The organism is Phytomonospora sp. NPDC050363 (assembly GCF_040655735.1).
Lineage (GTDB): Bacteria > Actinomycetota > Actinomycetes > Mycobacteriales > Micromonosporaceae > Phytomonospora.
In genome coordinates this window covers 1-96312 of the sequence record NZ_JBFAKK010000020.1, presented here as the reverse complement: position 1 = coordinate 96312, position 96312 = coordinate 1, and the positions used below count along the sequence as shown (strand labels likewise).

Sequence of the window (96312 nt, the reverse complement as noted above, 5' to 3'; positions counted from 1 at the left end):
TGGGGGCGAAGCCTCCCAGCAGGGTCTGGGACGGAGTCCCAGCGGGGTCCGGGGCGGAGCTCCGGTGGGGGTGCGGGGGGCGAAGCCCCCGGCCAGGGCTTGACCTTAAGGGCTGGGGCGAAGCCCCCGGCCGGGGGCTTGACCTTGAGGGCTGAGGGCTGAGGGCTGAGGCTTGAGGCTTGAGGTTGACCTTGGGCTGAGGCCTGAGGCCCGAGGTCGCCCCAGCGCTCGGTGACGCCCGAACTGCCGGCCCCACCCCGGCGCGATTCCCCCGCCCACCCGAACGGCGCCACCCCCGGAATCGGGGATGGCGCCGTACGCGACCTACCTCGTACCCGTCACGTCAGCCCTTCACGCTGCCCGCGAGAAGCCCACGCACGAAGTACCTCTGCAAACTGAGGAACACGATCAGCGGCACGATGATCGAGATGAACGCACCCGCCGTCAACCGTTGCCACTCCTCACCACGGCTGCCCGCCAGCTCCGCCAACCGGACCGTCATCGGCGAGGTGTCCAGCCCACTGCCGAACACCAACGCGACCAGCAGATCGTTCCAGACCCAGAGGAACTGGAAGATCGTCAGCGAAGCCAGCGCCGGCGTCACCAGCGGCAGCACGACCTTGCGGAAGATCGTGCCGTGGTTGGCTCCGTCGACCCGCGCCGCCTCGATGACGTCACCGGGCAGCTCGGACATGAAGTTGTGCAGCAGGAACACCGCGAACGGCAGCGCGAAACAGGTGTGCGCGAACCAGATCTGGATGAACTTCCCCTCGTCCTCCAGGCTGAAGGTCGAGGAGAAGAAGCTCAGCAGGGGCACCAGGGCCATCTGGAGCGGCACGACCTGGAGCGCGAAGATGCCGATGAACAGCGTGTCGCGCCCCTTGAAGCGGATCCAGGACAGCGCGTACGCGGCGAAGGCCGCGAACGCCACCGGGAACAGCACCGAGGGGATCGTGATGACGAGAGAGTTGATGAAGTAGCTGCCCAGGCGCCCCGCGGAGGAGTCGCTGAGCAGTACTTCGGCGTAGTTGTCGAACGTGAACGAGGGGGCGGTGAAGAAGTTCCACCAGCCGTTGTCCTTGATCTCGTCCTCGGGCCGAAACGACGACAGCAGCAACCCGAAGGTCGGTGTCGTCCACAGCAGCGCGATGAGCAGCGCGATGAGGCTGGCGGTGCGGCTGGTCAGCCGCTTCTTGGCCTTCGCGCGCCTGCCCTCCGGCTTGCCTTTGCCGGCCGGCTTTCCCGCCATGGGAGTCAGCGTGGTCATCGTTCCTCCCTGCGAGCCCGCATGGCCCGGACCTGGTAGATGATGATCGGGGTCACCAGCAGGAACAGGACGACGGCCATGGCCGACCCGCGTCCTTGCTGACCGAGCCGGAACGCCTGCGTGTACATCTCGTTGGCGATGACGCTCGTGCCGAAGTTTCCGGCGGTCATCGTGCGAACGAGGTCGAACAGCTTCAGCGCGGCGATGGACATGGTGACCACGACGACGATCAGGGCCGGGCGGATCGACGGGACGGTCACGCGCCAGAACATCTGCCAGGCGTTGACGCCGTCGAGGCGGGCGGCCTCCACGATCTCACCCGGGATCGACTTGATCGAGGCCGACAGCACCACGGTGGCGAAGCCGGTCTGGATCCAGACCATCACGACGATCAGGAAGAACGTGTTCCACGGCTCGTTGATGAGCCACTGCTGGGGTGAGCCGCCGAACCAGATCACGATCTGGTTGAGCAGGCCGATCTGTTCCTGACCCACGGGCTTGAAGGCGTAGACGAACTTCCAGATGATGCCCGCGCCGACGAAGGAGATGCCCATCGGCAAGAAGACCAGCGCCTTGGCCAGGGCCTCGGTGCGGGTCTTGTCGATGAGGATCGCGTAGATCAGGCCGGTCGCGGTCGCCACGACGGGCACCGCGATGACCCAGATCAACGTGTTGATCAGGACTTGCTGCATGTCGTCTTCGGTGAACATCCAGCCGTAGTTGTCGAGCCCGACGAAGTCCTCGCCCTTGCCGTCGAAGAACGACAGGAGGAAGGTTCGCACCGCCGGCACGATCATGCCGATGAGCAGCAGGATCCCGGCGGGCAGCAGGAACACCAGCGCCGCGAAGCGTCCCTTGTCGTAACCGGGCAGCTTGTCCACGAGGAACAGCAGGAGCCCGACGACGACCACGAACACGGCGATGCCGATGCCGAGCTGAGCGAACTTCGGGAGTTCGTCGATGATGCTGATCTGATCCATGCAAGACCTCCAGCTTCGTTGCCGAAAAAGGTGAAGCGGGGCCCGGATCGCTCCGGGCCCCGCGTCTCACCTAGTCCTGCGGCCAGGCCGCTTCGATGGCGGCGAGGGCTTCCTTGGTGCTCTTGCCCTCGGCGATCCAAGCGGTCATCTCGGTCCAGAACTTCGCCGACCCAACCGCGGCGGGCATGAGGTCGGAGGCGTCGAAGCGGAAGGTGACCGACTCGTCACGGAGCAGCTCCATGGAGAGCTTGATGACGGGGTCGGCCGCGTTGGCCAGGTCCGCCTTGTTGTTGGCCGTGGTGAACGGGCCCTTCTTCATGCGCTCGTTGAAGAACAGGCCGCCGGCCAGGAACTGGCGAACGGTCTCGACCTCGGGACGGTCGGCGAAGGCCGTCACGAACTGGCCGGCGCCCAGAAGCGGCTTGTTGGCGGCGTCGTCACCGGGGAGGTAGAAGGCGAACACGTCGCCGTCCTCGGCGACCTTGGTGCCCTCGGGCCACTGCGCGGCGTAGAAGGACGCCTGACGGTGCAGACCGCACTGGTTGTCCAGGATCGGCAGGCCGGCGGCCTGGAAGGACGTCGCGGCGATGTTGGGGACGTCACCGACGTAGTCGGCGTTGCGCAGGATCGAACCGGCCCGCTCGAGCGCGGCCTCGATCTTGGGGTCGTTGAAGGGGATCTCGTGCTTGACCCACTGGTCGTAGACCTCGGGACCGGCGGTGCGCAGGACCATGTCCTCGACCCAGTCCGTGGCCGGCCAGCCGGTCGCCTCGCCCGACTCGATCCCGGCGCACCACGGCGTGTCGATGCCGTCGGCCTTGATCTTGTCGGTGAGGGTGATCAGCTCGGCCCACGTGGTGGGGACCGTGTAGCCCTTGTCGGCGAACAGCTTCGGCGAGTACCAGACGAAGGACTTGACGTTGGCGTCGAAGGAGGTCCCGTAGAGGGTGCCGTTGACGCTGCCGTAGTTGATCCAGTCTTCCGAGTAGTTGCCCGTCGCGAGGGTCTTGAGCTTCTCGCTGGCCGGCTTGAGCTGGTCGGCGAAGGTCGCCATCAGGCCCGGCTGCGGGAAGATCGCGATGTCCGGTGCGTTGCCGCCGTTGACCCGGATGCCGATCTGCGTCTCGAAGTCTCCGGTGCCCTCGTAATCGATCTTGATACCGGTGCAGCTCTCGAAGTCCTTCCAGGACGCCGTCAGCTGGTCGGCCTCGACGTCACGGACGGTCGAGTAGATGCTGACCTCGGTGTCCTCGTGCTTCTCGTACTCGGCGTACGGCGTGCAGTCCACGTCCGCGGCGCCGTCGTCGGCCTTCCCGCAACCCGTGACGACCAGCGGGACGCTGACCGCTCCGGCGACGGCGATCAGCCATCGGCGTCGGTGGAGGGCCTTGCTCTTAATCGACATCCGTCGTGCCTCCTCTGCGGCCACTGTGGATGGCCGCGCGTGTTCCCTTCCCCGCGCTTCCTTTGGAAGCGCTCTCAGCGAGAGTGGTGTCGGCACTGGTCGATGTCAAGTCCTTGTTACGCAATGGTTATCAACCAATTGCCGAGGCTGGTATTGACATCCCGTCGCTCCTCGATAAGGCTCCTGAGAGCGCTCTCACGGATATTGCAAGCGCATGATCAAGGTCGCCGAACCGTTACCCGCCCACCCACTTTCGCCTGCGAGGAGTCACATGTCCGGCTTGCGGTTTCCCGATGGTTTCGTCTGGGGGGCGGCCACCGCTTCTTACCAGATCGAGGGTTCGACCGAACAGGACGGGCGCGGTCCGTCCATTTGGGACACGTTCTCGGCGGTGCCCGACGCGGTGACCGACGGCCACACCGGCGAGGTCGCCTGCGAGCACTACCTGCGCTACGCCGACGACGTCGCGCTGATGTCCTCGCTGGGCCTCGACGCCTACCGCTTCTCGATCGCGTGGCCGCGGATCCAGCCCTCGGGCAGCGGTCCGGTGAACTCGCGCGGCCTCGACTTCTACGACCGGCTGATCGACGAGCTGTGCGCGGCCGGGATCTCGCCGATGGCGACCCTCTACCACTGGGACCTTCCCCAGGCGCTGCAGAACCGGGGCGGCTGGGCCGCGCGGGAGACCGCCGAGCGCTTCGCCGAGTACGCCGCGGTCGTCGCGGCGAAGTTCGGCGACCGGGTGCGCTCCTGGTTCACCATCAACGAGCCGTGGTGCGCGGCCTTCCTCGGCTACGCCTCGGGTGACCACGCCCCCGGGATCACCGCGCCGGCGCAGGCCTTCGCCGCCGTCCACCATCTCCTCCTCGGCCACGGCCTCGCCGCGCAGGCGATCCGCGCCGCCGGGGCCGGCGAGGTGTCGATCGCGCTGAACTGCACCTCGGTGCGGCCGGCCACCGACAACGACGAGGACCTCGCGGCCGTCGAGCAGATCGACGGGCTGTCCAACCGGATCTTCCTGGAGCCGCTGCTGCGCGGGGAGTACCCCGACGACATGCTCACGCTGGCCGAGCGTTTCACCCCGCTGTGGTACGTCAAGTCGGGCGACGGCGCGATCATCAAGCAGCCGCTGGACGTCCTCGGCATCAACTACTACACGCCGACCTGGGTGCGCGCCCGCCGCAACGCCCCCGGCAGCCCGGCGCACCCCGGCAGCGAGGGCATGGACTTCACCGCCCCCAACGGCCCGGTCACCGAGATGGGCTGGCGCGTCGACCCCACGGGCCTGACCGACCTGCTGCTGCGCCTGCACAAGGACTACGAGGGCCTCCCGGTGATGATCACCGAGAACGGCGCCGCGTACGCCGACTCGGCGGTCGTCGACGGCCAGGTGCAGGACGTCGACCGGATCGCCTACCTCGACGGCCACCTGCGCGCCGCCCACGCCGCCATCTCCGCCGGTGCGGACCTGCGCGGATACCTGGCGTGGTCGCTGATGGACAACTTCGAGTGGGCCTTTGGATACACCCGCCGCTTCGGCATCGTCCACGTCGACTACGCGACCCAGCGTCGGACCCCGAAGGCCAGCGCGGACTGGTATCGGAAGGTGATCAGCCAAAACGGGCTGGCGTAGATGACACCGCACCGTCCGACCCTGGAGCAGGTCGCCAAGCTGGCCGGAGTCTCGCGGGCGACGGCCTCCAGAGTCGTCAACGGCGCCGGCGGGGTCTCCGCCGGCGTCCGCGAGGCCGTCCGGACCGCCGTCGACTCGCTGGGCTACGTGCCCAATCCGGCCGCGCGCAGCCTGGTGACCCGCCGGACCGACTCGATCGCGCTGGTCGTCTCGGAGCCGACCGCGCAGGTCTTCGGCGACGACCCCTTCTTCATCGACGTCGTGCGCGGCGTCTCGGCCGAGCTGGAGATAGGCGACAAGCAACTCGTCCTGATGACCACCGACACCCCCGCCGGGCGCGACCGGGTGCAGCGCTTCACCAGCGTGCACGTCGACGGCGTGCTGCTGCTGTCCTGCCACGGCAACGACCCGCTCTACTCGGCGCTGGGCAAGCAGGGCCCGCCGGTCGTGTGCGGCGGGCGGCCGCTGTTCGGGCCCGCGCTGGCCTACGTGGACGTCGACAACGTCGGCGGCGCCCGCAGCGCCGTCGAGTACCTGGTCGGCGCCGGCCGCCGCCGCATCGCCACGATCGCCGGCCCGCAGGACATGAACGCCGGCGTGGACCGCCTCATCGGCTACCGCGAGGGCACCGCGGCCGCCGACCGGCGCGCCATCGTCGCCTACGGGGACTTCAGCCGCGACAGCGGCGAGCGCGCGATGCAGTCGCTGCTGGCCGACGAGCCGGAGTTGGACGCGGTCTTCGCCGCCTCCGATCTGATGGCGATCGGGGCGTTGGCGGCCTTGCGCAACAGTGGTCGCCGGGTGCCCGACGATGTCGCGGTGGTGGGGTTCGACGACATCGAGCAGGCGCGTTACGCCGAGCCGCCGTTGACGACGGTGCAGCAGCCCTCGCCCCTGCTGGGCCGGGAGATGGTGCGGATGATGCAGCGGATCCTGGCCGGCGAGCAGCCGGACTCGCCGAAGACGCTGCCGACGCAGCTCGTGTTGCGCTCGACGGCGTGACCGGGGCTGGTTGCCCAAGCGGCTGCCAAAAAGTACTGATGCTTGACGGATTCCGCGTTCTCTCGATCTCCGTAACGTTCAGACCAGCAAGAACACAAGCGATCTGAACCTAAAGGGAGAACGAGATGAACCGTTACGAGACCGTCGCCGCCCAGTACATCCAGACCTGGAACGAGACCGACGCCGGGGCCCGCCGCGCGCTGGTCGAGAAGTACTGGACCGCGGAGGCGACCTACACCGACCCGCTGGCCGAACTGGCCGGGGCGGACGCGATCAGCGCGGCCATCGGTGCGGTGCAGGGGCAGTTCGCCGGGCTGGTGTTCAGCCTGGGCGGTGTCGTCGACGGGCACCACGATCTGGTGCGCTTCACGTGGCACCTGGGTCCCGCCGGTGAGGAGCCGATCGTGGTCGGCTTCGACGTCGTCGAGCTCGACGGTGAGCGCATCAAAGCTGTGCACGGGTTCCTGGACAAGGTTCCCGCGGGCGCCTGAGCCGGTTCGGGCGCGGGAGTGGGCGGCGCGCGGCGCCGTCCCGTCCGCTCGTCAAGATCGGCCGAGTACCTTTCCCACATGCTTCACGGCCGTGCCACCGAACTCGCCGCCGTCTCCGGTCTGCTGGCCGAGGCGCGGGAAGGGCGCAGCGGTGTCCTCGTCCTGCGCGGTGAGCCGGGTATCGGGAAGACGGCTCTGGTCGAGCACGCGGTCGCCTCCGCACGGGCCGAGGGGCTGCCGGTCCTCCAGGGGCTGGGCGTGGAGTTCGAGGCGGAGCTGCCCTACGCGGGCTTGCACATGCTTCTCCACGACCGGCTCGGCGGTGTCGCGGAGTTGCCCGATCCGCAGCGGAGGGCTCTGGAGACGGCCTTCGGGCTGGCATCGGGCCCGGCGCCGGAGCCGATGCTGGTCGGGCTGGCGGTGCTGACACTGCTGAGCGAGCCGGCGACCGAGACGCCGCTGCTCCTGGCCGTCGATGACGCTCAATGGTGGGACCGGGATTCCGCGCACGCGTTGTTCTTCGCGGTGCGGCGGTTGCACGCCGAGGGGGTCGCGCTCGTCCTGGCCACTCGTGAGGAGGGGCCGGTGAGCGGTTTCGGGGAACTGCGGCTGGGCGGGCTCGACGCGCGTGCGGCGAGTGCGCTGGTCGACGAGCATTTCGCCGGGCTGGACGTGACGGTGCGGTACCGGGTCCTCGCCGAATCGCGCGGTAATCCGCTGGCGCTGCGGGAGCTGCCGTTGAGCATCGCCGCCGAGCCGGCCGGTGCCGGTTCGGGGTCGGTGCCGTTGACCGACCGTCTGCGGCAGGCGTTCCACGGCACGGCCTCGGGTCTGCCGCCGGCGACGCGGACGCTGCTGCTTCTGGCGGCGCTCGAACCGAGCGGTTCGCTGGCGGTGATCGCGAGCGCGGCGGCCGCACTGGGCGCCGGGACCGGCGACCTGCCGCCCGCCGAGCACGCGGGACTGGTGCGGGTCGAGGAGGGGCGGGTGGTGTTCCGTCACCCGCTGGTCGCCAGTGCCGTGCACGAGGGCGCCGCCCACGGGGAACGATTGGCCGCTCACCGGGCGCTGGCGGGGGTCCTCGACGCTCCCGGGCACGCCGACCGGCGGGCCTGGCATCTCGCGCAGGGCGCCACCGGGGCCGACGAGTCGGTCGCGCGTGCACTGGAGGAGACCGCCGATCGGGCACGGGCGCGCGGAGGGCAGTCGGCGGCGTGCGCGGCCTACACCGAGGCGGCACGCCTGTCGGCCGACGAGGGCGAACGCGGCCGGCGTCTGGTCCTCGCCGCGGAGTCGGCCGCCGAGGCCGGGTTTCGCGACCGGGCCGCCGAGCTCGCCGCCCGGGTCGGCGCGCCGATCGCGCCGGAGCTGCGGGGGCGCCTCGCCTACCTGCGGACGCTGCACGCGTTCTGGGCCGGCGACTACACGCTCGCGCACCGCCTCACCATCGACGAGGCCGAACACCACGAACCCGAGCACGCCGCCGAGCTGCTGGGGCAGGCCCTGCACTTCGCCTGGTACCTCGGTGAGGACGAGCTGGCCGACACCGCGAGCCGGCTGGCCGCCCTGCGGCTTCCCGCCGGGCGTCCGCGCGCCGAAGCGGTCGCGTTCATCGCCGGCGGGATCCTCGACGAGACTCCCCCGGTTCTGGCCGACGTGCCCGGCGCGACGCTGGGGGACCGGCTGATGATGTGCGGGATCGGCGTGGCCGTCGGGCAGGACGCCGCCGCCTACGAGCTGGCGACCCGGCTGGCCACCGAGATCCGCGCGCTCGGCGGGTGGGGCAGGCTGCCGACCGCGCTGTTCTTCGCCGCCGAGATCGAGGTCTTCCAGGGCCGCTACTCCGCCGCCCGCGAGACCGCGACCGAGGCGATGCGCCTGGCCGGTGACAGCGGGCAGCCCCAGTGGACCAGCCAGTTCAGTGCCGTGCTCGCCTACCTCGACGCCGTCGCCGGAGACGAGGAGGAGTGCCGCCGCCATGCCGCCGAGGCCATGGCCGACATCGCAGGCGGCGCCATGTCGCCCGGCGCGCCGTGGGCACGGGCCGCGCTCGCCCGCCTCGACCTGGGCGCCGGGCGGGTCACCGACGCGCTCGCCGGGCTGGAGCGGCTGACGAGGACCCCGACCCGGCATCACATCTGCACGCTGCGGGCGGTCCCCGACATGGTCGAGGCCGCCGTGCGGATCGGCAGCCCCGAGCGGGCCGTGGAGTCCTTCGGCTACTTCGCCGCCTGGGCGCGGCGCGTCGGACGGCCCTGGGCGCTGGCACTCACCGAGCGCTGCCGGGCGCTGCTGGCCGACGACGACACCGCCGAGAAGCACTTCACCGCCGCCGCCGGGCTCCACGAGCGGGAACGGCAGGAGACCGAGGCGGGGCGCACGGCGCTGCTCCACGGCGAGTGGCTGCGCCGGGCCCGCCGCAAGGCCGAGGCCCGCGACCGACTCCGACATGCCCTCGACGTGTTCGAGCGCGCCGGGATGCGGCCGTGGGCCGAGCGCGCCCGGGTCGAGCTGGAGGCGACCGGGCAGAGCGCGGGCGCCCGCGAGGAGCCCGGGCCGCTGTCGGCGCTGACCCCGCAGGAGGCGCGGATCGTGCGGCTGGCGGCCGCGGGGATGTCGAACAAGGACATCGCCGCGCGGCTGTTCCTCAGCCCTCGCACGGTCGGCTACCACCTGTACAAGGCCTACCCGAAGCTCGGCGTGCTCTCACGGGGAGAGCTCGCCGGCGTGGTGGGTTAGGCCTCCAGGTCGAGGCGCCAGTCGTTGACCTGGATCGGGTTGCCCTTGGGGTACTCGAAATCGGCCTCGCCGAGCAGGGTGAAACCGGCCTTGCGGCAGATCGCGTTCGACGCGGGGTGGTCGACCGACGGGTAGGCGTGCAGCCAGCGGTGTGAGCGCAGCTCGCGGGCCTTGTCGGCGAGCGCGACGGCGGCGAGGGTCGCCAGGCCGCGGCCCTGGTGGTCGGTCAGGATGGCCCAGCCGGTCTCGAAGACCGTCTCGCCGTTCCATTCCTTCTCCCAATAGCCGATCGTGCCCACTTCGGCGCCTTCGTACTCGATCACGAACATCATGCCGGTGGCCGGTTCGAGATCGAGGTAGCGCCGGTGGCGGTCGGCGAGCTTTTCCGGGGTTTCCGGTCCGCCGAGGTGGTCGGTCTGCTCGGGGGCGTTGTTGCGCTCCAGGATCCAGAAGTCGCCCTCGGCGTAGGGGCGCAGCTCCACCCGGCGCGATCCGCCGTCATGATCGTTCGTCGTCACGGTGAGACTGTCGCACGTGCCTGCGACATTTGTCAGACCCCTCGGGGATGCTTGAGGCTGGGGGACCACGTCCTTCGCCTTTCCCGCACCGCCGAGAGACAGCGAGCGCGACATGAGACCCGGTCTGTTCGGCCGAGACCATCCGGCCGCGCTCCTGCGCGCCGAGATCGGCCGGGTCCGCGAGGGAAACGGCGGGCTGGTGTTCGTCACCGGCGAGGCGGGGATCGGTAAGACGAGCCTGGTCACCGAGGCCGCCGAGTGGGCGCGCGGCGAGGGCGCGCTGGTGCTGAGCGGTTCGTGCTGGGACTCCCACAACGCGCCGGGCTACTGGCCGTGGACGCAGGTCATCAGGGCGCTCCACCGGCACGCGCCGCCGCAGCGGTCCGGCGGTGAGGTCTCCGGGGAGCTGTCGGCGCTGCTGTCCGAGGGCGAGGAGGCCGACGGCTTCCGCCTGTACGACGCGGTGACCCGCGCGCTGGTTTCGGCGGCGCAGACCCGGCCCCTGGTGGTGATCCTCGACGACCTGCACTGGGCGGACGCCGCCTCGCTGCGGCTGCTGGAGTTCGCCGCGCAGCACTCGCGGTTCGAGCCGCTGCTGCTGATCGGCACCTACCGCGACGTGGAGGTCGAGGTCGACCCGCATCCGCTGCGGGAGCTGATGCTGCCGCTGCTCGGGCGGGCCACGACGGTGGCCCTGAACGGCCTCGACGCCGGTGCCGTCGGGGCGCTCATGGCGCGCACGGCAGGTGAGCAGGCCACGCCGGAGCTGGTCGCCGAGGTGCACGCGCGGACCGGCGGGAACCCCTTCTTCGTCGAGCAGACGGCCCGCCTGTGGCGCAGCGGGCAGCCCGCCTCGGCGATCGCGCCGGGAGTCAGCGACGCGGTGCGGCGCCGGCTGGCGCAGTTGCCGCCGCCGGTGGCGCGGCTGCTGTCGGACGCCTCGGTGCTCGGTCGTCGCTTCCACCGCCAGATCCTGGCGGCCGTGGTGCACCAGCCGGTCGCGCAGGTGGACCGGATGCTCGATCAAGCCGTGACCGCGCGGCTGGTCACCTCGCACGGCGGCGGGCGTTTCTCCTTCGCCCACGACCTGGTCCGCGAGACGCTCTACGAGTCGGTCGCCGACGCGCCCGAGCGGCACGCCGCCGTCGTGCGTGCCCTCGACCGCTCCCCCGCGCTGGCCGAGCGGATGCTCCCGGCCGACCTCGCCGGACACGCGCACCTCGCCGACGGCGCCCTCGACGCCGGGCGGGCCGTCGCGCTGCTGCGGGCCGCCGCCCGCGACGCCGGTGACCGCTTCTCCTTCGAGGAGGCGAGCACGCACCTGCGCAGGGCACTGGATCGCATCGGTCCCGAACCGAGCCGCGAGCGGGTCCGGGTGCAGCTCGACCTGGGCGGCGAACTGCATCACTGCGGTGAGCGCGAGGCCGCCTGGGCGATGTTCGAGGCCGCGGCCGCCGGCGTGCGGGCCCTGGGCGACCCGGAGCTGACGGCCCGGGTCGCGTTGACGGTGCACCGGCAGGGCGGGCCGGGCGAGCACGCCGCGTTCAAGGAGGAGTTGCTCGCCGAGGCGCACCGGGCGGTCATGCGCGGCGCGGTCGGGGTGCCCGGCGGTGAGCGCGAGATCGACCTCATGGCGCGCGAGCTGGCGGTGCGCGTGTCGGTGCTGGCCCGCCGCGACGGTGACGACGACGCGCTGGGGTTCGGCCTGTGGGCCCGCCACGACGTGATCTGGGGGCCGGGGACGGCGCGGGAGCGGGAGGCGCTGACCCGCGAGATGATCGAGGTGGGGCGGCGCTCGGCGGACTCCGACATGCGGGAGTACGCCACGGCGCTGTTGTGGGTCGCGCAGCTGGAGCAGGGGGACCCCGCGTACGCCGCGACCGTCGAGAGGCTGGCGTCGATCACTCAGCCGGGGTCGCGCATGGGGATCGGCGTCATGATCGACCGGTCCATCATCGCCGCCTTCCAGGGCCGCTTCGCCGAGGCGGAGGAGCTGATCGCGCGCTTCACGGAGAAGCAGAAGCACGGCGATCACCAGCACTGGGCCTTCATGGGCGAGCACATCTCGTGGTCGCGGCTCCAGGCGCAGGGGCGTTTCGACGAGGCCGCGGCGCTGGTGGAGGAGATGGCCGCGAACGGTCAGCATCCGCACGTGGATCTGACCGACGCGATCACCTCGGCCGGGTCGGGGAAGGTCAAGGCGGTCGGTGAGGACTATCCCCGGATGTTCGAGGGCCTGGCGCTGCGTGCGCGGGCCGAGACGGCGGCGCTGAGCGGTGATCCGCTCGCGTGCGGGCGGGTGCGGGAGAGCCTTGAGCCGCTGCGGGGGCAGTGGCTGGTGTCGCTGTACGGGTGCGACATCAGCGGACCGGTGAGCCTGTGGCTCGGGCGTCTGGCGGCGGCCGTCGGGGACTTCGCGACGGCGCGGGCCGACTACGCCGAGGCGCTGCGGTCGGCGGAGTCGATGGCGTCGCGGGTGTGGGCGCTGGAGGCGAAGGCCGCGATGGCGCGACTCGACGGCGACCCCCGGCTGGCCGCCGAGGTCCGGGCCGAGGCGGCCGAACTGGGCATGGCGCACCTGGCCTCGGGCGCGGCCGTGGTATCCGCCGAGCCCGAGGCGGTGTTTCGGCGCGAGGGCGACGTGTGGTCGCTGACCTGGGGCGGGTCGACGGTGCTGATGCCCGACGCCAAAGGTCTCCAGGACCTGCACACGCTGCTCGGGGCGCCCGGGGCCGACATTCCCGCGGTGCGGCTGCTGGACCCGTCGGGAGGCGACGTGGTCGTCGCCGCTCGCGGTCTCGGCGGCGACGCGGTACTCGACGAGGAGGCGAGGAGCCGCTACAAGCGCCGCCTCGGGGAGCTCGACGAACTGATCGACCGTGCCGTCGCGCTGGGCGACGACTCCCGCGCGGCGGCCCTCGACCTTGAGCGTTCGGCGCTGATCGACGAACTGCGCACGGCCACCGGTCTCGGCGGCCGCCCGCGTCGCCTGGGCGACGAGGCCGAGCGTGCGCGCAAGACCGTGACCGCGCGGATCCGCGACACGCTGCGCAAGCTCGACGAGCGGCATCCGGCGCTGGCGGAGCACCTGCGCGCGGCGGTGTCGACGGGCGCGACGTGCCGTTACGGGCCGGCGGAGGGCGTGCGCTGGGGGTTGTGAGGGCGGGGCGTGGGGTTCACAGGCGTGGGAGGTTTGCGGCGGCGTACTCGTCGGCGACGGTGAAGAGAGCGGCGCAGCGTGGGCACTCGGCCCGGCCGTGGAGATGGGCGATGCCTTCGGCGAGGGCGGCCTGGCCGTCGCGGGCGGCGGTGTCGTACATCCACCGTCCGGTCCCGGTGAGTTCGGCGGGGAACGCGGGGCGCAGGGGGCGGCGGTCGACATCGCCGTGGTCCCAGTCCCGGATAGCCGAGTAGCGGCCGTAATCGCCGATGGCGATCATGACCTTGACCGCGCAGTGGGGGCAGTCGACGGGGTAGAAGTCGTCGCTGAAGTCACCGAGGGCGGCGCTCCAGTGGTACTGGCCGGCGACTGCGAGCAGATCGATGAAGCTGTCGAGGTAGTCGGCCGGGCGCGTGCGCAGGTGCCGGTCGAGCTGCCCACCGAAGTCGGCGATGGCGGCGGCGGTACCGGCGAGGAGGGCGTCGCAGCGGTGGTGCCCGGCCGAGCACCGCACGATGAGCCCGGCAAGGCGGCGCGCTCGCCGATCGCTCACCGCGAGTGGCACCAGCCTCGGCAGTGCGGCGAAGCCGGCCGGCGGCACGAGATCGTGTTCGAGGCAGAGGCGGTACTCGAGTTCGCGCCACGCCTCGGGGTCGTCGGCGCGCTCGACCCGCTCCAGGAACTCCGGGACGCGGCCGATCTCGCCAAGGGCATCGCGCATCCGCGCCAACTCCACCACCCGGGCAGTCAAGCGCACCCCCGCCCGTCGATGCCGGTGGCCCGTCCGTCGGACGGGCCACCGGGCTTTGCTCGCGTCAGCTCACTGCTTACTGCTCGTTCTTCACTTCCGGTTGTACAGCCGCATCGTCAGGGCGCCGAAGACCAGCAGGATCACGCCGCCCGACACCAGGGTCCAGGTGATCTCGTAGGCGTCGGGGGTGCCGTACATGAGGCCGCGGACGGCGGCGACGAGGTGAGCGATCGGGTTGACCTCGACGAATCCCTGGAGCCAGCCCGGCATGGTCGCCGGCTGGACGAAGACGTTGCTCAGGAAGGTCATGGGGAACAGCACCATCATGCTCACGCCCATGACCGACTTCTCCGAGCGCAGGAACAGGCCGAACATGGTCCAGATCCAGGAGAACGCGAAGGAGAACGCGACCAGCAGCCCGACACCGGCCAGCACGCCGAGCACGCCTCCGGCGGGACGGAAACCGAGGATCAGTCCGAGCAGCAGAATCGTTGCAGAGGCCATCGTGTAACGAAAGACGTCGCCGAGGATCGCGCCGACCAGCGCCGCCGGGCGCCAGATCGGCAGGGTCCGGAAACGGTCGAAGACGCCCTTCTCGATGTCGGTGTTCACCCCCACCCCGGTGTACATGGTGATCATCACGACGCTCATGACCATGATCCCGGGCAGCAGGTACTGCAAGTAGTCGGTGGTGTTCCCGGCCAGCGCACCGCCGAACAGGTAGGTGAACATCAGCGTCATCATGATCGGGAAGGCGGTCACGTCGAACAGCTGCTCGGGGACGTGCTTGATCTTCAGCATCGCGCGCCAGCCGAAGGTCATCGACGCCGACAGCGCGCTCGGCCGTTTCGGCTGCTCGTCGGCCGACAGGACCGCGCTGAGCGCGGAGGCGGCGGGTGTGTAGACGGTGGGCTGCGTGGTGGTCGACTGCGTGGTCATGCCACGGCCTCCTTCTCGGCGTCGTCGGTGGCGGGGTGGTCGGTCAGGGCCAGGAAGACCTCGTCCAGGCTGGGCTGGCCGAGGGAGAACTCGTCGACGGTGATACCCGCGCGGGCCAGCGCCGACAGCGCCTGGGACGCCTGCTCGGCGGTGCCGCCGCCGTCGGCGTCGACGCGTGCGGTGAGGGCGACCGGGTCGGCGTCGAGGTTGACGCCGAGGGCGAGGGTCGTCGACAGGATCCGCTCGGCCTCGCCGCGCTGGGCGGCGTCGCGGAGACGGACGTGCACCGAGCCCGCACCGACGGAGGACTTCAACTCACCGGGAGTGCCCTCGGCGATGACCTTGCCGTGGTCGATGACGGCGATGCGGGCGGCGAGGTTGTCGGCCTCGTCGAGGTACTGGGTGGTCAGCAGGACCGTGGTGCCCTGGGCGACGATGATCCGGATGATGTCCCACACCTGGTTGCGGCTGCGGGGGTCGAGGCCGGTGGTCGGCTCGTCGAGGAAGAGCACGTCGGGTGTCTTGAGGATGCTGGCGGCGATGTCGATGCGCCTGCGCATCCCGCCCGAGTACTTCTTGACCTGTCGGCCGGCGGCCTCGGTGAGCCCGAAGGCGTCGAGGAGCTGCTCGGCCCGCCGACGCGCGGCGGCCTTGCGGTGGCCGATGAGCCGGCCGAGGAGCACGAGGTTCTCCAGGCCCGTGAGGTCCTCGTCGACCGACGCGTACTGGCCGGTCAGGCTCACTCTCGAACGGACGGCGTCGGCTTCCTTGAGCACGTCGTGGCCGAAGACGCGGGCCGTGCCGCCGTCGGGACGCAGCAGGGTGGCCAAAATCCGCACCGCGGTGGTCTTGCCGGCGCCGTTGGGGCCGAGAACGCCGTAGACGGTTCCGGCGGGGACGGCCAGGTCGACGCCGTCCACGGCTCGTGTCTTTCCGAAGGTCTTGACCAGGCCCTGCGTCTCGATGGCGAGGCCGGTGCCGTTCTGTTTCACGGTCTTTCCTTTCAGCAGGTGTAGGGACGCGCGGCGCGGCCCTCTCGGAGGGTGCGGCCCCACCAGGCGAGCTGCCCGAGCATGCGGCCGGCCGACTGCTCGGCCTCAGGGCTGGAGTGGGGGCCGGCGGTGTCGAGAAGGTCGAGGTGGACGCCGTCGCGAACGGTGACGGTGTGGAGTTCGGCGTAGACGGTGCGAAGGTGCTCGACGGCGTAGAGGCCCCGGTCGCGGTAACCGTAGGACACGAATCCGACAGGTTTGGCGTGCCACTCGTCGTAGCCGTAGTCGACGGCCTGTTTGAGGGAGGCCGGGAAGCTGCGGTTGTACTCGGGCGTGACGACGGCGTAGGCGTCGGCGCCCTCGACGGCGGCGGTGAAGCGCGCCATCTCGGGCGTCGCCTCGCCGGGCAGGCGGGCGGGGAAGTCGAAGAGCGCGAGGTCGAGGACGTCGACGGTGAAATGCCCGTGCGCCTTCGCCAGGGCCGTGAACCAGCCGGCGACGTCCTCGCCGGCCCTGCCCTCGCGGGTGCTGCCGACGATGACGGCCAGCCGCAGCGGTCCGTCGTGGGTGGCCTGCCTGCCCGTCATCGAAGTCTCCCGTCTCGATCCTCACCCTGTAGGCGCCAGACGGGGGCCGATTTCCGCCAGACGAGATCTAGCGGCGCCGCGAGATGAGCTCGGCGACCCCGTCGAGGATCCGGTCGAGGCCGAAGGCGAGGGCCTGGTCGGGCACGGACTCGGCCGAGGCGGTGGTCAGCGCCGGGTAGCGCTCGCGATGCTCGTCGAGGAGGACGGCGAGGGCCCGCTCGAACTCGGCCTCACCGCCCTCGCGTCTGGTCCCCTCGGCGGTGACGAGCTGCTGGGCGGTGTTGCGGACGTGCCCGGCGACGGTGAAGACGGTGTCGAGGCGTTCGCCGCCGGTCAGGGCGGTGCCGTCGAGGGCGGCGACGGCGTGGTCGGTCCAGGCGAGCTCGTTCGGGCCCAGCGGCCGCCGCCCGACCAGGGCGGCCAGCAGCCAGGGGTGGCGGTCGAGGACGCGCCGGAACTCCTCGGCCCAGGCGGTCAGCCGCGGCCGCCATGCCTCCCCGGGCGGCTCGGGGGCGGGCGGCTGCGGGGCCGGCCCGAAGGCGTGGTCGACCATGAGCGCGACGAGTTCGGCCTTGCCGGGGACGTGCCGGTACAGCGACATCTTCGTGAAGGAGAGACGCTCGGCGACGACCTGCATGGTCAGGGCGGGCAGGCCGATCTCGTCGGCGACGGCGATCGCCGCGGCCGTGATGGCCTCGGTGCTCAAGGCGGCCTTCGGGCCGCGCTTGGGGGGCGGCTTGAGGCCCCACAGCAGCGCCAGCGCGTCGGCGAAGTCCTCGGCCATCGATCTCTCCCTCGTGATTTGCCATCGCGACCAAACTGTGTCTATCATACACTGTGTCCGTGAGACACAGTTATCGAACGAATGGAGAAGCATCGTGAGGATCCTCATCTCCGGCGCCAGCGTCGCCGGGCCTTCCCTCGCCTACTGGCTCGCGCGGCGAGGCTTCTCGCCCACCGTCGTCGAGATCGCGCCCGGCCTGCGGGGCGGCGGATACGCCGTCGACTTCCGCAGCGAGGCGCACCTGGCGATCCTGGCGCGCATGGGCGTCCTCGACGACCTGCGCGCCGTCGAGACCGGCGGCTCGCCGATGCGCTTCGTGGACACCGCGGGCGCCGAGCGGTTCGCACTGCCGCCGGAGTTCACCGGGGGCGAGCTGGAGGTCCTGCGCTCGGATCTCGCCCGCGTGCTCCACGAGAGGACCCGCGCCGACTGCGAGTACGTCTTCGGGGACACGATCACCTCCCTTACCGAGACCGAGGAGGGCGTCGAGGTCGCCTTCGCCGCCTCGGCACCGCGCACCTTCGACCTGGTGATCGGCGCCGACGGCCTGCACTCCAACGTCCGCCGCCTGGCCTTCGGGCCGGAGTCGGAGCACGTCACCCACCTCGGCTACCACCTGGCCCGCTGGACCGTGCCCGGCGCCGAACCCGTCGGCCGCGTCTCGGTCGCCTACAACGAGCCCGGCCGCATGATCAGCGTCAGCGACGGCGAGAGAGGCGTCGACGCCTTCGCGGTCTTCGCCTCCGGCATCCTCGCCTACGACCGCCGCGACCTCGCCGCGCAGAAGAGACTCGTCGCCGATGCGCTCGACGGCATGGGCTGGCGCGCCGCCGAACTCGTCGCCGCCCTCGACGGGGCCGATGAGCTGTACTGCGACTCCATCAGCCGCGCCGACGTCCCGGCCTGGTCGCGGGGGCGGATCGCGCTGGCCGGCGATGCCGCGCACGGCGCCACGGTCGGCGGCATGGGCACCGGCTCGGCAGTCGTGGGCGCCTACGTGCTGGCCGGAGAGCTCGCGGCGGCGGGCGGCGACCACCGGACGGCCTTCACCGCCTACGAGAAGGAGCTGCGGGACTTCGCCACCCTCTGCCAGGAGGGCGGCGAGAACGCCGGGGCCTTCCTGGCGCCGGCCACGGCCGAGCGGCTCGCCGAGCGCGACGCGATGATGCGGTCCCCCGAGTTCGCGGCGATGATGCTGGAGGCGGGCCTCGAACGCGCCGGGGGCATCGATCTCAAGGACTACGGGCCGTGCTGAGTCGCGGCGAACCTCACCTCAGGCCGTACCTCCCTGCCCGCCGCGCCGAAGGGCGGCGCAAGATGTGAGCCGTCAACACCCCCCAGCCCGAAAGGCCTCCGAGCGCATGACCACCACCGTCAATGCCTACGCGGCCCCCGCCGCCGGGGCGCCCCTCGCACCGACCACCGTCCCCCGGCGCGCGGTCGGCCCGAACGACGTCCTCATCGAGATCCGCTACTCCGGCATCTGCCACTCCGACATCCACCAGGCCCGCGACGAGTGGCGCCCGGGGAACTTCCCGATGGTGCCCGGGCACGAGATCGTCGGCGTCGTCTCCGCCGCCGGCGAGGCGGTCACCCGGCACAAGGTCGGCGACCGGGTCGGCGTCGGCTGCTTCGTCGACTCCTGCCGCAAGTGCGAGGCGTGCCTGGCGGGCCTGGAGCAGTACTGCCGCAACGGCACGGCGACCTACAACGACACCGGCGCCGACGGCACCCCCGCCTACGGCGGGTACAGCACCCACATCGTCGTCGACGCGGACTACGTCCTGGCGGTGCCGGAGAGCATCGACTACGCCGGTGCCGCGCCGCTGCTGTGCGCGGGCATCACGCTCTACTCGCCGCTGCGTCACTGGGGCGCCGGGCCGGGCAAGCGCGTCGCCATCGTCGGGATGGGCGGCCTCGGCCACGTCGGTGTGAAGCTGGCGCACGCCATGGGCGCCGAGGTGACCGTGCTCAGCCAGACGCTGAGCAAGAAGGACGACGGCCTGCGCCTGGGCGCCGACGACTTCCACGCCACGAGCGACCCGCAGACCTTCCGCGAGCTCGCCGGGCGCTTCGACCTGATCGTCAACACCGTCTCGGCCGATCTCGACCTCGACGCCTACCTGCGGCTGCTGCGCATCGACGGCACGATGGTCAACCTCGGCCTGCCGTCGGAGGCGAGCTCGGTGCGCCTGTCCTCGCTGATCGGGGGGCGCAAGAGCCTGGCCGGTTCGATGATCGGGGGGATCGCCGAGACGCAGGAGATGCTGGACTTCTGCGCCGAGCACCAGATCGCCGCCGAGGTCGAGCTGATCTCCGCCGACCGGATCAACGAGGCCTACGAGCGGGTGCTGTCCAGTGACGTGCGCTACCGCTTCGTGATCGACGCGACGAGCTTCTAGGTCGCTCACTCGGACACCGCGCCGGGGCGCCGGAGGGCGCCCCGGCCGTGGTGTCAGACGCGGCCGGCGAGTTCGTAGCCCGCCTCGTCGACGGCGGCGCGGACGGCGTCGTCGGCGAGGGTCTCGCCGGTGACGATCACGTGCCCGGTTGGCAGGTCGACGCGGACCTCGGTGACGCCGGGGATGGCGGCGACCTCTTCGGTGACGGCCTTCTCGCAGTGCCCGCAGGTCATGCCGGTGACCTTGTAGGTGACGGTTTCCATGGCGGATCCTCTCGTGGCGGTGCTCGCCCGCCCACTCTACCCCTAGGGGGTATCGGGGGCAAAAGCGGTGGCGGCCGGCCCGTCAAGGCGTCATGATCCGCCGGTGATCACCGAAGCAGCGGCGAACAACGCCTCCTGGTGCGCCTCCATGTGCCGAGCCCACGACCTCGATACCTCCGGCGACGGCCGGGTGTGGCGCAGCCCCGCGCGTACTCCCCTTTACTACCCCGACGCGGTGACGCTGGTCCCCGGGTTGGAGGCCGCCGAGGTCCTCGACGGGATCGACTCCTCGCCGGGCTGCTCGGTGAAGGACTCCTTCGCCGACCTCGACCTCTCGGCGCACGGCTTCGAGGTGCTCTTCGAGGCCGAGTGGATCGGGCGGTCCTCGGCCGCGCCCCTGCCGGCCGGCGACGCGCTGGAGTGGCGCCGCGCGGGTGAGCTCGCCGAGTGGGAGGCGGCCTGGTCGGGCGGCGAGGCCACCGGACTGTTCACGCCGAGGCTCCTCGACGACCCTTCGGTCCTCATCCTCGAAGGACGCGACGACGACGGGATCAAGGCCGGGGCCGTGCTCAACCGCGGTGGCGGAGCGGTCGGCGTGTCCAACGTCTTCGGCGACGGCCTCGCCGGCGCCACCCGCGCGTCCGCCGACCTGCTGGGTGCCACCGCGCTCGTCGGCTACGAGTCCGGCGATGACCTCGACGCCGCCCTCCGGGTGGGATTCCGGTCACTGGGACCGCTGCGGGTGTGGCTGCGGGCCTAACGTCTCACCATGAGCCAGAGGATCGCCGACGTTCGCGGCCTTTTCGCACCCGAGACCACCTACCTCGCCACCGCCTCCTACGGTCTGCCGCCCGCTGCGGCGACCGAGGCGATCGCCGCCCACGAGGCCGATCGCCGCGCCGGGCGCGTCGACATGTACGCGATCGACGACCTGATCGTGCGGGCCCGCACGGCCTACGCCTCGATCATCGGCGTCGATCCCGGCCGGGTCGCGCACGGCCCCTCGGCCTCGCACTTCGTGGGGCTGATCGCCGCCGCGCTGCCCGATGACAGCGTCGTGCTGACCGCGGAGGAGGACTTCACCTCGCTGCTGTTCCCGTTCCTGGTCGCCCGGATGAGGGGCGTGACGGTCCGCTCGGTGCCGCTGGAGCGCCTCGCGGAGTCGGTGACCGACGACGTCGACCTCGTCGCCGTGTCGGCCGTGCAGTCCGCCGACGGCCGCCTCGCGCCTTTCGCGGCCCTCGCGCAGGCGCGAGACGAGCACGGTGTGCGGGTCCTCTACGACGGCAGCCAGGCCGCCGGGTGGCTGCCGCTGCCCGCCGACGGCTACGACTACCTCGTGGTCGCCGGGTACAAGTGGCTGATGGGCCCGCGCGGCACGTCCTTCCTGAGCGGGACGCCCGAGGCGCTGGCGCCGATCGCGCCGCTGGCGGCGAACTGGTACGCGGGCGGCGACATCTGGGACTCGATCTACGGGCCGCCGCTGCGCCTGGCCGGCGACGCGCGCCGCTTCGACCTCTCACCGGCGTGGGCGCCGTGGATCGGGCACGCCCCCGCCCTCGAACTGCTCGCCGGGCTCGACCGGGACGAGGTGCACGACCACAACGTGGGCCTGGCCAACCGCTTCCGCGAAGAACTCGGACTGCCCGCCGGTGAGTCCGCCATCACCTCGGTGCCGTTGAGCGACCAGCAGGTCAAGGCCCTCGCCGAGGCCCGCATCACCGCCTCCCCGCGCGCGGGCAAGACGCGCTTCGCCTTCCACCTCTACACCACCGAGTCCGATGTGGACTTCGCACTGAAGGTCATCGCCGCCTCGGCCTAGAGCGTGTCCTAGTGGTCTTGTGGGTGCGAGTCCGCCGCAGCCCCGCAGTGATCACCCGGACACGGCCTAAACGAAAACGATCCCCCATCGCGTGCAAGTGGTGTCCGACAGTCCGTACCTCCGGGGGCGCCATGAACTCCTTCGACGACTACGTCCGCGCACGCGGCGGCGCGCTCCTGCGCTTCGCCTACCTCCTGAGCGGAGACGCGCACCTCGCCGAGGACATCGTCCAGGAGGCGCTGGCCCGCTGCCACCGCCCATGGGAGCGGATCAGCGCCAACGGCGACCCCGAGGCGTACGTGCGCAAAGCGGTGCTGCGGCAGTTCCTCTCGTGGCGCCGCCGCCTCAGCTTCGGTGAGCGCGCGACGGCCGACATGACCGTCCACGCGCCCAGCGCGGCCGACGGCAGCCAGGCCTTGGCCGAGCGGGACACGCTGTGGCGGCTGCTCGCGGGCCTGTCCCGCAAGCAGCGGGCGGTGCTGGTGCTGCGCTTCTACGAGGACCTCGCCTACGCCCAGATCGCCGACCTGCTGGGGATCCGGGAGTCGACCGTGCGCGTCCACGCTCACAAGGGACTGTCGGAGCTGCGGGTCTCCCCGCAGCTGGAGCGACCCCGCGACAGGGAGATCACACGATGAGAACCGAACACGACGAGGGCGCCCTGCGCGCCGAACTCGGCCTGCACGCCGCCGACGCCCCTGAACCGCACGGACTGCTCACCGCCGTCCACGACCGGAGCCGACGGCGTGTGCGCCGGCAGATCGCGCTCACCGGAGGCCTCACGGCGATCATCGTCGCCGGGACCGTGCTCGCCGTCCAGGGCGGGACGGGCCCGGGTGGGGAGATGCCGGGCGCCGCGGGTTCGCCCTCGGCGTCGGAGTCGACCGCCCCCGATGACTCGGCGCCGGCGGTGGATCCCGTCGCGAGCTACGCCTTCCCCTACCGGCCGACCTGGGAGCCGGGGGACTTCAACTCCGGCTACGGGGCGCGGATCAACGAGAGCCTGCAACGACTGGGCTACCTCGACGAACCCGGCCGCGAGAACAAGGCCGGTCCCGGCCTGGTCCTCGACCTCTACGACGGGAAACCGCCGAACTGGCCGGCCAAGGGCGACGAGGTGGCGGTCCGCGGGACGACCGGCACCTACCGGCCGGCCGGGGACGCGCTGTCCGAGGACGTCCTCGCCTGGGAGGAGGACGGGAACTTCCTCATGCTGCGGACACGGCAGATCACCCGGGCCGACATGATCACCTATGCCGAGGGCCTCGTCGAGGACGAGGGACCGGGCTACCTGGGCGTCCGCTGCGGACTGGCGACCTACCAGTCCGAACCGGGCACCGTGTACCAGGGCAGCACCCTGTACGAGTCCGACGTGTACTACCTCTGGACCACGATCGAGGAGAAGGACTACGCGCCCGAGACGGACGGCTCCGCGCCGGTCACCGTCGACCTCGGCGACCGCGACGGCGTCCTCCTCACCGAGAAGGGCGGCGGCGAACGGATCCTGCTCGTCGAGCTCGACCCGGCTCGTGTGATCGCCGTGCACTCGCATCCCGACTACTTCCTCACCGACGACCAGCTCGTCTACGAGGCGCTGACCACCGTGCTGGCCCTGCGTCCCTGCCGGCCCCGTTAGCGTCCGCGCGAACCGGTCCCCGCGACCAAGACCGAGGCCGTCGTCCACTGTGGACGACGGCCTCGGCGGCGCGGTGTTCGGCTCGCCCGTCCCGGCGACCTCGCGGCGACCATCGGGACGGGACGAACGGTCAACCCACGCCCTCGCCGACACCTTCGCCGGCGCGATTGCGGGCGTACAACTCGCGCGCGACCTGGAGGCACGCCCGTCCGCGCGGCCCCTTCACGTCGAACGCGGCCCAGCCGACCTGCGCCCCGCCACGATGGAAGCGGGCGCATCCCCGGTCGGACTCGATCTCGTCGATCTCGGCCCAGGCCAGTTCGCGATCCTTGCGCCGCAGGCCCTCGGCGGTGATCTCCAGTCCCCGTTCGCTTCGCACGGCGACGACGCCACCATCGGCCATCGTCGCGCGGTGCTCGTCGAGCTGAAGACCGAACACGCGCTCGCGGGCCTCTTCGGCGAAGTCCCCGATCCGCGTCCCGCACAGGAAGATGCGCGTGCCGTCGCGCAGTTCGATGCAGACCGCGTGCTCGTACTCGACGCCGCCGTCGATCGTGGGCACCGGGGCACTGCGCGCCTCGATGTCGTCCACGGCGGTCCAGCGCGCCCACTCGACCGCACCGGACGGGTAGGTCTTGGCGCAGCCGTTTTCGTAGATGGTGAGCCACTTGGCTCCTTCGAGCGGAAGCGTGCGCAACGGTGCGCCCAATCCGCGTGGTCCCGGGCGCGTGGCCTCCCACCCGCGCCGCCGGTACGCCCCGTAAACGAGTACGGCGACCGCGACCGCCGTCGCGGCGACAGCGGCTATCCCGTATCCGACCATCGTGCGACCCCTCCTCTTCTCACTGTTCGGCGATGACAAGCTCCATCGCCGGCAGGCAAGCCCTGCCGTGTGCCGGAGTGGGCGTGAACCACCCCCGGACGTCCCCGCCGCCGGTGACCACCCCGATCCGTTCGTCCACAGAGGATGAACCGGTCACGCTCGACCACGGCGGACGCGTCCCACCCCAAGGCTCCCGCACCTGGCCTGCCCCCGCAACGTCGATCCACATCAGAGGGCGCGAAACCGGTAGAGGAACCGGGATTTCGTTCGTGGGGGCCGAACAGCCGGGTCGACGACCCGGGAATGCCCGTCACGTCCGTGTCCATTCTCCCTCCATAGTCGACAATCGCGCCAAGTCGGATGATCGCGGCCGGATCGGACGATGCGCACCCGGCCCCCGGTCTCTGATTCGACGGACCGCCAGGCGAATGTCACGCGGTGACCGCCGGTCGCGTCCCACGACCGCGCGCGGGCACCGACCGGCGACAATCACCCCGTGATGCCCGAGCCCCTCCTGCCGTCTCCGCTGACCGAGCTGCGCGATCCGCGACTGTCGGCGAAGGGAACGCGCCTGTGGCTCAAGCGCGACGACCTGGTGCACCCGTTCCTGCCGGGCAACAAGTGGCGCAAGCTGCGACTGAACCTCGACGAGGCGCTGGCGGCCGGCCACCGCGCGCTGCTGACATTCGGCGGCGCCTACTCCAACCATCTGCGCGCGGTCGCGGCCGCCGGCCGGCTGCACCGGCTGCGCACGATCGGCGTGGTCCGCGGCGAGGAGCGGCTGCCGCTCAACCCGTCGCTGTCCTACGCCGTCGGGCAAGGCATGACCCTCGACTATCTCGACCGGGCCGCCTACCGCCGCAAGCGCACGCCGCCTGTCCTCGACGCGCTGCGCGAGCGCTGGGGCGAGGTCTTCGTCATCCCCGAGGGCGGCGCGAACGCCGCCGGGGTCCGCGGGTGCGCCGAGGTCACCGCCGAACTCGACGTCCAGCTCCCGGGCGGCTACGACCACGTCGTCACCGCCGTCGGGACCGGCGCGACGCTGGCCGGGCTCGCCCACGGGCTCACCGCGGGGCGGTCGGCCGTCGGCGTGTGCGTTCTCAAAGGCGCCCAGGACCTGATCGCCGACGTCGAAAGGCTCCAGGTGGAGGCCTTCGGCCGCGCCTGCGGCGACTGGACGCTCGACCACCGCTTCCACCACGGCGGCTTCGCCAGATCCACACCTCAGCTGCGGGAGTTCGTCGCCGGCTTCGCCGAGCGCCACGGCGTCGAACTCGAACCGGTCTACGTCGCCAAGGCCCTCCACGCCATCCTCGAAGGCGGCCTCGGCGCGGGACGCCGGCTGGTGTTCCTGGTGACCGGTCCGCCCATGTGATCGGCCCCGGCGCGAGCCGAAAGGGCGCGACTCCCCCGCAGGACCGCACATCGGGGAGTGTCTACGATTCGGCGGTCCGGTAGATCTTGCGCGATCAATCCCCTCCCCCAAAAGGACATCGCATGCGTTCTTTTCCCTGGAAGCTGCCTTTAGCGGCACTGGTGGTCGTCGGCCTCGCCGGCGGTGTCGGCGTCGCGGTGGCCGAGGACGGCCGGACCGCGGCCGATGACGCCGCACCGACGGTCGTCGAGCTTCCCGTCACCGCCGACACCTATGCCAGCCAGGCCAGTCCCACCAAGGTCCACGACGCCTACACGTGGCTCTCGGTGTGCGCGGCGACCTGCGACGGCGCGGCCTCGTCGGAGCGCCGCTCCTTCCTCACCTTCGACGTCCCGGCGCTGCCCGCGAACGCCCAGAACGTCGAGATGATCCTCTCCGTGCGCCCCGCGCGTACCAGCGACACCACCGTCGAGGTCCGCGACGTCGCCGACTCCTGGTCGGCCGCCGAGCTCAGCTGGAACGACCAGCCGGCGACCGGCGCGGTCATCGGCTCCGTCAAGGGACTGACCGCGGGCGCCACCACCAGCGTCGACGTGTCGGCGGCCTACCACGGCACCGGCGCGCACTCCTTCGCGCTGACCTCGCCCGCGGGCGCCCAGGGGGTCCTGAACTCCTCGGCCGACACCGCCGGGGTCCCGCCGAAGCTGACGGTCGCCTACACCCTCGGGACGGTCGCGGCCGGTCCGCTGCCCTTCGACCTGCCACCGCGCGAGGTCCTGGAGGCCAGCGGCAAGAAGGTGTTCGCGCACTACTTCACGCAGTTTCGGATCTCGATCGAGAACAAGCCCGCCGAGACCGACTACTACACCCGCAACTACCTCACCCCCGACGGCGAGGGCGGCATCCACTCCGCCTACGGCGGTTTCCTGCGCGACCGGCCGCTCCCCCGCGACCCGGTCGCCGGGGACTGGCAACTCGCCGACATGGTCACCGAGGTCACCCGCGCCAAGGAGGCCGGGCTGGACGGGTTCACCCTGAACCTGCTCAACGTCAGCGAGTCCAACTACCACTGGCAGGCCGCGCTGCGGCTCATGCGGGCCGCGCCGATGGTCGACCCGGACTTCAAGATCGTGATCATGCCCGACATGACGGTGTCCACCCTCAAGGACATCGACGCCGCCGGTCTGGCCGCGGTGGTCATGAAGCTCGCCGCGCTCGACTCGGAGTACCGACTCGGCGACGGCCGCCTGGTCGTCTCGCCCTTCAAGGCCGAGAACAAGACGCCGGAGTTCTGGGCGCAGTTCAACGCCCTGATGAAGTCGAACCACGGCGAGACGGTCGCGCTGGTGCCCTTCGTGCTCAACTTCAACGCCAGCTTCGAGAAGTACAAGTCGGTCAGCTACGGCTTCTCCGAGATGGAGTACGGCGCCCCGGCGCTCCAGGACTCACTGCCGGCCAAGATCGCCACCACGCACAACGCGGGCGTGAAGTTCATGGCCAGCCTCTCCCCGCAGGACAGCCGCCCCAAGGAGGGCAACTACTACGAGGCGGAGAACAGCGAGAACCTTCGCCGCGGCTGGACGAAGGCCATCGAGGGCGGTGCCGACTGGATCCAGCTGATGACCTGGAACGACTACTCCGAGAACCACCACTTCTCGCCGTCGGTCCGCAACGGCGGCGTGTGGCTCGACCTCTCCTCGTACTACCTGACGCGCTTCAAGACCGGCGCCTACCCGGCGATCGTGCGCGACACCGTCTACGTCGTCCACCGCAACCAGCCCTTCGGGGCCGGACCGGCGCCGACGAGCACGCAGACGAAGCTCCAGAAGATCCGCGCCAACGGCGGAACACCGAAGGACAACGTGGAGTTCCTGACCTTCCTGACCACCACGGCGACGGTGAACGCGACCGTCGGCGGGTCGGCGAAGACCTACTCGGCGCCGGCGGGCGTGAAGTCGACCCTCTATCCGCTCGCGCTCGGGTTCAACGGGGCTACGATCGTCCGCAATGGACAGACGACGGCCTCGGTGAACTCGGCCTGGGAGGTCAAGGGGACCTACGTCTCGCAGGACATGCTCTACAGCGCCGCGAGCAGCGGCCGCAAGTAAGCGAAGGACAAGGCGCCCGCTCGTCCCCGGACCTGCGGGCGCCTTCGCGTCTCCTACTCGACCCGGCGGAAGACCAGGTCGAAGATCTCCCGGCCGGCGGCGACCCCGCGCCGCTCGAACTTCGTCACCGGCCGGTGCGCCGGACGCGGGGTGAAGCCCTCGGAGGTGTTGACCAGCTCCGGATCGGCCGACAGCACCGTCAGCATCCGGGCGGCGTACTCCGCCCAGTCCGTCGCGCAGTGGAACGCCCCGCCCGGCGCCAGCCGCGAGCGCAGCAGCGCCACGTGCTCGGGCGCGATGATGCGCCGCTTGTGGTGGCGCGGCTTCGGCCACGGGTCGGGGAAGTAGACGTGCACGGCCGACAGGCTCGACGGCGCCAGCGTCGTGCGCGCCAGGTCGAGGGCGTCGCCGTCGAAGACGCGGACGTTGCGCAGTCCGCCCTCGGCGACCAGCCACAGCAGGTTGGCGATCCCCGGCGGGTGGACCTCGACGGCGAGGTAGTCGCGGTCGGGATCGGCGGCGGCCATCTCGGCGGTCGCCGTGCCCATCCCCGAGCCGATCTCCAGGACCAGCGGCGCCGAGCGGCCGAACGCGGCCTCCGGCTCGAAGGTCTCGTCGACGCCGTAGACCGGCAGCAGGCGCGCGAGGGCGTCCTCGTGGCGGTCGCTGACCCGGCCCCGGCGGGGCTGGAACGTGCGTACCCGGGCGAGGCGGATGTCGTCGGCGGTCACCGGGTCCAGACTAGACGCACTCACCCCGCTCACATCCGCTCCAGGCCCGTGACCTGCACTACCGCCTCCCCGGCCTCGTCGGAGGCGTGCAGGTCGACCTCGCCGACGATCGCCCAGTCGCGGTCGCCGGCCGGGTCGTCGAGGACCTGCCGCACCGTCCAGTAGCCGGGCCGGTCGGAGCTGTCGGTGAGCTGGAGCATCTTCGGCCCGCGCGAGTCCGGGCCGGTCTTGATCTCGTCGTGCTCGTCGTAGTAGGCGTCGAGGGCGTCGCCCCACTCGTCGGCCGACAGGCCCGTCTCCAGCGCGGCGAGCTCGCCGGGCCGGTCGAGGGCGGCCAGTTCGACGTGGCGGTACATGACGTTGCGGACCAGGACCCGGAAGGCGCGGACGTTGGCGGTGACGGCCGTGGGGGCGTCGGGGATCTCGGCGAGCGGGCGCTCCGGGTCGGGGTTGGCCAGCTGCTCCCACTCGTCGAGGAGGCTGGAGTCGACCTGCCGGACGAGCTCGCCGAGCCAGGCCGTCAGGTCGCGCAGCTCCTCGGTCTTGAGGTCGTCGGGGACGGTCTGGTCGAGGGCCTTGTAGGCGCTGGCCAGGTAGCGAAGGACCAGGCCCTCGCCGCGCGCGAGCTCGTAGAAGGCGACGAACTCACCGAAGTTGAGGGCGCGCTCGTAGAGGTCGCGGGCGACCGACTTCGGGCGCAGCGGGTGGTCGGCGACCCAGGGGTGGCCGCGCTGGTACATCTCGTAGGCGGCGCCGAGCAGTTCTTCGAGGGGCTTGGGGTAGGTGACCTCCTGGATGCGCTCCATGCGCTCCTCGTACTCGATCCCGTCGGCCTTCATCTCGGCGATGGCCGCGCCGCGGGCCTTGTTCTGCTGCGCGGCGACGATCGTGCGCGGGTCTTCGAGGGTCGACTCGATGACGGAGAGGACGTCGAGGGCGTGGTCGCCGCTGTCGGTGTCGAGGAGTTCGAAGGCGGCCAGCGCGAAGGACGACAGGGGCTGGTTGAGCGCGAAGTCGGCCTGGAGGTCGACGGTCAGGCGGACCGTGCGGCCGCTGTCGTCGGGTTCGTCGAGCTTCTCGACGACGCCGGCGGCCAGCAGGGAGCGGTACATCGCGATCGCCTGGTGGATCTGGCGGCGCTGCTCCTTGCGGTCGGAGTGGTTGTCGGTGAGCAGCCGCCGCATGGCCTGGAAGGGGTCGCCGGGGCGGGCGATGACGTTGAGGAGCATCGAGGTGGAGACCTGGAAGCGCGAGACGAGCGGTTCGGGCTCGGCGGCCTGGAGGTTCTCGAAGGTCTCCTCGCTCCAGCCGACGAAGCCCTCCGGCGCCTTCTTGCGGGCGTAGCCGCGGCGGCGCTTGGGGTCGTCGCCGATCTTGGCGAGGGCCTTCTCGTTCTCGATGACGTACTCGGGGGCCTGTGCGACGACGTAGCCGACGGTGTCGAACCCGGCCCGTCCGGCGCGGCCGGCGATCTGGTGGAACTCGCGGGCGCGCAGGCGCCGCACGCGCGTGCCGTCGTACTTGCTCAGCGCGGTGAACAAGACGGTGCGGATGGGGACGTTGACGCCGACGCCGAGCGTGTCGGTGCCGCAGATGACCTTCAGCAGGCCCGACTGGGCGAGACGCTCGACGAGCCGCCGGTACTTCGGGAGCATCCCGGCGTGGTGGACGCCGATGCCGTGCCGGACCAGGCGCGACAGGGTCTTGCCGAAGCGCGTGGTGAAGCGGAAGTTGCCGATGAGGGCGGCGATCTTGTCCTTCTCCTCGCGGGTGGACATGTTGATGCTCATCAGCGCCTGCGCCTGCTCGATCGCGGCGGCCTGGGTGAAGTGCACGATGTAGACCGGGGCCTGCTTGGTGGCCAGCATCTCTTCGAGCGTCGAGGTGAGCGTGTTCTTGCTGTAGCTGTAGATCAGCGGGACGGGCCGGTCGGCGGACTTCACGACCGCCGTGGGCTTGCCGGTCCGGCGGGTCAGGTCCTCCTGGAAGCGGGTGACGTCACCGAGGGTCGCCGACATGAGGATGAACTGCGTGTGCGGCAGCTCCAGCAGCGGGACCTGCCAGGCCCAGCCGCGCTCGGGTTCGGCGTAGAAGTGGAACTCGTCCATGACGACCTGGCCCACGTCGGCGTAGGAGCCGTCGCGCAGCGCGATGTTGGCCAGCACCTCGGCGGTGCAGCAGATGATCGGCGCGAAGGGGTTGACGCTGGCGTCGCCGGTCATCATGCCGACGTTGTCGGCCCCGAAACGGGCGGTGAGGTCGAAGAACTTCTCCGAGACCAGGGCCTTGATGGGCGCGGTGTAGAACGTGGTCCGGTCGCCGGCGAGGGCCGCGAAGTGCGCGCCGGCGGCGATGAGGCTCTTGCCGGACCCGGTGGGCGTGTTGACGATGACGTTGTTGCCCGCGACGACTTCCATGAGGGCTTCTTCCTGCGCCTCGTAGAAGGTGATGCCCTGTTCGCCGACCCAGTGGGAGAAGGCGTCGAAGACTTCGTCGGGATCGGCGGTTTCGGGCAGCACGTCGACAAGATTCACGGGGTCCATGGTCCACGGCACGCCTGTCGGCGGGGGAAGCGGGTTGCGGGTGCGCCTACGACGCCCGCTTCTTGCGCGGGGCCGCCTTCTTCGCCGCGGTCTTCTTCGCCGTCGACTTCTTGGCGGCAGGCTTCTGCGCCGCCGACTTCTTCGCGGCGGGCTTGTCCGCCGCGGACTTCTTGGCCGGGGCCTTGGCCGCCTTGCGCTCGCCGCCGCCCTTGAGCCGCTCCATGCTCGCCTTCAGCGCCTCGGAGAGGTCGATGATCTGCGCGCCCTCCTCCGGCTCGGACTCCGGCACGGTCTCCTCGCCGGAGATCTTCGCCTCGATGAGCTTCTCCACCGCCTCGCGGTAGTCGTCGCTGTAGGCGGCCGGGTCGAAGTCGGCGCTCATCGTCTCGATCAGCGAGCTCGCCATCGCCAGCTCCTGCCGGCGGACGGTGGCCTCGGGGACGTCGAACTCGGGCCGGCGGACCTCGTCGGCCCAGCGGACGGTGCCGAGCATGAGCACGTCGTCCTTGACCCGCATGATCGCCAGCTGCTCCTTCTGGCGCATGACGACCTTGACGACCGCGACGCGCTCGGCGTCGGCGAGCGCCTCGCGCAGGAGCACGTAGGCCTTGGAGGCGCCGCGCCCGGGCTGGAGGTAGTAGGACTTCTCGTAGAGGACGGGGTCGATCTGGGCGGCGGGGACGAACTCGACGACGTCGATGACGTGCCGCGCGGCCAGGGGGATCGACTCGAAGTCGGAGTTGTCGAGGATGACGGTCTCGCCGTTGATGTCGAAGCCCTTGGCGATCTCCTCGTAGCGGACCTCTTCGCCGTCGAGCTCGCAGACCCGGCGGTAGCGGATGCGTCCGCCGTCGGGCTTGTGGACCTGGTGGAAGCGGACGTCGCGGTCCACCGTCGCCGAGTGCATTTCGACGGCGATGGTCACGAGCCCGAATGAGATGGAGCCCTTCCACATGGCACGGGGCATATATAGAGAGTGCCGTAGCCAAACGATCACGGTGAGTGAAATTCGCAATCTCGTGGGGCCGCGCGGCCATACGATCGACCCGTGGAGCCGATGCTCGCGGTGGCCGGGAAGCTGCCGTCAGGCGAAGGCTGGGCGTACGAGTTCAAGTGGGACGGCGTGCGCGTCCTCGCCGACGTCGGCGGGGGCGTCGCGGCCCTGACCTCACGCTCCGGCCGGGACGTGACGGTCGCCTACCCCGAGCTGCGCGCGCTCGGCGGGGCGGTCGGCGACGCGCTCCTCGACGGTGAGGTCGTCGCCTTCGACGAGGCGATGCGGCCCTCCTTCACGCTGCTGGCCAAGCGCATGGGCGTCACCGAGGCGAAGACGGCGCTGCGGCTGGCGCGGACCACGCCGGTCGCGTACATGATCTTCGACCTGCTGCGGCTCGACGGCCGCGACCTGCGCCGGCTCCCCTACCGCGAGCGCCGGGCCGCCCTCGACGCGCTCGGCCTCGAAGGCCCGCACTGGATCACGCCGCCGGTCACCTACGACGGGCCGGCCGCCATGTCCATCAGTGCCGAGCAGCGGCTGGAGGGCGTGGTCGCCAAACGGCTCGACTCGCCCTACCTGCCCGGCGCCCGCTCGTCGGCGTGGGTGAAGGTCAAGCACCTGGTGACCGGGGACTACCTCGTCGGCGGGTGGACGAGTGACCGGCGGGCACTGTCGTCGCTGGTCCTCGGCGAGCGCACGCCGGAAGGGCTGGTCTACCGGGGACGGGTCGGGACGGGATTCGACGAGCGGACGCAGCGGACGCTGGTCGCCGAGCTGGAGCCGCTGGCGGTCGAGCGCTCGCCGTTCGCGGGCGAGGTGCCGCGCAAGGACGCGGGCGGGGTGCGGTGGGTGCGGCCGGAGCTGACGGTGGAGGTGGCGTACGCGGAGGTGACGCCGCAGGGGCGGGTGCGGCATGCGCGGTTTAACCGGATTAGGACAGATTTGATGTAGGGCTGCGATCAGGTGCGGGGTGCGTACATGATCACCGCGACGCCGACCAGGCAGATCACCGCGCCGATGACGTCCCACCGGTCGGGTTTGAACTTGTCGACGATCATGCCCCAGGCCAGGGATCCGGCGACGAAGATGCCGCCGTAGGCGGCCAGGATGCGGCCGAAGTTGGCGTCGGGTTGGAAGGCGGCGACGAAGCCGTAGGCGCCCAGGGCGACCACACCGCCGGCGATCCACCACAGGCCGCGGTGTTCGCGCCAGCCCTGCCAGATCAGCCAGGCCCCGCCGATCTCGAGGAGGGCGGCGAGGCCGAACAGCAGCAGGGAACGCAGCAGGGTCATGACCGTGGAGGGTAGTCGGTGGCGATCATGTGGTTCCGCAGGCGCAAGAGCCGCCTTGGCAGCCGGTGGCGTGGGCGCGGCGTCGGCGGAGCATCCACCAGGCCAGGCCGGTAAGGGCGGCCATCACCACGGCGATGCCGGGCATGACGTCGCCCAAGGCGGCCCACCCGGCGCCGCCCAAGACCCCGGCGGTGACCAGGACGGGGATGGCGCAGCACGCCGCGCACGCCAGCCCGGTCAACCCAGCCATTCCACCAGGCAGAAGCCTGCGCAGCAGGCTGCGGCGCGCGGTCGGGGGCGAAGTGGTGGTGTTCATGTGGGGTCCTCGCGGGTCAGGCCGGTGAACGGGATCGGGCAGCAGGGGTTGGCCGCACACGCGGCCAGGTCGTCGCATCCGGCGCTAATCGCGGTGCGCAGGGTCGCGGCGATGACCTGCAGGTCGCTGATGCGGGCCTCGACTTCGGTCAGCTTGACCTCGGCGCGGGCTTTCAGGCCCGCCTCGTGGGTGTGGCGTCGGCGGCCTAGGTCGAGCAGGTCGGCGACCTCGTCGAGGGTGAAACCCAGGCGCTGGGCGGTCTTGATGATCCGCAGTGTGTCGACCGCCTCGGGCGGGTAGAGGCGGTGACCGCCGAGGCTGCGGCGTGGTTCGGCCAGCAGGCCCCGGCGCTCGTAGTAGCGCAGGGTCTGCATGTTCACCCCCGCCGCCTCGGCGACTTCCCCGCTGCGCAGGCCCTTGCTCACCTCGACGCCTTGGCGGCCTCGGCGCGTGTCACCAGGGCAGCCAGGACACCCTCGTGCGCGGCCGGGACCTCGATGCCCAGTTCCACCCCCGCCTTTGTGGGGGTGACGGTGAAGGCGAAGAACGAACAGCACGACGACTCCCGCCCGGCCAGGTCGCGCACCTTCGCCTCCAAGCCTCCGGCACCGGCCAGAACGAGCACGGCCCGGGTCGGTGCCGGCAGCTCGGCCGAGTCCAGGTGCGCGGCGAACAGGCCGTCGAACTCGGCCAGCCGCAGCGGCTGCTCAGCGGTGGGAAGCGTGCACGCCTCGGGCGCCCAATCCAGTTCAGGACCGATGTTGATGCTCATGGAAACGACGGTAACCCTGTACCCGGGTACAGGATGCAACCCCGGTGTTCGGGGTCAAGTGGCTTCGGCGCGAAGGGTGGGGATGCCGAGGTTGGTGGCACCTGGCGTGTTGCGGGTGGTGCGGTGGATGGCGGCGAGTTTGTGTTCGGCGGCGCGTCGGCTGGTTTCGAGGCCGTCGACTTCGCCGAACCAGCCGTTGGTGTGGGCTTCGCCGATGCGGTCGGTGAGGTTGGCGATGATCTCGGCCAGGCGGTGCTCGGCGCGTGGGTCGATGCGCATCATGGGGCAGCGAATGCAGGCGTGTTCGTGGTTGCAGGGGGTCCCGTAGGGGCGCCCGCAGGTGCCGAGTTCGAGTTTGCGGAGCTCGAAGTGCTGCTGGAACTCGTTCCATTCGGCGTCGGTGGGCTGCCTGTACTCCTCGGTCGGGCGGACGGCGCGGCGGGAGTCGATGAAGGCGCGGTAGGCGCGGACGAGGTCATCATGGAAAACGGCGCGGTAGGCCTGGGTGGTGTTGATGTTGGCGTGGCCGAGGATGCGGGCGGCGATGTGGACCGGCAGGCCGCCGGTGACGGCTTCGGTGGCGAACATGCGCCGGAAGTCGTGCGGGGTGTAGCGCAGGGGCTGACCGCTCTGGTCGACGATGCCAGTGCGGGCCACCGCGACGCGCAGGAGCTTCAACACGGTGCCTTGGCTGATGACCTCGAAGCGCCATCCAGAACGACGGGGGAACAAGTGCGGCAGGGGCGCGCTGGTGGTGCGTTCGATGCCGTCATAGCGGGCGGTGAGCGGGATCTGCCCGTCGTAGGCACGCAAGCGGCTGATCACCGATGCCAGGACGCTGGCCAGTTCGGGGGTGACCAGCAGCAGGCGTTCCTCGTTGCTCTTGGACGGCACGATCTGCAGCAGGGGAACGACTTCGCCGGTGCCGGGCAGCCGGTAGGAAACCAGCGCCAAGTGGGTCAGTTCAAGCAGTTCCTCGATACGGATACCGGTGTGGCGCAGGGTCTCGATGATCGCCCAGGTCCAAAACGCGTTGTCCTCCTGGTAGGCAACATCGATGACGTCACCGGTTTCGAGGTTTTCGGCGTAGAGGCGAGCGTCGGGGAGTTTGCTGCGCAGGCGCCGGAACAGCTTGCCGACCACACGCCGGTACGCCACACCGTTGTGGGTGAACTCCTCATCGAGGCTGCAGGCGAAGGCCGTGGCGAGGAACGCAGTCTGGTCGGCTTTCCAATCTTCGGCCGAGGCGACCAGGCGCGGGAGGTGAGGAAGGCGGTCGCGGACCCGCTGGTGCATCCGCGCGGTGGTGGCCTTCTTGGTCTTGGTCAGGCCCTCGGTGTCGTTGCGGCTGATCGGACAGCGCGCCACCCACGGCGCCCACGTGGGGTCTTCCAGCGCCCACTCCTGGATGTCGAGGTAAAACGCGCGCACCATCGTCAAGATGGTCGCAAACCCTATGCGGGGCCGTAGCGGGTCGCCGTCGATGAACGCGAGCTTGTCCTTCCAGGCCGCGATGACCTCGCGCGGGACCTCGAGGGTGGCGATACCGGGGCTGAGGAGTTCGATCTCGCGCCAGTAGCGTTTGCTGACCGTGCGGACCCGTTCGACGAGGCTGCCGTAGTCCAGGCAGGGCCGGTGCTCGTCGAGGTAGCGGACGAGCAGGTCACGGATGGGCCGGTTCTCGATCCCGTAGGCGTCGACGAGTTCGGCGGTGGTCTTCTGGCCGGTACGCATCGCCTGGCGCCGGGTGCTTCCTACCGGGAAGACACCGATGTCGGTCATCATCTGCCAGGCGGCGTTGGATCCGGCGGTGTACTTCGGCGTGTAGCTGCGGGCGTGGGCGCTCAAGGCGATGAGGTCATCGCCGGTGACCTCATCGAGGTCCTTGCCAGTAAGCAGAACTGTGGTGCTGAGGTTGTTGAGCGCCTCGCGCAGGTGCTCTCCCCTCACACCGCGGGCTTGGGCAGCGTGCTCGGCAGCGGCGAACAACGCTGGGGACACGACCTGCCGAATTCGGGCATACATCTGCGGAGAGTGGTAGCTGCGCAAGAACGGCAGGCTCGGCTGGATCAACCGCAGGTGAAAGACACTACGGACGCCGGCGCTGATGAACGTGCGGCGTCCTGAACCTCGGCGGCCGCGCATCTGCTCGGGCCAACCGGTCCACAACGGATACTGCTGTGTCAACGCTGACCACTTGGCCTGCCAGCCATCACCAGTCTGTTCCCGCAGCAGCTCCAGGAGTGCCTCCAGTCCTCCATTGAGGTTCCACCGGGTCCAGTAGGACCCTTCGACCCAATCGGGGAGAGCCTGCATCAGGCGTCGGTAGGTTCGCCGCGTGTCGACTCCCGCGCAGGCCTCGCTACCGGCCACGGACCGGTGGGCCTGGCTCGTCGACTTCCTCGACCGCTGGTACGCCGAACCTCTGGGCGCAGAGGACGGCGGCACGGCCGGGGACGTCGCCGCCGCGGTCGAGCGGGTCGGGAAGGTCGGGAGGGACCTCCCGCGGGTGCTCGTGGAGTGGTTCACGCTCGTGGGGCGCCGGCTGCGGATGGTGCAGAACGACCCGGCCACGCCCGCGAAGTTCTACACCATCGACGGCATGCTTACGGTGTGGACGGAGAACCAGGGCGGCTGGGTGATTCAGGTGGACCCGGCCGCGGGATGGTCACGACCGGGCTCATCGACCTCGACCCCGAGGGCGGCGAACACGAAGTCGTCCTCGCCTTCGAAGACCTCACCCGAGAACAGCGGAACCTGCTGACCACACGCTGCCGCCTCCCCGCCGCTGTCGCCGGCCTCGGACACCTGACCACGTGCGTCTACCCGGAACGCGACATTCGCCTGCACGTCACCACGACCCGCCCACAGGACACCGCCGACGCGCTCTGGAACGAAGTTCCCACCGAGCTCACCCGCCGAGCGGTGGTCGCGACGCGCCCCAAGCGAGTCAGCGCCTTCGACGTCGCCCACCCCGCCGACAGGACCGGGTACACGCCGCCCATCGACTGAGGCCGGTGTCGTCACGCGGGCGAAGTGGCTTCGCGGAGGTGGTCACCGCGCTCGGGCGAGCGGTCGGGCGGACCACGAAACCGATGAGCGGCGCATCGTCGCGCGGACTGACGGAGTGCCTGACCGCCTGGTTCAGGGCCTGACCCGCACCCGCACCCCTGTCAGCGCCCGTGTCAGAGCGCCGACAGCCCGGTGTCAGCGCCCCCGCCGATAGTTGCCGACATGACGAACAACGGATCTCCCCTCACCGCCATCGCCCTCTCCGACCAGGACAAGGCCACCATCCGCACCGCCGCCTTCGGCGCGATCACGCTGCTGTCCTTCGCCGACGTCGCCGGCTCGCCGCACAAGGTCGCCACCCACGGCACCCTCGCGCTGAACTCGGCGACCGGCCTGGTCGGACACGTCCTGTCCGCCAAGTCCAAGGACTTCAAACTCCAGACCAAGTCCGGCGCCGTCCTCGCCGACCAGGTCTTCCCCGCGCTCGCCGCGTCGGTGGCCCTCCTCGATGCCCACGATCCCGCCGAGGCCGACAACTTCCGCGCCACCATCGCCGTCGCCCTCGACGCCGCCGCGCGGGCCGGGCGCGGCGTGCCCAGCGCACCCCTGACCGAGATGATCCGCAAGATCACCGAAGTCCTCGCCACCGCATGAGCGCGCGACGGCCGGCCGCGAGCCCCCGCAGTACCCGGGGCCTCGCGGCCGGCCGTGTTCCCTAGCGGGCGAGTCCGAGGAAGAACTCCCGGACGTCGCCGGCGAACAGCTCGGGCACCTCCATGGCCGCGAAGTGGCCGCCCCGCTCGAACTCCGACCAGTGCCTGATGTCGTACAGCCGCTCGGTCAGGGGCCGCACCGACTGCGTGATGTCGTGGGCGAACACCGCGACGCCGAGAGGCACCGGGCACGGCGCGTTCCCCCGTGTGGAGTCGTGGTGCAACCGCCCCGAGGAGGCCGCGGTCCCTGTGAGCCAGTACAGCGAGATGTCGGTGAGCATCCGCTCGTCGTCGATGGGCGTGCTCGGGTCGGTCCACTGCGCGAAGCGCTCGGCGATCCAGGCCAGCTGCCCGACGGGCGAGTCGGTCAGCGCGTACCCGATCGTCTGCGGCGTCGCCGCCAGCAACGCCTGGTACGGCGGCCGGCTGGCCATGAGAGACCTGACCTTGTCCAGCCGGGCCTCGTCGGACGCGGACAGTTCGACGCCGGCGTCGGGGTCCGGGCGGGTCGGCAGATAGTTGACGTGCACCCCGACGACGTGCTCGGGCGCCACCGTGCCGAGCGCGATCGAGACGCCCGAACCGAAGTCACCGCCCTGTGCGCCGTAGCGCTCGTAGCCGAGGCGGCGCATCAGCTCGGCCCAGGCCCGCGCGATGCGGATGATGTCCCAGCCGCGTTCGTGGGTCGGCCCGGAGAATCCGTAACCCGGCATGGACGGGATCACCAGGTGGAAGTCGCGCGACAGCGGCTCGATCACGTCGAGGAACTCCAGGAACGACCCCGGCCAGCCGTGCGTGAGGATCAGCGGCAGCGCGTCCGGGTTCGCCGACTCGACGTGGACGAAGTGGATGTTCTGCCCCTCGATCTCCGTGGTGAAGTGCGGGAGCTCGTTGAGCGCGGCCTCGTGCCGGCGCCAGTCGTAGTGCGTGCGCCAGTATTCGGCGAGTTCCTTCAGCCGCTCCAGCGGAAAGCCGTAGTCCCACCCTGCGTCGGCGACCTCGTTGGGCCAGCGGGTGCGGGACAGGCGGTCGGCGAGGTCGTCGAGGTCGGCCTGGGGGATGTCGATACGGAAGGGCTTGATCATGTCGGGGACTCCGGGGAAAGTCGTTCGACGCCCGCCTGAGCGAGGTCTAATGTTGGTGAAGCCAACGGTAACATATTCGTTGGTGACACCAACGAATTGTTGCGCTCGCCACGTGGAGGCCCCGCGCTCAGCCGACCGCGTCCGGCTTGCGCCAGGTCATGATCTGGGTGGGCGGCAGGTGCTCGGCGAAACGGCCGTCGGGCGCGGCCTCGCGCAGCAGCGAGCGCAGGTCGCCCTCGAACTCGGCGAGCCGGTCACCGAAAAGGTGAGGCGCGGAGTCGGAGCGGGAGAAGGTCCAGGCCACGACGTCGTCGGCGGAGCGGTCGAGGACCTGGCCGGCCGGTACGGGGTGCCGCCGGAAGTCCACGAAGCCCGCGCGCGCCAGCACCAGGTCCTCCCTGCCGGGGGTGCCGTTGACCAGGGTGCCCTGCCCGGCACGCCGGACGGGACCGAGGTAGCGGCGGACCAGTTCGCCGATCCGCTCGTAGGGGGGCGCGGGCAGCGGCAGCGGGGTCTGCGGCGACCAGGACTTGAGGTCGCTGAGGTGGACGAAGGCGCCGCCCGGTTCGAGCATCTCCAGGACGGTCGCGGCGACGCGGTCGCGGTCGGTCCAGTGGAAGGAGTTGGCGAAGGCCACCGCCCGGAACGCGCCGAGTCCGGCGGGCAGGTCCTCGGCGCGGCCGGCCGCCCAGCGGGCGTTGGTCACCCCGCGCAGCCCGGCCCGCCGCTCGGCCTCGGCCAGCATGTCGTCGTCGGGGTCCATGCCGACCACCTCGGCGAAGTGTCCGGCGAGCGCGAGCGTCACGATGCCCGGCCCGCAGCCGACGTCGAGGAGCCGGCCGCGCCCGTCGAGGCCGAGGACCTCGGCGAGCACGTCGGTGAATCCGGGCGCGTAGGGCAGCCGGCCGCGTTCGTAGTAGGCGGCGCTTCCCTGGAACAGGGTGTCGTCCCATTGCCATCCGTCGGGCATGTCGGTTTCCGTTCTGCGAGTCGTCGGGTGGGCGGAGGCGGGCGGCCGTGCGAACCTGAATCCTTTACCGGGCCGGTCGCCTCTTATAAGCGTCCCGGCAGAGCGCCGGGCGCTTGAAGGGGAGGTCCCCATGCTCATCGCCGCCGTCATCACCGCTGCGGCCCTGCTCGTCTGCGCCTGCACGGTGGCCGTGCTCCGCCGCCGGGGGCGTTCGCGTGGCTGACACGAGGTGGCCCGACGAAGCGCTGGTCGCCGCCGCGCGGGAGGGCGACCTGGAGTCGCTGACCGCGCTGGTGTCGGGCTCGCATCCGCATGTGCGGAGGTTCGCGCGCTCGCTGTGCGCGTCTCCGCAGGACGCCGAGGACGCCGCGCAGGAGGCGATGGTGATCCTCTACCGCAAGATCGGCATGCTGCGGGCGACGGGCGCGCTGGCGTCGTGGATGTTCCGCATCGTGCGCAACGAGTGCCTGCGCCGGACGCGGATGTTCCTGCGCCCGCCGGCTCCGGTCGCCGAGGTCTCGGCCGCCTCGGCCGAGGAGGAGGTGCTGCAGCGCCTGGAGGCCGAGCGGGTCGCGGGAGCCATCGCCGACCTGCCCGCCGACCAGCGCCGGGTCCTCGTCCTGCGCGACGTGCAGGGGCACAGCGGCCGGGCGGTCGCCGGCGCGCTCGGCCTGAGCGTCGCGGCGATGAAGTCGCGGCTGCACCGGGCCCGCGCGGCCGTGCACGCGTCACTGGAGGAGGGCCGGCATGAGTGAGGGGCGCGGTTTCGCCAGTAGTTCCCTGCCGCGGCACCTGCTGCGCGGGGTGCTCGGTTTCGGCTCGCTGATCCTCTCGGTGGCCCTGATACCGGCGTTCGGCCCGGCGACGTTGCTGCTCGCGCCGGTCGGGCTGCTCGCCCTGCGCGGCTGCCCGATGTGCTGGGCGATCGGGCTGGCGCAGACGCTGTCGCGCGGCCGCCTGCGGCGTTCGTGCGAGGACGGGGTCTGCGAACTGAAGGTGGCTCCGCGCGACTGAGCGCGACGGTCCCCGGGCAGGCGGGCGTCCCGCCTACCGGGGGCCGAGCAGCCGTTCGATCCCCGAGCGCATCAGCGTCCGGGCCAGTTCGGCTCGCGCGCGGCGGTCCTCGCCGGAGAGTTCGACGGTCTCCCCGGCGCGCCGCCGGGCGATCTCACCGGCGAGGCCGGCGGGGACGCCGAAGCGGTCGAGGCGTTCGATCGCCTCACGTTTGGTGATCAGCCGGTCCTCGGTGACGGTCGCCTCGACCCGCGCGAGGGTGATCAGCCCGAGGTCGACGTAGACGTCGTCTCGCCACAACCGGGACTTGGCGACCGCGCCGGTCCAGTAGCCCGAGAGCTCGGCCAGCGCCGCCGCCCGGATCTCGGCGGCGTCCAGCTCCGGCAGCAGCGAGTGCGGTGGCGGGCCGTGCACGACGATGCCGTTCTGGAGCACCTCCGCCCGGGCGATCCCGCTGACCGCGCGCCCGTAGAGCTCGCCGTGGCCCCAGTAGAGGTGCTCGCGGGCGAGGTCGGCGGCGTCCGGTGCGGTGACGTAGGCACAGTGGAGCTTCGCGGCGATCGGGTCGGCGGCGATCAGTCCCTCGTGCAGCGCGGTGACCTTCGCGCGGGCGGCGCGGTCGAGTCCGCGCGCGATGACGGTGATGACGTCGAGGTCGCTGACGCCGGGCCGGTAGTCGCCGAAGGCGAGGGATCCGCCGACGTACAGGGCGGTGAGGTCGACGGCCCCGCCGATCTGTTGGGCGTAGCGGGTGACGACGGGAGCGGCGGCGAGTCGATCGTCCATGTGCGACATGGTGCCCGATACGACCCGGCCGGCGCGGGGCGCATGAGCCTGGCGTCCCTATTCCCCCTCATCACGTATCTAGGGCGACTCCATCTATATATGAGCGGACGCGACCGCTCGGAGGACCAAGGAAACCGACACGAACAACGGGGCCTGCATGCGTTCCATGATCACGAAGAGGCGCGGACGCCTCACTGGATCGCGCCCGACCGCGCGGCCGCCAGCGTGATGCGGGCCGCGCGGTCGGCGAGTTCGTCGTCGAGGGTCTCGGCGGTGACGAACAGTCGCAGGTAGATCGGGGCGATGAGGGTCTTGAGGACTTCGGCGGGGTCGGTCCCGGGCGGGAGTTCACCGCGTTCGAGGGCGCGCCGGACGACGATCTCACCGCGGGCGAGGCGGTCGGCGAAGAAGCGGTGCTTGATCTCGGCGACGCCCGGGACGCGGTCGGCGACCATCGTCGTCGCGACCGCCGCGCCGGTCGGGCCGCTGAGCCAGGCGACGAGGGCCCGGGCGAGTTCGCGCAGGTCGCCGTCGAGGGTGCCGGTGTCGGGGACGGGGAGGTCGGCGGCGACGTGGTCCTTGAGGGCGTCGGCGACGAGGGTCTCACGGTCGGTCCAGCGCCGGTAGACGGTGGTCTTGTGCACGCCGGCGCGTTTGGCTACGGCCTCGACGGTCAGTTCGGCGTAGCCGGTCTCAGCGAGTTCGGCGATGGTGGCGGCGAGGACGGCGGCGCGGACTTTCGGGCCGCGCCCGAGGGGCACCTGGGCGGTGGTCATTGCAACTCCAAGTTGCGATAGCTGCTGTCGATGTGGCACGCTCACTCTAACGCAACTCTGAGTTGCGATGACTGGAGGAGACCCATGCCCACCGACCTGACCGGCCGCCTCGCCGTGGTCACCGGCGCCAACAGCGGCATCGGCCACGTCACCGCCCGCGAACTCGCCCGACGCGGAGCACGCGTCGTGCTGGCCTGCCGCAGCCCCGAACGCGGAGCCGACGCCGTCGCCCGGCTTCGCGCCGAGATCCCCGGCGCCGCGGTCGAACTGCGTGCCCTCGACCTCGCCGACCTCGCCTCCGTCCGCGCCTTCGCCGAGGACCTCGGGCACGAGCGCCTCGACCTGCTCGTCAACAACGCCGGGATCGCGATGGTCCCCTTCGCGCGGACCGCCGACGGCTTCGAGTCCCAGTTCGGCGTCAACCACCTGGGCACCTTCGCGCTGACCGGGCTGCTCATGCCCCGCCTGCTCTCCTCGCCCCGCCCGCGCGTGGTCACCGTCAGCAGCGAAGGCCAGCGCTTCGCGCGCTTCGACCTGGGCAACCTCAACGCCGAACGTCGCTACCGCACGGCCTTCGCCTACGTGCAGTCCAAGCGCGCCAACCTCTACTTCGCCACCGAGCTCCAGCGCCTCTCCGACGCGGCCGGCTCGCCCCTGCGCAGCATGGCCGTCGCACCCGGGCTGACCCGCACCAACGTCCTGACCGGTGGCGCCAACAGCACACGCGGCCGCTTCCACGCCGCCGCCGTCGGCCTGCTGATCCGGCTGGCGTTCCAGCCCGTCGAGGACGGCGCCAGGACCTCCCTGCACGCGGCGACCGCCGAGCTGCCCGGCGGTTCGTACATCGTCCCCAGTGGACCGTTCCAGCTGCGCGGCCGGCCCGTCGCGCGCGCCCGCGAGCGCGCGATGACCGACGCCGAAACCGCGCGCAGGCTGTGGGAGATGTCGGAGGAGATGACCGGCGTCCGCTACGGCGAACTCGTCGGCGGGCGGAGGTAGGTTGCGCCGGTACCCCCAGCACGCGAGAAGGAGCCGCCTTGATCGAGCTGTACGCCCTGCGCGTCATGGGCATCGCTCCGCCACGGCGCGAAGTGCGGCTGCGGGTGTTCACGCTGGTCTACGACCGGAACTACCACGACCCGCTGCCCGCCGACCCCAGCTTCTTCCTGCGCGCCCTCTACGATCCGGCCGAAGACCTCACCGGCGAGGGCCTGCTGGCCGATCACGTCACCCTCGACCAGATCCTCGACGAGGACTGGGTCGACGCCCAGACCTGGCGCTTCGTCGAGTCGGCAGACCTGCGTGCCTCCCGCAACGACCCCCTGACGCCGACCGAGCTGGCCGCCCTGCCCGCAGGTTTCACCCGCCGGCAGGGCGTGGGCTGCTTCGCGCACGAGGACATGATGGTCCAGGGCGACTTCGACGTCCGGGTCACCGACGCCCGGTGGCTGGCCCACCTCACCCTCGGCCAGTGCTGGGAGACCACGTCCTACGACACCGAGGCCCGCCCCCGCCCCGCCGACGAACCCGAACCGCGCGCGACCGAGCCCTACGAGCCGCCCGAGGCGGCGAGCACCCTTGACCTGGATGCCATGCGCGACCTCGCCGCGACCGCGCCCCTGACCGAGGCGGAACTGGCCGCCGCCGTCGACGGCCACGAACTCTGGCTCGCCTCCGGTGGCGGCGTCCCGGACGGGTATTTCGACCACTTCCAAGACCCGCCGGACACCTGGCTGGTCTTCCCCGAGTCCCGGCATGGTCAAGCCGTCTACTTGGGGCCGAAGGGCACCGGCGGCGAGCAGGCCTCGATCGGCGGTCGCTCGCTGGGCGCGGGGAGGGATCTGCGGGGTCTGACGCTGCCCTGGGCCGACCTGACCGAGACCGCCGGCGAGAACGTGAAGCTGGGCCGAGCGAGGCTTCGCGGAGCGACAATGACCGGCGCGTACCTGCCGGGCGTCGACCTGTCGGGAGCCGACCTCATGGCCGCCGGCCTGTCCCGGGGCTTCCTTCTCGGGGCCGATCTGACCGGCGCGGACCTGCGCCACACCGACTTCGAGGGCGCCGACCTGACCGGGGCGGACTTCACCGGCGCGCGGATCGGCGGGATCAGGCTGGCAGGAGCGAAGCTCACCGGCATCCGAGGATTCGGCGACCTTCCATCGGAGCCATCACGAACATAGCCATGAAACCGTGGACACGGAGACCGGCATCCTGGTCTCGATGTCCGGCGAGGAGCGGCGGATGATCAGCTTTGGCAGGAGTGTCGGCGCTCGGCGATAGATTGCGCGGCAAGGGATCGCAAACAAAGGAGCCGTGTTGACCGAGTTGTACGCACTGCGCGTTATGGACCTCGCCCCGCATCGACGGGAGGTGCGGTTGCGGGTCTTCACGCTGCTCTACGACCACGACTACTACGACCCCTTGCCCGAGGACCCGAGCTTCTTCCTGCGCGCCCTCTACGATCCCGCCCCCAGCCGCGCCGGAGAAGGGCTCCTCGCCGACCACATCACTCAAGACCAGATCCTCGACGAGGAGTGGATCGACGCCGAGACCTGGCGCTTCGTGGAGTCGGCGAAGTTGCGCACCTCCCGCAACGATCCGCTGGCACCGGCCGTCCTGGCGAATCTGCCCTACGGTTTCCCCTGCCCGCAGGGCGAAGGCTGCTTCGCGCACGAGGACATGATGGTCCAGGGCGACTTCGACGTCCGGGTCACCGACGCCCGATGGCTGGCCCACCTCACCCTCGGCCAGTGCTGGGAGACCACGTCCTACGACACCGAGGCCCGCCCCCGCCCCGCCGGCGCGCCGGAGTCGCCCGCGACCGAACCTTTCGTCGCGCCCGTCCGGGAGAGCACTCTCGACCCGCAGGCCATGCGCGACCTCGCCGAGGCCGCGCCTTTGACCGAGGCCGAACTGGCCGCCGTCGCCGAAGCCCACCGCCGCTGGCTCGCCTCCGGTGGCGGCGTTCCGGACGGCAAGTTCGACCGCTTCTACTTCCTCCCGGATGCCTGGCAGGTCCTCAGCGCCGCCGGATACGGCCTTGCCGTCTACTCCGGCCCGAATGGCACCGAGGGGGAACAGGCCTGTCTGCGCAGCCGCTCTCTCGGTACGGCGAGGGATCTGCGCGCGCTGGACCTGCCGTGGTCGGACCTGACCGGGATCATGGGTGAGAAGGCCGACCTGAGCCGGGCCCGACTTCGCGGGGCGACGGTCACCGACGCCCACCTGCCGGACGTGAACTTGTCGGGCGCCGACCTCATGGCGGCCGATCTGTCCCGCGCCGACCTGCGGGGAGCCGATCTGACCGGCGCGGACCTGCGCCACACCGACTTCGAGGGCGCCGACCTGACCGGGGCGGACTTCACCGGCGCGCGGATCGGCGGGATCAGGCTGGCCGGGGCGAGGCTCGCGGGCATCCGCGGATTCGGCGACCCGCCTTCGGGGCCATTACCAACATAACCGGTAACCGGCCGCGAAACATCGGTCCGCAATCGGATTTCGCCGCCCCTGCCGGGCGCTTACCGTTCGGGCATGACCGATGCGCTGGTGTCCCTCCTGGACGAAGAACTGTCCGCCGTCCCCGGCGCCGCCGTCGCCGTGCGGCACGGGGGACGGCTCGCACACCGAAGCTGCCACGGTCGCGCCGACCTCGAATGGGACCGGCCGGTGACGCACGAGACGGTCTTCCGCCTCGCCTCGCTCAGCAAGCCCCTCACCGCGCTGGCCGTACGGTCGCTGGCCGCCGACGGCCTCCTCGACCTCGACGCGCCGATCGCCGGCTACCTCCCCGGGCTCCCCCACGGCGACGCGGTCACCGTCGCCCACTTGCTCGCCCACACCTCCGGGATCCCGAACTTCACCGCCCTGCCGGGCTTCGCGGACCGCACCTCGCGCCTCGACCACACCGACGACGAGGTCATCGCCCTGTTCGCCGGGCTCCCCCTCGTTTTCGAGCCCGGCACCCGCCACCACTACAGCAACTCCGGCTACCGGCTCCTCGACGTCATCGCCGCCCGCGTGGCCGGCGCGCCATTCGGCGACGTCCTCGCCGAACGGGTCTTCGGCCCCGCGGGGATGACCTCGTCGCGGCTGCTCGACGACACCGCCCTGGTCCCCCACCGCGCCCGGGGCTACGACCGCGACGGCGAGCGCTTCGCCAACGCGGCCCCCGTGAGCATGACCGTCCCGGGCGGCGCCGGCGGCCTCGGCTCGACCCTCGACGACCTCGTCGCCTTCGACAACGCCCTGCACGACGGCGTCTTCGATCTCACCGGCCTCCACGAGCCCGTGCGGCTGGCCTGCGGACGCACCGAGGGCTATGGGCACGGTTGGTTCCTCGGCACCTACCGGGGCCGGCGCCTCGCCTACCACTCGGGCGCAATCGCGGGCTTCGCCAACTTCTACGCGCGCATCCCCTCGGAGGACTTCAGCGTCATCGTGCTGACCAACCTCGGCGGTTTCGGCTGCGGACCGCTCGTGCGCGACATCATCGACACCGTTCTCGGCCTGCCCGAACCGATGCGGCCCACGGTCGCCCTCGACGGTCTCGCCGACTTCGCGGGTGTGTTCGTCGGCGGGGGCAAGGAGCTGACCGTCGCGGCGGAACCGGGCCTGCTCCGGGTCTCGACGGGCGACGTCGAGCGGCGGATGCGGCCGGTCGCGGCGCGCACCTTCGCCGACATGGAGGATCCCGACGTCACCCTCGACCTCCACGACCGCGACACGCTGACCCTGCGCCTGCCGCTGTCGTGGGTGACCGGCCACCGCCGCGATTGATCATCTACCGTGGCGGAATGCTCCACGGCCGCTCCGGCGAGGTCGCCGCGCTCGACTCCCTGGTTTCCTCAGCACGCGAGGGAGACGGCGGCGCGCTGCTGATCAGCGGTGAGGCGGGCGCGGGCAAGTCCGCGCTGCTCGACCACGCCGCCGGCGGGGACCTGCGCGTCCTGCGGGCCGCCGGTGTCGAACCCGAGTCGGGCATGGCCTTCGCCGCGCTCCACCAGCTCCTCCACCCCGTCACGGACCTGTTCGACGGCCTCCCCGCACCCCAGCGGGAGGCCCTTCGCGGCGCCTTCGGCGAAGCCGCCGCCCCCGCCGACCGCTTCCTGGTCGCCGCCGGGGTGTTCTCGCTGCTCACCGAGGCCGCCACCGAAGGACTGCTCTGCCTCGTCGACGACGTCCAGTGGCTCGACGCCGCCTCCGCCGACGCGCTCGTGTTCGCCGCCCGCAGGCTCGCCGGCCACGGCGTGGCGATGGTCCTCGCCGCCCGCGGCGAACCTCCCACGTGGGCGCGCGGCCTCGACAGGCTGCGCCTGACCGGGCTGAATCCCGGCGACACCGCCGCGCTGCTGGCCGAGCGCGCACCGGTCGAACCCGCGCCCGGCGTCGTCGCGCGCCTGACCGAGCTGACCGGGGGCAACCCTCTCGCGCTGGCCGAGGCGGCCGACCTGCTCACCGCCGCCCAGTGGCAGGACCGCGAGCCCCTGCCCGACCCGCTCCCCGCCGGCGCGGCCATCTTCGCCGGGCCCGTCGCCGAGCTCAGTCCGCCCGCGCGCCGCCTCCTGCTCGTCGCCGCTCTCGACGGCCGGGGCGACCCCGACGTGGTCCTCGCCGCCGCCGGATCCGACGCCCTCGCCGAAGTCGAGGCCTCGGGCCTGGTTACCGTCGGCGCCGCGATCGCCTTCCGCCACCCGCTGGTGCGGGCCGCGGCCGTCGCCGAAGCCGGGCCCGCCGGCGTCCGCGCCGCACACCAGGCCCTCGCCGAGAACCACACCGACCCCGACCGCCGCGCCCTCCACCGCGCCGAGGCGACCGTCGGCACCGACCCGGACGTCGCCGCCGAGCTGACCGCCTCGGCCCACCGCGCCGCCGAACGCGGCGGATACGCCGACGCCGCCACCGCCTTGACCCGCGCCGCCGAGCTCACCCCCGACCGCGACCTGCGCGCCCGCCGGCTCGCCGACGCCGCCCGCTCGGCCTGGCTCGGCGGCCGCCCCGGCCTGGCCGCCGGACGCCTCGCCGACGCCCGGGAACTGGCCCGCGACCCCGCCCTCCTCGCCGACCTCGCCCGCCTGCGAGGCCGCTTCGACCTCAACTCCGGCGACGTCGCCGAGGCCACTCGCCTCCTGCTGGCCACCGCCGCCGAACACCCCTCCACCGAACTGCTCGCCGACGCCGCCGAGGCCGCCTCCTACGTCGGCGACGTGCCCGCGATCGTCGAGGCCGGACGCCTCGCCGCGCCCCTGGAGCGCGGTTTCCTGCGCGACGTGCTCGTCGGCGTCGGCGCCTCCCTCGACGGCGACCCCTCCGGCGGCCCGCTGCTGCGCGCGGCGGTCGAGACCGCCCGCGACTTCGACGACGCGACCCTGCTGCTGTGGGCCACCACCGCCGCCAGCTACCTCGGCGAGGCCGACACCGCCGCCGAGTTCGCCACCCGCGCCGGCCGCTTCGCGCGCATGTCGGGCATGACAGGCCAGCTACCCGTCGTGCTGGAGTTCGTCGCCACCGGCGAGCGCATGGCCGGAAGGCTCGCGCACAGCGAAGCCGTCGCCGAGGAGGGCCTCGCCCTGGCCCGCGAGGCCGGGTACACCAACTCCGTCCCCGCGCACCTGGCCAACCTCGCCGCCGTCGCGGCCATCCGGGGCGAGGAGGACCGCTGCCGGGAACGGGCCGCCGAGGCGCTGTCGATCGCGATCCCCCACCGGATCGGTCTGCGCGCGGCCACCGCCAACTACACCCTCGGCCTGCTCGACCTGGGCCTCGGCCGCTTCGCCGCCGCCCACGACCGCTTCACCGCGCTCGCCGCCGCCGGGCCGGGCCTCGGCCACCCGACGGTGACCTGGCGTACCTCCCCCGACCGCGTGGAGGCCGCCGTCGGCGCCGGCGAGCTCGAAGCAGCCGCCCATGTCCTCGCCGAGTTCGAGCGCTGGTCTGCGAACGCCGCGAGTCCCGCGACCCAGGCACTGCTGGACCGCTCCCGGGCGCTGACCGCCGGGCCGGACAGAGCCTTGGAACTGCTCGCCGGTGCCGTCACCGCGACCGGCGGTTCGCCCTTCGAACACGCCCGCACGTGCCTGCTATACGGGGAGAGGCTGCGCCGGGCTCACCGGCCCGGCGAGGCACGGGCGCAGCTGCGGTCGGCGATGGAGACCTTCGCCCGGCTCGGCGCGGCGCCATGGACCGAGCGCGCTCACGGCGAACTGCGGGCGGCCGGGGAGAACGCCGAGGGCCCCGCCGCCGACGCGCTGGCGGCGCTCACCCCGCAGGAGCTGCGCATCGCGCGGCTGGTCGGCGCGGGCGCGTCGAGCCGGGAGGTCGCCGCGCGGCTCTTCCTCAGCCCGCGCACGGTCGAGTACCACCTCTACAAGGTCTATCCGAAGCTCGGCATCACCTCCCGTACCGAGCTCGCGCGGCTACTGGGGTGAGGACCGGTAGTCCTACGGATGGCACCCGCCGCGACCGGCGGCAAGCTGGTGACACATCCGGGGAACGGCCCCGGAGAACCGAAAAAGGTGGAATCGGCTTGTCAGCTGAGAAGATCGTCTCCAACAACGGCATCGAACTGTGGACCGAGTCCTTCGGCGACCCGAGGGACCCGGCGATCCTGCTGGTCATGGGCTCCATGTCGCAGGGTGTGGTGTGGCCCGACGGCCTCGTCGGGAGGCTGGCCGCCGCCGGCCGGTACGTGATCCGCTACGACCATCGCGACACCGGCCGCTCGACCGCGGTCGACTTCGCCGCGAACCCTTACACGTGGGCGGACCTCCGCGACGACATCGTCCGCGTAATGGACGCCTACGGGCTGGCCTCGGCGCACGTCGTCGGCCACTCGGCGGGCGGCCTGATCGGGCAGTGGCTGGCGGTGGAGTCGCCCGAACGCGTGGAGACCCTCACCGTCATCGGCTCGTCCCCGCTCGGCGGGCGTGAGGGCAAGGTCCTCATGGCCGCGCTGATGGGCGAGGAGCAGCCCGAGGGCAGCCTGCCGCCGCCCACGGCTGCGTTCGTCGACTTCTACCGCGCGGCCATGGCCGCGGGCGCTCCCCCGGCGACCCGCCGGGAACGCGTCGAGGCACAGGTCGCCGAGGCACGGCTGCTGCACGGGCCCGAGCTGCCTTTCGACGAGGAAGCCGAGCGGGCGCTGCAGGAGCGCATCCTCGACCGGGCGCGCGACCCCGACTCGGTGGTCAACCACCGGATGGCCGGGATGGCCGACCTCGACTTCGAGCCGGTCGGCGTCCTCGACCGGGTCAAGGCACCGACCCTGGTCGTCGAGGGGACACGTGAGCCGGTCAAGCCCGGGCACGGGGCCGTCATCGCCGAGCAGATCCCGGGCGCGCAGCTGCTGATGGTCGAGGGCATGGGCCACACCCTCCCCGAGGAGGTGCACGCCGAACTCGCGCGGGCGATCACGGCGCACACCGCCGGGCGGATGTAGTGCGCTCTCAAGCGCCCGACGCCGCGACGACGGCGTCGAGGCGCTCGGCGGCGGAGACGTCGCCGAAGGCGAACTTGTTGCGCATGAGCGCGAAAGTCAGGCCGGACTCGGTGTCGGCGTGGGCCACGGTCCCGCCGACACCGACGAAGCCGAAGCGGCCGGGCCGCTCCTCGGGCTTCTCGATCCCGTAACCGAGCGCCCAGGTGACGGGGTTGCCGAAGACCTCGTCGACACCGCTGTAGGCGACCGAGGTGACCTCGGCGAGCCGTTCGGGAGAGATCAGCCGGACGCCGTCGACCTCGCCGAGGAGCGCGGCGTACATGCGCGCGATCGCCCGGGCCGTCGTGGTCGCGCCCGCGGGAATGCCGGCGCGCAGGAAGTCGGCGCGGTTGTAGAGCCCGGCTCCGGGAAAGACCGCGGCGGGGGCCGTCTTGAACATGGGCAGATCCGGCGGCAGGGAGGCCAACATGTCGGCCGCGCGGGGCTGCTCCTCCAGCACCGCGAGCGCCGGCAGGCGGTCCGCGGGAACCTCGAAGTAGATCTCGTCGGCGACGCCGAGGGGCGCGGCGACCTCGTCGCGGAGGACCTGACCGATCGTGCGGCCGGTGGCGCGGCGGACGACCTCGCCGACGATCCAGCCGAAGGTGAGCGCGTGGTACCCGGTCCTGGTACCCGGCTCCCACCATGGTTCGGCCGCGGCGAGGGTGGCGCACATCCGCTCCCAGTCGACCATGGCCTCGGGCGTGGTGTCGGCGGGAACGCCGGGCACGCCGACGGTGTGGGTGAGGGCGTGCCGCAAGGTCGCGTCCCCCTTGCCGTGCGCGGCGAACTCCGGCCACAGTTCGGCGACGGGCCGGTCGTAAGAGAGCACGCCCCGCTCGGCGAGCACGTGGACGACCGTCGAGGCCACGCCCTTGCCGACGGAGGTGGCGAAGAACGGCGTCGCGGAGGTGACCGGGCGGCCGGTCGCGGTGTCGGCGACTCCGGCGACGGCGTCGACGACGAGTTCCCCAGCCCGGTAGGCGGCGACCTGGAGACCGGTCTCGGCGCCGGTGGCGACGAGTTCGTCGATGGTCTCCTGGACGAGCTTCTGCGTGTCGGTCATGATCGTGGGCCTCTCAGCGGTGGGGGTGCCGTGTCGCACCAACATGTTGAGGTCGGGGTCCCGGACCGATCCTCGACATCTTCCCGGAGTGGCGTGCGCCACTTCGCTCAGAAGTGGATGTCGACGATGACGCGGTCGATCTCGCCGTGCAGCTGGTCGTTGTCCGCCGTCCCCGTCACCCGGCCGCCGATGGTGGTCTCCGCCATGTTGGCGATGTTCATGCCGGCGTTGTTCGAGGACGTGACCGGTACGCCGCCGTCCACCGTGATCGTCAGGCTCGCTCCCCGGCGCTCGCAGTGCAGGTGAACCCAGCCTTGCCCGGCGATCGACGGGCCGGTGGCAATGGCCGCCACGCGACGGTCATCGCGGACGCCCGCGATGCGGCAGCTCGGCACTCCCTTGTCGACCTGGAGTTTCCACTGGCCCCCGGCCTCGCCGAAACGGCCCTTCTGGACCAGGTTGGAGCCCGAGCGGCCTTCGGTCGCGGTCATGTCGATCAGGGCGGAGACGTCGAAGTCACGGTCCCCGGGGTTGAGCAGGTCGCTGTGCGGAATGAAGAGGATCGCGGTGCCGTCACCCGGCGCCGGGAACCCGATCGCCGGACCGCCGGGGCCCGCCTCGCGTTCGGTGCGGCTGACCGAACCGCCGTCCTCGGTGCGGATACAGGCCTGCTGCAAGGTGACCGCGTCGGGAAAGCACCCTTCGCTCCAAGGCCCGCGGAGGTTCTGGCCGGCGGGGCGGGCGTCGAAGTTGAGCACGAGTTCGGCTCGGTCGGCCGCCTGTACGGGGGCTCCCAACACGACTCCGGCGATGATCGCGGCGAACGTGATCCACCGGCGCATGACCTGCACCTCCCGCCCATCAAGGATAATCGTCTCATTATTCCCTATAGACGGACGTCTCTGCCGATAAGGTCAGTCCTCCGGCCAGAAGTGCGCCGACAGGCGCGGCAGGCGCTCGCGCGTCTCGTCGGCGTCGTCGAAGTCCCACGACTCACCGCCGACCTCGCCGACCGGTTCGCGGACGGGCGGGCGGCGGGCGTCCATGAGCCGGTGGAAGGCGTCGCCGCCCTCACCGGTGGACGCCTCGAAGGCGAGCGCGGGCGCGTAGCCGACGTCCTCCCAGAACAGCACGGCGTCGTCCCCGCGAGCGCCGGCGGCGGCCACGAGCGGGTGTTCGGCGAGGCTGTCGGGCTCGGCGAGGGCGCGTTCGCTCCACTCGCGGCCGAGCGCGAGCACTCCGTTGCGGAAGTCCATGAACGCGTCGTCGGAGCAGCCGCCGCCGATCAGGTACCCCGCGCCCCACAGCGGCCATCGGTAGAGCCGCGCGCGGGCCCTGGCGTGCGCCTCGGCGTACTCGCAGATCCGCTCCGGGGTCAGCGCGGCGAGCACGGCGATGAGCGCGTCGCGGTAGGACTCGCCGACGATGTCGAGGACACCGTCGGGGGGCAGGGCGGCGATGTGCGCGGCGAGCGCGGAGTCGTCGAGGAGGCTGTCGGCGCGGGCGGCGTCGACGACCGCCCAGAACTCGTCGGGGGTCATGCCGCCGACGGTCTCACGCGGGTACGACGGACGGGGGCGCCGGCGGGATGGTGAAGAGTTCCGCGAAGCGGCCGAGCAGCCTCGGATCGCCGGTCAGTTCGACCATGCCGCCGTCGACGGCGGCTTCGGGGGTGACCGAGCCGGCCATGATGTCGCGCAGGACGGGGCCGGTGACGATCGTCAGGTCCGGTTCGGGCAGCGGGCCCTCGCCGGCGTCGAGTTCGCCCTCGGCGACGCTGGCGTGCACGGTGACCGGTCCGAGGTGGACCTGGAAGGACACCGGCGGGCCTTCGGCGGCCTCGGGCCGGAAGGTCGCGCGCAGGGCCACGATCATCGAGTCGGGTGTGACGATGTCCTCGGGGCCGGGCTGGAGCATGGATCGCGCGCCCCAGCGGCCGAGGATGAGCACGGCCGGTTCGAGGTCGGCGCCGTACTCGGTGAGCTGGTAAACGACCGCGCTGGCCGGGCGGGGCAGTACCCGGCGGGTGACGATCCCGTTGTGCTCCAGCTCTTTCAGTCGCGCCGAGAGGATGTTGGTGGGGATCCTCGGCAGGCCGCGGCGCAGGTCGGAGAAGCGGCGCGGGCCGACGAGCAGGTCGCGGACGATGAGCAGGGCCCAGCGCTCGCCGATGAGTTCGAGAGCGTGCGCGAGTCCACAGAACTGTCCGTATGCCCGCTTTGCCATGGCCAGATCTTAGCCACGTCACTGCGTTCGGGGCCGGGCGCGATATGCGCGTGCTCACCGCGCCCGAGGGGATCTACGCTCCGCATGTGACAACGGACATCGAGTATCGCGTCGAGCGCCCCTGTGACCGGGCGGCGGTTCTGCGCGTCCACGCGCGCGCCTTCGGCGACCACGGAAGGAAGGTCGGCGAGCTGCTGGAGGCACTGAGCGAGTCGCCCGCGGAGTTGCCGGAACTGTCCATTGTGGCTGCCCGAGGGCGCGAGGTGATCGGGCACGCGGCCGTCACGAAGTCCCTTTTGGACGCTCCGGAACGGCTCGTCGACGTCGCCGTGCTCAGCCCGCTCGGCGTGCTCCCCGAGGAGCAGGGGCGGGGCGTGGGCTCGGAACTGGTGCGGCGGGCGGTCGCCGCGACGGCGGAGGCGGGGTGGCCGCTGCTGTTCCTGGAAGGCGATCCCGGCTATTACTCGCGGCTGGGTTTCGAGGCCGCCGGCGGGCACGGGTTCCGCAGGCCCTCGCTGCGAATCCCCGAACCGGCCTTCCAGGTGGTGCGGCTGGCCGCCCACGAGCCGTGGATGACCGGAACGCTCGTCTACGCCGAGCCTTTCTGGCATCACGACTGCGTGGGCCTGCGGGACACGATCTAGGGCCTGTCCGGTGGGTCTCTGCGGTGCCGCCCACAAGACCCCACAGGACAAGCCCTAACCGATCGAGGCGTTGTCCAGCCAGAAGTCGAGCAGTTCGGCGTCCCCGAGGACTTCGAGCTTTCCGTCGTCGAGGGACTGGCGGCGGTAGAGCGCCAGCAGTATCTCGGTGAGCGGCCCGCGCAGGGCCACCTCGCCCTTGTCGTGCCCGCGCTTCCAGGTGAAACCCTTCTCGTTGAGCTCGACGAGCCATTCGGCCTCGGTGTCGGTGGCGTGCAGGTGGATCACACCCGAACCGCGCAGTTCTACGAGGCCGCCGATCCCGCGCACCGTCGCCAGCACGTCCAAGAGCTCATCGACGCCGTCGACGGCGATCTCGGTGTCGAGTTCGTAGGGCTCCCCGACGGTCTGAGCCGCGTCGGCGCGATGGATCACGACGTCCTGGAGGACGCGCCTGCTCCACCAGACGACGCTCTCCTCAAGACCGAAGTTCTCCACCGTCGCGTCGGCGGGACTCGTCTCGATCACGACCGTCAGCCGGGCGCAGACCTCGTGCACCCAGGCGATCAGCTCGGCCTCGGGCACGTCGTCGGGAGCGGTGAGCGGTTCACCGGCCTGCGCGCCGGTGGCGGCGAGGATCGCGTCGATCACGATGGACTGCATGCGCCCGACATGGCGGACCAGGTCGCCGTGCGTCCACTCCGGGCAGCTCGGCACTCTCCGGTCGAAGTCGGCGCTCTCGGCGAGTGCCAGGAACCCGGCGGTCTGCACCGGGATTTCTGCGCGGATGCGCTCGAAGGACAGTGTCATGTCGTCGGCTCCTAGTCATCGATGGCCTGGTAGGCGCAGGTCAGGAAGTCGCCTGCGACGCGCGGACCGGCGGGGCCGGTCCACGCCTTCTGAGTGAGCAGGACGGCGGTGAGGTCCTCGGCCGGGTCGTTGCGCCACACGGTCCCCAGTCCACCGTCCCAACCGTAGGCGCCCGGACCGGCCAGACCGGTGCGGCGGGTGGTGACGGAGACGCCGAAGCCCCAGTTCTCGGCGGCGAAGTCGTCGGGGAAGAAACCGCCGTGCGCCCGCTGGGCCTCGGTGAGGTGGCCCGTGGTCATGGCCGCCACCGACGGTCGCGACAGGATCCGGCCGCCGGGGTGGCGGCCGCCGTTGATGAGCATCCGCGCGAAGGCGAGGTAGTCGACGGCGGTGGAGACCAGTCCGCCCGCGCCCGACGGAAACGGCGGCGGGCTCGCCCACTGGCCGCCTTCGGCGGGGTCGTAGACGGCCGTCGCACCGTCCTCGTCGGCGGTGTAGGCGGTGGCGAGGCGGCCGATCTTCTCGGCGGGGACGCTGAAACCGGTGTCGCGCATGCCGAGCGGGGCGAAGACGCGTTCGGTGAGGAAGGCGTCGAAGGGCCGGCCCGAGGCGCGCGCGACGAGGACACCGAGCACGTCGGAGCCGGTGTTGTAGCTCCAGCGCTCGCCCGGCTGATACATCAGCGGGAGGCTGCCGAGGCGTCGCATCACCTCGTCGGGTCCGGGGACGCTCGCGGGCTGGGGCGGGCCGTCGGCGAAACCGAGGCGGGTCTTGGCGCGCTGGACGGGATTGGCGTCGTTGCCGCCCATGTGGACGCCGAACCCGTAGGTGAAGGTGAGCAGGTCCCGGATGGTGATGGGGCGGTGTGCCTGGACGGTCTCGTCGAGAGCGGCGTCGACGTGTGCCAGGACGCGGCGGTCGGCGAGTTCGGGGAGGTGTTCGTCGACCGGGTCGTCGAGGCGCAGGACGCACTCTTCGACGAGGATCATCACGGCGACGGCCGTGACGGGTTTGGTCAGCGAGGCGATGCGGAAGATCGTGTCACGGGCCGTCTGGGCGCCGCCGATGGTGGCCGCGCCATGTGCCTCGACGTGGGTCTCACCGTGCCGGGAGTAGACGGTGACCATCCCGGGCACCTCGCCGCCCGCCTCCTGGCAGTGGCCGCGCATGACGCGGCGGGCCCGTTCGAGGCGTTCGGGAGAGAATCCGGTCCTGGTCATGCGCCGCCCCATTTCGCGTAGATCCGACCGGCTCACGCTAACAAGCGGGTGTGACCATGACAAGGGTTTCTTGGTACATATGTTCGAAGGTTTTGCTTGCTCGGATGGAGTTTACTTGCTTATCGCAAGCTGCCGTGCGGGCCCAGACCGATCCGCTTTCCGAGCCCATCAGGGCAGACCTTCCAGGACTAGGACCCGTCCGACACCGTCTCGGGGGCGAGCGCGGTGGCGAACTCGGCGCTGAAACCCGCCTCGCCGAGCGCTTCCCGCACGCGCGCGCCGATCCGTTCGACGTCGCCGCGCTCGCCTGCGGGCAAGGGCGCGCCGACCGACTCGCGCAAGGTCGCGGCCGCGCCGAGGAGGCGTGCGGCGAGCGCGGGCTCACCGTCGGCGGCGTGCGCTCCGGCCATCCCCTCGAACGCGAGCGCCACCGCGCGGGGGTCGCCGATACGGCGTGCGGCGGCCAGGCCGTCGCGATGCAGTCGCAGGGCCTTGGCGTGGTCGCCGAGCTGTTCGGCGGCGAAGCCGAGTTCGGCCAGGACGAGGGCCAGCCCCGGTTCACCGTCGACGGTCCGCAGCCAGTCGACCCAGCGCGCCAGAAGGCGCTCGGCCTCGGCGTGGCGACCCTGGCGCCGGGCGGACAGGGCGAGGCCGACCTCGGCGAACTCCTCGGCGACGACGTGTCCCTGCGCGCGGGCCAGCTCGGCGGCTCTCGCGTGATGATCGTCGGCGGCGGCGTGATCGCCGCGCAGGAGCGCGATGCGGCCGAGGCCGGAGCGCTGGAAGGACGCCTCGATCCACAGGCCGAGCTCCTCGGCCGAGCGCAGTGCCTTGCCGTGCAGGCGTTCGGCGCGGTCGTAGTCGCCGCGGATCTCGGCGACCACGGCGAGGGTGCCGGTGGCGGTCGACAGCGTCCAGGGATCGGCGAACATCTCGAACCGCACCACCGCGGCGGCGTCGGCTTCGGCGGCGGCGAAGTCGCCGCGAACCCGGTGGACGCTCGCGCGCACGGCGCGAGCGGCGGCTGCGAGAGAGACCTCGTAGCCGGCGGTCTCAATGGCGGTGTCGGCCAGCGCCGCCGTGACGTCCAGATCGCCGAAGCCCCGGTTGGCGTGAGCGAGGAACCAGAACGCCCAGGGACGCTCCTTCTCCGGCACGGCCTCGGCGAGGGCGCGCAGGTCGGCGTCGCAGGACTCGCCGGCCAGGAGGGCGACACCGGTCCGCCACACTCGCAGTTTTGCGTCCTCGCCGAGGGCGAGGACGGCGTCGAGGGACCGTGCCGTCTCGGCGTAGCGGCCGTTGAGGATCTGCGGCCAGGCGAGCGCGTCGACGAGGGTTCGTGCGCGTTCGTCGGCTTCGGCGAGGGCGGTGCCGAGGGCGGCGCGGAGATTGGGGGCCTCGGTGTCGGCGAAGCGCAGATCGTCGACGAGGGACAGGTGGCGGGTCGCCTCGGCCAGGTAGTGGGCCAGGTGCCGCAGCGCGGTCTCTCGGGTCTCCCCCGCCTCTTCGAGGCGTTCGGCGGCGTAGGCGCGCACGGATTCGAGCAGGCGGTACCTGGGGCCGGCCGTCGTGTCGGTCATGGCGACGAGGGACCGGTCGACCAGGCGGGTCAGCTCGTCGAGGACATCACGGCCCGCGACGGTCCCGGCGGCCGCGAGGGTCCAGCCGCCGGCGTGGACCGACAACCGGCGCAGGGTCTCGCGCTCGGCGACGGTGGCCAGTTCCCAGCTCCAGTCGATCATCGCGCGCAGGGTCCGGTGCCGCCCGGGGGCGTCGCGGCCGCCGCCGGTGAGGAGCGTGAAGCGCTCGTCGAGGCGTTGGGCGAGGCCGTGCAGGCCGAGGGTGCGCACGCGGGTGGCGGCGAGTTCGAGGGCAAGCGGGATGCCGTCAAGACGGGCGCAGATGGCCGCGACCGCCCGGGCTGCGTCCACATCGGACGGTACGGTCGCGAGACTGCGGAAGAGTTCGGCGGCCGCCTCGGCGGGCAGTGGCGCCACGGGGTGGACGTTCTCTCCGCCGACGCTGAGAGGTTCCTGACCGGTGGCCAGGACTCGCAGGCCGGGCACCTCGCGCAGCAGCCGGGACACGACGCACGCGGCGGCGTCGACGACGTGCTCGCAGTTGTCCACGACGAGCAGCGTCGGCACCGCGCGCAGAGCGACGGCCGGGTCGGCGGCGGCCTCGTCGCGCAGGCCCAGAGTCGTGGCCAGGACGTCGATCAGGGTTTCGGCACCCGCCCCGGCGGCGAGTCCGGCGAGGTCGAGGAACCAGACGGGCCGGTCGTCGAAGGAACGCGCGGCCTCGACTGCCAGGCGCGTCTTGCCGACACCGCCGGGGCCGGTGAGCGTCACCAGGCGACCGGCGCCGAGTGCGGCGACGACGGCCGGCACGTCGGCGTCGCGGCCGATGATCTCGCCGACCGGCGCGGGAAGGTTCGTGCGCGGCGGCGCGATGGCCGCCGGAGGAGGGCCTAGGGAAGGGTCCTGGCGCAAGATCGCGTGGTGGAGCGCGACCAGGTCCGGGCTGGGATCGAGCCCCGTCTCCTCGGCGAGGCGGTCGCGGAACTGCGCGAAGCTGTCGAGGGCTTCGGCCTGGCGGCCGAGACCGTAGAGGGCGCGCATGTGGACCGAGCGTGCCAGCGGGCGGTGCGGGCTGTGGCCGTGAAGTGCCGGGAAGTTTCCCGACATGAGGCCGCGGACCCCGTCGAGGGCACGGGCGTGGTCGCCGATCTCCAACAGGGCCGCGCCGCGCTCCTCGATGGCGGCGATGAGGTCCGCGAAGTACTCCGCCCTCGCGACGCGCAGCACGGGATTGTCGTCGTCGATGTCGTCGGGCGAACCGCAGGCGGCCAGGGCCTCGCCCAGCAGCGCCGCACGCTCGGCCGCGTCCTTCGTCGCCCGCGCCTCTCGCAGCAGCAGCCGGAAGCGCCCGACGTCGACGGCATCGGCGGGCACGTCGAGGAGGTACCCGGGAGCGCGGTGCACGACGAGCTTGCGGGCACCGGGCTCGGCCTTGTCGAAGACCCCGCGCAGTTGGGAAACCTTGTGCTGGAGGGCGTTGGCGGGGTTCGCGGGCAGTTCGCCGTCCCACAGGTCGCGGATGAGCCGGTCGGCGGAGACCACCTTGCCCGGCACGGTCAACAGCACCGCCAGCAGCGCGCGGACCTTCGCCTCGGGGATCTCGACGCGGACGCCGTCCTCGGTCCGCACGTCGACCGCGCCCAGCACCCCGAATCTCACCGGGCAACCCTAGCCGCCGTCGGTGACCGGCAGCCGGGCGACAGGAAACCGACAGCGAAGCCCGGCAATGTAGTGCCCGTCAGCGAGAAACCCCTGTTGAGAGGCACGACGATGAACATCCGCTCCCGCGAGATCCACCTGGCCGCCCGCCCCGAAGGCGAGCCCGCCGGCACCGACTTCCGCCTGGCGACCGTCGATGTCCCCGAACTCGGCGAAGGCCAGATCCTGGTCCGCAACACCTGGATCTCGGTCGACCCCTACATGCGGGGCCGCATGGACGACGTGCCCTCCTACATCCCGCCGTTCGCGCTGGACGAGGCGATGGAGGGCAGCGCGTACGGCGAGGTCGTCGACTCCCGAGCCGACATCGCGGTCGGCGCGCACGTGGTCCACTTCCTCGGCTGGCGCGAGTACGCGGTGGTCGACGCGGCCGCCGCGACGGTCGTCGACCCGGCCCTGGCGACTCCGCAGCAGTGGCTAGGGGTGCTCGGCACGACCGGGCTGACCGCCTACGCCGCCCTGACCCGGACCGCGCCGGTACGGGACGGCGACGTGGTCTTCGTGTCGGCGGCGGCCGGAGCCGTCGGCAGCGTCGCCGGGCAACTGGCCCGCAAGCTGGGCGCGGCCACGGTGATCGGCTCGGCAGGAGGTCCGCTGAAGACCGAGCGCGTGCTGGAGGACTTCGGCTTCGACGCCGCCATCGACTACAAGCAGGGGAACCTGCCCCGACAGCTCGCGGCGGCCGCTCCCGAGGGGATCGACGTCTACGTCGACCACGTCGGCGGCGACCACCTGGAGGCCGCGATCGGCGCCCTGCGCCACGGCGGGCGCATCGCCCTGGTCGGCGCGATCAGCGGATACAACTCCCCCGACGCGGTGCCCGGCCCGCGCAACACCTTCCGGCTGGCCGCCAAGGAGGCCACCATGCGCGGAATGCTGGTCAACTCCCACTTCGACCTCTTCGGCGAGTACATCGGCAAGGCCGTCGGCTGGCTCGCCGACGGGAGCCTGCGCACCGAGGAGACCGTCGTCGACGGGCTGGAGAACGCGCCGGAGGCCTTCCTCGGCGTCCTGCGGGGGGCCAACACCGGCAAGATGCTCGTCCGGGTCTGACCGGCAGGGAGTGGGGCGGCCTGCGGGCCGCCCCACCTGCGTGAACGGTGTGCAGGTAAACCGCTTGCGCTTACCGGCGCGCTGTCCTAGCGTCGGCGGCACTGGTCCTTGGAAGGCGACGACGGGAGACGGCGATGCGGCGACAGATGACTGGCACCCACGCATCCCAGTCCATCGTCGTACCGAGGACCACAACGCCATATGAAGCAGCTCAACATCGGGATCGTCGCGCACGTAGACGCCGGTAAGACCAGCCTCACCGAGAGGCTGCTGCACACGACGGGGGTCATCGACCACGTCGGCAGCGTCGACGACGGCGACACCCAGACCGACTCGCTCGCGCTCGAACGGCGCCGGGGCATCACCATCCAGTCCGCCGTGGTGTCCTTCCGGATCGCCGACCTCAAGGTCAACCTCATCGACACGCCCGGCCACTCCGACTTCATCGCGGAGGTGGCGCGGGCGATGCACGCCCTCGACGGGGCCGTCCTCGTCGTCTCGGCCGTCGAAGGCGTCCAGGCCCAGACCAGGGTGCTCATGCGCACCCTGAAACGGCTGGGGATCCCGACGCTCGTGTTCGTCAACAAGATCGACCGGCGCGGAGCTCGCTACGGCGACCTCCTCGACGAGCTGCGGGGCAAGCTCGGCGTCGAACTCGTCGCACTGTCCACCGTGGACGGCGCCGGTACCCGCGAGGCGCGTGCGCTCCCCCGGTCCTTCGCCGAACCCGAGCTGTTCGCCGAGCTCGCCGACGCCCTGTCCGGCAGCGACGAGACGCTGCTGTCGGCCTACGTCGAGTCCCGGCCGACGCGGCCCGGCGCACGTCGGGCGGCCCTGGCACGGAGTTCACGGCGGGCGCTGGTGCACCCGGTGTTCTTCGGGTCGGCGGTCACCGGCGAGGGCGTCGACGCGCTCATCGACGGGATCCGCCGCTACCTGCCCTACCGGCAGCCGAACGGGACGCGGGCGCGCGGCTCGGTGTTCAAAATCGAACGCGGTCCGGTCGGGGAGAAGATCTCCTACGTGCGGCTGCGCGAAGGCGCCCTGCGGGCCCCGGCCAGGCTGAGCCTGTACCGCGCCGACACCGACGGGCACGTGAGCGTCCACGAGGCAAAGGTCACGGCCGTGCACGTGTTCACCGACGGTGCCGCCACCCGGCCCGGCGAGGTCGAGGCCGGCGGGATAGCCAAGGTGTGGGGGTTGCGCGACGCGCTGATCGGCGACGCGATCGGCTCGCCCGAGGAGCTTCCGCCGCGCGGCCTGTTCGCACCGCCGACACTGGAGACGGTGGTGGCGCCGGCCGTGCCGCACGAGCGCGCGAAGCTCTTCGCGGCCCTGCGCGACCTCGCCGAGCGCGACCCCTTCATCAACGTCCGGGGCGACACCGACATCACCGTGAGCCTCTACGGCGAGGTGCAGAAGGAGGTCATCGCCTCGATGCTCGCCGAGCGCTTCGGGCTGGAGGTCGCCTTCGCCGAGACGCGGACCGTCCACGTCGAGCGGCCCGTGCGGACCGGTGCGGCCCACCGCGACCTCGGCGCCTCGGAGACGCCCTCGATCCATCTGGCGCTGCGGATCGAGCCCGGCCCGCCGGGAAGCGGCGTCGACTACCAGATCACCGCCCAGCGCGGCAACTTCCTGCTCGGGTATCTCACGGCCGTCGAGGAGACCGTCCGGCAGACGCTTCGCGAAGGCCACTTCGGCTGGCGGGTCACCGACTGCGTGGTGACGCTGACCGACGGCGGCTACGTCACCGGGAAGACCGCCGGGCAGTTTCGCGCGATGGCCGAGCTGCTCACGCGGGAGGCCCTGCGGCGCGCGGGAACCCATGTGTGCGCGCCGGTGCACCGCTTCGAGCTGGAGACGCCCGAGGCCTCGGCACCGGGAATCCTGATCGCCCTGACCGACGCCGGCGCCGAACTGCGCGCCCAGGAGACCCGCGAGGGCGTGTGCCACCTCGCCGGGACGATCGCGGCCGGGGCGGTCCACGGGTTCGAGCGCCGCCTGCCCGGCCTCAGCCAGGGCGAGGCGGTGTTCACCTCGACGCTGGACGGGTACCGCCGCGTGTGGGGCGAGCCGCCCCGGCGCGAAGGGGTGCTCCGGTCGGACGAGCCGGCCGGGTTGGGGTGAGGGCTGCGCCCGCCCCTCCCATGCATGGGAGGGGCGGGCGGCCTGTTCGGCCGAGCAGGCGTGAGCCCCGGAGTGAGCACGACGGGTTCCGGCAAGCCGCCTCCCCGCCGCCGCGGTCCTGGTACGCAGCAAGAACGACACCTGAAACGTCGCGAGGGGGCGCACACCATGTCCGCGAAGATCTTCGTCAACCTGCCCGTCACCGACCTCGACCGCTCCGTCGAGTTCTTCACCAGGACCGGCTTCACCTTCAACGCCCAGTTCACCGACGAGAACGCCACCTGCATGGTCATCAGCGACCACATCTTCGCGATGCTGCTCGTCGAGCCCTACTTCCAGACCTTCACGCCCAAGGCCGTCGCCGACGCCACCGCGACCACCGAGGTGATCGTCGCGCTCGGCCTCGACACCCGCGAGGAGGTCGACCGCCTCACCGACGCCGCCCTCGCCGCCGGCGGCGAGGAGACGCGGCCGGCCGACGACCGGGGCGTGATGTACGGACGGGCCTTCGCCGACGTCGACGGCCACCAGTGGGAAGTGGTGTGGATGGACCCCGCCGCACAGGACTTAGGTCGCAAGGGCCGCGTCGGCGACGCGGCCCTTGCGCGTCGGCCGTCAGCCCTCGGAGCCGCCGTGGAACACGACCTCGCTGACCTGGATCCCGAGGCCCTCGACTCCGGCGTCGGGGATCATGGCGGCCAGCTCGTACGCGCGCTCGCGGCTGTCGACCTCGACGAGGTAGTAGCCGCCCAGGAACTCCTTCGACTCCACGTAAGGCCCGTCGGTGACAACCTTCACGCCGTCGCGGACCCGTACGACCGCCGCCGTCGACGGGTCGGCCAGCGCCGTCGTGCTGATCATCTCGCCGGACGCGCGGATCGTGTCGATGAACGCGCCGTGGCCGTTCTGCACCGACTCGCGCTGCGCCACCGTGAGCCCTTCCCACACGGCCGGGTTCATGTGCATGATCAACAGGTACTTCATCGTCTCGCTCCTCGTGTTCGCGGCCCCACTCGCGGAAGCCTCTCACCGACTGGTCGGCGCCGCCTCGCGGTCCTCGACATTCCGTCGCCGAGAATGTTGCGCGACCCTCCGCAGAAAGGCCGCGCATGAACCGCAGCACCCGCACCGCCACCCTGTCGTGGGCGGCCCTCGCCGTCTGCTCCGGCTTCATGATCGTGACGCAGGTGCGCGTCAACGGGCAGCTCGGCGCCGCCATCGGCGACGGTTACGCCGCCGCCGTGTGGTCCTTCGGGTCCGGCCTGGTGCTGCTGGCCGCGCTGCTGCCCTTCTCCGCGAAAGCACGGGCGAGCGCCGCCATGGTCGTCCGGGCGGTCCGCGCGGGTTCGCTGCGGCCGTGGCAGGCCCTCGGGGGTTTCGGTGGTGCGTTCCTGGTGCTGTCGCAGTCGGTGGCCGCCTCGGTGACCGGGGTGGCGCTGTTCACGATCGCGGTCGTCGCGGGACAGGTCGCCGGGGGGATGTCCTTCGACGCGGTGGGGCTCTCGCCGTCAGGTCGGCGGCCGGTGACCACCGCGCGCGCGGCGGGTGCGGTGCTGGTGCTCGCGGCGGCCGCGGTCTCGCTGGCAGGGCGGGCCGACACGGGTTTCCCCGTGTGGCTGCTGGTGCTTCCGCTGGTCTCGGGCGTTTGCGTGAGCTGGCAACAGGGGGTCAACGGGCACGTGCGGGCGGCCTCGTCGGGGTATGCGGCGACCTTGTTCAACTTCGTGACCGGGACGGCCGTTCTCCTGGTGGCCCTCGCGGTGCACGCCGCCGGCGCCGGGTTGCCCTCGCACTGGCCGGGAAACCCGCTGCTCTACACCGGTGGCGTGGTGGGGATCGGGTTCATCGCGATCGCGGTACTGGCGGTACGGCACCTCGGGGTGCTCGTGCTGGGGTTGTGCACGATCAGCGGGCAGCTCGGCGGGGCGATCGTCCTCGACCTGGCGCTCGGTCCGGCGGTGACGGCCGCGACGGTGGCGGGCGCGGGCATCGCGCTCGCGGGAGTCGCGGTGGCCTCACGCGGGCGATTAGGGTCGGGGCCATGCTGAACGGGCTCGACGACATCGACTGGCGATCGCTCGAACACAACTACGGCAGTGCGGAGAACATCCCCGGACTGCTGCGGACGGCCGCGCGGGACGAGGTCGCCTTCGACTCCAACGACGGGCTCTACAACCAGCTCCACCACCAGGGCGGCTGGGTGTGCTCCGCGGCGACCGCGGCGCTGCCGTTCCTGCTCGACCTCATCGAGTCGCCGATCGCGGCCGACCGGACCGAACACGTCGAGCTGATCGCCCGGCTGGCGTGCACGGCGGCCGAGGCGACCCCGGAGTGGGTCGACGCCGGCTGGCCCGAGGCATGGGCGACGGTATTCCCGCGCGTGCGGCGGCTGATCGACGACCCCGACGAGAACGTGCGCCGCGAGGTCACATCGGCGCTGGGCGCGTCGCGACACCAGCCGGCGGAGGCCGTCGCGGCCCTGCGGACGCGTTTCGGTCGCGAGCCGGTGGCGATCGTGCGCGCCGACATCCTCAAGGCGCTGGAAGACCTCGGCGACCGCGACGGGATCCGGGTCCTGGGTGACCACGCCGACCCATCGGTCGCGATCGACGCGATGCTCAGGGCGCACGCCCTTGACGGGACCACCGTCGACGCGGCGGAACTCGGCGCGGTGCTGACCGCGCTGCGGGAGACGACCGACTGGGACGTGTTCCGGCCGGTCCACGGCGGCGACTCGAAGGCGCTCACCTCGACCGACTACGTCGCCGTCGTCACCATGCTCGCCGGGCATGCCGAGGCCGAGCGGCGCCTGGCGGCCGTGCGACTCGCCACGCGGGTCCTCGCCGAAGGACGTGACTGTGAGGAGCGGTTGGTCCCGCCGATCGCCGCGCTTCTCGACGACCCGGAGACTCGCTTCCACGCGCTGCAACTGCTCGCGGCGCTCGCCGCGCCCTATCCCGACCGCTTCGCGGCGATGCTCGACGACGACACCCTTCACGGCCGGTATGTGGTGGCGACGGTGGGCGACGCGGCCTTGTGGGCGCTGGTCCGCACGGGTGACGCCCGCTGTGTTCCGGTGCTGCGCGAGCTTGTGGCCGACGGCGACCGCCACAGCCGGTCCTACAGCCCCGCCACGCACATATCGTGGCTGCCCTCGATCGGGGAGATGCTCGAACAGGTCGGCGCCGAACACGTGCCCACGCTCCTGCCGGCCGTGCGGGCGAGGCTTGCCGACGGCGGTCGCGACGCCCGCTTCGACTACCTCGCCACGCTCAAGAGCTGGGGCGTCCTGGCCGCCGAGGCCGGGCCCGAGGTCAAGGCGCTGCTGGAGACCGAGACGGGGACGGTCGCCCGTCAGGCGCTCGACGCGATCGCGCCCTCGGAGGTCTCGGCACCCGAGACGGCCGACCTGACCGACGAGGATCCGTGGACCAGGACGCGCGCGGCGGTCCGCTTGTGGCGGTCCACCGGCGAGAGCGCCGAGGCCACGCGGGTGTTGCGCGGCGTGGTGGCGGAGGTCCTGGACGACGGCCGGTATGGGCTGACGGTCGGGCGGGAGGCGCTGAGCCGGCTCGCGGAGATGGGCGCGGGCGAGGCCGCGCCCGAGGCTCGCCGGGTTCTCGGCGAGGAGCGCAGGCTCAGCGACGGCGGTGGGTGGCGGCGCTTCGTCGACGATGACGCGTGGCGCCGCGCGGCGGTGCGGATCCTAGAGGCCTGAGACGAGCCAGTCGCGCCAGCTCGCCGTGCCGACCGGTGCGGCGGGGTTCTCCAGCGTCCAGAGCAGGTAGCCGGCGCGGGCGGCGACGACTACGTCCTCGGTCTCCTCGGCCTCGGCCAGATCGTCGCGCAGGGCCGGTGAGTCGACGAGTCTGGCCAGTTGCGGGTAGCGGTGGTCCTCGCGGCGCTGGAGCCGGAAGGCGGCGTCCATGACGGCCTCGGCGATCATGGCGCGGCAGTTGTCGGGAACGCCCTGGCGCTCGAAGCGGCGCAGGACGCGTTTCTTGAGGCCCCATGGGGGCGTCGCGGGAGCCTCGCCTTCCCAGGTGTCGGGGTAGCGGTTCTCAAGGGTCAGGAAGATGGCGGCGTAGGGGGCGAGGAACTCGTGGTCGTCCTCCTCGACGGAGTCGGCGAACTTCGCCGCCAGACCGTTGAGGGTGCCTTCGGTGGCCTCGGTGAGGGCCCGCTCGACCTGGTCGCAGCGGGCGACGAGGTGGGCGGGAACGTCCCCGCCGTCGTCGCGTAGGGACCAGATGGTCCGCCACACGTCGCCGTAGGCGTCGGCGGCGATGAGATAGGCGTTGTTGGCCAGGTCGTTGCGGGCCAAGGCGACACCTCGCTGGCGCGGATCGTCCGAAACTAGGTCGAACATCCACGTGGTGTCGATGCGGGGGAGTTTCGTGGACATGCGCGCAGCCTGCCATATCGGACCCGCACGGGGGCGACACGTTTTCGCCCGGTGAGACGCTGAGCTGCGCTCGGGGGTGGAAAGGAGTCCGGCGGGTCACACATTCGGGGGGCATCACGGCCGCAGAAAAGTGGAAGCTACTCTCAAATAAGAGTTACTGCCACTTTTGGAGTGAGCCATGTCCGTCCCCCCGTCCCGGCGCTGGTGGGCGCTGAGCGCCCTCATGCTCTGCGCGCTCGTCGTCGACCTCGACACCACTGTCCTCAACGTCTCCATGCCCACCCTCGCCCGCGAACTCGGCGCCGACACCGGCCGTCTCCAGTGGGTCCTCAACGCCTACACGATCGTCATGGCCGCCCTGTTCATCCCCGCCGGAGCGCTCGCCGACCGCCTCGGCCGCAAGAAGGTGCTCCTGTGGGCCCTCGGCCTCTTCGCCGCCGGATCCGTCCTGGGCGCCTACGCCCCCGACACCGGCGTGCTCATCGCCGCCCGCACGCTCATGGGAGCCGGGGCCGCGGCCATCCTGCCGCTGACCATGTCGATCCTCCCGACGGTGTTCCCGCGCGGGCAGTTGTCGAAGGCGATGGCCTTCGCGTCGGTGGCCGGCATGGTGGGTTTCCCGCTCGGACCGGTCCTCGGCGGCTTCCTGCTCGACCACTTCTGGTGGGGCGCCGTGCTGCTGGTCAACATCCCCGTCGTCGCCTTCGCTCTCATCGCGTGCGCGGTGACGCTGCCGGAGTCGGGCGACCGCGAGCGGCCGGGTTTCCCGCCCGTGGCCACCGCCGTCGCCATGCTCGGCCTCGGCGCGTTCATGTACGGCGTGATCGCCATCCCGACGCACGGCCGGCTCAGCCCGCACGTCATCGCGCCCGTCGTGGCCGGGATCGCGCTCGTCGCGCTCTTCGTGCGCGGGCAGGTGCGCGCCGCCAGGCCCATGGTCGACTTCGGGTTGTTCGCCGACCGCAACTTCCTGTGGGGGACCGCAGCCGCCGTCTACGTCTCCCTCGCTCTGGCCGGGCTGCTGTTCGTGTTCCCGCAGTACCTGCGACTCGTGCGCGGCCTCGACGGCGTCGAGACGGGCACGGCCATGCTCCCCTTCGCCCTCGGCATGCTGGCCGGCGGGCAACTCGGGTCCGTCCTGCTGCGCCGGACCGGTTTTCGCCCGGCCGTCTCGATCGGCATGGGCCTGCTCGCGGCGGGCCTGGCGCTCGGCGCCCTCACCACCGCCGCCAGTCCGCTCGTCTTCATCGCCGCGTGGACGGCGCTGGCCGGCGCGGGCGTCGGCGGGGCCATGGTCCCGGCGATGACCGCCATCCTGCTCACCCTCCCCGACGCCAGCGCCGGCGTCGGCTCGGGCCTCAACCAGACCCTGCGCGGGGTCGGCAGCGCCCTAGGGGTGGCGGTCCTCGGCGGGCTGGTGGCGACCGTCGCCGGCTCCCGCCTGGAGACCGCCGCGACGGGCGACCTCGTCACCGGCATGGCGGTGGTCCTCGCGGTGTGCGCGGTCGGGTCGGTGGTCACGGGGATCCTGACCGCCGCTTTCCTGCCCGGCCGCCGCGACGAGCCGGGCGAGACGACAGAATCGACGCATGACCTCGCCCGGACTGCGTGAGAAGAAGAAGGCCCGGACGCGGCGGACCATTCGCGAGAACGCCTTGCGACTGTTCGCCGCGCAAGGCTTCGACCCCACCACGGTCGACCAGATCGCCGACGCCGCCGGGGTCTCCCCCTCGACCTTCTTCCGCTACTTCGCCACCAAGGAGCACCTCGTCGTCGACGACGCCTCCGACCCGTGGATGGTCGAGGCCGCCGAACGCCTCCCCGAGGGGGTCGCGCCGATCACCGGGATCCGCACCGCGATCCTGGCGGTGATGGCCGAGGTCGACGAACCCCGCGACGACATGCTCCTCGCGACGCGCCTGGCCTTCACCGAACCCGCCCTGCGCGCCCAGCGCATGAACCACGTCTTCGCCACCCAGGAGGCCGTCGCCGGCGTCCTCACCGCACGCCTCGGCCGCGACCCGGGCGACCTGGAGGTGGCCACCTTCGCCGCGGCGGCCGTCGGGGCGTGGGGCAGCGCGCTGTGGGCCTGGGCGCGCGAGGAGGGGCGCCGCCCGCTGGCGGACTACGTGGACCGGGCGATGGGATTCCTGGAGGCGGGGCTGGAGTTGTGACAGGCCCTCACCCCCGCCACCAGGACCGTTCGAGGACGAGTTCCTCGAGCTCGGCGAGTCTTTCGCCGCCCGCCCGGCCCTCCTCGCGGGCTGCTCGCAGGTCGGCGACGAGATAGGCGGCCTCGCGGACCTCGCACGCGGCCCGCAGCACGTCGGGCGCCACCGCCGTCACCCCGGCCACGACGTCGAGGACGGCGGCTCGATGCGGGCCGCTGAAACGGATCAGGAAGAACCAGTCGTCGGCAGCCTCGCCGAGACGAGCCCACTCGAAGTCGAGCAGGGCCGTCACCTTCGGCCCGTCGGCCAGCCAGTTGCCCCAGTGGCAGTCGGCGTGGACGGGGACGCTCGCTGCCGCCGACGTCGGCGCGCCCGCCGCGATCGCGGCGACGCCGTCGAGCAACCGCCGGGCGACGGCCCCCTCGCGGTCGGCGGCGGCCAGCGCGTCGACTTCGGCAAGGAGCGCTTCCCGGCCCGTGAACCCACCGTGGTCGAGAGGCTCGACCAGGATCCCGGCGGCCTCGTCCGAGGGACGCCAGGCGTGCAGCACGCGGAGCCCGCCGACCGCCTGCTCGGCGAGCGCGCGGGCGGTGGCGGCGTCGGTTTCCGCCATGCCCATGCCCGGCGACGTTCCCGGCGCGCGGGCGTAGCAGGCGTACCGGAGCTCCCGATCCCCCGCGTCGTGCACCCCGCTGTCGAGCAGGGGCGCGGTCAGCCCGGCGGGAAGATGTGGGGCGAGCGCGATCTCGCGACTCATGCGCGTATGACGTCCGGCGTCGATGAGTTTCACGACGACGTCGGCGCCGAGGTAGACCTCGTGGGAGGCGCTGTCGACGGTGGTCATGGGGCCGGGGTCGCGGCCGAGGATCGCGGTGGCGATGGCGACGGCGTGCCGCGTGTGAGTCATGGCGTCTCCAGCGGGCTGCGGGTGTGAGGGCCGACCCTACTCAACCGGCCGGTGTGGACGGTCGGCTGCGCCGAAGCGTGCGATTCCATTCCAATACCAGGTGTAGCGCAATCCTCGCGATAGCCTGAGCCGGTGCAACCACCCTCCTCACCGGCGGCCGGGCGTCCCCGTTCGGACCTCAACGCGACCGTCTTCGCGGCGACCCTGCGCACGGTGCGGGAACAGGGCTACGCCGGCGCGACGATGGACCGCATCGCGGCGGCCGCGGGCGCGGCCAAGACGACGCTCTACCGGCGCTGGCCGTCGAAGGGCGCCCTGATCGTCGACTGTCTCCTCGACGCCATCGGCCCGGTGCCCGTCGAGGGCGCCGACCGGGCCGCCGTGCTGTCGTCGATGATCCGCTGGATCGCCGCGAAGATCGGTGAGCCCGGGGTCGGCGCGGCCTTCGCCGGTGTCTTCAGCGAGGCCGTCAACGACCCGGCCCTGCGCGAGATCCTGTCGGCGCGCTTCCAAGAGCCCTACCGGCTGACGCTGCGGGAGGCCCTCGGCGAGCCCGACGAGCGGCTGCTGCTGTTCATCGACGTCATTACCGGGACCCTGCTGCACCGGCTGGGGATGACCGGGGAGCCGATGGTCGACGCCGACGTGGAGGCGTTGATCGCGATGGTGGTGCCGGCGTTCGGCTGAGGGCCGCTACCGGCGGTCGAGGTCCAGCCGCGCCAGTTCGGTCCGCGAGGAGACGCCCAGTTTCGGGAAGGCCTTGTACAGGTGCTGCCCGATCGTGCGAGGGCTCAGCAGGAGGTGCGCGGCGATGTCGCGGTTCGTCGCGCCCGTCGCCGCCAGCCGCACGACCTGGAGCTCCTGGGCGGTCAGCGCCGTCCCCGGATCGCGGCGGCGGCGGGTGAGCGTCGCCTCGCCGGCGGCGCGCAGTTCGGCCGCCGCGCGGTCGGCCCAAGGGCGCGCGCCGAGGCGGTCGAAGGCCTCGTGTGCTTGGCGCAGGTGCGGGCGCGCCTCGGCCTTGCGCCGACGGCGGCGCAGCCACTCGCCGTACGACAGCCGCGTCCTGGCCTGCTCGTAGGACTGCGGCGCGAGCCGGTGCAGCTCCAGGGCCTCGGCGAAGTCCTCCTCGGAGTCGCGCAGCAGGCCGCGGCAGCGGGCGACCAGGGCCCTCGCCCAGGTCTCGCCCGACAGCGCCGTCCAGCGCTCGGCCAGCGCCATGGCCTCCCCGGCGCGTTCGGGGACGCCGAGCCGCACCGCGGCCTCGACCTCGTCGGCGGTGATCCGCGTGCCGAAGTGCGAGGAACCGGCGGGACGCGACTGGAGGCGGTCGAGCGCCGCCTGGTCGCGTCCCTGTGTCAGGTCGAGCATCGCCAGCGCCCAGATCGGCAGGAGGGCCACGGCCGGTGCCCGGTGGCCGACGGAGAACTCGACGCCCTCCTCGGCGAGGGGACGGCAGCGTTCTTCGTCGCCCTCCACGGCGGCCAGCCAGGCGAGCTGACCGCGCAACCCGGCGGCGGGGTGCGGTTGGCCGGTGTCGACGGCGATCTGGAGGCCCTCGGCGGCGTTGTCGCGCGCGTCCCGGTGGTGGCCGTTGATGACCTGGGTGTACGCGAGGTGGTTCAGTGCGAAAGGCAGCAGCCGGATGCGGCCTTCGGCGCGGCAGCCGGCGGCCAGCGCGGTGCACAGTTCGAAGGCCAGGTCGAGGCGTCCGGTGACGAAGGCCAGGTTGGCGAACATCAGCCGCCCGCCGATGTCGGCCGGCTGCGGCTGCCGGAGGAAGTCGCTCAGCAGCGGGTATCCCGACTCCAGGTCGCCGCCGTAGACGAGCCCGACCCCTCGCGTGAGGGCGACGAGACCGTCCTGCGGGGGAAGCGCGAGGCTGTCGAGCAGCCGTGCGGCCTGCGCCGCCAGCGCGGGATCACCGGCCGACCAGACGTTGTGCGCGGCGGCCATGAGCATGCGCGCGGCGGTCCGGGGGTCGGCCTCGGCGACACCGGCCGCGCCGTTGACGAGGAGGCTGGCCGCACGCCGCGGCGAGCCCTCGTCGAAGGCGCCGGCCGCTCTGACGTCGGCGAGCCTCGCCAAGGTCGCGGGGTCGTCGGTCAGCCGCGCGGCGCGCTCGGAGAGGTCGGCGGCACGGCCGGACTGCCCCGCCTCCTTGGCCGCCGCGGCCGCTGCCGCCAGCCGCCGGGCCATGTGCCCCTGCTCGGTGCTGAGCTGCGCGGAACGCTCGTAGGCGGTGGCCATGGCCGCGTAGCCCAGGCGGGCGCCCGAACGCTCGGCCGACTGTTCGAGGCTCTCCGCAATCTGCTCGTCGGGGCCGGTCGCGGCCAGGGCGAGATGCCAGGCGCGCCGGTCGCCGCTGACCGCCGCGGCCAGCGCCTGGTGGACCGCGCGACGCTGCGAGGAGGGCGGGCCCTGGTAGGCGGCCGACCGCAGCAGCGGGTGGCGGAAGCGCACGGCGCCGCCGGTGACACGCACGAGCCCGGCCAGCTCGGCCGGCTCCAGCGCATCGGCGGGGACGCCGAGCGCGGCGGCCGCGGCCAGGACGACGCCGAGGGCTCCGGTGTCCTCGGCGGCGACCACCGCGAGCATCTTCCTGGTGGGTTCGGCGAGGCGGTGGATCTGACCGGCGAAGGCGGTCAGGAGCCGGTCGGTGAGCGGGAGCGGTCCCGCGAGGTCCAGTTCGCCGCCGGCAGCGGCCTTCGACAGCTCGATGAGCGCCAGCGGGTTGCCGTCGGCCTCCTTGAGGACCTGCTCGCGCAGGTGACCGGGCAGCTCGCCGCCGAGCAGGCGCTCCGCGTCGTCGCGGGCCAGCCCGCCCAGGCGCAGCTCCGGCAGACCGGCAGTGGGGAAGGCGTCCGGGTCCTCGCGCGCCGAGACCAGGAGGGCGACCCCCTCGGACTGCAACCGCCGCGACGCGAACGCCAGGGCGGCCGCCGAGGCCTGGTCGAGCCACTGGGCGTCGTCGACGACGGCGAGCAGCGGCCGCTCCTCGGCCAGCTCCGACAGCAGGCTGAGCGTGGCCAGCCCGACGAGGAACCGGTCGGTCGTCGACATCGGCGCCAGACCGAACGCGCCGCGCAGTGCCGCCGCCTGGGGTCCGGGAAGGGCGTCGAGGCGGTCGAGGGCCGGGCGAAGAAGCAGGTGCAGGGCGGCGAAGGGCAGCTCGACCTCGGTCTCCACACCGGCCCCGCGCAGGATCGTCGCTCCGTCGGCGGCACGCACGGCGTGCTCCAGGAGCGCCGACTTCCCCACACCCGGCTCACCCTTGACGACCAGCACGCCGCTGACGCCGGATCGCGCGTCGGCGAGGAGCGCCTCGACGGCTTTGATCTCCTCCACTCGCCCCTGCAGCATCCCGCGTCTCCTCATACCTACGGCAAATCGTGAGTCACCTTACTCATTACTTCGGCCGCGACCGGTTCTAGCGTTCCCTTCAGTTGATCTCGACCGAGGAGTGAACGACATGACGGCTCTCACCGGCAAGACCGCCCTGGTGACCGGCGCCTCGCGCGGCATCGGCAGGGCGATCGCGCTGCGGCTGGCCGTCGAGGGCGCTTCGGTCGCGGTGCACTACGGCAGCGACGACCAGGCCGCCGGGAAGACCGTCGGCGAGATCGAGGAGGCCGGCGGGCGGGCCTTCGCGCTGCGCGCCGAACTGGGCGTGCCGGGCGACGTCGACGTCCTCTTCGCGGGCCTGACGGACCGCCTGGCGGGACGGCCCCTGGACGTCCTGGTCAACAACGCCGCCCTGGCCTCGGCCGGATCGCTCGCCGAGACGACCCCCGAGACCTTCGACCGGCTGTTCGCGGTCAACGTCAAGGCGCCGTTCTTCATCATTCAGCGGGCGCTGCCGATGATGGCCGACGGCGGACGCGTCATCAACATCTCCTCGGCCGCGACCCGCGTCGCCCTCCCCGAACTGGCCTACGCCATGACGAAGGGCGCGGTCAACGCGCTCAGCCGCAGCCTGGCGCAGGAGGTCGGCTCGCGCGGCATCACGGTCAACGCCGTGGCGCCGGGGCCGACCCTCACCGAGTCGTCCGACTGGATGGGGGCCACCTCCGACCTGGAGGGCCGGCTCGGCGCCGCCAACGCCCTCGACCGCCTCGGGCAGCCCGCCGACATCGCGTCGGCGATCGCCTTCCTCGCCTCCGACGACGCCCGCTGGCTCACCGGCGAAGTCCTGGAGGTGACCGGCGGCTGGTTCCTCGGCCCCCGGATCTGACAACGCCGCCGACCCGCACACGACCAACCCCTACCCCTCGAAGTCACCCACCGTATCCAGAGGAGCACCTCATCGTGTCCATCACGTTCTCCACTCAGGACGAACTCACCCGAAAAGAGGAGCAGGCCGCATGACCACTCCAGCGATCGCGGTCTCCGGACTGCGCAAGGGCTACCAGGACAAGACGGTCCTCGACGGCATCGACCTCACCGTTCCGGCGGGCAGCATCTTCGCGCTGCTCGGGCCCAACGGCGCCGGCAAGACCACGACGGTCAACGTGCTGACCACCCTGATCAAGGCCGACGGCGGCACCGTTCGCGTCGCCGGGCACGACGCGGCCACCGACGCCAAGGAGGTGCGCAAGGCGATCGGAGTCACCGGCCAGTTCGCGGCCGTCGACGAGCTGCTCACCGGCCGGGAGAACCTCCGGCTCATGGCGGACCTGGGCCCGGTCGAGGCCAAGGAGGGCCGACGGATCGTCGCCGATCTGCTGCTGCGCTTCGAGCTGACCGAGGCCGCCGACAAGCCCGCCTCGACCTACTCCGGCGGCATGCGCCGCAAGCTCGACCTGGCGATGACGCTCGTCGGAAGCCCGAAGATCGTCTTCCTCGACGAGCCGACGACCGGTCTCGATCCGCGCAGCCGCCGCACCATGTGGTCGATCATCCGCGCACTCGTCGCCGACGGCGTGACGATCTTCCTCACCACCCAGTACCTCGAAGAGGCCGACCAGCTCGCCGACCGCATCGCCGTCCTCGACGGCGGCAGGATCGTCGCGCAGGGCACCGCCGAGCAGCTCAAGCGGCAGATGCCCGGATCGCACGTGCGGCTGCGCTTCGCCACCGCCGGCGAGTTGGACGCTGCCGCGCGGATCCTGCCCGAGGCCGTCGGCGACACCGAGTCGCTGACGCTGAAGGTCCCCGGCGACAGCGCCACCAAGTCGCTGCGGGAACTTCTCGCCCGGCTCGCCGAGCACTCGGTCGACGCCGAGGAACTGACCGTGCACACCCCTGACCTCGACGACGTCTTCCTCGCCCTGACGGGCCACAACACGAAAACGGAGGCGAAATGACGACCCGATCGACGGTGATGCTGCGCCGTAACTTCAAGCACGTCGCCCGCAACCCCACCTCGGTCTTCAACGCGATCCTCATGCCGATCGTGATGATGCTGATGTTCGTCTACATGCTCGGCGACGCCTTCGCCGTCGGCGTCGACTACGTCGACTACGCCACACCCGGCATCCTCCTCATGGCCGTCTGCTACGGCCTCGGATCCACCGCCACCGCCGTCAACTCCGACATGACCAAAGGCATCATCAACCGCTTCAAAGTCATGAACGTCCCGCGCGGGGCGGTGCTGACCGGCCACGTCATCTCCAGCGTCCTGACCAACCTGCTCGCGGTCGCCGCCGTCATCGGCGTCGCCTTCGCCCTCGGGTTCGATCCGCGGGCCGAGCCGCTCCACTGGCTCGGCGTGGCCGGCATGGTGCTGCTGCTGGCGGTGGCGACCGGCTGGCTGACCGTCGCGCTGGGGCTGGCGGCGAAGTCGCCCGAAACGGCCGGAATGGCCTCGGTGCCGCTGGTGATGCTCCCCTTCTTCAGCAGCGCCATCGTCCCCGCCGAGAAAATGGGACCCGGCGTGAAGCAGTTCGCCGAATACCAGCCCTTCACCCCCATCATCGAGACCATCCGCGGGCTCCTCGCCGGCGCGCCGGACCGCACCGACGCGATCATCGCCATCGCCTGGTGCGTCGGCATCGCGGCGGTCGGGTACCTGTGGGCGCGCTCGGCCTTCGCGAAGCGGGCGTGACGTCGAGGCGTGACAGGTGATGAACGGGGCCGCGCGAGCGCGGCCCCGTTCATCGTGGGCGGGCGTGGCCCGCATCGGGCACGATGGTGGTTCGTGACCTCGAAGCCGTGAGGAGTTCCATGTACGGGGACGCCGCCGTCGATCCCATCCGCGGCCTCGCGAACCGCTTCGAACCCTGCGGCGCCCTCCCGGTGGGGAGGCCGTCGTGATCGAGGCCGTCTTCTCAAGGGAGAACGGCTGGATCCCAGGAGTGGTGAACGAGGACGGGGAACTCCGCATCCGGCTCGGCGCCGGAGCCGACGCCCTCCACGATCCGCGCACCTTCGACTTCCCGATCGAGGAGCGCCATCTCGAAGTGATCCGGGAGGACCTGACCCGGCACCTGCTGCTCTGGAGCGCGATCCTGCCGCTGTGCCAAGCCGCCGGGATACGAGGCCCTCTCGACGAGGGGGCGGCGGTCGCGCTGCTGGACCCGATCCTCTTGGGAACCCCCGTCGAGGTCGACGCCTACTTCCGGAGCATCCCCTGGGACAAGCGCCGGCTCATCGCCCAGCACGCCGACCTCCGGCTGCTCGAACGCGGGGAGGTCGTCGCCGCGATGCGTTGGGCGACCGTCACCTCGGACTGGGAACTGGTCAAGAAGTACGACGCGAACCGCAGCCGAGCCCGGCGCGGGGTGCGCCTCAAGCCCCTCGACGAGGCGCTTCTCAAGTACACCGGCCGCTACCTGCACGGCGGGAAGCGCCCGAGCCGGGAGCCCAAGGCCGTCCCCGCCCGCCTGCTGCCGGAGGTCATGCGCGTGATCGCCACCGCCGAGCAGGCGTGCGCCGGCATGAGCCTCTCCCCCAGCTGGGGAGAAGGCGAGTACTCGCAGGAGAAGAAGGCCGAGTGGCAGCGCATCGAGCAGGAGGTCGACCGCGCTGTTCGCCGCGCCCACCCCGAACTCGCCGCCGACGCGGTGCGCACCGTGAGCTTCCTGATGTGCTCGGAGGCCGCCGACCGCGCGCGGGAGTCGTGAGGGCCCTCTCTACCGCCCGGGTTCGGGCCTGGCGATGACGCCGTGGACGGCGGTGTCGACCACGTACTCGGCGAGCTCACGGACCTCGGCGGCCGGGTGGCCTCGCAGCGGGCCCTGAGTGGCGAGTTCGGCGAAGCCGTGGACCGCCGACCAGCATGCCCATGCGGCGTTGGGCCGGCCTCCGGCGGACAGGACGCCGACGGCGACGAGGTCGTCGAGGGCCGCGATCAGGAGCCGGTAGGGCGCGGTGTCGGGTGGGCCGGCCCCGGCACCGGCGTGGAAGGCGAGCCGGAACCAGCCGGGCTCCTCGACGGCGAAGCCGATGTAGGCCAGTCCGAGTGCGCGGAGCCGCCGCCCGGCTCGGCTCGCGGGATCGGCGTCGGCGTCGGCCAGGGCCATGCGGTCCTCCATGGCCAGCGCGAGGTGCTGTTCGGCGCGTGCGGCGACGGCGAGCACGAGGGCGTGCCGGTCGGCGAAGTGCCGGTAGGCGGCGTTGGCGGTCACACCCGCGCTGCGGGTGACCTCCCGCAGGCTCACGGCCTCGGGTCCGCCGGCGCGGGCCAGCTCCAGGCCCGCTGCGATCAGTGCGGCGGGCAGGTCGCCGTGGTGGTAGCGACGGCCGCTCCGGTCCACGTTCTCCTCCGTGACGTAGGCGCGCAAACCGCGAATGTGTACAGTGTGCACATTACTTGGTGCAGGTCACGCGCCCGCGCCTGTCCCCCGAACTCTCCGAGGAGGCCGACCGTGGGCCGCATAGTCGTCGTGAACTTCACCAGCATCGACGGGGTCATCCAGGCGCCGCTGTTCGCCGACGAGGACCGCGAGGGCGGCTTCGACCACGGCGGCTGGGTCCCGCCGTACAGCGATGACACGGTCAACGCCTTCATGCAGAAGGCGACCGTCGACGCGGCCGGCATGCTGCTGGGGCGCCGCTCCTACGAGATCCTCCGCGACGCCTGGGCGCCGGCCGACGACGCCGAGCCGGCGATCGCGGCCATGAACCGGATGCCGAAGTACGTCGTCTCCTCCGCGCCCGTCGACCTCACGTGGCGCAACTCCCACCAGGTCGGCGGCGACCTGCGAAGCGTCGTGACCGAACTCAAGGACCGCACCGAGGGCGACCTCGTCGTCTTCGGCGCCGGAACCTTGATCCGCGGGCTGGCCGAGCACGACCTCGTCGACGAGTACCGCCTGCTGATCTTCCCGATCGTGCTCGGGGCCGGCAAGCGCATGTTCGACGACCGCGGGCGCCTGGCGAGGTTCAGGCTGACCGACAGCGTCGTCGCGGCGAGCGGGGTCGTCATCCTCACCTACACGCGCGACGGGTCCGCCTGAACGGCGCGGGTTCTCCAGCTCATCCGCCCGCAGGGGCCCGAGTGGATCCCAGAGGGGCACCTCGCTCACCTCCAGGAAACAGTCGGGGTAGTCGGCGCGCAAGGACGTCGGCACCGCCCGACCCACGACGCTGGAGGTCCCTCGCCCTGCTGTGCGCGGCCTTCTTCATGGTCATCGTGGACTCCCAGGCCGTCCTGCTGGCCTCGCCCGCGATCGAGACCGAGTTCGGTTTCGGTCCCGGTGGCGCCCAATGGGTGATGAGCGGCTACCTGCTGACCTTCGGCGGTCTGCTGCTGCTCGGCGGACGCACCGAACCTGCTCGGCGTGCGCCGATCGCGATCGTCGGCATGGCGCTGCTCGGCACCGGTCTGCCGCTCCTGACGGCGATCTCGCCGCAGGGCTCCTACTGGACCGACCGGCGCGGCCCTGGGCGTGGCGATCACCTCCTCGATGGCCTTCGCCGTGACCGACGGCGCCACCGACGGCCAACTGATCCGCAGGGACGGGGAGCCGAGCGCGGCTCCCCGCCACCGGGCACATCAGGTCACCATCAGACCCCGTCTGTCCACGGACCACCGCCTTGGCGGCAGGCCACGAGATGTTCGGCCCGGTGCACCGACTGCGAGGTCAGCCCCGCTCCCACCCGGCGGTGTTGGAGTACGACTCGAAGCTGTACCGCGTGTCGCGGCTCCACTCCCGGCCGGTGAGCCCCTCGTAGGCCCGGTCGGGGACGTAGATGAGGCTCTCGGCCCACACCTGGTCGGCGGCGAAGGGCGCGAAGCGTCGCGGGTCGGCCAGTACCGCCTCGTACTCCCGGCGGCCGGCGACGATGACGGCGGCCCGGACGTAAAGGAACGCGTCCCCGGAGAGGTCCTCGCCGTATTCCCGGCGGTCGAGCCGGTACAAGAGCTCCGCGAGCCGTTCGGCGAAGCCGACGACGGCGGACACCGGCCCCTTCGCCAGGCGTGCCTCCAGGGCCGCGGCGAGCTCCTCGCCCTCGGGGTCGGGCGTCGGTGGGCCACATTCCTCGATGAGCAGCCAGAAGGCGTTCTCGTCCACGCGGGGAGCATGCCGCACCGGCGCGGCGGACTGGAAGGCGACCATCCCCGGCAAGCGGCGGGGGTCTGGCAAGGAGAACGACTTCTTCGGCCTGGGCATCGAAGGCACCCCCAATTCCGACTTCTCCTAAGCCAACTTCCGGTGGAGCGAGGCGTGCGGTGGTCCTCGCCCCATCAGTCGGGAGCGGTCGGAGCCGCTACCTCTTGAGCTTTGCGGTGAGGGGCAATAGCGCCGCCGGGATCACGACGGCGGCTGTGAGCGCGGTGAGCAGTGGTAGCCGTTCGTTCGGTGTGAGGTGGTGCAGCAGCTGGATGTGGATCACGAGGTGCGGTGCGGCGAAGACGGTGTAGACCGCCAGTGCGGTGCGGGTCATGATCTTGGTGACGGCGAAGACGCTCACGCCGAGGACCACCGACGTGGCCAGGCTCATCGCTCCGTAGTCCATCATCAGATGAGCGTTGTAGTGCATGCGCATGCCCACCCAAGGGATGTCGAAGAACGACCGGGGCGCCAGCAGGGCCCAGCAGCCCACGGCGAACTGTGCCGCGGCGAGGAACGCGAGGCCCGCTCGGAGCCAGGTGCGCGCGTTCATGCGGCCAGGAACCGGTCGAAACTGATCTGGCCGACGGCATGGCCGGGGGCCAGATGCAGCCCTTGCCGGTAGCCGCGGATGCCGGCGCCCGGCATGGGCAGTGCCACGACGGGTTTGCGGCCGGAGCGTGCGCGAACGTAGGCGCGGGCGAGGTCGCTCGCGTCGCGCACCTCGGGCCCGCCCATGTCCGGTGGCCGGTTTACCTGTGGCCCGTCGGTGAGTTCGGCTATGCGGGTTGCCACGTCGCGGGTGTCGATGGGCTGGAAGCTGACTCCTTTGGGCATCACGATCGCGGGCGACCATCGCTGGGAGGCGCACATCCAGACGATGAGGTCGTGGAACTGGGTGGCGCGCTGGATCGTCCAGGGCAGGCCGGATTCTTCGACGAGCCGTTCGCAGGCGAGTTTCGCGCGGTAGTACGGGATGGCGACCCTGTCGACGCCGACGATGGACACGTAGACGAGATGCGGGCGTCCGGCCCGGAGTGCCGCTTCGATGAGGTTGCGGGTGCTCTCGACGTCGCCTCGGCCATTGGTGGTGGCGCAGTGGACGATCGTGTCGACGCCGGCGACCGCTGCGGCCAGGCCTTCGCCGGTCGTCAGGTCGCCGCGCCAACTGCCGGTGCGGCTCAGCGCACGCACGGTGTCACCGGCGGCTTGGAGGAGTGGGAGCAGCACGCGGCCGAGTCGGCCGCTGCCGCCTGTCACCAGGATCTGTTTCGTCACGGGTACCTCTGGGCTCTCGTGCCCGGCCGGGAGACGTCCCGGCCGGCGCGGTCTTTCGGGTCGACCGTTAAGAACCGCGAGGAGGGCCCGAATGTGACAACCGGAGCTTCTCCGGGTTGGCGATGATGCGGATCTCGCTGATCCGGTCGTTCGCGCTTTCCGGCACCAGCACTCCGATCAATTCGTCACCGGCCAGAGCCAGGAGGCCGAGAGCACCGTTGATCTCCGCGATCGACAGCCGCACTCGTCCACCGACGGTTTCCAGTGATCCCGCCAGGTAGCGCGCCACTTGGGACGCCCCGACGATGGGGCGCCTGGCCGCGCTGACCTTGCCGCCGCCGTCCACCCACACGGTCACATCCTCCGCCAGCAGCTTCTCCAAGGCCGGAAGATCGCCTTCTTGAGCGGCGGTCAGGAAGCCCTGCACCAGATCTCGGTGGATCCGGTCCACCGAGCGCGCGGCCGCCCGGGGGACGTCGGCGGTACCGCCCGCATCGGCCAGCCGCCGGCGGGCACGCCTGTACAGCTGCCGGGAATTGGCCTCGGAGCAGTCGACGGCCTCGGCGACCTCCCGATGGCTGTAGCCGAAGGCTTCGCGGAGCACGAAAACCGCCCGCTCCACCGGGTTGAGCCGTTCCAAGAGCAGCAGGAAGGCCAACGAGACGAACTCCCGCTGCTCGACCGTGTCCAACGGCCCAAGTCCGCCGTGCGCGGTCAACACCGGCTCCGGGAGCCACGACCCGACGTAGGTCTCCCGGCGGACGCGGGCGGAGGTCAACCGGTTCAGACACAGGTTGGTGACCACCTTGGCCAGCCACGCCCACGGCGATGTGACGGCAAGCGCCCGGTGCCACCGCAGGTAAGCGTCCTGGACGACGTCCTCGGCCTCCTCGGCCGAACCCAGCATCCGGTAGGCCAGACCGACCAACCGAGCACGGTACTGCTCGAACTCCTCAGCTGTCACGCCGACCAGACTTCCAGGCACCCGAAGCGGACAGCTCACAACTCGTCGGTGACGTGAGCCGGCCGCCCGCGACCGGCACCCCGACCTGGGACCGCTGTCCTCCACGTCTCACACGTCACATCCCCCGGTACCCCGCCCCCGTGTGCGCATACCATCGCCTACAGGTCTACCGGCCACCACACGAACCCAGGAGAGCAACCGATGAGCAACCACTTCGACGTAGTCGTCCTCGGCGCCGGCGTCGGCGGATACGTCGCGGCGATCCGCGCCCGCCAGCTCGGCCTCACCGCCGCCGTGGTCGAGGAACGCCACTGGGGCGGTGTGTGCCTCAACGTCGGGTGCATCCCGTCGAAGGCCCTCCTGCGCAACGCCGAACTCGCCCACATCGTCACCAAGGAGAACGACTTCTTCGGCCTGGGCATCGAAGGCACCCCCAAACCCGACTTCTCCAAGGCCTGGACCCGCTCCCGCAAAGTCGTCGACGGCCGCGTCAAAGGCGTCCACTACCTGATGAAGAAGAACGGCATCACCGAGTTCGACGGTCGCGGTGTCTTCACCGACGCCAACACCATCGAGGTGAACAAGGCCGACGGCTCCAGCGAGACCGTCACCTTCACCAACGCGGTCATCGCGACCGGCGCGACCACCCGCCTGCTGCCCGGCACGCAGGTGAGCGACAAGGTCGTCACCTACGAGCAGCAGATCCTCTCCGAGACGCTTCCGGAGTCGATCATCATCGCCGGCGCGGGCGCGATCGGCGTCGAGTTCGCCTACATCCTGTCCAACTACGGCGTGAAGGTCACCATCGTCGAGTTCGCCGACCGCATGGTGCCCCTCGAAGACGCCGAGGTCTCCGCCGAGCTCCTCAAGCGCTACAAGAAGTACGGCATCGACGTGCGCCTGGCCACCCGGGTCGACGGGATCACCGAAACCGCCGACGGGGTGCAGGTCACCGTCACCAAGGGCGACAAGCAGGAGACCCTTGAGGCCGGCAAGGTCCTCCAGGCGATCGGCTTCCAGCCCCGCGTCGACGGCTACGGCCTCGACAAGACGGGCGTGAAGCTCACCGAGCGCGGCGCCATCGACATCGACGGGCGCGGCCGCACCAACGTCCCGCACATCTTCGCCATCGGCGACGTCACCGCCAAGCTGATGCTCGCCCACACCGCCGAGGCGATGGGCGTCGTGGCCGCCGAGACGATCGCCGGCGCGGAGACCATGGAGCTCGACTACGTCATGATCCCGCGCGCGACCTACTGCCAGCCGCAGATCGCCTCCTTCGGCTGGACCGAGGCGCAGGCGAAGGACAAGGGCTACGACGTCAAGGTCTCGAAGTTCCCCTTCAGCGCCAACGGCAAGGCCCACGGCGTCGGCGAGACCGGCGGTTTCGTGAAGGTCCTGTCCGACGCGAAGTACGGCGAGCTGCTCGGCGCGCACATGATCGGCCCCGACGTCACCGAGCTGCTGCCGCAGCTGACGCTGGCACAGCAGTGGGACCTCACCGTGCACGAGGTCGCCCGCAACGTCCACGCCCACCCGACCCTGGGCGAGGCCGTCAAGGAGGCCGTCCACGGCCTCGCGGGCCACATGATCAACATGTAGTCGTCGGCGAACGACAGGGCGATGCCCCTTGGACCGTAGCGGTCCAAGGGGCATCGTTCGTCCTGTCGGCGACCGTCTCGGGAGGCCCCGTCCGCGTCGTCAGGCGCGGCGTCGCGAAGCGACGACGGCGAGGAGGACGAGCGCCCCGGTGAGCGTCACGACAAGGCCCGTCCTCGCGATCAGGCCGGTGTCGGGGCCGGTGACCGCGAGGAAGTCGCGGCAGGACGGCGGGCCGGCGGGACCTGGAGGCGGGGTCTCACCCGGAGAGGGTGTCTCGTCGGGGGACGGTGTCTCGTCGGGGTCGACGTCGCAGGCGGTGATCGTGACGACGACCGTTTCGGAGGTGGACGCCGGGCAGTCGGCGTTCCCTTGGTACGCCGCGACGATCTCGTGCCGGCCTTCGGGCAGGCCGGTGACGGTGAGGGTGGCCTTGCCGTCCTGGAGGGCGGCGCTGCCGATCGCGTCTCCGTCGGCGGTGAAGACGACCGTGCCGGTGGGGTTGCCGCTGGGGCAGTCCACTTCGGCGGTGAAGGTGACCGCTTCGCCGGTGCGCGCCTTGCCGGGTTCCGCGGTGAGCGTCGTGGTGGTGCTCGGCGCTCGCGCGATCGCGAGGCCGTGGTAACTGCCCGAGCCGATGGCCACGATGGTCGAGCCCTCGGGCTGCTCCACTTCGACGGGCTCGCTGCGGTTGGTGGTGGAGCCGTCGCCGAGCTGCCCGTAGCGGTTGTAGCCCCAGGCGAAGATCCGTCCGCCGGAGGTGAGCGCGATGACGTGGTCGTCGCCGGCGGCGACCTGGACGACGCTCGCACCGGCGGGCAGGTGGACCATGATCGGTTCGGTGCGCCTGGTGGTGGTGCCGTCGCCGAGTTGTCCGTAGGCGTTGTCGCCCCAGGCGAGCAGTTCCCCTGTCGACGTCAGCGCGAAACTGATGAAGCCGCTGGCGGCGGCGATCGCGGTGACGGTGACTCCCGGCGGAATGTGCGTCGTCACGGGAGTGGTGCGCCTGGTGGTGGTGCCGTCGCCGAGCTGCCCCTCGGCGTTGTAGCCCCAGGCGAGCACGTCACCGGTGGCGGTCAGGGCGAGGCTGTGGTCGCCGCCGCCGGCGATCTCGGTGACGGTGGTTCCGGCGGGGAGGGTCACCTCGACGGGTGTCTCTCGTTGCGTCGTCGTCCCGTCGCCGAGCTGGCCGAAGTCGTTGTCGCCCCAGGCCAGTACCTCACCGGTGGAGGTCAGCGCGAGGCTGTGTCCGGAACCGGCGGAGATCGACTTCACGACGGTTCCCGCGGGCAGATCGACCAGGACCGGGGTGTTGCGGTCGGAGGTGGAACCGTCGCCGAGCTGGCCCCACTCGTTGTAGCCCCAGGCGAGCACCGTGCCCTCGGAGGTCAGCGCCAGGGTGTGGTCGTCGCCGACGGAGATCGCGGTGATCGTGACCCCGTCGGGCAGGTCGACGCTCACCGGTTCGGTGGTGCGGGTGTAGGTACCGTCGCCGAGCTGTCCTTCGTCGTTGTATCCCCAGGCCAGGACCTCGCCGTCGGCGGTCAACGCGATCGAGAAGCCGTAACCGCCGCTGACCGCGGTCACGGTCGTCCCCGAAGGCAGCGAAACGGGCCCGGGGACGGGCTCTCCGGCGGCGTTGAGCGTCCCGTTCCCCAGCTGCCCGTACTGGTTGCGCCCCCAGGACCACACCTCGTCGCCCTCGGCCGCCGCCACCGGACCGGTCACCGCGAGGGCCATGAAAGCTCCCGCCACCGCCGCCGCGAACCGGCGAACGCTCACCCGCATGAACCCTCCTGGGGCCGGCCGCGATCCGGACGCGCGAGCATCGACGGCCGACGATGGTAATAAAGGGCTCAAAGAGCCCAAGTCTGGAGAAGACTAGCATTTCAGCCATATTCTCTCGCCTTTTGCGAGGAACGACCGCGACCGCTGACCGTCGGGAGACCCGGCGCTACCCTCCGCCCATGCATCTCTTCCGCGAGGCCGGACCCGGTGACTTCGACGCCGTCGCACGGCTCTACCGCCAGCTCCACCCCGGCGACCCGGATCCCGCGGCCACCGGCGCCCGCGAGGTCTTCGCCCGGATCCTCGCGACGCCGGACCTGCGCCTGTTCGTCCTGGAGCGCGCGGGGACCGTGGTCGCCACGACCTACCTCAACCTGGTCCCGAATCTGACGCGCTCGGCCTCGCCGTACGCGGTGGTCGAGAACGTTGTCGTCGACGAGGATCTGCGCGGCAAGGGCCTCGGCCGGGAGATCATGGCCCGCACGCTCGACGTCGCCTGGGCGGCGGGCTGCTACAAGGCGATGCTCCAGACGGGGTCGAAGACCCCCGCCACGCACGCGTTCTACCGGGCGTGCGGGTTCTCCGCCGACGCCAAGACGGCCTACCTCGCGCGGCCGCCGCAGTAGCGCGCACGCTTACGGCCGCCGCGCGTGAGCGCGACGGCCGTCGGGTCTTGCGTGTCGGGTTCCTAGCGGCGGCGCAGGATCCGGAAGAGGCGGCCGGTCTGGTCGCGGCGGGCCCAGGCGACGGGGGCGACCAGGGCGAGCCCGACCAGCGGCATGTACCAGGCGAAGCCGTCGAAGAAGATGACCTGGGTGGCCAGGGCGCCGACCATCAGCGCGATGAAGCACGAGGCGGCCAGGCCCGACAGGATCGGGACGAGCAGGGCGATCGCGCCGGCCAGTTCGAGCAGGCCGATCACCACGAAGAACCAGCTCCCGACGCCGAGGACGGCGGCGGACTCGGTGGTGGCCTCGGCCAGCATGAGCTTCGGCACGGCCGAGAAGGCGAAGAGGGCGGCGCCGAGGACCTGAAGGGTCCACAGTCCGGCGGTGGCGGCGCGACCGCGGCCGGTACGGGTGGAAGTGGCGGGGATCTGGGAGGCGATGACCTGGGTCATGTCGGTGTCCTTTGTCTTCGTGGGCCGGTTGTTTAACCGACTCGTTAATTAACGTCTAAGTTGAATATAGCGCTTCGGAGAGGAGAGTCAAGACCCTCGTCCAAGATTCTTTTGACCTGCGGTGACGCCCTCGACGGGCGCTCTCACCCATAGGTCGGAGCCGAGAACCGCCGTACGACACCCGGGGGCGAGAAATCTCGGACGATCCGGGAGCACTTGCGCCGCAAGGGATCAGGCCCGCGGTCTCGTAGCGTGACGGGCACGTCGCCCCTAGAATCCCAAGGTGGACGCATACCGGCTCGGGATCGACTACGGCACCTCGAACACCGTCGCCATGCTGCGCCGATCCGACGGCCGCACCCGGCCGCTGCTGTTCGACTCCTCCCCCTTGCTGCCCTCGGGTGTCTTCGCGACCGCCGACGGCCGCCTTCTCGTCGGACGTGACGCCGAGCGCAACGCCCGCATGGACCCCTCCCGCTTCGAGCCGAACCCCAAACGCTGCGTCGACGACGGTGCGGTCCTGCTCGGCGACCGCCCGGTGCCCGTCGTGGAGCTGATGGCGGCCACCTTGCGGGAGGTCGCGCTGGAGGCCGAGCGAGTGGGCGGAACGCCACCGTCAGACGTGGTCGTCACCTGCCCGGCGACCTGGGGCGCGCTGCGGCGCGGTGTGCTGACGGAGGCGGCGATCAGCGCCGGTCTCCCCCGCCCCCGCATGGTCTCCGAACCGGTCGCGGCGGCCGCGTACTTCGCCACCGGCGTCGGCCACCGCGTCGGCGAGGGCGAGATCGTGGTCGTCTACGACCTCGGCGGCGGCACCCTCGACGTCAGCGCGGTCCGCCGCACGCCCGAGGGGTACGAGGTCGTCGCGGTGGAGGGGATGCCGGCCTTCGGCGGCGTCGACCTCGACGCGGTCATCGTCGAACTCCTCGGCACCGGCGTGGAACCGGCCGAGTGGGCCCGGCTCAACTCCCCTGCCACGCCCGAGGAGCGGCGGCGGACGCGGCAGTTCTGGGACGACGCGCGCTCGGCGAAGGAGGCGCTGTCGCGGCAGCCGAACACCTCGGTGCTGCTGCCGACCACCGGGCGCGACCTCCAGGTCGGGCGCGAGCAGTTCTGGGCGGCCGCTCGCGAACCGCTGGCGGCCACGGCCGGGCTGACCAAGTCGGTCGTCGACAAGGCGGGCGTGGGGCTCGACAAGATCGCCGGGCTGTTCCTGGTCGGCGGCTCCACCCGTATCCCGCTGGTGGCGACGGTGCTGCACCAGGAGACCGGCATCACGCCGACGGTGCTGGAGCAGCCCGAGATCGTCGTGGCCGAAGGGGCCCTCCAGGCGACCGTCGCGCTGCCCGAGGAGACCGCCGAGACCGCGGCGGTCGTCGCTACTCCCCTGCCCGGCGACGAGGTCATCGTCCTGCACGCTCCCCCGTCCTTCGCGCCCGTGCCCGCCAGGACGGCACCTCCCGCGCCGCTGCCGGGGCCGCCCGGGCGGCGCAAGAAGGGGGTCGGAGACGTCCTCGTCGGCCTCCTGGTGCTGGCGCTCATCGCCGGCGGCGTCTACTGGATCGAGAACCAGAAGAACGAGACCGGCGACGACACCGGCGGCGGCAGCGGCACCGGCGACGGCGGCGACTCCCAGGTGGTCGAGCCGGAGCCCGGTGACGGCCCCGTCTACGGCCACGACGTGGACCTGTGCGAGGTCACCGATCTCAAGGCGGTCAAGGGGATCGCCGGAAGCGTGTCGGGAACCCCGACGGCCACCGGCCCGACCGAGAAGGTCGAGAGCGTCGAGATCGGCTGCATGTTCGTGCTGCGCGGATCGGGCCTCACCGACATGATGAACCTGACGGTCACCGCCACCGTCTACGAGCCGACCGAGGGAACACGCACCCTCAGCAGCGACGTCGCGCAGCCCGACGCCGACAACGGCACGCTCGAAGGCGTCGGAGCGGCGGCCAACTACTCCCACCGCGAAGCGACGGCCGGCGGCTACACCACACATATCTACATCCTGAGCGTGGTCGACGGCAACGTCATCCTCCACATCGACCTCACCGGCCTGAGCTCCGCGGACCCGACCGCCGAGGACTTCAACGACGCCGTCGGTACGCTCGCCGAGCAGATCCTGGACGCGCTGCCGACCGCCTGACCGAGGTGCTGTCGAAATTCCGCGCCCGGCTCCGACCTTCGGTCAAAGGCGTCCACTGGGGACGCCGCCGGGCCCCGGGAGCACCCATGCGCTTCAAGATCTCCATCTACGGCAACGACGAACTGTGGGGTTCGTTCAGCGAGGAGGACTTCGCCGCCCTCATCGCCGCCGACGCCGCCTTCCAGCGGGAGCTGCGCGAGTCGGGCGAACTGGTCAGCGCCGAGGGCCTCGCCGACGCCGGGCTGGTGCGCGTCGTGCGTCTGCGCGACGGCGTGCGCGTGGTCACCATGGGCCCCTACCTGGGGGGCGGCGAGCATCCGGGCTCGTATTTCGTGGTGGACTGTGACAGCCTCGACCGTGCGCTCGAGGTCGCCGCGCGCTATCCCACGGCAAGCGGGAACGGCGTCGAGGTGTGGCCCATGCTCGACCATTCCGGGACGGAAATGTGAGCGAAGACCGACGTATCGAGGATCTGCTGCGCGAGTGCGCGCCGCAGGTCCTCGGTGGCCTCATCCGCAGGCACGGGCAGTTCGACCTGTGCGAGGACGCCGTGCAGGAGGCGCTTCTGGCGGCGGCCACGCAATGGCCCAAGGAGGGCGTCCCCGACAACCCGCGCGGCTGGCTCGTCACCGTCGCCACACGCAGGCTCACCGACCTGTGGCGCAGCGACGACGCCCGCCGCCGCAGGGAGGCGACCGTCGCGCTCCAGGAGGAGGCCCACGCCGCCGGCCCCGGTGACGACGAAGGCCCTCCCGACCACGACGACACGCTCATGCTGCTCTTCTTGTGCTGCCACCCGTCGCTGTCGCCGTCGAGCCAGATCGCGCTGACGCTCCGGGCGGTCGGCGGCCTGACGACCGGTGAGATCGCCAAGGCCTTCCTGGTGCCCGAGTCGACGATGGGCCAGCGCATCAGCCGCGCCAAGAAGTCGATCAAGAACAGCGGGACGGGTTTCCGGATGCCGCCGCTGGCCGAGCGCCGCAAACGCGTCGGCGTGGTCCTGCACGTGCTCTACCTGATCTTCAACGAGGGCTACACCGCGACCTCCGGCGCCGACCTGCTGCGCGTCGACCTGACCGACGAGGCGATCCGCCTGACCCGCGCGGTCCACCGGCTGCTGCCCGACGACGGCGAGGTCGCCGGGCTGCTGGCGCTGATGCTGCTCACCGAATCGCGGCGCACGGCGCGGACCACGCCCGACGGGGCGCTCGTCCCCCTCGCCGAGCAGGACCGCTCGCGATGGAACGCCGAGCGGATCGCCGAGGGCGTCGGGCTGATCACCGACTCGCTTGCCCGCACGCCCGCCGGTCCCTACCAGCTCCAGGCCGCCATCGCCGCCGTGCACGCCGAGGCGCCCAGCGCCGAGGAGACCGACTGGGCGCAGATCCTCGCCCTCTACGACATCCTCGCCAGGCTCACGCCCGGTCCGATGGTGTCGCTCAACCGGGCCGTCGCCCTGGCGATGGTCGACGGCCCCCGCAAGGGCCTCGACGCGCTCGACGGCCTCGCCGAGGACGACCGCATGACCGAGCACCACCGCCTGGAGGCCGTCCGCGCGCACCTGCTCGAAATGGCCGGCGACCCCGCGGCCGCCCGCGAGGGCTACCGCAAGGCCGCCAAACTCACCACGAGCGCGCCCGAACAGCGCTACCTGGAGTCGCGCGCCTCCCGGCTGAGAACCTGAGGCTCGGCGCGACGGCCGCGACGGCCGCCTATCCTTAGGCGCCGACCCGCCGTATCCCGCCGGGAAGAACTGTCCACGGGGCTATATTTGCCTCCCGGTGCTCAACGAATTGGTTGAACGAAAATGGCGGAGGATCAGCTCAGCGTCCTGTTCTCGGCGCTCGCCGACCCGACCCGCCGGGCGATCCTGGCCCGGCTGTCGCAGGGCGAGGCGACGGTCAACGAGCTGGCCGAGCCCTTCGAGATCAGTCTCCAGGCGATCTCGCGGCACCTCAAGGTCCTCGAACGCGCCGGGCTGATCTCGCGCGGCAAGGACGCCCAGTACCGGCCGTGCAAGCTGGAGGCCGCTCCCCTGGCGACGGCCTCGGAGTGGCTCGACCAGTACCGGGACTACTGGGAGAACCGCTTCGACCGGCTCGCCGCTCACCTGGAGAAACTCCAGCAGGGCGGTTAGGCGAAGTCCGCGGCGTGGTCGCGGGCCCAGGTCGCGAAGTCGCGCGCGGGCCGGCCGGTCGCCTCGGTCACGCCCGGCCAAGGGCGCAGCAGGGCCGACCAGTCCTGCTCTGAGTAGCCGTCGGAGCCCGAGGGCTCGCCGCCGTCGTAGTCGACGAAGCCGAGGAGCAGGTCGGCGGCGCCGGCGGCGAAACCGCCCTGCGCCTTCAGGATCTGCCGGGCCTCCTCGCGGGAGACCTCGACGTAGGCGACCTCCTCGCCGAGCGCCGCGCCGATCGCGGCGACCTGGTCGCGGGTGCTGATCGGGGCCGGGCCGGTCAGCGTGTAGGCCTTCCCCGCGTGGCCCTCGTCGAGCAGCGCGGCGACCGCGACGGCGGCGATGTCGGCCTCGTGCACCGGGACCGAGGCCTCGTCGGCGAAGGGGTAGCGCACCGCCCGGTCGGCGCGGACCATCGGTCCCCAGACCGGCAGCATGTTGGCCATGAAGGCGCCCGGCCGCACGTGCGTCCAGTCCGCGCCGGACTTCTCCACCACCGCTTCGACGCCGCTGTGGTGCAGCCCGACGGTGACCGAGGCCGCCGACAGGTCCACGATCCGCCGCACCCCCGAGGACACGGCGAGGGTGACGATCTCCTCGGCGGTCTCCTCGACGGGGAAGAGGTACACGCGGTCGACGCCCTCGAAAGCGCCGGTGAGGCTCGTGGGGACGGTGAGGTCACCGGCGACGACCTCGGCGGCCTCGGGAAGTCCCGCCGACGCGGGGTCTCGCGTGACGGCGCGGACCTCGGCCCCGGCGTCGAGGAGTTGTGCGACGACCTGTCGTCCGACGGTGCCCGTGGCGCCCGTGACCAGTACCTTCATCTGCCGTTCCCCTGTCTCGTGGTGATAGGTGACGACCGTAGAGGGCATATAGGTCAGTTCGGGGCCTAGTTCGGCTCAGCCGCCGCGGCAGGCCGGGTTCCCCTCGTCGGTGGGGCTGTCGCCGAAGCAGCCGGCCGGGGGCGCCGGCGGCGGCGTGTAGGGCTCGTCGCCGTGGAAGACCCACTCGACGACGGTGTTGGAGTTCCCCGGGGTACCAGTGAGGGGAACGAGCGAGCCGAGCAGGACGAGGCCGCCGAGCACCGCGAAGACGGTCGCCTGTGCCCGCCTGCGGCCGAACAGCGAGAGGGCGAGACCGGCGAGCGGCAGCGTGACCGCCAGACCGAACGCCCAGAGCATCCACAGGCGGGATGCCGCCTCGACGGCGGCGGCCTCGGCGACCGAGCGGCCCGACGGCATGAAACTGAAGCCTTCGAGCGCCGAGGACAGCATCAGGAACGGCACGCCCGCCGCCAGCAGCGCCCAGGTCAGCGCGAGCGCGGCGGTCAGCCGCGGTCCGCCCCGCTTGGTGGGTCTCTCCATGTACGCAGTGTCGCCCGTGGCGGCCGTTTTCGGTGAGTCGCCGATCGTGATCTGCACCGCTCGGCGATCCAGGGCTTGTCCTGGTGGTCTTGTGGGTGCGAGTCCGCCGCAGCCCCGCAGTGATCACCCGGACACGATCTAGGGCGGGATCTGTCCTACTCACCCGGCATGCTTGGCCCATGACCGACACGCCGGGACGCCTGCTGACCCTCCTGTCGCTGCTCCAGACCCCGCGGGAGTGGCCGGGCAGCGAGCTCGCCGAACGGCTCGGCGTCAGCCCTCGCACGATCCGCCGCGACGTCGACCGGCTGCGCGAGCTCGGCTACCCGGTGCAGGCCTCGATGGGCGCCATCGGCGGCTACCGCCTGGCCGCCGGGAAGGCGATGCCGCCGCTGCTGCTCGACGACGAGGAGGCGGTGGCCATCGCGGTCGGGCTGCGCACGGCGGCGGGCCGCGCGGTGGCGGGAATCGAGGAGGCCTCGGTGCGCGCGCTGACGAAGCTGGAGCAGGTCCTGCCCTCCCGCCTGCGGCAGCGGGTCGGCGCGCTGGGGGCGGCGACCGTCGCCCTGCCCGAACTGGGCGGCGGCGGCGATCCGGTCGACCCCGAGAACCTCACCGCCATCGCGGCGGCCGTCGCGACGGGCGAGCGCCTGCGTTTCGGCTACGTCGCGCATGACGGTGCGGAGAGCCGGCGGCACGTGGATCCGCACCGGCTGGTCGCCGCGCGGCACCGCTGGTACCTGGTGGCGTGGGACAACGAGCGCGCCGACTGGCGGATCTTCCGCGTCGACCGGATCACCGGGCCGCAGCGGACGGGGGCGCGCGCCGAGCGGCGTGAACTCCCCGCCGCCGACGCCGCCGAGTACGTGCGCGACAAGATGTACTCGCTGGCGCCGGTATACCGGGCCGTGGTGACCGTGCGCGCGCCGGCCGCGGCGATCGCCGGCCGGCTCGGCGACTCCCCCGAGGACGTCGAGGCGCTGGGGCCGGACTCCTGCCGCGTGCGCAGTCACAGCGACACCCTCGACTGGCTGGCGCTGCGACTGCTTCAGCTCGGCCACGAGTTCGAGGTGCACGAGCCGCCGGAGCTCGTCGAGGTCCTGCGCGGTTTCGCGGGTCGGGCGACGCGGGCGACCGGCGGTCCGCAAGTCCACTGAGGACGGTGTGGCGTGCCTGGACTCGACCACCGTTCGCGTTCCCGGCGAGGACGCCACCGAACTCGGACTCGGCTTCGGGCTGGACCGCCTGAGCCCCGAACGCGCGCAGGAGTGGCTGGACCGGTGGATCGCCGCCATCGGCCGCCTGTGCGCCGATCCGGCGGCGCCGGCCGGGAAGGAGTGACATGGCGGCCCACTCCTCCGCTCCGGCTAAGATGCGGGTGGTCTTGAGTACACATAGGACCTTTTGCCCCGGGGAGGCACAGTGCGCCCGACAACCTTCATCGTCGGTACCGGCCGCAGCGGATCGAGTGCCCTGTCGCGGATCCTCAACGCGCACCCGGAGGTGCTGAGCCTCAACGAGATGCTGGCCGCGCTGACGCCGGTCGCGCTGCCCGAGGGCCAGATCCCGGGCACGGAGTTCTGGGCGATCCTGTCGGGGCCCAACGGCATCTTCGACCTGATGACCCGCAGCGGCGCGGCCCTGCCGGAGTTCCTGTACACGAGAAGGCCGGGGCGCTTCAGCGCCGACAACGGGATCCCGGCGCTGGCGCTGATGACGCTGCCGCCGCTGACCGAGGACCCCGATACCGCCCTCGACGAACTCGAACCGGTCGTGTGCTCCTGGCCGGCACGGGAGATCGCCGGGCACTACGAGGCGCTGTTCGACCACCTGTCGGGGCGGTACGGCGGGAAGGTCGTCGTGGAGCGTTCCGGCTACTCGGTGAGCTGGATCCCGCGCCTGCGCGAGGTCTTCGGCGAGGCGAGGTTCGTGCACCTGTACCGCGACGGACCCGACTGCGCCGTGTCGATGAGCAGGCACCCGGGGTACCGGATGATCTACCACCTGCGGCTGATGGTGGAGATGTGCGGCCTGACGTCCATCGACGAGCTGGGCGAGGAGCAGGTCAGGACACTGCCGCCGGAGCTGGCCGGACTCTTCGCCGACCCTTTCGACCGGCGGCTGCTGATGGACGGCGACATTCCCGTCGCCTGCTTCGGGAGGCTGTGGTCCCAGATCGTGACCGAGGGCGTGGAGAGTCTGCGCGGACTACCGCCGGAGCGGGTCACCGCACTGTCCTATGAGGACTTGATCGCCGCGCCGGGCCGTGAGCTGGCGCGGCTCGCCGAGTTCGCCGGCGCCTCCGCCGACCCCGCCTGGATCGCCCACGGCACAAGGGAACTCGACCCGACCCGGCATGGCGCCGCGCTGCGCCTCCCGGCCGCCGAGCTGGCCGAACTGCGGAAGGCGTGCGAGCCGGGCGAGGCGGCGCTGGCGGGCGCGAAGGGCTAGCGCCGGGCCGCGCTACTTCCGCACGCGGAAGCGAAGCGTCGTGACGGCGCCCGATCGGGTGCTGCTGAGGGGCTCCAGGTCGATCCTGTCGAGGCTCGGGGGCGAGAAGCGGACGCCGTCGCCCAGTAGCACCGGCAGGACGTACACCAGGATCTCGTCGACGAGCCCGTGTTGCAGGCACTGGGCGGCCACGTCGGCGCCGAGGATCTCCAGGTTCTTGCCGCCCGCGGCGCTGCGTGCGGTGGCGACGGCTTCCTCGATTCCACAGGTGAGGAACGTGACGGCAGGATCCGGCTCGTCGGGAGGCCGGTGGGTGAGGACGAACTGTGCTCCCCCGTCGTAGGCGGGGCCCTGGGCGGCCATACTCTTGGCGACCTCGTAGGTGCCCCGGCCGACGAGCATCGCGCCCGTGGCCGCCATGACCTCCGGGACCTCGGCCGCGGTCAGGTACTCGCCGACCCAGTCCATCGCGTTGCCGCGGCCGGCGATGAAGCCGTCCAGCGACATCGCCCGGTTCACGACCACCTTGCCGGTGCCGAAGTCCACATCACTCATGCGTTCTCTCCACGGATCTCAGCGGCCGGAAGCCGGGTCACAGTTCGGCCGGTGGGATTCGCAAACGTATCAGCGGTGACGAAACGCGAACAACCGGCAGCCGAGGTGCCGGCCGCACGGCGTCGGCAACGCGCCAGAATACGGCGCGAGCGACACCGCCGGTGGCTACGGGGCCACCGGGACTCCTGATCCCCAGGACACCCCTATGGGGAGACGGGTGATCCGTGGGCGGCGGCGATCACCCAGCCGTGCGCGGAGGGGACCCAGGTGCGTGTGTAGGCCATGGTCGCCTCGA

The 96312-nt window shown here is 71.6% G+C and carries 90 protein-coding genes and 1 pseudogene; 47 read left to right on the top strand and 44 right to left on the bottom strand.

The window, feature by feature from the left end; all coding sequences use genetic code 11:
• Positions 1–343 precede the first annotated feature (343 nt).
• The 3 genes from AB0I28_RS36490 to AB0I28_RS36480 all read right to left on the bottom strand — a co-directional run bounded on the left by AB0I28_RS36490 (position 344) and on the right by AB0I28_RS36480 (position 3652).
• A complete protein-coding gene (locus AB0I28_RS36490) occupies positions 344–1249 on the bottom strand; it encodes a carbohydrate ABC transporter permease (RefSeq protein WP_357500494.1) in 906 nt (301 codons plus the stop codon).
• A gap of 14 nt (positions 1250–1263) precedes the next feature.
• Positions 1264–2247, bottom strand: a complete 984-nt coding sequence (locus AB0I28_RS36485) for a sugar ABC transporter permease (protein ID WP_357500488.1) — start codon at positions 2245–2247, stop codon at positions 1264–1266.
• Positions 2248–2317: 70 nt separating this feature from the next.
• Positions 2318–3652, bottom strand: coding sequence for an ABC transporter substrate-binding protein (locus AB0I28_RS36480; protein ID WP_357500487.1), 1335 nt, complete (start codon positions 3650–3652; stop codon positions 2318–2320).
• 271 nt (positions 3653–3923) lie between these two features.
• Here AB0I28_RS36480 and AB0I28_RS36475 point away from each other — a divergent pair, with 271 nt between their 5' ends.
• The 4 genes from AB0I28_RS36475 (at position 3924) to AB0I28_RS36460 (ending at position 9517) form a co-directional block, all read left to right on the top strand.
• The gene (locus AB0I28_RS36475; RefSeq protein ID WP_357500486.1) at positions 3924–5285 is read left to right on the top strand and encodes a GH1 family beta-glucosidase; all 1362 of its coding nucleotides are present in this window, start codon (positions 3924–3926) and stop codon (positions 5283–5285) included.
• A complete protein-coding gene (locus AB0I28_RS36470; protein WP_357500485.1) occupies positions 5286–6287 on the top strand; it encodes a LacI family DNA-binding transcriptional regulator in 1002 nt (333 codons plus the stop codon).
• A gap of 125 nt (positions 6288–6412) precedes the next feature.
• Positions 6413–6778 carry a nuclear transport factor 2 family protein gene (locus AB0I28_RS36465; protein ID WP_357500481.1) on the top strand — a complete coding sequence of 122 codons (366 nt, stop codon included), beginning with the start codon at positions 6413–6415 and terminating at the stop codon, positions 6776–6778.
• 78 nt (positions 6779–6856) lie between these two features.
• The gene (locus AB0I28_RS36460; RefSeq protein WP_357500479.1) at positions 6857–9517 is read left to right on the top strand and encodes an AAA family ATPase; all 2661 of its coding nucleotides are present in this window, start codon (positions 6857–6859) and stop codon (positions 9515–9517) included.
• On the opposite strand, the gene AB0I28_RS36455 is transcribed toward AB0I28_RS36460, so the two are convergent.
• A complete protein-coding gene (locus AB0I28_RS36455; protein WP_357500477.1) occupies positions 9514–10035 on the bottom strand; it encodes a GNAT family N-acetyltransferase in 522 nt (173 codons plus the stop codon). The two genes, AB0I28_RS36460 and AB0I28_RS36455, sit on opposite strands and share 4 nt — an antisense overlap.
• A 112-nt stretch (positions 10036–10147) precedes the next feature.
• Here AB0I28_RS36455 and AB0I28_RS36450 point away from each other — a divergent pair, with 112 nt between their 5' ends.
• Positions 10148–13195: an AAA family ATPase gene (locus tag AB0I28_RS36450; protein ID WP_357500475.1), complete on the top strand. Its 3048-nt coding sequence runs from the start codon at positions 10148–10150 to the stop codon at positions 13193–13195.
• A gap of 16 nt (positions 13196–13211) precedes the next feature.
• Here the strand turns inward: AB0I28_RS36450 and AB0I28_RS36445 are convergent, their stop codons facing one another.
• The 5 genes from AB0I28_RS36445 to AB0I28_RS36425 form a co-directional block, all read right to left on the bottom strand.
• A complete protein-coding gene (locus AB0I28_RS36445) occupies positions 13212–13916 on the bottom strand; it encodes a hypothetical protein (protein WP_357500473.1) in 705 nt (234 codons plus the stop codon).
• A gap of 120 nt (positions 13917–14036) precedes the next feature.
• The gene (locus AB0I28_RS36440; RefSeq protein WP_357500472.1) at positions 14037–14885 is read right to left on the bottom strand and encodes an ABC transporter permease; all 849 of its coding nucleotides are present in this window, start codon (positions 14883–14885) and stop codon (positions 14037–14039) included.
• Positions 14882–15877, bottom strand: coding sequence for an ATP-binding cassette domain-containing protein (locus AB0I28_RS36435; RefSeq protein WP_357500471.1), 996 nt, complete (start codon positions 15875–15877; stop codon positions 14882–14884). The genes AB0I28_RS36440 and AB0I28_RS36435 overlap by 4 nt, the downstream gene beginning before the upstream one ends.
• An 11-nt stretch (positions 15878–15888) precedes the next feature.
• Positions 15889–16464 carry an NAD(P)H-dependent oxidoreductase gene (locus AB0I28_RS36430; protein WP_357500470.1) on the bottom strand — a complete coding sequence of 192 codons (576 nt, stop codon included), beginning with the start codon at positions 16462–16464 and terminating at the stop codon, positions 15889–15891.
• A 67-nt stretch (positions 16465–16531) separates the two neighbouring features.
• Positions 16532–17248, bottom strand: a complete 717-nt coding sequence (locus tag AB0I28_RS36425) for a TetR/AcrR family transcriptional regulator C-terminal domain-containing protein (protein WP_357500469.1) — start codon at positions 17246–17248, stop codon at positions 16532–16534.
• A gap of 94 nt (positions 17249–17342) precedes the next feature.
• Between AB0I28_RS36425 and AB0I28_RS36420 the strand changes: the two genes are divergently transcribed.
• Both AB0I28_RS36420 and AB0I28_RS36415 read left to right on the top strand, forming a co-directional pair.
• A complete protein-coding gene (locus tag AB0I28_RS36420) occupies positions 17343–18503 on the top strand; it encodes an FAD-dependent monooxygenase (protein WP_357500468.1) in 1161 nt (386 codons plus the stop codon).
• A 106-nt stretch (positions 18504–18609) separates the two neighbouring features.
• A complete protein-coding gene (locus AB0I28_RS36415) occupies positions 18610–19650 on the top strand; it encodes an NAD(P)-dependent alcohol dehydrogenase (RefSeq protein WP_357500466.1) in 1041 nt (346 codons plus the stop codon).
• A 53-nt stretch (positions 19651–19703) separates the two neighbouring features.
• On the opposite strand, the gene AB0I28_RS36410 is transcribed toward AB0I28_RS36415, so the two are convergent.
• On the bottom strand, positions 19704–19913 hold the full coding sequence (locus AB0I28_RS36410; protein ID WP_357500465.1) for a heavy-metal-associated domain-containing protein: 210 nt from the start codon (positions 19911–19913) through the stop codon (positions 19704–19706).
• A gap of 103 nt (positions 19914–20016) precedes the next feature.
• Here AB0I28_RS36410 and AB0I28_RS36405 point away from each other — a divergent pair, with 103 nt between their 5' ends.
• The 4 genes from AB0I28_RS36405 (at position 20017) to AB0I28_RS36390 (ending at position 23371) form a co-directional block, all read left to right on the top strand.
• Positions 20017–20673 carry a hypothetical protein gene (locus AB0I28_RS36405; RefSeq protein WP_357500464.1) on the top strand — a complete coding sequence of 219 codons (657 nt, stop codon included), beginning with the start codon at positions 20017–20019 and terminating at the stop codon, positions 20671–20673.
• A gap of 9 nt (positions 20674–20682) precedes the next feature.
• The gene (locus AB0I28_RS36400; RefSeq protein WP_357500463.1) at positions 20683–21735 is read left to right on the top strand and encodes an aminotransferase class V-fold PLP-dependent enzyme; all 1053 of its coding nucleotides are present in this window, start codon (positions 20683–20685) and stop codon (positions 21733–21735) included.
• Positions 21736–21866: 131 nt separating this feature from the next.
• A complete protein-coding gene (locus AB0I28_RS36395; protein ID WP_357500461.1) occupies positions 21867–22373 on the top strand; it encodes a SigE family RNA polymerase sigma factor in 507 nt (168 codons plus the stop codon).
• Positions 22370–23371, top strand: coding sequence for a hypothetical protein (locus AB0I28_RS36390; RefSeq protein ID WP_357500460.1), 1002 nt, complete (start codon positions 22370–22372; stop codon positions 23369–23371). Before AB0I28_RS36395 ends, AB0I28_RS36390 begins: the two co-directional genes overlap by 4 nt.
• 130 nt (positions 23372–23501) lie before the next feature.
• On the opposite strand, the gene AB0I28_RS36385 is transcribed toward AB0I28_RS36390, so the two are convergent.
• The gene (locus AB0I28_RS36385) at positions 23502–24068 is read right to left on the bottom strand and encodes a hypothetical protein (protein ID WP_357500458.1); all 567 of its coding nucleotides are present in this window, start codon (positions 24066–24068) and stop codon (positions 23502–23504) included.
• 625 nt (positions 24069–24693) lie between these two features.
• Between AB0I28_RS36385 and AB0I28_RS36380 the strand changes: the two genes are divergently transcribed.
• Together AB0I28_RS36380 and AB0I28_RS36375 are read left to right on the top strand one after the other, a co-directional pair.
• On the top strand, positions 24694–25569 hold the full coding sequence (locus tag AB0I28_RS36380; protein ID WP_357500493.1) for a pyridoxal-phosphate dependent enzyme: 876 nt from the start codon (positions 24694–24696) through the stop codon (positions 25567–25569).
• Positions 25570–25691: 122 nt separating this feature from the next.
• Complete coding sequence (locus AB0I28_RS36375; RefSeq protein WP_357500456.1) at positions 25692–27677, top strand: endo-1,3-alpha-glucanase family glycosylhydrolase; 1986 nt, start codon at positions 25692–25694, stop codon at positions 27675–27677.
• Between the two features lie 53 nt (positions 27678–27730).
• On the opposite strand, the gene trmB is transcribed toward AB0I28_RS36375, so the two are convergent.
• From trmB to AB0I28_RS36360, 3 genes are read right to left on the bottom strand one after another with little or no spacing between them, the layout of a single operon-like run.
• Positions 27731–28408, bottom strand: a complete 678-nt coding sequence (gene trmB / locus AB0I28_RS36370) for a tRNA (guanosine(46)-N7)-methyltransferase TrmB (RefSeq protein WP_357500455.1) — start codon at positions 28406–28408, stop codon at positions 27731–27733.
• 29 nt (positions 28409–28437) lie between these two features.
• Positions 28438–30951: a DUF3516 domain-containing protein gene (locus AB0I28_RS36365; RefSeq protein WP_357500454.1), complete on the bottom strand. Its 2514-nt coding sequence runs from the start codon at positions 30949–30951 to the stop codon at positions 28438–28440.
• A 46-nt stretch (positions 30952–30997) separates the two neighbouring features.
• Positions 30998–31918: a Ku protein gene (locus AB0I28_RS36360; RefSeq protein ID WP_357500453.1), complete on the bottom strand. Its 921-nt coding sequence runs from the start codon at positions 31916–31918 to the stop codon at positions 30998–31000.
• Positions 31919–32008: 90 nt separating this feature from the next.
• On the opposite strand from AB0I28_RS36360, the gene ligD reads away from it, so the two are divergent.
• A complete protein-coding gene (gene ligD / locus AB0I28_RS36355; protein ID WP_357500491.1) occupies positions 32009–32899 on the top strand; it encodes a non-homologous end-joining DNA ligase in 891 nt (296 codons plus the stop codon).
• An 8-nt stretch (positions 32900–32907) separates the two neighbouring features.
• On the opposite strand, the gene AB0I28_RS36350 is transcribed toward ligD, so the two are convergent.
• From AB0I28_RS36350 to AB0I28_RS36330, 5 genes are read right to left on the bottom strand one after another with little or no spacing between them, the layout of a single operon-like run.
• Positions 32908–33240, bottom strand: a complete 333-nt coding sequence (locus tag AB0I28_RS36350; RefSeq protein ID WP_357500451.1) for a YnfA family protein — start codon at positions 33238–33240, stop codon at positions 32908–32910.
• 25 nt (positions 33241–33265) lie between these two features.
• Positions 33266–33556, bottom strand: a complete 291-nt coding sequence (locus AB0I28_RS36345) for a hypothetical protein (RefSeq protein ID WP_357500450.1) — start codon at positions 33554–33556, stop codon at positions 33266–33268.
• Positions 33553–33981, bottom strand: coding sequence for a MerR family transcriptional regulator (locus AB0I28_RS36340; RefSeq protein WP_357500448.1), 429 nt, complete (start codon positions 33979–33981; stop codon positions 33553–33555). Before AB0I28_RS36340 ends, AB0I28_RS36345 begins: the two co-directional genes overlap by 4 nt.
• Complete coding sequence (locus tag AB0I28_RS36335) at positions 33978–34328, bottom strand: hypothetical protein (RefSeq protein ID WP_357500447.1); 351 nt, start codon at positions 34326–34328, stop codon at positions 33978–33980. The genes AB0I28_RS36340 and AB0I28_RS36335 overlap by 4 nt, the downstream gene beginning before the upstream one ends.
• A gap of 54 nt (positions 34329–34382) precedes the next feature.
• The gene (locus AB0I28_RS36330; protein WP_357500446.1) at positions 34383–36353 is read right to left on the bottom strand and encodes a tyrosine-type recombinase/integrase; all 1971 of its coding nucleotides are present in this window, start codon (positions 36351–36353) and stop codon (positions 34383–34385) included.
• A gap of 639 nt (positions 36354–36992) precedes the next feature.
• Between AB0I28_RS36330 and AB0I28_RS36325 the strand changes: the two genes are divergently transcribed.
• Both AB0I28_RS36325 and AB0I28_RS36320 read left to right on the top strand, forming a co-directional pair.
• Positions 36993–37340 (top strand): hypothetical protein, encoded by a 348-nt coding sequence (locus AB0I28_RS36325; protein WP_357500443.1) that lies wholly within the window; start codon positions 36993–36995, stop codon positions 37338–37340.
• A gap of 222 nt (positions 37341–37562) precedes the next feature.
• Complete coding sequence (locus AB0I28_RS36320) at positions 37563–37994, top strand: hypothetical protein (RefSeq protein WP_357500440.1); 432 nt, start codon at positions 37563–37565, stop codon at positions 37992–37994.
• A gap of 61 nt (positions 37995–38055) precedes the next feature.
• Here AB0I28_RS36320 and AB0I28_RS36315 read toward each other — a convergent pair whose 3' ends face one another.
• Both AB0I28_RS36315 and AB0I28_RS36310 read right to left on the bottom strand, forming a co-directional pair.
• Positions 38056–39138: an epoxide hydrolase family protein gene (locus AB0I28_RS36315; protein WP_357500438.1), complete on the bottom strand. Its 1083-nt coding sequence runs from the start codon at positions 39136–39138 to the stop codon at positions 38056–38058.
• Positions 39139–39265: 127 nt separating this feature from the next.
• Positions 39266–40108, bottom strand: coding sequence for a class I SAM-dependent methyltransferase (locus AB0I28_RS36310; RefSeq protein ID WP_357500436.1), 843 nt, complete (start codon positions 40106–40108; stop codon positions 39266–39268).
• Between the two features lie 215 nt (positions 40109–40323).
• On the opposite strand from AB0I28_RS36310, the gene AB0I28_RS36305 reads away from it, so the two are divergent.
• Together AB0I28_RS36305 and AB0I28_RS36300 are read left to right on the top strand one after the other, a co-directional pair.
• Positions 40324–40863, top strand: a complete 540-nt coding sequence (locus AB0I28_RS36305; RefSeq protein ID WP_357500434.1) for an RNA polymerase sigma factor — start codon at positions 40324–40326, stop codon at positions 40861–40863.
• Positions 40856–41122, top strand: a complete 267-nt coding sequence (locus AB0I28_RS36300) for a hypothetical protein (RefSeq protein ID WP_357500432.1) — start codon at positions 40856–40858, stop codon at positions 41120–41122. Before AB0I28_RS36305 ends, AB0I28_RS36300 begins: the two co-directional genes overlap by 8 nt.
• A gap of 33 nt (positions 41123–41155) precedes the next feature.
• On the opposite strand, the gene AB0I28_RS36295 is transcribed toward AB0I28_RS36300, so the two are convergent.
• Both AB0I28_RS36295 and AB0I28_RS36290 read right to left on the bottom strand, forming a co-directional pair.
• Complete coding sequence (locus AB0I28_RS36295) at positions 41156–41908, bottom strand: hypothetical protein (RefSeq protein WP_357500430.1); 753 nt, start codon at positions 41906–41908, stop codon at positions 41156–41158.
• Positions 41909–42099: 191 nt separating this feature from the next.
• Entirely contained in the window at positions 42100–42684 is a 585-nt protein-coding gene (locus AB0I28_RS36290; protein WP_357500428.1) for a TetR/AcrR family transcriptional regulator, read from the bottom strand.
• Between the two features lie 30 nt (positions 42685–42714).
• Between AB0I28_RS36290 and AB0I28_RS36285 the strand changes: the two genes are divergently transcribed.
• From AB0I28_RS36285 to AB0I28_RS36260, 6 genes are all read left to right on the top strand, one after another.
• Complete coding sequence (locus AB0I28_RS36285) at positions 42715–43683, top strand: oxidoreductase (RefSeq protein WP_357500426.1); 969 nt, start codon at positions 42715–42717, stop codon at positions 43681–43683.
• A gap of 38 nt (positions 43684–43721) precedes the next feature.
• Positions 43722–44864 carry a pentapeptide repeat-containing protein gene (locus AB0I28_RS36280; protein WP_357500424.1) on the top strand — a complete coding sequence of 381 codons (1143 nt, stop codon included), beginning with the start codon at positions 43722–43724 and terminating at the stop codon, positions 44862–44864.
• Between the two features lie 136 nt (positions 44865–45000).
• On the top strand, positions 45001–46143 hold the full coding sequence (locus AB0I28_RS36275; protein ID WP_357500422.1) for a pentapeptide repeat-containing protein: 1143 nt from the start codon (positions 45001–45003) through the stop codon (positions 46141–46143).
• A gap of 72 nt (positions 46144–46215) precedes the next feature.
• Positions 46216–47460 carry a serine hydrolase gene (locus AB0I28_RS36270; protein WP_357500420.1) on the top strand — a complete coding sequence of 415 codons (1245 nt, stop codon included), beginning with the start codon at positions 46216–46218 and terminating at the stop codon, positions 47458–47460.
• Positions 47461–47477: 17 nt separating this feature from the next.
• Positions 47478–50108, top strand: a complete 2631-nt coding sequence (locus AB0I28_RS36265) for an AAA family ATPase (protein WP_357500418.1) — start codon at positions 47478–47480, stop codon at positions 50106–50108.
• A gap of 98 nt (positions 50109–50206) precedes the next feature.
• A complete protein-coding gene (locus AB0I28_RS36260; protein ID WP_357500416.1) occupies positions 50207–51118 on the top strand; it encodes an alpha/beta fold hydrolase in 912 nt (303 codons plus the stop codon).
• A gap of 7 nt (positions 51119–51125) precedes the next feature.
• Here AB0I28_RS36260 and AB0I28_RS36255 read toward each other — a convergent pair whose 3' ends face one another.
• The 4 genes from AB0I28_RS36255 to AB0I28_RS36240 all read right to left on the bottom strand — a co-directional run bounded on the left by AB0I28_RS36255 (position 51126) and on the right by AB0I28_RS36240 (position 54449).
• Positions 51126–52223 (bottom strand): serine hydrolase domain-containing protein, encoded by a 1098-nt coding sequence (locus AB0I28_RS36255; RefSeq protein ID WP_357500415.1) that lies wholly within the window; start codon positions 52221–52223, stop codon positions 51126–51128.
• Positions 52224–52330: 107 nt separating this feature from the next.
• Positions 52331–53065: a LamG-like jellyroll fold domain-containing protein gene (locus AB0I28_RS36250; RefSeq protein ID WP_357500414.1), complete on the bottom strand. Its 735-nt coding sequence runs from the start codon at positions 53063–53065 to the stop codon at positions 52331–52333.
• A 72-nt stretch (positions 53066–53137) separates the two neighbouring features.
• Positions 53138–53764 (bottom strand): DUF4240 domain-containing protein, encoded by a 627-nt coding sequence (locus AB0I28_RS36245; protein WP_357500413.1) that lies wholly within the window; start codon positions 53762–53764, stop codon positions 53138–53140.
• Between the two features lie 13 nt (positions 53765–53777).
• The gene (locus AB0I28_RS36240) at positions 53778–54449 is read right to left on the bottom strand and encodes a helix-turn-helix domain-containing protein (protein ID WP_357500412.1); all 672 of its coding nucleotides are present in this window, start codon (positions 54447–54449) and stop codon (positions 53778–53780) included.
• 86 nt (positions 54450–54535) lie between these two features.
• On the opposite strand from AB0I28_RS36240, the gene AB0I28_RS36235 reads away from it, so the two are divergent.
• Entirely contained in the window at positions 54536–55093 is a 558-nt protein-coding gene (locus tag AB0I28_RS36235; protein WP_357500411.1) for an N-acetyltransferase, read from the top strand.
• A gap of 54 nt (positions 55094–55147) precedes the next feature.
• Here the strand turns inward: AB0I28_RS36235 and AB0I28_RS36230 are convergent, their stop codons facing one another.
• The 3 genes from AB0I28_RS36230 to AB0I28_RS36220 form a co-directional block, all read right to left on the bottom strand.
• Positions 55148–55900, bottom strand: a complete 753-nt coding sequence (locus AB0I28_RS36230; RefSeq protein ID WP_357500409.1) for a maleylpyruvate isomerase family mycothiol-dependent enzyme — start codon at positions 55898–55900, stop codon at positions 55148–55150.
• A gap of 11 nt (positions 55901–55911) precedes the next feature.
• Positions 55912–57120 (bottom strand): serine hydrolase domain-containing protein, encoded by a 1209-nt coding sequence (locus tag AB0I28_RS36225; protein WP_357500408.1) that lies wholly within the window; start codon positions 57118–57120, stop codon positions 55912–55914.
• 188 nt (positions 57121–57308) lie between these two features.
• Positions 57309–60359 carry a BTAD domain-containing putative transcriptional regulator gene (locus AB0I28_RS36220; RefSeq protein WP_357500407.1) on the bottom strand — a complete coding sequence of 1017 codons (3051 nt, stop codon included), beginning with the start codon at positions 60357–60359 and terminating at the stop codon, positions 57309–57311.
• Positions 60360–60470: 111 nt separating this feature from the next.
• Here AB0I28_RS36220 and AB0I28_RS36215 point away from each other — a divergent pair, with 111 nt between their 5' ends.
• From AB0I28_RS36215 to AB0I28_RS36205, 3 genes and pseudogenes are all read left to right on the top strand, one after another.
• The gene (locus tag AB0I28_RS36215) at positions 60471–61472 is read left to right on the top strand and encodes an NADP-dependent oxidoreductase (RefSeq protein WP_357500406.1); all 1002 of its coding nucleotides are present in this window, start codon (positions 60471–60473) and stop codon (positions 61470–61472) included.
• Positions 61473–61673: 201 nt separating this feature from the next.
• Positions 61674–63602 carry a translation factor GTPase family protein gene (locus AB0I28_RS36210; protein WP_357500404.1) on the top strand — a complete coding sequence of 643 codons (1929 nt, stop codon included), beginning with the start codon at positions 61674–61676 and terminating at the stop codon, positions 63600–63602.
• Positions 63603–63626: 24 nt separating this feature from the next.
• Positions 63627–64130, top strand: a pseudogene (locus AB0I28_RS36205) (VOC family protein); the annotation flags it as partial.
• An 87-nt stretch (positions 64131–64217) separates the two neighbouring features.
• Here AB0I28_RS36205 and AB0I28_RS36200 read toward each other — a convergent pair.
• Positions 64218–64562 carry a YciI family protein gene (locus tag AB0I28_RS36200; protein ID WP_357500490.1) on the bottom strand — a complete coding sequence of 115 codons (345 nt, stop codon included), beginning with the start codon at positions 64560–64562 and terminating at the stop codon, positions 64218–64220.
• Between the two features lie 149 nt (positions 64563–64711).
• On the opposite strand from AB0I28_RS36200, the gene AB0I28_RS36195 reads away from it, so the two are divergent.
• Together AB0I28_RS36195 and AB0I28_RS36190 are read left to right on the top strand one after the other, a co-directional pair.
• On the top strand, positions 64712–65650 hold the full coding sequence (locus AB0I28_RS36195; protein ID WP_357500401.1) for a DMT family transporter: 939 nt from the start codon (positions 64712–64714) through the stop codon (positions 65648–65650).
• On the top strand, positions 65644–67320 hold the full coding sequence (locus tag AB0I28_RS36190) for a HEAT repeat domain-containing protein (protein WP_357500399.1): 1677 nt from the start codon (positions 65644–65646) through the stop codon (positions 67318–67320). Before AB0I28_RS36195 ends, AB0I28_RS36190 begins: the two co-directional genes overlap by 7 nt.
• Here AB0I28_RS36190 and AB0I28_RS36185 read toward each other — a convergent pair.
• The gene (locus tag AB0I28_RS36185) at positions 67309–68007 is read right to left on the bottom strand and encodes a hypothetical protein (protein ID WP_357500397.1); all 699 of its coding nucleotides are present in this window, start codon (positions 68005–68007) and stop codon (positions 67309–67311) included. The genes AB0I28_RS36190 and AB0I28_RS36185 overlap by 12 nt on opposite strands.
• Positions 68008–68185: 178 nt before the next feature.
• Between AB0I28_RS36185 and AB0I28_RS36180 the strand changes: the two genes are divergently transcribed.
• On the top strand, positions 68186–69619 hold the full coding sequence (locus tag AB0I28_RS36180) for an MFS transporter (RefSeq protein ID WP_357500396.1): 1434 nt from the start codon (positions 68186–68188) through the stop codon (positions 69617–69619).
• On the top strand, positions 69597–70181 hold the full coding sequence (locus AB0I28_RS36175; RefSeq protein WP_357500395.1) for a TetR family transcriptional regulator: 585 nt from the start codon (positions 69597–69599) through the stop codon (positions 70179–70181). Before AB0I28_RS36180 ends, AB0I28_RS36175 begins: the two co-directional genes overlap by 23 nt.
• 7 nt (positions 70182–70188) lie before the next feature.
• On the opposite strand, the gene AB0I28_RS36170 is transcribed toward AB0I28_RS36175, so the two are convergent.
• Positions 70189–71085: a phosphotransferase gene (locus AB0I28_RS36170; protein ID WP_357500394.1), complete on the bottom strand. Its 897-nt coding sequence runs from the start codon at positions 71083–71085 to the stop codon at positions 70189–70191.
• A 132-nt stretch (positions 71086–71217) separates the two neighbouring features.
• Here AB0I28_RS36170 and AB0I28_RS36165 point away from each other — a divergent pair, with 132 nt between their 5' ends.
• Positions 71218–71772: a TetR family transcriptional regulator gene (locus AB0I28_RS36165; protein WP_357500393.1), complete on the top strand. Its 555-nt coding sequence runs from the start codon at positions 71218–71220 to the stop codon at positions 71770–71772.
• Positions 71773–71778: 6 nt separating this feature from the next.
• On the opposite strand, the gene AB0I28_RS36160 is transcribed toward AB0I28_RS36165, so the two are convergent.
• Complete coding sequence (locus AB0I28_RS36160) at positions 71779–74445, bottom strand: AAA family ATPase (RefSeq protein ID WP_357500390.1); 2667 nt, start codon at positions 74443–74445, stop codon at positions 71779–71781.
• 109 nt (positions 74446–74554) lie between these two features.
• On the opposite strand from AB0I28_RS36160, the gene AB0I28_RS36155 reads away from it, so the two are divergent.
• From AB0I28_RS36155 to AB0I28_RS36140, 4 genes are all read left to right on the top strand, one after another.
• Entirely contained in the window at positions 74555–75316 is a 762-nt protein-coding gene (locus AB0I28_RS36155; protein ID WP_357500387.1) for an SDR family oxidoreductase, read from the top strand.
• Between the two features lie 130 nt (positions 75317–75446).
• Positions 75447–76388, top strand: coding sequence for an ATP-binding cassette domain-containing protein (locus AB0I28_RS36150; RefSeq protein WP_357500385.1), 942 nt, complete (start codon positions 75447–75449; stop codon positions 76386–76388).
• Complete coding sequence (locus tag AB0I28_RS36145) at positions 76385–77128, top strand: ABC transporter permease (RefSeq protein WP_357500382.1); 744 nt, start codon at positions 76385–76387, stop codon at positions 77126–77128. Before AB0I28_RS36150 ends, AB0I28_RS36145 begins: the two co-directional genes overlap by 4 nt.
• Positions 77129–77333: 205 nt before the next feature.
• Complete coding sequence (locus AB0I28_RS36140) at positions 77334–78146, top strand: DUF6357 family protein (RefSeq protein WP_357500380.1); 813 nt, start codon at positions 77334–77336, stop codon at positions 78144–78146.
• Positions 78147–78155: 9 nt separating this feature from the next.
• Here the strand turns inward: AB0I28_RS36140 and AB0I28_RS36135 are convergent, their stop codons facing one another.
• Positions 78156–78806, bottom strand: coding sequence for a TetR/AcrR family transcriptional regulator (locus tag AB0I28_RS36135; RefSeq protein ID WP_357500378.1), 651 nt, complete (start codon positions 78804–78806; stop codon positions 78156–78158).
• Positions 78807–78890: 84 nt separating this feature from the next.
• Between AB0I28_RS36135 and AB0I28_RS36130 the strand changes: the two genes are divergently transcribed.
• Entirely contained in the window at positions 78891–79481 is a 591-nt protein-coding gene (locus AB0I28_RS36130) for a dihydrofolate reductase family protein (RefSeq protein WP_357500375.1), read from the top strand.
• Positions 79482–80108: 627 nt separating this feature from the next.
• Here AB0I28_RS36130 and AB0I28_RS36125 read toward each other — a convergent pair.
• The 4 genes from AB0I28_RS36125 to AB0I28_RS36110 all read right to left on the bottom strand — a co-directional run bounded on the left by AB0I28_RS36125 (position 80109) and on the right by AB0I28_RS36110 (position 82821).
• Positions 80109–80540 carry a DUF4240 domain-containing protein gene (locus AB0I28_RS36125; protein ID WP_357500373.1) on the bottom strand — a complete coding sequence of 144 codons (432 nt, stop codon included), beginning with the start codon at positions 80538–80540 and terminating at the stop codon, positions 80109–80111.
• A gap of 196 nt (positions 80541–80736) precedes the next feature.
• On the bottom strand, positions 80737–81132 hold the full coding sequence (locus AB0I28_RS36120; RefSeq protein WP_357500371.1) for a hypothetical protein: 396 nt from the start codon (positions 81130–81132) through the stop codon (positions 80737–80739).
• Positions 81129–81857 (bottom strand): NAD(P)H-binding protein, encoded by a 729-nt coding sequence (locus tag AB0I28_RS36115; RefSeq protein WP_357500369.1) that lies wholly within the window; start codon positions 81855–81857, stop codon positions 81129–81131. The genes AB0I28_RS36120 and AB0I28_RS36115 overlap by 4 nt, the downstream gene beginning before the upstream one ends.
• 67 nt (positions 81858–81924) lie before the next feature.
• Positions 81925–82821: an RNA polymerase sigma-70 factor gene (locus AB0I28_RS36110; protein ID WP_357500367.1), complete on the bottom strand. Its 897-nt coding sequence runs from the start codon at positions 82819–82821 to the stop codon at positions 81925–81927.
• 201 nt (positions 82822–83022) lie between these two features.
• Here AB0I28_RS36110 and lpdA point away from each other — a divergent pair, with 201 nt between their 5' ends.
• Positions 83023–84423: a dihydrolipoyl dehydrogenase gene (gene lpdA, locus AB0I28_RS36105; RefSeq protein ID WP_357500364.1), complete on the top strand. Its 1401-nt coding sequence runs from the start codon at positions 83023–83025 to the stop codon at positions 84421–84423.
• 99 nt (positions 84424–84522) lie between these two features.
• Here lpdA and AB0I28_RS36100 read toward each other — a convergent pair whose 3' ends face one another.
• Positions 84523–86208: an Ig-like domain repeat protein gene (locus AB0I28_RS36100; RefSeq protein WP_357500361.1), complete on the bottom strand. Its 1686-nt coding sequence runs from the start codon at positions 86206–86208 to the stop codon at positions 84523–84525.
• Between the two features lie 179 nt (positions 86209–86387).
• Here AB0I28_RS36100 and AB0I28_RS36095 point away from each other — a divergent pair, with 179 nt between their 5' ends.
• A complete protein-coding gene (locus AB0I28_RS36095; protein WP_357500358.1) occupies positions 86388–86834 on the top strand; it encodes a GNAT family N-acetyltransferase in 447 nt (148 codons plus the stop codon).
• 62 nt (positions 86835–86896) lie between these two features.
• Here the strand turns inward: AB0I28_RS36095 and AB0I28_RS36090 are convergent, their stop codons facing one another.
• Positions 86897–87328 (bottom strand): DoxX family protein, encoded by a 432-nt coding sequence (locus AB0I28_RS36090; protein WP_357500356.1) that lies wholly within the window; start codon positions 87326–87328, stop codon positions 86897–86899.
• A gap of 283 nt (positions 87329–87611) precedes the next feature.
• Between AB0I28_RS36090 and AB0I28_RS36085 the strand changes: the two genes are divergently transcribed.
• The 4 genes from AB0I28_RS36085 to AB0I28_RS36070 all read left to right on the top strand — a co-directional run bounded on the left by AB0I28_RS36085 (position 87612) and on the right by AB0I28_RS36070 (position 91611).
• Positions 87612–89474, top strand: coding sequence for an Hsp70 family protein (locus AB0I28_RS36085; RefSeq protein WP_357500354.1), 1863 nt, complete (start codon positions 87612–87614; stop codon positions 89472–89474).
• Between the two features lie 86 nt (positions 89475–89560).
• On the top strand, positions 89561–89923 hold the full coding sequence (locus tag AB0I28_RS36080; RefSeq protein WP_357500352.1) for a YciI family protein: 363 nt from the start codon (positions 89561–89563) through the stop codon (positions 89921–89923).
• A complete protein-coding gene (locus AB0I28_RS36075; RefSeq protein WP_357500350.1) occupies positions 89920–91158 on the top strand; it encodes a sigma-70 family RNA polymerase sigma factor in 1239 nt (412 codons plus the stop codon). The genes AB0I28_RS36080 and AB0I28_RS36075 overlap by 4 nt, the downstream gene beginning before the upstream one ends.
• A gap of 123 nt (positions 91159–91281) precedes the next feature.
• Positions 91282–91611: a metalloregulator ArsR/SmtB family transcription factor gene (locus tag AB0I28_RS36070; protein WP_357500348.1), complete on the top strand. Its 330-nt coding sequence runs from the start codon at positions 91282–91284 to the stop codon at positions 91609–91611.
• On the opposite strand, the gene AB0I28_RS36065 is transcribed toward AB0I28_RS36070, so the two are convergent.
• Positions 91608–92471, bottom strand: coding sequence for an NAD(P)H-binding protein (locus AB0I28_RS36065; protein WP_357500346.1), 864 nt, complete (start codon positions 92469–92471; stop codon positions 91608–91610). The genes AB0I28_RS36070 and AB0I28_RS36065 overlap by 4 nt on opposite strands.
• Positions 92472–92546: 75 nt before the next feature.
• Entirely contained in the window at positions 92547–93011 is a 465-nt protein-coding gene (locus tag AB0I28_RS36060) for a hypothetical protein (RefSeq protein WP_357500344.1), read from the bottom strand.
• Between the two features lie 179 nt (positions 93012–93190).
• Between AB0I28_RS36060 and AB0I28_RS36055 the strand changes: the two genes are divergently transcribed.
• The 3 genes from AB0I28_RS36055 to AB0I28_RS36045 all read left to right on the top strand — a co-directional run bounded on the left by AB0I28_RS36055 (position 93191) and on the right by AB0I28_RS36045 (position 95462).
• Entirely contained in the window at positions 93191–94168 is a 978-nt protein-coding gene (locus AB0I28_RS36055; RefSeq protein ID WP_357500342.1) for a YafY family protein, read from the top strand.
• Between the two features lie 7 nt (positions 94169–94175).
• Positions 94176–94352 carry a hypothetical protein gene (locus tag AB0I28_RS36050; RefSeq protein ID WP_357500340.1) on the top strand — a complete coding sequence of 59 codons (177 nt, stop codon included), beginning with the start codon at positions 94176–94178 and terminating at the stop codon, positions 94350–94352.
• An 81-nt stretch (positions 94353–94433) separates the two neighbouring features.
• Positions 94434–95462: a hypothetical protein gene (locus tag AB0I28_RS36045; RefSeq protein WP_357500339.1), complete on the top strand. Its 1029-nt coding sequence runs from the start codon at positions 94434–94436 to the stop codon at positions 95460–95462.
• 12 nt (positions 95463–95474) lie between these two features.
• Here the strand turns inward: AB0I28_RS36045 and AB0I28_RS36040 are convergent, their stop codons facing one another.
• On the bottom strand, positions 95475–96017 hold the full coding sequence (locus AB0I28_RS36040) for a dihydrofolate reductase family protein (protein ID WP_357500337.1): 543 nt from the start codon (positions 96015–96017) through the stop codon (positions 95475–95477).
• Positions 96018–96312: the final 295 nt, after the last annotated feature.

Coding starts and splice junctions, on each gene's coding strand:
- AB0I28_RS36490 (WP_357500494.1), bottom strand. CDS start 1,249: ATGGCGGGAAAGCCGGCCGGCAAAGGCAAGCCGGAGGGCAGGCGCGCG.
- AB0I28_RS36485 (WP_357500488.1), bottom strand. CDS start 2,247: ATGGATCAGATCAGCATCATCGACGAACTCCCGAAGTTCGCTCAGCTC.
- AB0I28_RS36480 (WP_357500487.1), bottom strand. CDS start 3,652: ATGTCGATTAAGAGCAAGGCCCTCCACCGACGCCGATGGCTGATCGCC.
- AB0I28_RS36475 (WP_357500486.1), top strand. CDS start 3,924: ATGTCCGGCTTGCGGTTTCCCGATGGTTTCGTCTGGGGGGCGGCCACC.
- AB0I28_RS36470 (WP_357500485.1), top strand. CDS start 5,286: ATGACACCGCACCGTCCGACCCTGGAGCAGGTCGCCAAGCTGGCCGGA.
- AB0I28_RS36465 (WP_357500481.1), top strand. CDS start 6,413: ATGAACCGTTACGAGACCGTCGCCGCCCAGTACATCCAGACCTGGAAC.
- AB0I28_RS36460 (WP_357500479.1), top strand. CDS start 6,857: ATGCTTCACGGCCGTGCCACCGAACTCGCCGCCGTCTCCGGTCTGCTG.
- AB0I28_RS36450 (WP_357500475.1), top strand. CDS start 10,148: ATGAGACCCGGTCTGTTCGGCCGAGACCATCCGGCCGCGCTCCTGCGC.
- AB0I28_RS36445 (WP_357500473.1), bottom strand. CDS start 13,916: ATGCGCGATGCCCTTGGCGAGATCGGCCGCGTCCCGGAGTTCCTGGAG.
- AB0I28_RS36440 (WP_357500472.1), bottom strand. CDS start 14,885: ATGACCACGCAGTCGACCACCACGCAGCCCACCGTCTACACACCCGCC.
- AB0I28_RS36430 (WP_357500470.1), bottom strand. CDS start 16,464: ATGACGGGCAGGCAGGCCACCCACGACGGACCGCTGCGGCTGGCCGTC.
- AB0I28_RS36425 (WP_357500469.1), bottom strand. CDS start 17,248: ATGGCCGAGGACTTCGCCGACGCGCTGGCGCTGCTGTGGGGCCTCAAG.
- AB0I28_RS36415 (WP_357500466.1), top strand. CDS start 18,610: ATGACCACCACCGTCAATGCCTACGCGGCCCCCGCCGCCGGGGCGCCC.
- AB0I28_RS36410 (WP_357500465.1), bottom strand. CDS start 19,913: ATGGAAACCGTCACCTACAAGGTCACCGGCATGACCTGCGGGCACTGC.
- AB0I28_RS36400 (WP_357500463.1), top strand. CDS start 20,683: ATGAGCCAGAGGATCGCCGACGTTCGCGGCCTTTTCGCACCCGAGACC.
- AB0I28_RS36395 (WP_357500461.1), top strand. CDS start 21,867: ATGAACTCCTTCGACGACTACGTCCGCGCACGCGGCGGCGCGCTCCTG.
- AB0I28_RS36390 (WP_357500460.1), top strand. CDS start 22,370: ATGAGAACCGAACACGACGAGGGCGCCCTGCGCGCCGAACTCGGCCTG.
- AB0I28_RS36380 (WP_357500493.1), top strand. CDS start 24,694: ATGCCCGAGCCCCTCCTGCCGTCTCCGCTGACCGAGCTGCGCGATCCG.
- AB0I28_RS36375 (WP_357500456.1), top strand. CDS start 25,692: ATGCGTTCTTTTCCCTGGAAGCTGCCTTTAGCGGCACTGGTGGTCGTC.
- AB0I28_RS36365 (WP_357500454.1), bottom strand. CDS start 30,951: ATGGACCCCGTGAATCTTGTCGACGTGCTGCCCGAAACCGCCGATCCC.
- AB0I28_RS36360 (WP_357500453.1), bottom strand. CDS start 31,918: ATGCCCCGTGCCATGTGGAAGGGCTCCATCTCATTCGGGCTCGTGACC.
- ligD (WP_357500491.1), top strand. CDS start 32,009: ATGCTCGCGGTGGCCGGGAAGCTGCCGTCAGGCGAAGGCTGGGCGTAC.
- AB0I28_RS36350 (WP_357500451.1), bottom strand. CDS start 33,240: ATGACCCTGCTGCGTTCCCTGCTGCTGTTCGGCCTCGCCGCCCTCCTC.
- AB0I28_RS36345 (WP_357500450.1), bottom strand. CDS start 33,556: ATGAACACCACCACTTCGCCCCCGACCGCGCGCCGCAGCCTGCTGCGC.
- AB0I28_RS36335 (WP_357500447.1), bottom strand. CDS start 34,328: ATGAGCATCAACATCGGTCCTGAACTGGATTGGGCGCCCGAGGCGTGC.
- AB0I28_RS36330 (WP_357500446.1), bottom strand. CDS start 36,353: ATGTATGCCCGAATTCGGCAGGTCGTGTCCCCAGCGTTGTTCGCCGCT.
- AB0I28_RS36325 (WP_357500443.1), top strand. CDS start 36,993: ATGGTCACGACCGGGCTCATCGACCTCGACCCCGAGGGCGGCGAACAC.
- AB0I28_RS36320 (WP_357500440.1), top strand. CDS start 37,563: ATGACGAACAACGGATCTCCCCTCACCGCCATCGCCCTCTCCGACCAG.
- AB0I28_RS36315 (WP_357500438.1), bottom strand. CDS start 39,138: ATGATCAAGCCCTTCCGTATCGACATCCCCCAGGCCGACCTCGACGAC.
- AB0I28_RS36310 (WP_357500436.1), bottom strand. CDS start 40,108: ATGCCCGACGGATGGCAATGGGACGACACCCTGTTCCAGGGAAGCGCC.
- AB0I28_RS36300 (WP_357500432.1), top strand. CDS start 40,856: ATGAGTGAGGGGCGCGGTTTCGCCAGTAGTTCCCTGCCGCGGCACCTG.
- AB0I28_RS36295 (WP_357500430.1), bottom strand. CDS start 41,908: ATGGACGATCGACTCGCCGCCGCTCCCGTCGTCACCCGCTACGCCCAA.
- AB0I28_RS36290 (WP_357500428.1), bottom strand. CDS start 42,684: ATGACCACCGCCCAGGTGCCCCTCGGGCGCGGCCCGAAAGTCCGCGCC.
- AB0I28_RS36285 (WP_357500426.1), top strand. CDS start 42,715: ATGTGGCACGCTCACTCTAACGCAACTCTGAGTTGCGATGACTGGAGG.
- AB0I28_RS36270 (WP_357500420.1), top strand. CDS start 46,216: ATGACCGATGCGCTGGTGTCCCTCCTGGACGAAGAACTGTCCGCCGTC.
- AB0I28_RS36265 (WP_357500418.1), top strand. CDS start 47,478: ATGCTCCACGGCCGCTCCGGCGAGGTCGCCGCGCTCGACTCCCTGGTT.
- AB0I28_RS36255 (WP_357500415.1), bottom strand. CDS start 52,223: ATGACCGACACGCAGAAGCTCGTCCAGGAGACCATCGACGAACTCGTC.
- AB0I28_RS36250 (WP_357500414.1), bottom strand. CDS start 53,065: ATGCGCCGGTGGATCACGTTCGCCGCGATCATCGCCGGAGTCGTGTTG.
- AB0I28_RS36245 (WP_357500413.1), bottom strand. CDS start 53,764: ATGACCCCCGACGAGTTCTGGGCGGTCGTCGACGCCGCCCGCGCCGAC.
- AB0I28_RS36240 (WP_357500412.1), bottom strand. CDS start 54,449: ATGGCAAAGCGGGCATACGGACAGTTCTGTGGACTCGCGCACGCTCTC.
- AB0I28_RS36230 (WP_357500409.1), bottom strand. CDS start 55,900: ATGACACTGTCCTTCGAGCGCATCCGCGCAGAAATCCCGGTGCAGACC.
- AB0I28_RS36225 (WP_357500408.1), bottom strand. CDS start 57,120: ATGACCAGGACCGGATTCTCTCCCGAACGCCTCGAACGGGCCCGCCGC.
- AB0I28_RS36215 (WP_357500406.1), top strand. CDS start 60,471: ATGAACATCCGCTCCCGCGAGATCCACCTGGCCGCCCGCCCCGAAGGC.
- AB0I28_RS36210 (WP_357500404.1), top strand. CDS start 61,674: ATGAAGCAGCTCAACATCGGGATCGTCGCGCACGTAGACGCCGGTAAG.
- AB0I28_RS36200 (WP_357500490.1), bottom strand. CDS start 64,562: ATGAACCCGGCCGTGTGGGAAGGGCTCACGGTGGCGCAGCGCGAGTCG.
- AB0I28_RS36195 (WP_357500401.1), top strand. CDS start 64,712: ATGAACCGCAGCACCCGCACCGCCACCCTGTCGTGGGCGGCCCTCGCC.
- AB0I28_RS36190 (WP_357500399.1), top strand. CDS start 65,644: ATGCTGAACGGGCTCGACGACATCGACTGGCGATCGCTCGAACACAAC.
- AB0I28_RS36185 (WP_357500397.1), bottom strand. CDS start 68,007: ATGTCCACGAAACTCCCCCGCATCGACACCACGTGGATGTTCGACCTA.
- AB0I28_RS36180 (WP_357500396.1), top strand. CDS start 68,186: ATGTCCGTCCCCCCGTCCCGGCGCTGGTGGGCGCTGAGCGCCCTCATG.
- AB0I28_RS36175 (WP_357500395.1), top strand. CDS start 69,597: ATGACCTCGCCCGGACTGCGTGAGAAGAAGAAGGCCCGGACGCGGCGG.
- AB0I28_RS36170 (WP_357500394.1), bottom strand. CDS start 71,085: ATGACTCACACGCGGCACGCCGTCGCCATCGCCACCGCGATCCTCGGC.
- AB0I28_RS36160 (WP_357500390.1), bottom strand. CDS start 74,445: ATGCTGCAGGGGCGAGTGGAGGAGATCAAAGCCGTCGAGGCGCTCCTC.
- AB0I28_RS36155 (WP_357500387.1), top strand. CDS start 74,555: ATGACGGCTCTCACCGGCAAGACCGCCCTGGTGACCGGCGCCTCGCGC.
- AB0I28_RS36150 (WP_357500385.1), top strand. CDS start 75,447: ATGACCACTCCAGCGATCGCGGTCTCCGGACTGCGCAAGGGCTACCAG.
- AB0I28_RS36145 (WP_357500382.1), top strand. CDS start 76,385: ATGACGACCCGATCGACGGTGATGCTGCGCCGTAACTTCAAGCACGTC.
- AB0I28_RS36120 (WP_357500371.1), bottom strand. CDS start 81,132: ATGAACGCGCGCACCTGGCTCCGAGCGGGCCTCGCGTTCCTCGCCGCG.
- lpdA (WP_357500364.1), top strand. CDS start 83,023: ATGAGCAACCACTTCGACGTAGTCGTCCTCGGCGCCGGCGTCGGCGGA.
- AB0I28_RS36100 (WP_357500361.1), bottom strand. CDS start 86,208: ATGCGGGTGAGCGTTCGCCGGTTCGCGGCGGCGGTGGCGGGAGCTTTC.
- AB0I28_RS36095 (WP_357500358.1), top strand. CDS start 86,388: ATGCATCTCTTCCGCGAGGCCGGACCCGGTGACTTCGACGCCGTCGCA.
- AB0I28_RS36090 (WP_357500356.1), bottom strand. CDS start 87,328: ATGACCCAGGTCATCGCCTCCCAGATCCCCGCCACTTCCACCCGTACC.
- AB0I28_RS36080 (WP_357500352.1), top strand. CDS start 89,561: ATGCGCTTCAAGATCTCCATCTACGGCAACGACGAACTGTGGGGTTCG.
- AB0I28_RS36070 (WP_357500348.1), top strand. CDS start 91,282: ATGGCGGAGGATCAGCTCAGCGTCCTGTTCTCGGCGCTCGCCGACCCG.
- AB0I28_RS36065 (WP_357500346.1), bottom strand. CDS start 92,471: ATGAAGGTACTGGTCACGGGCGCCACGGGCACCGTCGGACGACAGGTC.
- AB0I28_RS36060 (WP_357500344.1), bottom strand. CDS start 93,011: ATGGAGAGACCCACCAAGCGGGGCGGACCGCGGCTGACCGCCGCGCTC.
- AB0I28_RS36055 (WP_357500342.1), top strand. CDS start 93,191: ATGACCGACACGCCGGGACGCCTGCTGACCCTCCTGTCGCTGCTCCAG.
- AB0I28_RS36040 (WP_357500337.1), bottom strand. CDS start 96,017: ATGAGTGATGTGGACTTCGGCACCGGCAAGGTGGTCGTGAACCGGGCG.